The following is a 115,343-nucleotide window of genomic DNA, read 5'->3' on the forward strand; positions in this document are numbered from 1 at the left end:
GGATGCGGTGACCGGGAAGACGTTTTCCGGCACGGTGACGAATGTGAGTCTGCAGAGTTCCTACTCCAACGGCGTGACTAACTATCCGGTTACGGTAACGCTAAATGACGGCATGGATGAACTTCTGCCGGGCATGAATGTGGACGGCGTCATTATCCTCGATCAGGCGTCGGATGTGCTTACAGTCCCGGCTGACGCACTGATGCGCGGCAACAAGGTCTATGTAAAGGATGGTACGGTAACGGAGGCACAGGGAAATATACCGGCAGGCTTCCGGGCTGTCGACGTAAAGACAGGACTGATCAGCGATGATTACGTGGAAATCACAGAGGGCCTTTCCGAAGGCGATGTGGTCTATGTGGCAGAGTCCACGGTGAAGTCGTCCTTCAATATGATGGGAGGCATGCAGGGCGGTCCGGGAGGCATGGGTGGAAATAACGGCGGCGCTCCGGGAGGCGGAAACAGCGGAGGCAGAAGCGGCGGAAATAACGGCGGCGCGCCCAGGTAAAGGCTGGAGGTAGAGACTTGGAAGAAACATTAATTGAACTGAAGGATATCTATAAGGTCTATGAGATGGGCGATGAAGAGGTGAGAGCCAACGACGGGATCTCCCTGACGATCAACCGCGGCGAATTTGTGGCTATCGTGGGAAAATCGGGAAGCGGAAAATCGACGCTGATGAATATCATCGGGGCTCTGGATGTGCCGAGCTCCGGCGAATACTTACTGGGCGGAAAAGATGTGGGGAGTATGACGGACAATCAGCTGGCAGATATCAGGAACCGGATGATCGGCTTTATTTTCCAGCAGTACAATCTGCTTCCCAAGTTAAATCTTCTGGAAAATGTAGAGCTGCCGCTTCTCTACGCAGGTGCCAGCAGCACGGCCCGCCGCATGCGGGCCATGGCTTCGCTGGAGCGTGTGGGACTCGCGGAAAAATGGAGGAATCTTCCGAACCAGCTGTCCGGCGGACAGCAGCAGAGGGTGTCTATCGCCAGGGCTCTGGCAGGGGACCCGTCCCTGATTCTTGCCGATGAGCCCACCGGAGCACTGGATTCCAAGACGAGCCGCAGTGTCCTGGATTTCTTAAAGCAGTTAAACGACGAAGGCAATACCATCGTCATGATCACCCATGACAGCTCCATCGCAATGGAGGCGCGGCGTGTGGTGAGGGTCCATGACGGAAAGATCAACTTTGATGGAGACGTAAATGAATATTCTGCAATCCTTTAAAATGGCAATGAAAAGTATCATGGGTAATAAGATGCGGTCCTTTTTGACCATGCTGGGAATCATCATCGGCGTGGCCTCCGTCATTATCCTGGTGAGCCTGGTGAACGGCCAGATGTCTTATATGACGGAAAGCTTCGCAAGCATGGGGACGAATCAGATCACGGTGAATGTGACCAACCTTTCCACCCGTTCGGTCTCTGTGGATGAGATGTATGAGTTTTACGAGGACAACAGGGATTTATTTGCCCAGATGACACCGAATGTGACCGTATCCACGACCGTGAAGAATGGAACGGAGTCATCGACGTCCACAACCGTGTCCGGAGTCAGCGAGGAGTATCTGGAGATGAAGGATATGGAACTGGAATCAGGCCGCTTTATCCAGTATTCCGATATCGTATCGCGGCAGAAGGTATGTGTGGTCGGATACTACGTGGCGTGGGACTTATACGGCGGCGTGGAGAAAGCGATCGATCAGACGATCAAGATTGGCGGGAACGCATTCCGGATCATCGGCGTGGCGGCGAGACAGGACGACGATGAACTGGAATCAGGCGGAAGCGATGATTTCGTATGGATGCCCTACAGCTGTGCCGCGAAAATGACGAGGAATGCCAATATCAGCAGCTATACGTTTGCCACGGCAGATATGAATCATACGGAGGAGGCCAAAACGGCAATCGATGACTTCCTCATGGAAATCTTTAAGGATGACGACTTATACCGGATCACGGCGATGAGCGAGCTCCTGGATTCGCTGAATTCCATGATTGCCATGATGTCCATGCTTCTCGGCGGAATCGCCGGCATTTCCCTGCTGGTAGCGGGCGTGGGAGTCATGAATATCATGCTGGTATCGGTAACCGAGCGGACCAGAGAGATCGGTATCCGCAAGGCCCTGGGGGCGAAGAAGCGGACGATCATGCAGCAGTTCGTCATCGAGGCGGCGGTTACCAGCTCCATCGGCGGTGTGATCGGAATTGTCATCGGATCAGCGGCGACTACGGTCATCGGCACGGCCATGGGGATGAACGCGACGCCGACGCCCAGCGCGGTGGTGGTGTCCTTCAGCGTGTCTGTGGGCATTGGACTGCTGTTTGGGTATATGCCGGCGAATCGGGCGGCGAATTTAAATCCGATTGATGCACTTCGAAGTGAGTGAGAGAGAAACGCCGAAATCGCGGCGGGGAGGCGGAGCCATGGCTCCGCCTCCCCGCTGCGATTTCGGCTGTGTACTGGCTATGCTGGGAAGTAGGGGTTTTTGAGAGCAGGGTTGCAAAGTTGGAATAATGGTGATACTATTTGCATAGTTACAGAAGGAGCAGCTCGCCTGGAGTTACTCCTTTTTAAGAATGATGACATAGAGGAGCTTAGAGGATATGAAGGTTGTGGATATGCACTGTGACACGATTTCTGAACTGTTTTACAGGAAGGAGGAGGGCAGGGGGCATTCGGTATGGAAGAATGACTGCCATGTGGATCTGGAGAGAATGGAGAAGGGGGATTACTGCCTTCAGAATTTCGCTCTGTATACGCCGCTGGATAAGCATGAGCGACCGTTTGAGTACTGCATGAAGCTGGTGGATCTGTTTTACCGGGAGATGGAAGAACAGCGGGAACGGATTGGGATTGTGAGATCGTACGAGAATATTCTGGAGAATCAGAGGCTGGGAAGGATGTCGGCCATGCTGACGATTGAGGAAGGCGGCGTATGCCAGGGGGAGACTGCTTTTTTAAGGGATTTCTACCGGGTAGGCGTGCGGATGATGACGCTTACGTGGAATTTTAAGAACGAACTGGCCTGGCCGAATATCGTCAGGATAGAAGGGGAAGAGGCGTACTTTGAACCGGATACGGAGCATGGGCTGACGGAGAAAGGGATTGAATTTGTTGAAGAGATGGAACGGCTGGGGATGATTCTGGATGTGTCCCATCTGTCGGATGCGGGGATCCTGGATGTGTTCCGGTATACGAAGAAGCCGTTTGTGGCAAGCCATTCCAATGCGAGGGCGGTTTCCTCCAATCCCAGAAATTTAACGGATGAGATGGTTAAGATGCTTTCGGAACGGGGAGGGGTGGCCGGTATCAATTACTGCGCGGATTTTCTGCATGACTGGCAGAAAGGGGAACATGCGGTGAGCCGGGTCGATGACATGATTTTACATATGAAACATATGAAGAAAATCGGCGGAATTCAGTGCATCGGTCTGGGGTCCGATTTCGATGGAATCGGCGGGGACTTAGAACTGAAATCTCCGGAAGACTTACCGGTGCTGGAACAGGCCATGAGAAGGGCCGGCTTTACGGAATCAGAGATTGAAGCCGTGTTCTTTCGGAATGTACTTCGTGTATACAAAGAAATTCTAAAGTAAGACAAAATTTTACATAGATTTTACATTCCCGTGCATCATACTTTACATAGATTTGATATAGTACTTACATAATCAATCAAATCATTTCATGAAATCCGGGAGGGGACTATGTCAATCACTGATGTACAGATGCTGTTTCAATTTGTCGGGGGACTGGGAATGTTTCTCTATGGCATGAACGCCATGGCGGACGGACTGCAGAAATCTGCGGGACACCGCATGCAGCAGCTGTTGGGAGCATTAACGAAGAACCGCCTGATGGGCGTGATTCTGGGAGCAGGAATCACAGCCATTATTCAGAGCAGTTCCGCCACTACGGTTATGGTCGTCGGCTTTGTAAATGCCGGAATTATGAATCTTGGGCAGGCGGTCGGTATTATCATGGGCGCCAATATCGGAACCACGGTGACCAGCTGGATCGTATCCATGAGCGAGTGGGGCGAGATGCTGAAACCGGAATTCTTTGCCCCGGCCCTGGTGGGTGTGGGAGCAATCATGACGCTGTTTTGTAAGAACAGCAGAAAAAAGCAGGTGGGAGAGATTCTGGTGGGCTTCGGCGTGCTGTTTATCGGTCTCACGTTTATGTCGGCTGCCATCACCCCATACCGCAATGCTCCGATTTTTGCGCAGGCGTTTACCGTACTTGGAAGAAATCCGTTTCTTGGCATTCTGGCGGGAGCTGCAGTAACGGGAATTATCCAGAGCTCTTCCGCATCCGTAGGGATTTTGCAGACGCTGGCGTTAAATGGAATCGTGAACTGGCAGTCTGCCATCTTTATTACGCTGGGACAGAATATCGGTACGTGCGTGACGGCGCTTCTGTCCAGCGTGGGAGCCAATAAGACGGCGAAGCAGGCAGCAGGGATTCATCTTATGTTTAATACGGTGGGAGCCATTTTTTTCGGAATCGTCATGTATATCGTTTTTAAACTGAATCCGGTGTTTGCGTCTTCCACGATCAGCAGTGTGGAGATCTCCATATTCCATACGGTGTTTAATGTAAGCAATACCCTTCTGCTGTTCCCGTTTGCAGGCTTCCTGGTAAAGGCCTCAAGCCTGCTGGTCAGAGACGGTAAAAGCGGGAAGGCAGAGACGGAGGGCTCCCAGATGCAGCGCCATCTCGATGAGAGAATTTTGGAGACGCCATCTTTTGCGATTGAAAATGCCACTCAGGAAGTTATTAATATGGGAAAAGCAGCGCTGGAAAATTTTGATATTGCAGCGGCGGCTTTGCTGGATAACAGCAGGGCGGAAGCGGAACAGGTGGAGAAGCTGGAAGCAAAGATCAACCAGTATGAAAAGCTGCTTACATCGTATCTGGTAAAAATTAATAACCAGTCGTTAAACGAGGAACAGCATCTGCTGGTTAAGAATCTGTTTTATACGGTCAGCAACTTTGAACGGGTCAGCGACCACTGTGAAAACTTATCGGAACTGGCGGTGGAGAAGGCGGACAAAAATATCGAATTCTCAGAGGATGCGGCAGAAGAGATGAAAGAGATGATAAAGACCGTCCGCGCTGCTCTGGAACACGCCATCAAAGCGAGAGCCGGAGCAGGCATGTCTGAGGTAAGGGCAGTGGTACAGAGCGAGGAGAGCGTGGACATGCTGGAGGAAGAACTGAGAGAACGCCATATTGAGCGTCTGTCCAGCCATAAGTGTACGCCGGAAAACGGTATTGTCTTCCTGGAAGCCTTAAGCAACCTGGAACGGATTTCGGATCACGCTCACAACATTGCGGGGTTCGTGAGAGATGAGATGTAGGAGGCAAGTATGGAAAGAATCTATGTAGTAGAAGATGACGACAATATCAGGGATTTGATCCGGATTGCCCTGGAAGGCTTCGGTTACGTGGTTTCTGCCTTTGAGATGGCGGAAGACGCCCTTAAAAATATCGAGGCAGATCAGCCGGACCTGGCGGTGTTTGACCTGATGCTTCCGGGTATGGATGGCTTGAGTGCCATTAAAAAAATACGGAAAAATGACTCGCTGGCAGACATGCCCATCATCATTCTGACTGCCAAAGACAGAGAGTTCGATAAGGTGGCAGGACTGGATGGCGGGGCCGACGATTATATGACAAAGCCTTTCGGCGTCATGGAGCTGGCGGCCAGAATCAGAAGTCTGCTTCGCCGCAGGGCCAGGAACCAGGCTGATGAGGAGATTTTAGAGAAGTACGGAATCAGTTTAAATAAGAAGACAAGAGAAGTTACGAGCCGTGGGAAAAAGGTGGAGCTGACTTTAAAAGAATATGAGCTGCTCTTATATCTCATGGAGAATCACAGCAGGGTGGCGACCCGGGATGAACTTTTAAACCACATCTGGGGCTACGATTACGACGGAGAGACGAGGACGCTTGACATGCACATCCGTACACTGCGCCAGAAGCTGGGCGAGGAGGGCGCGTTCTGCATCCGCACAGTGCGCGGCGTGGGATACCGCTTTGTGAAAACGGAGGAAGGCTGATATGCGAAAGGCCATATTTGTAAAATTTATTCAGGTAATCCTGGCGGCGCTGGTTTTAAGCAGCGCCATCTTTTATATTGCAGCCAGCAGCGCACTCTTAAAAAACTCCAGAACGGATATGACCTATACGCTGCGCGCCATCGACAGTGTACTCGACTATTCCGGTGATCTGGAGGGAGAGGTGAAGCAGCTGGAGGAGACCGTCAGCGACAACAGCAGCCGTTTTACAGTGATCAGAAAGGATGGAAGCGTCGCTGCCGATACCGGCATGGTGGATACCTCCTCCATGGATAACCACCTGGACCGGGAGGAGATTAAGGAAGCGCTGGAATCGGGAAGCGGTTCATCCCGGCGGTATTCTGATACGCTGAAGAAAAATATGCTGTATGTGGCCTGCGTATCCGATCACTCCGATTATATTCTGCGCATGGCGGTTCCCTTTACCGGATTTAAGGAGTATCTGGTGCTTCTCCTTCCTGCAATCTGGCTCAGCTTTCTGGTGGCGATTATGTATTCTGCCTGCTCGGCCGACAGTTTTGCGGCCTCTGTCACGAAGCCGCTTAAGGAAATATCGCAGGAGATGCTGAAGGTCAACGGGGACTACACGGAACTGACTTTTGAAACGTACCAGTATCCGGAAATCAATATTATTGCGGAGACGACGACGGAAATGTCAAAAAACGTCAAAGAGTATTTGAACCAGATTGAACTGGAACGTCAGATCCGGCAGGAATTCTTCAGCAACGCTTCCCACGAGCTGAAGACGCCGATCACGTCGGTTCAGGGCTATGCGGAGCTGCTGGAGAGCGGAATTATCCAGGATGAGGATCAGAAGATGGATTTCGTCCGGCGGATCAAAAAAGAGGCGGTTCATATGACCAGCCTGATCAACGATATTCTGATGATTTCCAGGCTGGAGACGAAGGAGGCAGAGGTCGTGTGTCAGGACGTTCGAATGGCCATCGTTCTGGATGACGTCCTGGAATCGCTGAAGCCGCTGGCCGCCTTCCACGAGGTTCTGGTTCACGCGGAATGCAAGCCGCTCTGCATCTACGCCAACGCGCGCCAGATGACGGAGCTTCTGGGCAACCTGCTCAGCAACGCCATCAAATACAACAAACCCGGCGGTGAGGTCTGGGTGACGATTACGGAAGAAAACAGGGAAATGATCATACGCGTGAGGGATAACGGCATGGGAATTCCCAAAGAATCCCTGGGACGCATCTTCGAACGGTTCTACCGGGTGGACAAGGGGAGAAGCCGCAAGCAGGGAGGAACCGGCCTTGGATTATCCATTGTAAAGCACATCGTAAGCTTCTATCATGGAACCATTGCAGTACAGTCTGAACTGGAGGCGGGGACAGAATTTACGGTAAAGATTCCAATTTGACAGATTTTGTGATAGAATGAAGAAGGCTAATCACAAAAGGAGGTGTGCGGAGTATGAATCAATTTGTATTAACATGCTGTTCTACGGCAGATATGAAGAAAGAATATTTTGACGAGCGTCAGATTCCCTATGTCTGCTTCCACTACTTAATGGACGGGGTGTCCTACCCGGACGATTTGGGACAGAGCATGCCGTTTGATGAGTTTTACAACAGGATTTCAAAAGGTGCCATGCCGACGACATCACAGGTCAATGTGGCTGAGTTCCATGATTTTTTTGGAGCTATATTAGAGGAGGGAAAGGACATTCTGCATATCAGTCTTTCCTCCGGTATTTCAGGAACCTATAATTCCGCCTGCAGCGCGGTGGAAGAACTGAGAGAAGAGTATCCGGACCGGAAGATTCTGGTTGTGGACTCGCTGGGAGCGTCTTCCGGCTACGGACTGCTGGTGGATGCAGCAGCGGATCTGCGTGATCAGGGCCTTTCGCTGGAAGAGGTCTACCGGATCACGATGGAACGGAGACTTCACGTACATCACTGGTTCTTTTCCACGGATCTTACCAGTTTCAAGAGGGGCGGCCGTATTTCGGCAACCTCGGCCATGCTGGGAACCGTACTAAACATATGCCCGCTGATGAACATGGATCACGAGGGACATTTAATTCCGCGCCAGAAGATCAGAACGAAGAAAAAGGCGATGCAGGAAGCGGTCAGGATGATGGAACTGCACGCGGAGGGAAAGACCGGATACAAAGGGAAATGTTTTATCTCCTGTTCCGCCTGCGGCGGCGACGCAAGGGCCGTGGCAGATCTTGTGGAGGCGCGCTTCCCGGAGCTGGACGGAAGCGTGCTGATCAACAGCATTGGAACCGTGATCGGTGCCCATACGGGGCCGGGAACCGTGGCTCTGTTCTTTTTCGGTGATGAGAGAAAGGATTGAAAAAGAGCAGACTGTGACAGAGGCATTATCTGGCAGTATTTTTACCGCCCATACCGGGTATCTGGTATGGGCGCTTTTTTTGATTATCACAGTAACACGTTTTTGGGATAATCAAAAATAGTTGACTATCCAACTATTTTGTGATATAGTAAATCGTTGGATATCCAACCATTTAAGGAGGTGAAGGATGGGGACGAAAAATTATATCAGCAGAGGCGTATCCATGATATACCGGCAGGGAAACCGTTTTTGTGACAGGAAACTGGCAGAATACCATATTGGAAGCGGGCAGAATTATTTTCTGACCTGTATTTATGAGCATCAGGGCATTAATATGTATGAACTGGCTCAGCTGGGGCATTTCGACAAGGGGACTGTGACAAAAGGGATTCAAAAACTGGAAGAGCAGGGCTACATCCGTATGCAGGCTGATGAGGCGGACAAACGAATCCGGCATCTGTACACAACAGAAAAAGCGGCTCCTATCCTGGAACGGCTTTATGAAATCAGAAGAGAGTGGAATCAGATTCTGACAGAAGGGCTGACGGCGGAAGAGAGTGCACAGGCAGAACAATTGATTAGTAAGATGGCTGAAAATGCGTGGAAGTGCATGAATGAAAGGGAGTCAGATTAGAATGAATGAAAAAACAGGATTAAAGAAAGAAAACCCATTGGGGACAGAGCCGGTAGGAAAGCTGCTGCTGGCATTTTCTGTCCCTTCGATTATCTCATGTCTGGTCAATTCGATTTATAATATCGTAGACCAGATTTTTATTGGCCAGGGAGTCGGCTATCTGGGAAATGCCGCCACAACGGTGTCGTTTCCCATGATGACGATTGTCATGGCATTTGCAACTCTGTTAGGGTCCGGAGGCAGCGCTTACACCGCCATTAAGCTGGGCGAAAGAGATGAAAAAGAAGCGAATCTGACGCTGAATAATTTATTTTCCCTCTCTGTCGGAGTGGGAATTATAGTGGCCCTGCTGGGACTGATATTTTTGGATCCGATGCTCCGTATGTTCGGTGCTACGGATACGGTCCTGCCGTATGCCAGGGATTACGCTTCGATCGTGCTGATGGGCGTTCCGTTCAGCGTGCTGGGAATTACCATGTCCAACATGGCGAGAACCGACGGAAATCCCCGTCTGTCCATGTATGGAATTTTAATCGGTGCAGTGTTAAACACGATTCTGGATCCGATCTATATCTTCGTTTTTCACTGGGGCGTCAAAGGGGCGGCAGTAGCCACCATCACTTCGCAGATATTATCCGCTCTGATTCTCTGCCTCTATTTCTGGAAAAAAGGGAATATGCGTTTTAAATTCAAGCTGATGAAGCCTGTTCCTCGGGTGTGCGGCAGAGCCATGACTCTGGGGGCTTCCTCGGGAATTACCCAGCTGGTGGCCTGTGTGATGCAGGTGGTGATGAATAATTCGCTGGTTCATTATGGAAACTTAAGCGAAGTGACTGGCGATGTGGCCCTCAGCGCCATGGGGATCGTTATGAAGATCGTCATGATTCTGGGCTCCTTCTGTATTGGAATCGGAGTCGGTTCCCAGCCGATTCTGGGCTTCAATTACGGAGCAGGAAAATACGACAGAATCCGGTCTGCATACGGTAAGGCAGTGGTTTCTGCTACCGTGTCCATCTCCATAGGCTGGCTTATATGCCAGACGATGCCTCACATGATTTTAAGATTGTTTGGAAGCGGCAACGCCCAGTTTACACAGTTTGCCGTAAAATGTATGCGGATTTATCTGGGCGGAGTCTTCTGTTCCGGTTTCCAGATCGTATCCACTAACTATTTCCAGGCGACGGGTCAGCCTTTGAAGGCGTCAATTCTGTCTATGATGCGTCAGCTGATCTTATTAATTCCGCTGCTTTTAATACTTCCGCTGTTTTTCGGCCTGGATGGAATCCTGTATGCCGGACCGGTGGCGGATGTCGGTTCCGCTGTGATTGTGGCGTGCTTTATCGTGCCGGAAATGAAAAAACTAAACGGGCTGGTTCGTGAAGAGACGCGGACAACTGCAGCCGGTACTTTGACCTGACACTGGAGGAACGGAAGATGAAGTTTGATGTAAAGAAACTGGTGGTCAGCGGTATGCTGACCGCTGTAGCCGTGGCACTGTCCACCTTTTCCATACCGATCGGAGCGTCGAGGTGTTTCCCGGTTCAGCATATGGTGAACGTCATGGCGGGAGTGTTTTTGGGGCCGGTTTACAGTGTGGCCATCGCATTTTGTACTTCCCTCATCAGAAATCTGCTTGGAACGGGAAGCCTTCTTGCATTTCCGGGAAGCATGGTGGGGGCGCTGCTTTGCGGGCTGGCCTACCGCTGCACTGGAAAACTGACCGCTGCCTGTGCGGCTGAGATCATCGGCACCGGTTTCCTGGGAGCAGCGCTCTGTTATCCGGTTGCCGCTGTTCTTATGGGAAAAGAGGTTGCCCTGTTTTTCTATGTAGTGCCGTTTTTGATGAGTACGCTGTGCGGAACTGCAATCGCTGCGGTTCTGATCGGTGTTCTCTGCCGTTCCGGGGCCTTTGGATATTTAAAACGCCAGATTGCGGCAAAAAAATAGGCGGAGATTTACTCTCCGCCGGTAATACGCGCGATCATACGGTTGGGGAGGCAGATAATGGCTTCCCCGGTCCGCCGGATCGTTCCCTGATTGACACAGACCTTATCCGGGCAGCTGGCCTCGGTGACGTGAACCGTTCCGTCCTTGATGACGATGTGGTTCGTCCCCCCGTTCCAGCCTTCAACGGTAAGCTCGGTGTCTTTATTTAAATCAAGGGTTTCTATTACGGTTCCATCGACTGATATTTCTACTTTTGCAGGCGGTTTTGAAAATAGAATCCGTGATCCTGCATAGAGGACTGCGGAAACCGCCAAAATAACCAGGATCATAACCAGTTCTTTTTTCTTCATTTTTCTATTTTTATTCTCTGTACTCATAATTCGCTTCCTGTTCTCTGTACTTTTAAGCGCTGCTGTGATGAATTAGCATAATAAAGCGTGTTTTACTTGCATATATTTCCAATTCTTCGACAATTGCCCTTCATAGTATAACACAATTTCCAGAATTATACATGAAGTTATAAAAATTTTATAAAATAATCAAAAATCATTAAAAAAACCATTGCTTGAAGCATTAAGAATATGTTAAAATAAAAACAAAGTAGCAAATCGTACATTTCAGGAGGAAATCATGAATAAAGGCAGTTTGGATACGAAGAAAAAGGGACTGATCGGGCTGGGTGCGCTGGTGGTTCTGGCGGGAGCAACAATACTGGGATCCGATCCGCTTTACAAGGCAATTGATGACATGGCGCGTCCTGCGATCTATACGGCGGGAACGTATACAGCGTCCGCACGCGGATACGGCGGACCTGTAACAGTAACTGTTAAGGTTTCCACAAAGGCGATCGAGTCGATCGATGTAGTGGGAGAGAAAGAGACACTTTTGGATCAGGTAGTACCTTCCCTTCCGGATGCAATTATCGGCAAGCAGACGCTGGATATGGATGCGGTTTCAGGCGCCACACTCAGCAGCAACGCAATTATAAAAGCAGTGGAGAAGGCTCTTGCCGAAGCCAGAGGCGAAGCGGTGGAGGAAGAGACGACAAAGGCGGAGGAATCCGCAGCGACAGGCTGGAATGACGGTACATATTCCTATGAAGCTCCTGAATTCGATGACAACGGATACAAGGATCTGGTGAATATGACCATCAAAGACGGCAAGATCACCGCGCTTTCCTGGGACTGCGTGGATAAGGACGGCAAGCTGAAGAGCCAGCTTTCCATGGATGGCCAGTACGTCATGACGGAGGATGGCCCGAAGTGGTATGAGCAGGCGGATGCCGTAGTGGAATACGTGCTGGAGAATCAGTCTCTGGACGGTCTGATCAATGAAGAAGGCTATACCGATACCGTATCTTCCGTAAGCATCAATTTATACGGTTTCGTAAACGGTGTGAAGGACTGTCTGAAGCAGGCGGCCGGAGAAGGCAAAACACAGGCTGGCTGGAACGACGGATCTTACTCTTATGAAGCGCCGGAGTTTGACAGCAACGGATACAAGGACCAGGTGTCCATGACTGTAAAAGGCGGCAGGATTACGGCGCTTACCTGGGACTGCGTGGATAAGGACGGCAAACTGAAGAGCAACCTGTCCATGAACGGCGAGTATGTGATGACGGAGGATGGACCGAAGTGGCACGAGCAGGCGGAAGCCGTAGTGAAGTACGTGCTGGCGAACCAGTCTCTGGACGGCCTGATCAACGCGGATGGCTATACCGACACGGTAGCCTCCGTAAGCATTAACTTATACGGTTTTGTGAACGGTGTGAAGGACTGTCTGAAGCAGGCGGCCGGAGAAGCCAAAGCACAGGCCGGCTGGAATGACGGCTCTTATTCTTATGAAGCGCCGGAATTTGACAGCAACGGATACAAAGATCAGGTAGCCATGACCATTGAGGGCGGCAGGATTACGGCACTAACCTGGGACTGTGTGGATAAGGACGGCAAACTGAAGAGCAACCTGTCCATGAACGGCGAGTATGTGATGACGGAGGATGGACCGAAGTGGCACGAGCAGGCGGAAGCCGTAGTGAAATACGTGCTGGAAAACCAGTCTCTCGATCACTTGATCGACGCGGATGGCTATACTGACACGGTGGCGTCTGTAAGCATTAACTTATATGGATTTGTAAATGGAGTGAAGGACTGTCTGCGTCAGGCGTCTGAGGGGACCGCGGCTAAGAGCAGCTGGAGCGACGGAACCTTTTCCTATGAGGCTCCGGAATTCGACAGCAATGGATACAAGGATCAGGTTTCCATGACTGTGAAAGACGGAAAGATGACGGCTCTCACCTGGGACTGTGTGGATAAGGAAGGAAAGAAAAAGAGCAACCTTTCCATGGATGGCGAGTATGTGATGTCGGAAGACGGCCCGAAGTGGCATGAACAGGCGGAGGCCGTAGTAAAATACGTGCTGGAGAACCAGTCTCTCGACGGCCTGATCAATGAGGATGGCTATACGGATACCGTGGCTTCTGTGAGCATCAATTTATACGGCTTTGTCGGCGGCGTGGAGGACTGTCTCCGCCAGTCGTCAGAAGGCAGTGCCGCGGCGGCTTCTGCAAGTGCGGTGAAGGACGGAAGCTACTCCTACGAGTCTCCGGAATTTGACGGCAATGGCTATAAGGATCAGGTTTCCATGACGATCAAAGATGGTAAGATCACAGCGCTCACCTGGGACTGCGTCGATAAAGACGGAAAGAAAAAGAGCAATCTGTCCATGAACGGCGAGTATGTGATGACAGAGGACGGCCCGAAGTGGCATGAGCAGGCGGAGTCTGTGGTAGCCTATGTTCTGGAGAACCAGTCTCTGGACGGTCTGATCAATGAGGATGGCTATACGGATGCCATAGCCTCCGTAAGCATCAATTTATACGGATTTACAGGCGGTGTGGAAGACTGTTTGAAGCAGGCTTCCAGATAAGCAGTAAGGATTGATGAAATTTAAAACAATTGCCGGACTTTTCGAAGTCTGGCAATTGTATTTTATACAGGAAGTATGGTAAGATGGTAGGCGGTAGAAACAGATACGGCGCGTAAGCGGTATAAGACGGCTGTTTACGTGCTTGGAAGCAGGAGGTAAGATGATGACAGGAAAGACGGAGCAAAGCCCCGCTCATAAGACGGCGCTCTACGGCATGCTGATTGCACTCGCTTTTGTACTGAGCTTTGTCGAGACGCTGATCCCCATTTCCCTTGGGGTTCCGGGCGTAAAGCTGGGACTTGCCAATCTGGTGACGGTCGTGGGCCTCTACACAGTTGGAATTTACGGAACCGTAGCCGTTTCCATGATCAGGATCGTGCTGGTGGCGTTTACCTTTGGAAATGTCTTTAGTATGCTGTACAGCCTCGGCGGCTGGGGGCTGAGTATTCTTTTGATGATCCTGTGTAAGAAGCGGGAGTGGTTCAGCTCAGTGGGAATCAGCGTCATCGGCGGAGTGGGCCACAATATCGGCCAGCTCTGCGTGGCAGCTCTGGTGGTGAAACAGGCGGGGGTATTTATTTATCTGCCTGTGCTCCTGATTGCGGGAACGGCAGCCGGTCTTGTGATTGGCCTCGTCGGAGGGATGATTGTGGAACGCCTTTTGCGCTTTATAAAAAAATTATAGGAAAAACAAAGGATATCGTATTGTTTTACGTGTTCCCTCAAGTTATAATAGAGGGAACACAGTCATGAAGAAAACAGGAGGGATTGGGATGATTTATGAGGCAATAAAGAAACTGGTGCAGTACGGAATGGATACAGGGCTGATTACTGAGGTCGACAGGATCTATGCCACGAACCAGATTCTTGACGTGATGCGGATGGACGAGTATGAGGAACCGGAGGGTGAGTTAAGTGAGACCGACTTGGAATCCGTTTTAAAGGAATTGCTGGATTATGCCCATGAGACAGGCGTTCTGCCGGAGGACAGCATTACATACCGGGATTTATTTGATACAAAACTGATGAACTGCCTGATGCCGAGACCTGGTGAGATCGAGAAGAAATTCTGGGACATCTATAACGGGGAATCTCCGGAGGCAGCCACGGATTATTATTATAACCTGAGTCAGGATTCCGATTACATCAGACGGTACCGCATCAAAAAGGATATGAGATGGGTGACGGCCACGAAGTATGGCGATCTTGACATTACCGTCAACTTATCCAAGCCTGAGAAGGATCCGAAAGCCATTGCGGCGGCAAAGCTGGCGAAGCAGAGCGGTTATCCCAAGTGTCAGCTCTGTATGGAGAACGAGGGCTATGCCGGGAGAACGAATCATCCCGCCCGGAACAACCACAGGATCATTCGTCTGAAAATTAACGACAGCAGATGGGGCTTCCAGTACTCCCCTTACGTTTACTATAACGAACACTGCATTGTGTTTAACGGCCAGCATATTCCGATGAAGATTGAGAAGGACACCTTTGTCAAGCTGTTTGATTTCGTCAAACTGTTCCCTCACTACTTCCTGGGCTCTAACGCGGATCTCCCGATCGTGGGCGGTTCCATCCTGTCCCATGACCATTTCCAGGGCGGCAATTATACCTTTGCCATGGCGAAGGCGCCGATTGAGAAGTATTACGAGATGGAGGATTTCCCGGGCGTGGAAGCCGGCATTGTGAAATGGCCGATGGCTGTCTTAAGAACCCGCAGCAAGAATCCGGATGACTTAATCCGGCTGGGAGACCGGGTTCTGCAGGCGTGGAGAGGCTATACGGACGAGGAGGCATTTATTTACGCGGAGACCGGCGGGGAACCGCATAACACAATCACCCCCATCGCCAGGAAAAAGGGCGGTATGTACGAACTGGACCTGGTGCTCCGGAACAATATTACGACGGAAGAGTATCCGCTGGGCGTTTACCATCCGCATCAGGAGCTCCACCATATCAAGAAGGAGAATATCGGTTTAATCGAGGTTATGGGACTGGCGGTCCTTCCTTCCAGACTGAAGGATGAGCTGAGCCTTCTGGCCGGGTATATTCTGGAAAAGAAGGATATCCGCAGCAATGAAATGATCGAAAAACATGCGGACTGGGTGGAGGAATTCCTGCCAAATTATCCGGAGATCACGAAGGAAACCATCGACGAGATTCTTCAGAAGGAAGTAGGCCTTGTATTCGAGCGCGTCCTTGAGGATGCGGGCGTCTATAAGTGTGACGAGAAGGGAAGAACCGCGTTTGGGCGTTTCCTTCACAGTACAGGCTTTGTGGAAGCCTGAAGTGATATAAACTGACTTTTGCAGGCTGATCCTGCCACAGACATACTGTTGTGGCCGGGTCAGCCTGTTTGGTGTTTGTAATTGTAATCTGATTGCGCTATATTCTATTGGGAATGAGAGGCATGCCTCTCATTTACTAGCGTGATAAAAGGGGGACCGGCTGGAAGAAAAGGCCGGGGATGACAGACAAAGTCATGAAACAGATTGAAAACAAAACACTCAGAACACTGGCGGAGTATGGGATCATAACAGGAAGTATCTGGATTATGGTCATCGGAATTTATTTCTTCAAATTCCCGAATAATTTTGCTTTCGGAGGTGTCACGGGTTTTGCCACGGTAGTAAGTGCGGTGACTCACTGGTCGGCAAGTCAGTTTACGACGATTGTCAATATGGCGCTTTTAGTGGCCGGTTTTATTTTTTTAGGGCGCGGATTTGGCGTGAAGACGGTTTACGCCAGCATCCTGATGTCATTTACCCTCTCATTTTTAGAACGGACGTGCCCGATGGTCCGCCCGCTGACCAGAGAGCCTCTGCTGGAACTGATCTTTGCGATTCTGCTTCCGGGAGTCGGCTCGGCGCTCCTGTTTCATATCGGCGCCTCCAGCGGCGGAACCGATATCGTGGCGATGATTCTGAAAAAGTATACGAGCTGCAACATTGGCACGGTGCTGCTTGTTGTGGATATGGCTGCAGTGATTATGGCGTTCTTTGTATTCGGACCGGAGACGGGACTGTTTTCTTCCCTCGGACTTATGGCAAAATCACTGGTCATTGACGATGTGATCGAGAATATCAATCTTTGTAAATGCTTCAGCATCATTTGTGACGATCCGGGGCCGATCTGCGACTATATAATTAATGGTCTGAACCGGAGCGCGACGGTGTATGAGGCGCAGGGAGCGTTTACCCATCACCGGAAGACCGTGGTTCTGACCACCATGAAGCGGTCCCAGGCATTAAAGCTCAGAAACTATATCAGGCGAGTGGAGCCCAGCGCCTTTATTCTGATTTCCAATTCCAGCGAGATTATAGGAAACGGATTTCTGGCCGGGTAAAAAGTGATAAAACCATTTCTCTGTTTTCGGCATTTTTAACAAAAATACACTTTAATGCGTTAAACACACATAAAATTAATGCGATGAAATTGACGGGGCGGATTTTTTGTAGTATGATACCAATTAAGTTCAGATCGAACGAGATTTGTGAAGAAGAGGAGAGAATGGTTATGAAAAAAACAGCAAAAGCGGCATCACTCATCCTGGTGGGAGCCATGATGATGTCCTTAACGGCATGCGGCAGCAAGCCGGCAGAGACAACGAAGGCGCCTGAGACAACGACAGCAGAAGCGGCTTCCTCCGCGGCTGACACGGAGGCAGAAGAGACAACTGCGGAAGCGGCTAAGACGGATGATGGAAAGCAGTTTAAGATCGGCGTACTTCAGCTGGTACAGCACTCCGCACTGGATGCGGCAAACAAGGGATTTATCCAGGCGCTTGATGACGCCGGAATTAACTATACGGTGGATCAGCAGAACGCCTCCGGCGATCAGCCGACCTGTCAGACCATCGCCAGCAAGCTGGTGAATGACGGCGACGATCTGATTCTTGCGATTGCGACTCCGGCTGCACAGGCTGTTGCCGGTGCGACGACGGATATTCCGGTTCTGATTACTGCGGTAACGGATCCTGCGGAATCTGATCTGGTTGCAAGCAACGACGTTCCCGGCGGTAATGTCAGCGGTACTTCTGACTTAACTCCGGTAAAGGAGCAGATCGATTTATTAAAGCAGATTCTTCCGGATGCGCAGACGGTTGGCGTCCTTTACTGTTCAGCGGAATCCAATTCTGAGATCCAGGCCAAGATGGCCAGAGAAGCGATCGAAGCGAAGGGAATGAAAGCGGTTGACTACACGGTTTCGAATTCCAACGAGCTTCAGACGGTTGTTACTTCCATGGTAGGTAATGTGGATGCGATCTACGCTCCGACAGACAACACCATTGCAGCTGGCATGGCGACTGTCGGCATGGTAGCGATTGATAACGGAATTCCGGTTATCTGCGGGGAAGAAGGCATGGTGGATGCCGGCGGATTGGCTACATATGGAATTGACTACTTCCAGCTGGGATACTTGACCGGCCAGCAGGCAGTCAGAGTTCTGACAGAGGGAGCTGATATCTCTCAGATGCCGATCGAATATCTGCCGGCAGATAAGTGCAATCTGACTGTCAACGAAGATACGGCGGCGGCGCTTAACATCGACGTATCCGGTCTCAAATAAGAGAATATTTTTAAGCAGGCAGATGCCAGCGGCGGCAGGCATCTGTCTGTTTCTACATAAATGCTTTACATAAAGAATGCGGGAGTGTATTCTTTATGTAAGGCATTTATGAGCGTTATCATGAGCGCTTAAGACTGATATGCCGGAAAGATAAAGATGCGGAGGAATGGTTGAATGAACGGTTTACTGGTATCCCTTCAGGACGCGGTAGTGCAGGGAGTTTTATGGGGAATTATGGTACTGGGGGTTTACATTACTTACAAGCTTTTGGATATCGCCGATTTAACGGTGGATGGAAGCTTTGCCCTGGGCGGCTGTGTCTGTGCCGTTATGGTGTTAAACAAAGGGGTGGATCCCTGGATCGCCCTGATTATAGCGGCAGCAGCCGGTATGGCTGCAGGAGCGGTGACGGGATTCTTACATACGGTGTTTGAGATACCTGCGATTCTTGCAGGAATTTTGACGCAGATCGGGCTGTGGTCCATCAATCTGCGGATCATGGGCGGCAAGAGCAATGTGCCGTTGTTAAAGACCGATACGATCTTCTCCAAAATTATAGGCTGGACAGGAATCAACAAACAGCTTGCGTCCCTTCTGCTGGGAATTGGAGTCGCTGTATTGATGATCGCTTTTCTGTACTGGTTCTTTGGTACGGAGATCGGAAGCGCCATGCGGGCTACCGGCAATAATGAAGCGATGATCCGGGCCCAGGGGGTGAACACGAACTGGACCAAGCTGCTGGCGCTGACCATCAGCAACGGCCTCGTAGGCTTATCCGGCGCTCTTGTATGCCAGAGCCAGAAGTATGCGGACATCGGCATGGGAACCGGAGCGATCGTGATCGGTCTGGCCGCCATTGTCATCGGTGATGTATTGATGGGACGGCTTCGTTCCTTTGGCAGCAAGCTGACCTCGGCTGTCGTAGGTTCTGTCATTTACTTTGTAATCCGCGCGGTGGTACTGAGAATGGGCATGAATGCCAACGATATGAAGCTGCTTTCCGCAGTGATCGTTGCAGTTGCTCTCTGTGTTCCTGTCGTGGTAAGAAAATGGCGCCTTAAAAAAGCTTACACGGAAGGGGGAGAATAAGCATGCTGGAAATTAAAAATGTCCGAAAGACTTTTAACAAGAATACAATCAATGAGAAAAAAGCGTTAAACGGAATTAACCTGCATCTGGATGAGGGAGATTTTGTAACGGTTATCGGCGGCAACGGCGCTGGAAAATCCACGATGCTCAACATGATTGCAGGTGTCTATCCCATCGACTCCGGAAAGATTGAGATCGACGGAGTCAATATTTCCAGGGAACCGGAATATAAACGTGCCCGCTATATCGGCAGAGTCTTCCAGGACCCTATGATGGGCACGGCTGCGGGGATGGAGATTCAGGAAAATATGGCTCTCGCATTCCGGCGCGGCCAGAGGCGCGGTCTGGGCTGGGGGATCAAGGCCAATGAAAAGGACTTCTACCACGATGCATTGATGAAGCTGGGGCTGGGGCTGCAGACCCGTATGACGAATAAGGTGGGCCTTTTATCCGGCGGCCAGAGGCAGGCGCTGACGCTCCTGATGGCGACGCTTCAGAAACCGAAGCTGCTTCTTCTGGATGAACATACCGCGGCACTGGATCCGAAGACGGCTAAAAAGGTACTGGAGATCACGCAGGAGATCGTGGAGGAGCAGAACTTAACGACCTTAATGATTACACACAACATGAAAGATGCCATCTCCATTGGTAACCGCCTTGTCATGATGCATGAAGGCAGGATTATCTATGACGTGTCCGGAGACGAAAAGAAAAAGCTGGAGGTAGATGACCTCTTAAAGAAATTCGAAGAAGCAAGCGGTGAGGAGTTTGCCAACGACCGTATGATTCTGGCGAAGTAGCAGCTATCAGTGTGGCTGCCAAAATGAGGCGGCAGGAATTGACCGGAACAGTCCGGCTGGATTCTGCCGCTTTTTTGCTGCTGCGCTGCGGTGCAAGTGGGACACTGCCGCTGTAAATGCGGTTCTGCACCGGTACATCTGATTATGTTACATAATTGTTACATAATCTTAATAATTATTTATTCTTTCTATATCGCAATTACCGACAAATTATGCTATACTTATGCGGATAGGCTCGTAGTCTGACTTGACAGTTTTAAAAGCCAAAAACGATGATGGAGTGAATATTACAGAATGGAAAACAAAAGCGATAAAAGTGAAAAAAAAGATTACGTTGTTCGTTTGAACAAAGCCAGAAAAAAACGTAATAAGAATGATTACGAAAGATATCTCATTCTGGCGGCGATTGCGATCGTGGTGGTGGTAATCATCATATTTGCCGGGAAGGCCATAGCGAAGCGCGTCTCGGCAGGGGCGGAAAAGACTGCAGCGACAGAAGAGACAGGAAGTCAGGGGGAAGAGTCTGACCAGCTGACGATTGATGCCAAGGAAGCGGAGGAGTCTGAGGCCGAAGCACAGGCAAAGAAGACAGAGGAAGAAAAAAAGGCCGTCGTCGATTCTTACCAGAATCTTGGAATTGTGCAGGTGTCCGGATATCTGAATGTGAGAAAAGAACCGAACACATCGGCGGACATCGTGGGCAAGCTGATGGGAGACAGTGCCTGCGAAATTTTAGACAGTACCCAGGAGGGATGGTACAAGATCTCCTCCGGCGGTATCGAAGGATACATTGATTCCCAGTATGTCCTGACAGGCGACGAAGCGAAGAAGAAGGCTTATGACCTTGTTTCACTGCGCGCGATCGTGCAGGTAGATAATTTAAATATCAGAAAAGAGGCCAATACCACATCAGATGTTGTGGGTCAGGGGCTGTTAAACGAGCGGTATGAGGTGATCGATCAGTTGGATGGCTGGGTACAGATTCCCTCCGGTTATATGTCGGCTGATTACGTGAAGCTGGAGTATGCGTTAAATGAGGCCAGAAAACTGGATTTGAAGGCCATGATTTTTAACATGTACAAAAACATAGGAATTTCGGATGTGGACAACTATCTCAACGTGAGAGAAGAGCCCAGCGAGAATGGCAAGATTATCGCCAAGATGCCCAGCAAGGCGGCCGGCAATATTCTTGAGACTACAGACAACGGCTGGTACAAGATCCAGTCCGGCAAGATCACCGGTTACGTAAAATCGGATTACATTCTGACCGGTCAGCCGGCGAAGGATGAGGCGCTGAAGGTTGCAGAACTGATGGCGATTGTAAACACGGATATGCTGAATGCCCGTTCCGAACCGTCTACGGATTCCAAGATATGGACCCAGATTTCCAATAATGAGAAATATCCGGTGTTAAAGCAGATTGACGGCTGGGTGGAGATTGAGCTGGAGGAGGACAGCAACGCTTACGTTGCTTCTGATTACGTGGATGTTCGATATGCGCTTCCTGAAGCAATTAAGTTTTCACCGCTGGAGGAAAAGGCGAATGCTGCCGCTTCTCTCAGAACCCAGATTGTTAATTATGCTCTCCAGTTTTTGGGTAATCCCTACGTATGGGGCGGCACCAGCTTAACAAAAGGAGCAGACTGTTCCGGATTTACCCTTTCCGTATTCGGCCATTTTGGAATCAGCCTTCCCCATTATTCAGGATCACAGGCGAATATGGGAAAAGCAGTGAAATCCAGTGAGATGCGGCCGGGCGATCTGGTGTTCTATGCAAACAGTAAAGGTACTATCAATCATGTTGGAATCTACATCGGAAATGGACAGATTGTTAACGCGGCCAGCCGAAGAAGCGGCATCAAGATCTCTACCTGGAATTACAGAACTCCGGTGAGAATCAGGAATATACTCGGAGATTAAACTGCAATTAAAGTTTTAAAACAAGAGGAAAAAATCTGGACATATACCGCCGAACGTTGTATAATATACCTGCAAAGAAGATAACCTGGACTGGAGGCGATTACATGTCAGATGAAATGATGTTAATTTTGGAAAAACTGGATACCATGAATCACAGCCTTGCGGGAATTGAAGGTAAGGTGGACAATACTCGTGAACACCTTTTAAGACTGGAAGAGAGCACGAATGAGCGTTTCATGAAGATGGAAGATCGTTTTGCGGGATTGGAAGATCGCTTTGTGGGATTGGAAGATCGCTTTGCAGGATTGGAAGATCGCTTTGTGGGATTGGAAGATCGTTTTGTAGGATTGGAAGATCGCTTTGTGGGATTAGAAGATCGTTTTGCAGGATTGGAAGGCCGTTTCGTGGGATTGGAAGATCGCTTTGTGGGATTAGAAGATCGTTTTACACAGTCAGAAGCAGCAACAGATCTGCGTTTTAACCGTGTAGAACAGAAGCTGGAATCAATGGGGCTGATGCTGGAGAACGAAATAAGTAAAAAAATTGATGCTATTGGCGAAGGTCACGATTATCTGAAACGAAATCTGGATGATGCGCTCAGGGTTGAGAAGGATAAGGAGTGGATGGAGCTTAATATCTTGAATCTTAGAATGGATGTCAGGAAAATCAAAGACAAACTTGCTATGGCTTAGCAGACAGGTGTTGTCCGGAATACAAAGGGGCTGTGAAAAAAGTCCCCTAAAGTAAAAAAGAACGCTTTCAGATATGAAACCTGGAGGCGTTCTTCTTTTTGTGGTAAAATTAAGCTACTATGAATAATAATACTGAAAAATATTATAACAAATAGATAAGTATCTTAAGCCAGAACCCTTACACAAGATGGGACGGCCAGGATATAATCGAGTCAGCATACGAAAGACGATCCTGTTCGGCTTTATGGACACAGGATACGTTTCCCTGCGGGAATTAGAAGACCGGTGCAAAGTGAACCTTCGTTACATGTATCTGATGGATCAGGAAACACAAAATGGAAGAGCTGTGAAAAAATGGAATTAGATCAACTCCATTTTTTCACAGCCCCTATATCTTCTTTATTGGTGGCGGTTTCTGTTATAGTTAATCAGACAACCGGCTTTTACAATCTCTTTTTCCTCATCCGTCATCTCGGCTATGTGAAGGTTGATCTCGTGGATGGGATTGCCTTCCTCATTTTTGATGACATAAGCAGGAATGTTCTGCATGTCGCCCTCTAAGGCTTTCCGTACACCTGGAACATAGATGAAATCACCGATCTCAAAGGAAGGCTCTTCATCTAACAGGAACGGAAGCATGCCCCAGTTGATGACATTGGAGCGGTAACGCTTGGTAGCGTATTCGTTTGCGATATTGGCAAGACCGCCGAGAACTCTCTGGCAGCTGGCAGCCTGCTCGCGTGCAGAACCGTCGCCTGGCTTGACAGCGTAGATCATACTGCCGATCTCCGTCTCTCTGGCTCTCAATTCGGGCTGGTCTAAGTAAATGCGAAGCGCTTTGAATGCGGCTTCCATCTCTGGATCCGGTTTTAACGGGCATGCGCCGGTTTTGCGGATTTCTTCCAGCTCATTAACCTTTTTGGAACGTCCGACATACTCCGGATCACGTCTGGAAAGCGTAAATTCTGCCAGACCCAGCGGATTGGAGCGGTAGGAGGAGGTTTCACCGGAAGGAATCAGTTCATCCGTTGTGGTGACAGGGTCCATGATCTTGGAGCAGACTCTCAGGATAATATTATCGGTCAGAGCGCTCATGGACGGCCAGTCTTTGATATTCGGGCCATAGATCAGCTCCGCATCCGGGTCGGCCTTTCCATATCCCTGGTAAACTCTTCTCTCATAGGAAGTGCTGTCAAATTCGTAAGCCGGTACTTCATAATCGTCGACAATTGCCTCAGCAGATGTGAGGATACCGCCGTTTGCAGCGGTGGCAGCGATCGAGCGGGCATCCATCAGGGCAACACTGGAAATCTGGCCATTACCCGGCTTGGAACCTTCACGGTTCGGGAAGTTCCTTGTGGTGTGGCGAATACTCAGCGTGTTGTTTGCCGGTGTGTCGCCGGCACCGAAGCACGGTCCGCAGAATGCTGTCCGGATGGTAGCACCGGCCGCCATCAGTTCTGTAACGGCTCCTTTCTTCACCAGATCCATATATACCGGCTGTGAGGACGGATATACAGACAGATTAAAGATATCGTTTCCGCAGTTTCTGCCGGACAGGATATGAGCAGCGGTCATAACATTGGAATAATTACCGCCGGCACAGCCTGCGATGACACCCTGCTGGACCAGGAGCTTTCCGTCCACGATCTTATCCGTCAGGGACAGATGGATATTCGGATTGCCCAGGATATGGTCTGCTTCCTTTTCTACGTTTCTTAAAATATCGTCCAGGTTTGCATTCAGTTCGTCGATCTCGTAGGTGTTGCTCGGATGGAACGGAAGAGCGATCATCGGCTTAACGGTGCTTAAATCGATGGATACGACGCCGTCATAATAGGCGATATCCGCCGGGTTCAGCTCTTTGTAAGCCTCCTCTCTGCCGTGCAGCTTTAAGTAGTCTCTTGTGTCCTCGTCTGTTTTCCAGATGGAGGAGAGACATGTGGTCTCTGTGGTCATGACATCGACTCCGTTCCGATAATCGGTATCCATGGAGGCGATTCCAGGGCCTACGAATTCCATAACTTTATTTTTCACGTAGCCATTTTTAAATACAGCGCCTACTATGGCGAGCGCCACGTCATGAGGGCCCACGCCCGGACGCGGTTTTCCTGTCAGATAAATCGCTACGACGCCGGGATAGGTGACGTCATATGTATCGCGAAGCAGCTGCTTCACCAGCTCGCCGCCGCCTTCGCCTACCGCCATGGTACCGAGGGCTCCGTAACGGGTATGGCTGTCGGAACCGAGAATCATGCGCCCGCAGCCCGCCATCATTTCACGCATATACTGGTGAATGACCGCGATGTGGGGCGGCACGAAAATCCCGCCGTATTTTTTTGCAGCTGACAGTCCGAAAATGTGGTCGTCTTCATTGATGGTACCGCCTACCGCACACAGGGAGTTGTGGCAGTTCGTCATGACATAGGGAATCGGAAACTCGGTGAGACCTGACGCCCTTGCCGTCTGAATGATCCCGACGAATGTAATGTCATGGGAGGCCATGGAGTCGAAGCGCAGCTTTAAATGCTCCATATTGTCCGCAGTGTTATGTTCCTTCAGGATGGAATAGGCAATCGTGCCCTTTTTCGCCTCTTCTTTTGTTATGTTCTTTCCTGTCAGAGCGACAAGCTTTTCCGCTTCCTGTTCCGGAACCAGTTCGGTACCGTGAATCAGGAAAGCGCCGCCATCATACAATTTTACCATATGCTATCTTTCCTCTCTCTTCTTGTAGGGTGTTGCTTCACCAACGTATTTGAACGCCGGACGCATGATCTTTCCATCATACATTTTGTTTTCGATATTGTGCGCCAGCCAGCCTGCCATACGTGCGCAGACGAAGAGCGGCGTGTACATATCTTCCGGTATCTGTAACATATTATAAGCGAATCCGCTGTAGAAGTCCACATTGTTTGAGAGAGTTTTTCCGTTTCCGGCGAGAGTTTCTTTGGCGACTTTTTCAAATCTTGTCAGGAATTCGTATTCATCCTCACGTTTTTTCTGTTTTGCCAGCTTCTCGCAGCAGCTTTTTAATAAGTCGGCACGCGGATCGGAAACCGTGTAGACGGCATGACCGAGTCCGTATACGAGACCGGTATGATCATAGAAGTCTTTGTCGAGAATTCTCTTGATTACCTGCTTGATCTGTGCGTCGGAGGCCTTTAAACCGATTTCTTTTTCAATGGCGGAGATCATCTCGCTGCAACGGATATTGGCACCGCCGTGTTTCGGTCCTTTTAAGGATCCGATGGATGCGGAGATCGAAGAGTAGATATCGGTTCCGGTGGAGGAAATGACGACATTTGTAAAGGTGGAGTTGTTTCCGCCGCCGTGGTCTGCGTGAATCATCAGCATGACGTCGAGAAGATCAGCCTCCTGCTCGGTGAAGACGCCGTCGCGGCGAAGCATGTAGAGGATGTTCTCGGCAATGGAGTATTCTTCCTTCGGATAGTGGATAATCAGGCTTTCCCGGTCGTAATAGTGAATCTTGCTCTGATAGGCGTAAGCGGCCATGGAGGGAAGTTTTGCCAGAATGCTTACTCCCTTTAACAGTGTCTGGTAAGGATCGACGTTGTCGGGGTCCTCATCGTAATTATAGAGAGAAAGGATACTCTGCTGCAGACTGTTCATCAAATTGCGGGATGGGGAACGAAGCAGATTCTTCTCCAGAAACTCATCGGGAAGCGGATAGAAGTGGCGAAGAATTCCGGCAAATTCATTCAGCTCCTTTTTCGAAGGGAGATATCCGAATAACAGAAGGAATGCGGTTTCTTCAAATCCGTACCGCGCGTTTCCTTTTCCCTTCACCAGATCGCCGATTTCAATACCGCGGTAGAAAAGCTTTCCGGGTACATTGACCTTTTTTCCATCCTGAATCTCGTAGCCGACAACGTCGGATACACGCGTCAAGCCGACCCTGACTCCGGTGCCATCCTCGTTGCGGAGACCTTTTTTTACGTTGTGTTCCTTGAATAAATGATTTGGAATATCCGTATAGTTTGAGGATTTACCAAATGTCTGTGCGATGAAGAAATTATTCATGCGATATTCTCTCCTTTTCCTTTAGATTCAGTCACGGCCTGCATAATTTTGCAGAAAAGCAGCGCGAAGTGATCTCCACGCTGCCCCCATTGGCATTACTGAAGTGACCGTTTTTATATTGTTCAGTAGTTTACCATGGAAAAGTATCAAAGTCAATACCTTGTTATAATCACAATCAAAATATTGTGATACGCACAAGATATGTTTGTATTAACCATACAAATGTGTGTGATAGACGGCCTTAATTTTTAGAAATAAAAATGAATCAATAATATTAAGGAAAAAGAAAGAAAAAGATTCTGACAACATACTATAATAAAAAGAAAAGAGTGGTAACAGCCACAGGGAAAAGGAGCGGCGCCATGTACAGTGATTTTGGCTTTTACGGAGGATTTACGCAGTTATTTCCGATTTTATTCGGAGTTATATTTTTGATCGTGGCAGTAATGATCGTAGTTACCCTGATTCGGGGGATCTCGCAGTGGAATTCCAATAACCACTCTCCGGTATTGACTGTGGAGGCGATGGTGACTTCCAAGCGTCAGGAGGTTTCACATCGGCACAGCAATCAGAACACGATGGATACTTATACAAATTTTACGTCTTATTATGCAACGTTTCAGGTCGAGAGCGGCGACCGCATGGAGCTGGGCGTATCGGGAACGGAGTACGGGATGCTGGCGGAAGGCGACATGGGCAGGCTGACCTTTCAGGGAACGAGGTATCTCAGTTTTGAGAGGGGACCTCTGGAGTCATAGAGAGGGATTTATTCCCGCGAGCAACGAGTCAAACGGACACGAGGATGAGAGATGGAAAAACGAAAAAGAACAATCAGAAAATTGATGCCGGTCAGTCCTTACGACAGCGCCGGTCTGGAGGCCTGGTTTTCGGAGCTGGCCGGACAGGGGCTGTTTGTCAGGAAGACCGGGTATTATTTTGCAAATTTTCAAAGAAAAGAGCCGAGAAGCCTGGTCTATAAGCTGGAGCCTTGTGACCAGCACCGGGATGAGCAGGAAAAGGAGCTGACGGGGCAGTACCGTCTGGCGGGCTGGGAAGCGGCCGGTGATATGTGGCGAAAGTTTTTGATATTTTCGGCTGTCAGGGAGATGGCTGTAAGTCCGGAGATTTCCGTGGAAATACGAAGTGCAGGCGAGGCGTCCCTGAAGAAAGCGGGGTATGGCTGCCTTCTGACGTGCGCTGCGGATGGCGTACTGACGGTGCTCTGGTGCTGGATGATCCTGGGCCGATTTGGTTTCTGGTATACGGCCACCATGGCGACGCCTTTCCTTCTCTGTGCCCTGATGGTCTTTCTGTTTGGAATGAATATCTTCTGGAGAATGTCCGATTACATACAGATCCGGAGATATTTAAAGGGGACAAAATGTGGCGTACATCTGCCAGAACGCAATTGTCAAACACGCCCTGGCAGAGGACGGGCCAGATCGATCTGTTCAGCAGTCGCGGTAACCTGCATCTGCCTCGTGTTTATATGGGCGGGAGAGCAGAAGTCCTGGCATAAGGAACTGAGTGAGGTTCATACCAGTCTTCCGGTTCCGCCCATTACGGCGGTTTCGCCGGAGAGCAGCCCCATAAGCGGAACGGTAACCTATCATTCTTCCATTGTTGCACCGGTACAGTTTCAGATCGTCCAGGATGGACCGGATGCCCAGATGCTCCGTATGGATTATATGGAACTCCGCTTTCCCAGGCTGGTGAAGCCGGTCTTCAAGAATATGATGAAGGATCAGCTGCAGTGGAGCAGCGCTGAACCGGAGGCGGTATCTTCCGGGCTGTTTGACACCGCCTTTGTGGCCGTGATAAACGACAGCATGCATTATCTCTTCGTCTCCGACGGACAGAAGGTAGCAGCAGTGTGCTATATCGGCCCCGGTTATACAGACGAGTTTTTAAAGACGATCCACGACGCCATGGAGACATGGACGCAGCCGGAGCTGTTTTGGCAGTGATCAGCGGGTTTCCTTCATATTCCTGGAAGCCGTCCGTTTCATGGAACGGATCGAAAGGATACATATTAATATAGTAAGAACATCGGCCGCAGGCTGGGCAAAATAGATGCCGGTCACGCCCAGAAGCCTCGGCAGAATCAGGATAAAGGGCACGTAAAAGAGACCCTGGCGGATCATGGACAGGAAGAGGCCGAACCTTGAGGCGCCGATGGTCTGAAAGGTGATGGTCATCATATAGCAGAGCCCAAACGCCGGATATAAGGCAACCTGGGATATCAGCAGCCGGGAACCGTATTCGATCACGGCGGGATTGCTGTTAAATAACCGGATGAACGGCCGGGACAGCGCGATATAGACCGCGGCCACCACGATTGTCAGCAGCAGGGAGGCGGTGAGGGAGAAACGGACAGACTCATGAAAACGGTCTTCGTTCTTCGCACCGAAGGCGTAGGAAGCGACCGGCTGATATCCCTGCATAAATCCCATAATGACGTAGCAGCCGATGAGAATCAGACGCTGGACGACACCGTAGGCCGCAATGATTAAATCGGCGTCCGGCATGGGCTTTGCGGCGATATTGGTCAGCGATGTGGCCGCTGCGAGACAGATCTGAATAACCGCGGAGGGAATTCCGATCAGTGTGACCGTTTTTATCATGTGAAAGTCGGGCTTAAAATAGTGCGGCTTGATTTTAATGATGGAGCGTCCGCCTAAATAGAACCACAGCAGGATGAAAAATGTGACAAACTGAGAGACCGTTGTGGCCAGGGAGGCTCCCTGCACGCCCATACCCAAGCCCCAGTCGAACATGAAAACAGGGTCCAGAACCACATTTAAGGCGGCGCCTGTGATGACGGCTATGGAAGAAATTTTGACGGAAGATTCCGCCCTGGCGGCACAGTTCAAGCTTTGGGCCGGCAGATTGGCCAGCGCGGCGATAAACATCCAGAACGCGTAGTCCTTAGCCTGGGGCAGAACCGCGTCCGAGGCGCCGAAGGAACGGAGCAGCGGCTCCATAAAGAAGAGTCCGCCGGCGCAGAGAATCATACCGATGACTACCGACAGGGCGACGATGGTCGTCACCGTAGTGTTGGCCCCCTCCTGGTCCTTCGCCCCCAGCTGACGTCCTGCCAGCACGGCGGCGCCGGCGGAAAAGATGTTCTCAACCGAAACCATGATCAGAAGCAGGGGCAGCGTCACGCCGACGGCGGCCAGAGCCGTGTCGGAATGCAGCATGCCGATGTAAGCGGTATCGACGATATTATAGACTGCCTTTGCTAAAAGGGCCAGAGTGGCGGGCACCGCCAGCTTGATGATGGCCTTCGAAGGCTTCATTTCTCCCAAAACAGATGCATTCGTTGTTTTTTGACTGTCCATTGGATTACTCCTTTCTCTCTACAACGCCGTACAGGAGGATGTGCAGCGCCCTGCGGCAGCTTTCCTCGTGGTCGCGTATATCGATTTTTGCCGATCCGGTCATCTGGTATCTGGCATTGATATAGTCCTGATACTGGCGGAAGGTGTCCACCACATCTTCCCTCGATAAGTCGGAGCGCAGAGATACCGGCTCCAGCATCCGGTTTAAGCTGTCGATGTTGAAACGGTCGAACGGGGCTTTTTTCTCCTGAATGGAAGCCTCCAAATGAGCGGGCGGCATAATGACGGCATCACAGAAAATCCTCTGGTACTGGGGATTCTGTTCAAAAAAGTCCAGTCTTACACGAAAATACTGCTCCAGCCGCTCTTCGGCGGTTTGGCCTTCCATGTTAGTGTGGCTCTGTAAGTGGCCGGTCAGCGTCTGGAAGCACTCTTCCACACAGGCTAAGTATAAATCGTCTTTTGTCGGAAAATAGTGGTAGATTATCCCCTTGGAAAGTCCGTCCCCGTTACTGATGGTATTGACAGAGCTGGCCCCATAGCCCTGCTCTGCAAATTCCGCCAGCGCACTTTCCAGGATGCGCCGTCTGGTCTGCTGATTCTTTTCTTCTCGTTTCATGATTCCATTCTCCTGAAATAAATATTGACCACATGGTCTATTATTAGAATACCACAAATAGACCACATGGTCAATATTTGATTGAAATAACAGAAAATACTTAAAAATGGGGAATGCAATGATTTGTTGCGTGACAGTGCGGCGCTGTATGTGGTATGGTTTCTTTAAGGATGGAGAAGGAGGCGCACGTATGAACGGAATCGGAAAAAACATAAAGAAGCTGAGGAAAGAGAGCGCACTGTCGCAGGAACAGCTGGCTGAGCAGCTGCATGTGACGAGGCAGGCGGTCTCCAGCTGGGAGACGGGAAAGAACCAGCCGGATATTGAGACGCTGGAATCCATTGCCGCGGTATTTGCCACGGATATTCTGACCGTCTTATACGGACGTTCCAGACTGGAGGAAAGCGGGGAGGAGAAGGGGGCACAGAGAAAGTGCTGTGTGAGAAACTGTCTGATGTGGGGAGCCATAGCCCTCGCTGGGCTTGTGGTTCACCTGATGATCAAAGATAAAATCATGGACTGGTACTACCGGTTCTATTACACAGTCCCGGTCTATTTGATTGCACTGCTTTTGAGGCCCTTATGTGTTTTTGCCCTGGCTGTGGCATTTATGAATGGACTTTGCCTTATCGGAGAAATCCGAATCAGACAGAACTGGATCAGGAGAACGTTTTTTGGGGTGTCCATGTCCTTCCTTTTCCTGTATCTAATGGCCGTGATGCTGTGTCTGGTACCCGTGTTTCTGCCTGACGCGGGAGCTGTATCTGGCTGGAACCGCCGCCTTCCATTCGTTTTTCCATTTATCGTTCGGCTCGTAACGGCGCCTGCGCTGTTTTTACTTCCCGGGATTGGATTGTTTCTTGGACGACACCGATGAAAAGCGGTCATTCATGCGGGACAAGAGAGAGAGAATGTGGTATACTGACAGCAGGGCAGGCGGTCTGCGGGAGCAGATCTGCCGTACAATACGAGTGCAGGGGAGTTTCTGAGCGTGCTCAATACCTGAAAGGGAGGGAAAACCATGGCACCAGTGATCAGAATGAATGCAGCGGCTCTGTGCAGAGTTTCATGACAGGCGAATCTGGCACAGAGCGTATAAAAGGAATTATAAGCGGCAGGAATACCGCTTGATTTTATAAAACAGATGTCGCCTGAGTGGATTCTGCACTTATAAATGAGATGAGTGACCTTTATTTAATTTATAAGGAGAGAATCTATGAAAGACAGACAATACCGTAACTTTATCATTTTCTGGTTCAGCCAGTCCGTATCACAGCTGGGGAGTTCCATGACTTCCTTTGCCTTAATCATCTGGTCTTACGGCAGAACCGGTTCTGCCATGTCCGTGTCGCTTATGACATTTTGTACATGGCTTCCCTATATTGCGGCCAGCATCGTTGCCGGGCCGGTAATCGACCGTTACCATAAGAAAACGATCATGCTTCTCGCGGACCTTCTTGCGGCGCTCTGCTCTCTGACCGTGGCGGCGCTCGCGGTCTTCGGGAATCTGGCGGTCTGGCACATTTTTATCGTCAATGGAATCACCGGCTTTATGAACGCATTTCAGTTTCCGGCGGAGACGGTGGCGGTGGGGATGCTGGTTCCGAAGGAAAAGTACAGCCAGGCCAGCGGCTTAAATTCCTTTACCTCCTCCTTACTCACTGTGGTGACCCCGGTGATGGCCGCGTCCTTATCCTCATTTGCAGGGATAAAGGGTGTCATCGCCTTTGATCTGGCGACCTTTTTGTTTGCCTTTTCTGTCCTGCTGTTTCGGATTAAGATACCGGAGAACGCGGGAGGGACGGAGACAGGGAAAAAGAAAGAGAAGATCTCGGTTCAGGAATCGTGGAGGGAGGGGCTTCAATTTCTTCGCGGACACAAACAGCTCTGGTATCTGATGATCAGCATGGCGCTTATGAACTTTTTTTCACGGCTGACCTATGAAAATATTCTTTCTCCCATGATTCTGGCGCGGAGCGGTCAGAACCAGATCGCGCTCGGCATTGTCAGCGGGATTCTGGGGATCGGAGGCATGGCGGGTGGTCTGATCGTCTCCTTCGTAAAGCTTCCAAAGGACAGCGTCCGGGTAATCTTTATATCGGGAGGCATCTCCTTTCTGCTTGGCGATTTTCTGATGGGAGCGGGGCAGAATGTTCTCGTATGGAGCATTGCCGGCATAGCGGCCAGCATCCCCATTCCTTTTATTATGGCGGGGCAGAATGTGATTCTCTACCGGACGATTCCGCAGAATATGCAGGGGCGTATCTTTGCCGTGCGAAATGCCATCCAGTACTGGACGATTCCGACCGGGATTCTCCTGGGCGGTTTTCTGGCGGACTACGTGTTTGAACCGTTTATGCGCGCGGACGGGGGCATTCAGACAGTTCTTCACCGGCTGACCGGGTATGGAGCCGGCTCCGGGATGGCGGTCATGTTTCTCTGTACCGGCATTCTCGGAAGTTTGAGCTGTTTCTTCTGTTATAAAAAAATGAAAAAGAATGGATAAAAGAAGCACAGGAAGAAGAGCGCGATGATGCGTTCCGCTTCCTGTGCTTCTTTTTGTGCCGGTACAAAGCATAAAATATTGGTTCCTTCCACATCATAAGAAAGCTACCAAAATACAATGATGCAGAAAATACGGCCATGCAGGAGGAAATCAGAATGAGAGAATATAAAAGAGATAGTGAAACAAACTGCGAAACGGATAACAGAGCAGAAAACCAGAATGGAAACGGCAGATCAGACGAGAACAACACCTCTTCCGAAGATACGAGAAAAGACCGCCTCGATGAGAAGAAGACGGAGAAGGACATCGAGCAGAAAGAGGACGAAAAGCTGGAAGAGTACGGTCAGATGACTCTGGATGACAATTCAAAAAAGAGAAAAATTCATCTGCTCTCTATCATCGGGGAAGTGGAGGGTCACGAGAACCTGTCGGGAAACAGCAAGACGACGAAATACGACCATATTCTTCCAAAGCTGGCAGAAATCGAGGATGATGATTCCGTGGAAGGTCTCCTGGTGATACTCAATACCTCGGGCGGTGACGTGGACGCCGGTCTGGCGATTGCGGAGATGATCGCTTCCTTAAGTATCCCTACCGTGTCCCTCGTTCTGGGCGGCAGCCATTCCATTGGCGTACCTCTGGCAGTCAGCACTGACTATTCCTTTATCGTGCCGACCGGAACCATGATGGTTCATCCGGTCCGTATGACAGGCATGGTCATCGGTGCCTCCCAGACGTATGAATATTTTGAGATGATTCAGGACCGGATCTTAAGCTTTGTCTCGGGCCACGCGACGATCGCTTACGACCAGTTAAAGCGCCTGATGTTAAACACGGAGATGCTGACAAGGGACTTGGGAACCGTGCTGGTAGGAGAGGAAACGGTGAAAGAGGGGCTGATCGACGAGGTGGGCGGAATTAAGGACGCTCTCAGAAAATTGTATGAGATGATGGATGAAGTGAAAGGTTAGCCGTTGCAATTCTCCCGATTTTTTTGTATACTGTTACCAATGGATAAAAGGGGGAAGTATTGTGCCTGAGACAACAAAGAAGAAGACAACATCGAAGACGACAGCAAAAAAAGGTACTAACGGGAAGGTCGGAAGACCGAAAAATACGACAGGCAGGCGGAAAGCGGCGGAACCAGAACCAGAATTTATCCGGTCAGAAGTTATCATCATCATATCATTTGCGGCTGCGGCCATTCTTTTTTTGAGCAATTTCCATCTGTGCGGAGTGGTAGGTGATTTCCTTCGCAGTCTGCAGCTTGGGATATTCGGAGGAATCGGATATGTGGCTCCGGTTCTGATGTTTGCCGGAACATGCTTTTATATCTCCAACCGGGGTAATCCCAGAGCAACTTTTAAACTGGCAGCGGTGATCCTGGCATTAATCTCTCTCTGCGGTTTCTGCGAGCTCCTGTTTGGGACGAGGCTGGGAGCCGGCGGGAAGTTGATGGATATCTATGTGACGGCGGCTGCCAGCGGTAAGGGCGGCGGCCTGATCGGCGGCCTTCTGGCCGAAGGACTGATCTCTATTATCGGAACCGTGGGCGCCTATCTCGTCATTTTGGTGCTTATCATTATCTCCGCAGTATGCATTACAGAGAAATCTTTTGTGAACCTGATAAAGAGCGGCAGCGGAAAGGCTTACCACCATGCCAGGGAAAACATGGACCTCCAGAGGGAGCTCCATGCGGAACGCAGGGAAGAACGACGGAGAATCCGCGAGGAGCAGAAGCTGCGGGGCGTCAATTTAGACGTAACAAAGCTGGAGGCGCCGGAAGAGTATGAGATGGAAGATGAGGCAGTAAACAGTGCGGAAGCGGAGGACGACATCGATGTTCACGCAGGGCGTCTTGCCGCTGTATCCGCCGTGGAAGTGCCGGAAAGTGCAAAACATGCGAAAAATGCGGTTCCGGAGGTGCAGCCGAATCCGGCGGATATTTTCCGCGGCAGTATTTTCCCGAAGCCGGGCGAGGAGGAAGATCTGCCTCGTGTTTACTCTGCCAGTGAAGATGATGTTCCGTTTGATGCCGATGATGCCGTTCCGTTCGTGACGGAAGAGTTATGGGAGAGTTCCCCTAACCTGCGTTCGGCGGAATGTGACGCAGGAGGGTTCTCAGAGTCTGATGATTACGGAACTTCAGGGACGCTTTTTGTCAAAAAAGAGATGAAGACACTGGAAGAGATGGAAGTCGCCCGGGAAGAACTCTATCCGACTGGCAAGGAGAGTCCCCCTCACCTGCGTTCAGCGGAAAGTGAGGACGACGGAGGCGTTAATTACAGTGATACCTTCTCCATACCGGAGGAACCGAAGCGTGTCGTTACCGCTTCCGGCAAGGTGATTGAGACCGATACGGAAGCGCTTCAGAAGAAGCTGGAAAAGAAGAAAGCCGAGAAGGCAGAAAAAGAGCAGGCTGGAGAGCTCAGTGTGAGCCAGGAGATCAGGCAGAAGGAGGAAGTGGTGAAGAAGGAGTACGTCTTTCCTCCTGTCACGCTTCTTAAGAAAGGTAAGAACTCCGGTACGTTTTCGGATAAGGAATACCGGGAGACCGCCATTAAGCTGCAGCAGACACTGCAGAATTTTGGTGTGGGAGTAACTGTGACCAACATCAGCTGCGGCCCCTCCGTTACACGGTATGAGCTTCATCCGGAGCAGGGCGTAAAGGTGAGCCGGATCGTGGGACTGGCCGATGATATCAAGCTCAGTCTGGCGGCCGCGGATATCCGTATCGAGGCTCCGATTCCTGGTAAATCGGCAGTCGGCATCGAAGTGCCGAACAAAGAAAACAACATGGTATACTTAAGGGATATTCTGGAGGCGGACGAGTTTCAGAAGCATGCATCCAGAATCGCTTTTGCAGTGGGCAAGGATATCGGCGGCCAGGTAGTGGTAACCGATATCGGAAAAATGCCGCATTTACTGATTGCGGGCGCAACCGGCTCCGGTAAATCCGTCTGCATTAATACCCTGATCATGAGCATTATCTATAAGGCAAATCCGGATGATGTTAAGCTGATCATGGTGGATCCGAAGGTGGTGGAGTTAAGTGTCTATAACGGAATTCCGCATCTTCTGCTTCCTGTGGTCACAGATCCGAAGAAGGCATCAGGCGCGCTTAACTGGGCAGTGGCCGAGATGGATGACCGCTATAAGAAATTTGCCCAGTACAATGTCAGGGATTTAAAGGGATATAATGCAAAGGTTGAGAATATTAAAGATATAGAGGATGAAAACAAACCGAAGAAGATGCCGCAGATCATCATCATCATTGACGAGCTTGCGGATCTGATGATGGTGGCGCCGGGCGAGGTGGAGGATTCTGTCTGCCGTCTGGCCCAGCTTGCGCGTGCTGCGGGGATTCATCTGGTCATTGCAACCCAGCGTCCGTCGGTCAATGTTATTACGGGCTTAATCAAGGCCAATGTACCTTCGAGAATTGCATTTGCCGTTTCTTCCGGCGTGGATTCCAGAACTATCATCGATATGAACGGAGCGGAGAAGCTTCTTGGAAAGGGCGATATGCTGTTCTATCCATCCGGCTGTCCGAAGCCTGTGCGGGTGCAGGGCGCCTTTGTATCGGATACGGAGGTTTCCGCTGTTGTGGATTTCTTAACGGAACAGGGAATGACAGCAAATTATAACCCTGAGGTGGAGAATCAGATTGTCCAGACACCGGCAGCAGGCGATGCAAAGGGCGGTGGAAGCGACCGGGATGAATATTTCGTCCAGGCGGGCAAATTTATTATCGAAAAGGATAAGGCATCCATCGGAATGCTTCAGAGAATGTTCAAGATCGGATTCAACAGGGCGGCCCGCATTATGGACCAGCTGGCGGAGGCCGGCGTGGTCGGCGAAGAAGAGGGCACGAAGCCAAGAAAAGTGCTGATGAGCGCGGAAGAATTTGAGGAATTGCTGGAACAGGGTTATTAATTACATAGAAGGAGGAATATTCACAGATGAAAACAGATATTGAGATCGCACAGGAGGCAAAGATGATTCCGATTAAGGAGGTAGCGGCTTCCTATGGAATCAGCGAAGATGATCTGGAACTCTACGGGAAGTATAAGGCCAAACTGACCGATGAACTCTGGGAAGAGGTGAAGGACAGACCGGACGGAAAGCTTGTTCTGGTTACAGCCATCAACCCGACTCCGGCCGGAGAAGGAAAGACTACGACGACAGTCGGTCTGGGAGAGGCGTTTGGCAGGATGGACAAAAAAGCCATCATCGCGCTCAGGGAGCCGTCTTTAGGCCCCTGCTTCGGGATCAAGGGCGGTGCCGCAGGCGGCGGATACGCCCAGGTTGTACCGATGGAAGATTTAAATCTTCACTTTACCGGAGATTTTCATGCCATCACCTCAGCCAACAATTTACTGGCAGCGCTTCTGGACAATCACATCCATCAGGGCAACGCGCTGGGAATCGATACGCGCCAGATTCTGTGGAAACGATGCCTCGACATGAACGACCGCGCCTTAAGAAACGTGGTGGTGGGGCTGGGTGCCAAAGCAGACGGATTTGTGAGAGAAGACCACTTTGTCATAACTGTGGCATCCGAGATCATGGCGATCTTATGTCTGGCCGATGATATGAATGATTTAAAAGAACGGTTAGGAAGAATTATTGTTGCATATAATTATGCCGGAGAGCCGGTGACGGCCGCCCAGTTAAATGCGGTTGGCGCCATGGCAGCACTGTTAAAGGACGCCATGAAGCCGAATCTGATCCAGACGCTGGAACACACGGGAGCGATTGTTCACGGCGGGCCATTTGCCAATATTGCCCATGGCTGCAACAGCGTGCGCGCCACGAAGACAGCCTTAAAGCTGGCCGATATCGTCGTGACGGAGGCGGGCTTCGGCGCTGATTTGGGCGCTGAGAAATTCCTGGACATCAAATGCCGTATGGCGGGCTTAAAACCGGATGCTATCGTTCTGGTAGCCACGGTCAGGGCTCTTAAATATAATGGAGGAATTCCGAAGGATCAGCTGAAGGAAGAAAATTTAGAGGCTTTGGCAAAAGGAATCGTAAACCTGGAGAAACACATCGAAAACATGCAGAAATACGATGTTCCGGTCATTGTAACCCTCAATTCCTTCATCACGGACACTGAGGCAGAATACCAGTTTGTAAAGAAGTTCTGTGAGGACAGAGGCTGCGAGTTTGCACTCTCCGAGGTATGGGAAAAAGGAGGGGAGGGCGGTACTGCTCTTGCAGAAAAGGTGGTCTATACACTGGAAAACAAGGAGAGCTGCTACAAACCGCTGTATCCGGATGAAGCCGGATTAAAGGAGAAGATTGCGGCCGTTGCAAAAGAAATCTACGGAGCGGACGGCGTATCCTATGCACCGGCAGCTTCGAAGGCGTTAAAGAAGATTGAAGACATGGGATTCGGCAGCCTTCCTGTCTGTATGGCGAAGACCCAGTATTCCCTGTCGGATGATCAGACAAAACTGGGCCGTCCAAGCGGTTTCCAAATCAACGTGAGGGACGCCTATGTATCGGCAGGCGCCGGTTTCGTGGTAGTGCTGACCGGAGCGATCATGACCATGCCGGGTCTTCCGAAGATTCCGGCGGCTAATAATATTGACGTAAATAACGACGGAGTAATCACCGGATTATTCTGATGGAGGTTTTCATGAAATTCAGAGAGTGGCTTGAAGAACTGGAATATGACGTAATTTCCGGGAATTTGGACATCGAAGTGGAGGATGTCATCTATGATTCCAGGAAAGCCAGGGAGAATGTGGTGTTCGTGTGCACAAAGGGGACGAAGATCGATTCCCACGAATTTATTCCGGATGTGGTGAAGGCCGGGGTGAAGGCCCTGGTGGTGGAACGCCAGGCAGAGATTCCTGACGGTGTAACCGCCATCCGTGTACATAGTTCCAGGGAGGCGCTGGCACTTCTGTCTGCCGCCCGGTTTGGCCGGCCGCAGGAGAAGATGATTACCATTGGGGTAACAGGAACGAAGGGGAAGACGACGACGACCCATATGATAAAGGCGATTCTGGAGAGCTGCGGTAAAAAGGTGGGGATGATCGGCACTACCGGTATTGTGATCGGCAGTGAGGTGACGCCTACCATGAACACGACACCGGAATCGTACCAGCTTTTTGAGAGCTTTGAGCGCATGGTGCAGGCAGGATGCGAATACATGGTGATGGAGGTATCCTCCCAGGCGTTCAAGATGCACCGTGTCGACGGCATCCGCTTCGATTACGGCCTTTTTACCAACATTTCTCCGGATCATATCGGGCCGGATGAGCATGCGGATTTTGCGGAATACTTATATTATAAATCCCAGCTCTTAAGCCGCTGCAGGATCGGAATCGTGAATCGTGACGATGAGCATTACCGCGAGATCATAAAAGATGCCGCCTGTGAACTGGCTTCCTATAGCCTCGAACAGGAGGCGGACTTCATGGCAGGACAGATTCACTACGTGAGCGAACCTGAATTTGTGGGACTTGAATTCGATGTGACAGGGCGGTATGAGCTGGAAGCCCGGGTGAATATACCTGGAAAATTTAATGTATACAACGCGCTGGCGGCCATCAGCGTATGCAGCTTTTTGGACCTTCCGAAGGAGAAGGTACGCCATGCGCTGGAGCATTTAAGCGTCAACGGGCGCATGGAGATCGTGTATTCATCGAAGAAATGCACGGTAATCGTGGACTACGCCCACAATGCAGTCAGTATGGAAAGCCTTTTGAAGACACTGCGTGAGTATCACCCGAAAAGACTTGTCTGCGTGTTCGGATGCGGGGGAAACCGCTCGAAGGACAGACGGTATTCCATGGGCGACAGCGCCGGGAGACTGGCTGATTTTACCATATTGACGGCCGACAATTCCAGATTCGAGAAGACAGGGGATATCATTGCGGATATCCGTTCCTCGATCGAAAAGACAGGCGGTGAGTTCATTGAGATTCCGGACCGGCGGGAAGCGATCGCCTACAGTATGATCCACGCCAGACCCGGAGACATGATAGCGGTCATCGGCAAGGGACACGAGGATTATCAGGAAGTGAACGGCGTCCGCCACCATTTTTCCGACCGGGAAGTGGTGCTGGAGATTGCTGCCGAACTGGAAAAAAATGAATAGCGTGATAAGAAAAAGATGCCGGAAGTGGTAATCCCTTCCGGCATTCGGCTCGCTGCCCGCATGGGTAAAAACATGCGCGGCTGCTGGATTTTGACTACACTCTGGCAGGAGGAAAGACAGGAAGATGGAACAGATCACGGTTAAGGAAATTCTGGAGGCCACGGGAGGGAGGCTGCTCTGCGGCAGCCCGGATACGCCGCTGGACCATGTAAGCATTGATTCCCGGACGATGAAGGGGAATGACTTATTCGTTCCCCTGGTTGGGGAAAAGGTGGATGCCCACCGCTTTATCGGGCAGGCGTTTGATAACGGCGCGGCGGCTACATTTACGAGTGAACACGACGTGATGGAGGATAACCGGCCATGGATCCGTGTGTCTGACACGAAACGGGCGCTTCAGGCTCTGGGCGCATGGTACCGGCGGTGTTTAAAGCTGCCGCTGGTTGGAATCACCGGAAGCGTGGGAAAGACGACGACAAGGGAGATGGTGGCCTGTGCCCTGTCTGCCAGATACCGCGTCTACAAGACACCCGCCAATCACAACAGCCAGGTCGGCGTTCCGATCACCATGACGGAGATATCCGGGCAGGATGAGATCGGTGTGATCGAACTGGGGATGAGCGAACCGGGAGAGCTGACGGTCATCGCCGGCATAGCCCAGATTCAGATGGCGGTCATTACCAATATCGGAATTACCCATATTGAACAGCTGGGGTCCCAGGAGAATATATTCAGAGAAAAGCTTTCCATACAGGATGGCCTGACGGAGCATGGAATTCTGTTCCTGAACGGAGACGATGAACTGCTGAAGAAGACGACGGCCAGAGACGGTTTTGAAACGATCTATTATGGAACCGGAGAAAACTGCCATTACCGTGCGGTCGATGTCCGTCTGGAGAATGGGTATCCGGTATTTACAGCGGTATGCGGAGACGAACAGGTGCCGGTGCGGCTGAAGGTTATGGGAACTCATAATGTGGCAAACGCCATGGTATCGCTGGCCGTAGCCTCCGTCTGCGGGATACCGATGGAGGCGGCCGCAAAACAGCTGGCAGAATTTACAGGCTTTCAGAACCGGCAGCAGATTTACCATACAGACGGAATGACAATCATTGATGATACCTATAATGCCAGTCCGGTATCCATGAAGGCCGGTCTGGAGGTGTTAAATTCCATAGAACATTCCAGACGCCGGGTAGCTGTTCTGGCGGATATGAAAGAGCTGGGGCCCGATTCCCCGCGGTACCACTATGAAATCGGCACCTACATTGCGGCGCATCCGGTTGATAAGGTAGCCGTTCTCGGAAAACTGGCAAAAGAGATCGCCCGCGGCGTGAGGGAACAGGCGCCCCATATTCTTGTCTATGAGTTTATGGACCGGGAGTCCTTAGTCGAATGGCTGAAAACGGAGCTCAGAGAAGGCGATGCGGTGCTCTTTAAGGGCTCTAACAGCATGGAACTGGGAAAAGTGGCAGCGGTATTTCTGGAAAAGTAAAAGATGCAGATTAAATGGAAAATACGAAAAGCAGATACGGAGATCAGATATGGACAGAGAAGCAGTGATCAGAAACTTTTTTCAGGATGTGATCAGTCAGAATGAGGCCGGGTTGGGCCGGTGGTTCAGAGAAGATGCCGTGATCCGGTGGCACTGTACCAACGAGCAGTTTTCTGCTGAGGAATATATCAGGGCGAACTGTGAATATCCGGGCCGCTGGAATGGAACCATAGAACGTGTGGAACAGGGGAAGGATACTGCGGTCACTGCCGCCAGAGTCTGGTGTGAGGAAGCCGGTATTTCAAACCATGTAGTTTCCTTTTACCGGTTTGATGGAGATACAATTGTGTCTCTGGATGAGTACTGGGGAGACGACGGACCGGCACCCCAGTGGCGCCTGAAGATGAAGCTGGGCCGTCCGATCGGTGAGAGACCGTGAGAGAGGCCGGAAGAATATGAAAAGAGTGGTATTTTATGAAAAAGCAGATGACGAACTTCTCCGTTTTGCGGTAATTGCGGCAAAATATCAGGGACAATGGGTTCTGTGCAGGCATAAGGCGCGCAGTACATGGGAATTTCCGGGCGGCCACCGGGAAACGGGAGAGACGATTGAAGCTGCAGCAGTGCGGGAACTCTACGAGGAAACGGGAGCGGCGGAATACCGGCTGGCTCCGGTCGGCGTATATTCCGTGACTGACGAGGCAGAGCCAGAAGAGAAGCGGAGCGAATCTTTTGGAATGCTGTTTTATGCGGAAATCACCCGTTTTGACCCACTGCCTTCTGAGTTTGAGATGGAAAAGACAGGGTATTTTGAAATGCCTCCGGACAACTGGACCTATCCGGAGATTCAGCCGGTGTTTCTTAAGCGTCTGAACCAGGAAGAGGCAAAGCGGAGCAGAGAGCAGGGCGGTCATTGGGGAGCAGAGGCACCAAAAGCGAGGCTGTTCTGCGGGAATCAGATGATCTGTGCGGAAAAGACGGCAGGTCTCCTGTACAGAAGAGCGGGAATCTGTGACCGTGAGCTTCTGACCCGTCTGCGGATTCAGGTACTGCGTGCGGCCAACGGTCTTGATGAGGACGCGGATATGTCAAGGGCAGAATCAGAGTCCCGCAGTTATTACGGGACGTGTTTCTTGGACGACAGTCATGCTGCATGGCTGGTTTTTGACGACAGGGAAGTGGTTGGAACAGGGGCAGTAAGCTTTTACCGGGTGATGCCTGCGTACCACAATCCTTCCGGTAAAAAGGCATATATTATGAACATGTATACCCGCCCTGATTACAGGCGGAGGGGAATCGCGTACCGGGTGCTGGAGCTGCTGACAGCGGAAGCGGAGATGAGACATGTCGATGCGGTTACACTGGAAGCTACCGCGGCGGGACGACCGCTGTATGAAGCCTTCGGATTTACTGCGATGCGAGATGAGATGGAGCTTTTGCGGGAATAAAAACTGAGACACGGAAAGGAGAAATGAATATGGGGAAAATAGCCGTATTGATTGTTGATGTACAGAAAGCGCTGGTGGAGGCACATCCATACAGAGAAGAGGAGTTTTTACAGGAACTTAAGCGAGTGGCAGACGGGGCACGGAAGGCCGGTGCCGAGATTATCTATGTCCGGCATGACGGCGGTGCTGGGGACGAGCTGGAGAGCGGTACAGAAGGCTGGAACATTCACGGTGCGGTGGAGCCGAAACCGGGAGAGCGGATATTTGATAAGAATTACAACAGTGCGTTTCTGGAGACTGATCTGGAGGAGTATCTAAAGGAAAAACAGATCACCGATCTGATCCTGATGGGCATGCAGACGGAATACTGCATGGATTCCACCTGCAAAGCTGCCTTTGAACTGGGATACGGCGTGGTGATACCGGAAGGGGCCACGACTACGTATGACAATGAGTTTATGTCAGGAGAAGCGACTGTGAAATTTTATGAAACGAAGATTTGGGATGGCCGTTTTGCCGATCTGATGTCTGTGGAAGAGGTGCTTGAGCTGCTGGCACGCTGACTGCGGGAATAAAAATGACAGGATGGAAGAAAAGATGGAAGAACAGACACTTGCAGAACTGCTGTATGCTGCTGTATTTCCCGTAAAAAAGCAGGGAAAGGGTTGTTCGGAGGAGCGGAAGATCTGGAACTCCTTCTTAGATCAGCTGAATCAGGGACTGGATGCATCCGGCTGCGGTGCGAAGGCGGAGGCTTACACGGAGTCTGAACCCTATGGGCAGGCCTGTGGATTTCACAGAGACTACGGATACTTTATGGTATCCTGCGGCGACCGGGGAACTAAGTCCGTCACAATTCTGGAGGCAGAGGCGGAGACGGCAGTCAACCGTTTTCTGGCGTTAATCATCGATAAACAGGCGTATCAGTGGGTACTGGACATCAAAGACCGTGAGGAGGCCTCGTGGCCGTATCACTGTCGGTACGATTACCGCCGGCTGTGGTTCGGTAAGGCTCTGGAGTGGCTGGCTCCGGCTGTGGACTGGGCATTTTTCGCGCAGTGCGCCGACCGGTACATCGGACTGCTGAACCGCTGGTTTGCGCGGCCGCACTGGGAATACGACTATCAGATCAGCCGGATCATCGAGATCAGCGATTCCAGGGAGTATTCGGATTCCCATTACTTATACCGCATAGAACCGGCAAAAGAGCCAGGACGTTGCAGGCTCAGGCTGGAGCCGCAGTTTTTGGAAGACGGAGGCGCTGCCGGGACCTTCCAGTTTGACATAGACGGGGAGGCGCTGGATATGCGGCGGCTGGATGAGAAAGTCCTTGTCCTTATGGACCGGGAGGAAGACAACATAGATGCCTATTCGCTGGAAGGCAGATTTCTGTGGAATATTGGAGAAAAGCTGCCGGTTCACCGCCGTTACGATAATCTTTATGAAGATATCAGCGGCTGAGAAGGGAAACATGAGATTATGAAGATACTGGTTCTTGGAGGTACACGTTTTTTCGGAGTTCATCTGGTGAATACACTGCTTCTACAGGGGCATGAGGTTGCCGTGGCTACCCGGGGAAATGCAAAACCGCGCTTTATTGCCCCGGTGGAAGCGATCCGGGTGGACCGCATCCAGGAGGAATCTATGCGCGCCGTATTTTCCGGCAGAAAATTCGATATGGTATATGATGATCTGGCCTACTGCTCCAATGATGTGAAAAATGCGCTTGATACAGTCCGGTGCAGGCGATATATCATGGTATCCTCCATCTCGGTTTATGAACTGAAGGAAAATACGAGAGAGACGGATTATGATCCGTACCGGGAAACGCTTATCTGGGGTAAACGGAGCGCATTCGATTACGGAATGGGAAAGAGGCAGGCGGAAGCGGCCCTGGTGCAGGCATTTCCGGAACAGGAGTCCGTGATGGTACGTTTCCCCGTGGTTCTTGGAAGGGATGATTACACGGAACGACTCCGGTTTTACGCTGCCCATACGGCGAAGGGGATTGCCATGCAGGTGGAAAATGAAAACTGTCCTGTAAGCTTCATTTCCGCGGAGGAATGCGGCCGTTTCCTGGCGTTTCTGGCCGATTCCTCCTTGGAAGGCCCTGTGAATGCGGCCGCATCGGGGACGATCACCATCGGAGAGATAATCCGCTATATAGAAGAAAAGACAGGAAATAAGGCAGTCCTGTCACCGGAGGGGGAAGAAGCCCCATACAATGGATTCCCAGGATTTTCCATAAATACGGAGAAGGCGGAAGGCGCAGGGTACCATTTTTCCGCCCTTGACACCTGGATTTATCCGCTTCTGGACTTCTATGGGGAGACAGAAGGGTAATCCGGCGTTGACTTTTCTTCCTTCGAATCCTATAATTAGTAACGTACAAACCCGACTTGCTTCGATATGATGCGCCAAAGTCGGGTCATTTCATTTCAAAATGACAGCGATTCGGATGTGCAGACTGCCGCACAGCTGAATGGTTATAAAAATTAAGAAGACAGGAAGTTGACGCAATGACAAAACGATTTGCCCAGATCATCATCGATATTTCTCATGAGAAAGTGGACCGCACCTTTGATTACAGAATTCCGCCCCGGCTTGAGGACCGGATTTTTGTAGGTGTTCTGGTGAAGATTCCGTTTGGAAAGGGAAATTCTCTGAGGAAGGGCTATGTGGTCGGCATCACGGACCACGCGGATTATGATGCGGATAAGATAAAAGAGATCGCAGAAATCGTGGAAGGCGGTGTTTCAGCGGAGTCGCAGCTGATTATGCTGGCGTGGTGGCTGAAGGAACAGTACGGTTCCACAATGAACCAGGCATTAAAGACGGTGCTCCCGGTGAAGCAGAAGGTAAAACCGAAGGAGAAGAAGGTCCTGCGCCTTCTGATCCCGGACGAACAGCTGGAGGCAGTGACAGCGGAGGCGGAGAAAAAGAGCTATAAGGCGAGAGTGCGGCTCTTCAAGGCACTGAAGGAAAACCATGTGATCCCGTATGAGGTGGCGTCAGGCCAGATGAACTTATCGGCGGCCACCTTAAAGCCGGTGATTGAAAAAGGCTATGTGGCGCTGGAATCGGAGGAAATTTTCCGGAACCCCGTAAAGGACGTGGGCAGCAGAGTAAAGGCTGTGGAATTAAATAAGGAGCAGCAGGCGGTGGTAAGCGCATTCTGTGAGGATTATGAAGCGGGAAAGCGGGAGACATATCTGATCCACGGCATTACCGGAAGCGGCAAGACTGAGGTCTATATGGAGATGATTTCCAGAGTCATAAGCGAAGGAATGCAGGTTATCGTCCTGATTCCTGAGATTGCGCTGACCTATCAGACGGTCATGCGTTTTTACGGGCGTTTTGGAAACCGGGTTTCCATCATCAATTCCAGATTATCGGCGGGGGAGCGGTACGACCAGTTTGAGAGGGCCAGAAGCGGCGATATCGATATCATGATCGGACCGCGTTCTGCGCTGTTTACGCCCTTTGCCAGACTGGGGATGATTATCATAGACGAAGAGCATGAAGGGGCCTATAAAAGCGAGGTGGTGCCCCGTTACCAGGCGCGGGAGGTGGCGGTGAAACGGGCGCAGATGCAGAATGCTTCCGTGGTTCTCGGCTCAGCGACGCCGTCCCTGGAGGCATACACGAAGGCGCTTCGCGGTGAATACCGTCTGTTTAAGCTGAATACCAGGGCCAAGGCGGACAGCAGGCTTGCCGAGGTGGCTGTCGTAGATCTGAGGGAAGAGCTGAAGGAGGGGAATAAATCCATTTTCAGCAGAAAGCTGCAGCAGATGATCACCGACCGGCTGGAGAAGAAGGAACAGATCATGATGTTCATCAACAGGAGGGGCTATGCAAACTTTGTGTCATGCCGTTCCTGCGGGGAGGCCATCAAATGTCCCCACTGCGATGTGACTTTGACGCTTCATAAGGACAACCGGCTGGTGTGCCATTACTGCGGCTATTCGATTCCCATGCCGGATCAATGCCCGGGCTGCGGTTCTCCTTACATTGCCAATTTCGGAGTAGGGACCCAGAAAATTGAGATGATGACAAAGAAGATGTTTCCGCAGGCCAGAGTCCTCCGAATGGATCTCGACACGACTTCCAAAAAGGGCGGCCATGAGGAGATTCTTTCGGCATTTGCAGAAGGAGATGCGGATATCCTGATCGGAACCCAGATGATCGTGAAAGGCCACGACTTTCCCGATGTCACCCTGGTTGGCGTACTGGCGGCAGATTTATCGCTGTACACCCCGGATTACCGGGCTGCTGAGCGTACCTTTCAGCTTCTCACCCAGGCAGCGGGCCGGGCCGGACGTGATGCGAGGCACGGGGATGTCATTATCCAGACGTACAACCCGGAACACTACAGTATTGTCACGGCAGCAGGGCAGGATTATGAGACCTTCTACCGCCAGGAGATGGCATACCGCCGTCTGATGAAATATCCGCCGGCCAATGTGCTGTTTACCGTGCAGCTTGCATCGAAGTCAGAAGAAGCGTTAGCAGAGGCAGCAGACAGCCTCGCAGCCCATATAACGCCGCAGGCAGACGAGGAAAAAATCCAGATGATTGGCCCTGTAGACGCCTCTGTTTACAAAATTAATGATATATATAGAAAAATTTTATATTTGAAACATGAAAATTATGATATACTAATAAAAATCAGGAATCAAATGGACTGGTTCCAACAGGAAAAGCGGGAACTGTTTAAAGGGGTTATGGTACAGTATGACTTTTCATGAGCAGTGCAAAAAGTGGCATTAAGATATTTTCGTTGTGCCCGCACATAAGAAAATATCTTAATGACACTTTTTATAGGGCGAAGCCCGTCACCGAACGGGAGCGCAGCGGACGTGAGGTGGTGCACTGCGGACTCCCGGGATGCACAAACAAACTTTTTTTACCCAAAGCCCGCCACCTCCCAACACCAGACGTAAGCTATTGCCCTGCGCACCGCCCCCGCAAATAAACTAAAAAACGAGAGGATACAAATAAAATGGCAATCAGAAAAATAAGAACAATCGGAGACGATATTTTAAGAAAACACTGCAAGCCGGTAAAAGAAATGACACCGCGCATCCAGGACTTAATTGAAGATATGTTCGAAACCATGTACGAGGCATGCGGCGTCGGCCTTGCGGCCCCACAGGTAGGTGTGCTGAAACAGATCGTGGTAATCGACGTGGAGGATGGAAATCAGTACGTACTCATCAATCCGGTCATCACTGAGACCAGCGGAAGCCAGACCGGCAGCGAAGGCTGCTTAAGCGTACCGGGGAAATCGGGAGTGGTAACGCGGCCTGACCATGTAAAAGTGAAGGCTTTCGACTGTGAGATGAACGAATTTGAACTGGTTGGAGAAGGCCTCCTGGCTCGTGCCATCTGCCATGAATGCGACCATTTAAGCGGCGACCTTTTCGTCGACAAGGTAGAAGGTGAACTGACTGACGTAGACCAGGAAGAGGATGAGACAGAGGAAGGGGACGAGTAAAATGCGGATTGTATTTATGGGAACGCCCGATTTTTCCGTGCCGGCATTAACGGCGCTGGTGGAAGCGGGCCATGATGTAATTGCGGTGGTGACCCAGCCGGATAAGCCGAAGGGACGCGGCAAGGAAGTCCAGATGCCTCCCGTGAAGGTAAAGGCTCTGGAGTACGGAATTCCCGTTTACCAGCCGGTTAAGGCGAGAGATCCTGAATTCGTCAGCCTTCTTAAGGAGATGCAGCCTGACGCCATGGTTGTGGCGGCCTTCGGCCAGCTTCTTCCAAAGACCATCCTCGATATTCCCAAATATGGCTGTGTGAACATCCACGCTTCCCTGCTTCCGAAGTACCGCGGGGCCTCTCCGATTCAGTATGCAGTAATCAACGGGGAACCAGTCAGCGGAATCACCACCATGATGATGGCGGAAGCGTTGGATACGGGAGACATCCTGGATCAGGAGACCGTTGCTCTCGATGAGAAAGAGACGGGCGGAAGCCTTCACGATAAGCTGAGTGCCATCGGAGGAAGACTGATTATAAAGACACTGAAGAAGCTGGAAGACGGAACCGCCGTGCGGACTGTGCAGGACGAGAAAGAGACGTGTTACGTCGGAATGATAAAGAAATCGAAGGGAGACATCGACTGGAGCCAGGATGCAGTCTCCATTGAACGCCTGATCCGCGGACTAAATCCGTGGCCCAGCGCTTACACAGGCTGGGAAGGAAGGATAATCAAGCTCTGGGAGGCCGATGTACTGGAAGAGGAGTATGAGGGAGCCTGCGGCCAGGTTGTAAAAACAGGAAAAGACTGTCTGTATGTAAAGACAGGAAAAGGAACACTTGCGGTGAAGGAACTGCAGCTTCAGGGGAAGAAGCGTATGGATACCGGCGCGTTTCTGCGCGGATACCAGATTGCAGAGGGAACCGTTTTTGAAAGGAGCGTCTGATACATGTTTTATGGCGGTTTGATGGGATATTATTTCGATCCCACATGGATTCTTGTAATTATAGGTGCGGTGCTGTCGATGGCGGCTTCCGCTAAGGTAAACAGCACCTTCAGCAAATACTCAAAAGTCAGGAGCATGACGGGAATGACGGGAGAGGACGCGGCAAAGCGCCTTTTAAACTCCCAGGGCATCTACGATGTAACCGTCCGTCCGGTAAAGGGACAGCTGACAGACCATTATGATCCGCGGACGAAGACCGTCAACTTATCGGAGTCGGTATTCCACTCCACCTCAGTGGCGGCAATCGGAGTGGCGGCTCACGAGTGCGGCCATGCCATGCAGGACAACGTGGGATACGTCCCGTTAAAGCTGCGGGGGGCGATCGTTCCGGTGGCAAATATCGGCTCACAGGCGGCATTTCCGCTTATTATTATCGGGGTGCTGATCGGAGGCATGGGATCTCCCCTTGTAAATATCGGGCTGATTCTCTTTTCGCTGGCCGTTATTTTCCAGCTGATCACGCTTCCCGTGGAGTTAAACGCTTCCAGAAGAGCGATTACGCTGCTTGATCAGGTTGGCATCCTTGGCGGCCAGGAAGTTAATCAGACGAGAAAGGTGCTGGGTGCAGCGGCGCTCACGTATGTGGCGGCTCTGGCTGCTTCCGTGCTTCAGCTGCTCCGTCTCGTGATTCTGTTCGGAGGACGAAGAGACAATGACTAACGGAAACAGCAGCCGGGAAATAATTCTGGATATCCTGCTCGAGATCCTGGAAAAGGGCAGTTACAGCCATATTGTACTGAGCCAGGCACTGAGCAAATACCAGTATCTTGACAAACAGGAGCGGGCTTTTATCTCCCGTATCGTGGAAGGTACTGTGGAATACACCCTTCAGCTGGATTACGTCATTAATTCTTACTCCAGCGTAAAAGTAAAAAAGATGAAACCGGTCATCCGCACACTGCTGCGGATGTCGGTTTATCAGATTCTCTATATGGACCGTGTGCCGGACTCCGCTGTCTGCAACGAGGCGGTAAAACTGGCGCAGAAACGGAAATTCACCGGATTAAAGGGCTTTGTCAACGGCGTTCTGCGCGGTATTTCCAGAAATAAAGAACAACTGAAATGGCCGGATGATTCTGTCCGTTACTCCATGCCCTCCTGGATTCTGGATATGTGGAAGGATACATACGGGGAGGAGACAACTGTCTCTATGGCAAAGGCCTTCCTTAAGCCCAGCAGGACAGCGGTCCGCTGCAACTTAAACCGGGCCTCGAAGCAGGAGATCATGGACAGCCTGAAGAGTCAGGGTGTCACAGTGGAGGAGACTCCGCTGTCAGAGACAGTCCTGTATTTATCAAAATATGATTATTTAGAGAGCCTTGATGCGTTTGCTTCAGGCCTGATTTCAGTTCAGGATATGAGCTCCAGCTTTGTGGGAGAGATCGCGGACCCGAAGGAAGGGGATGTCTGCATCGATGTCTGCGGCGCGCCCGGCGGAAAAAGCCTTCATATCGCGGATAAACTGAAGGGAACCGGAATGGTGACCGTCCGTGATTTAACGGAGCAGAAGGTGGCCCTCATCGAAGAGAATATCGCCCGGTCAGGATTTACCAATATCCGTGCAGAGGTGCACGACGCCCTGGTGCCGGATCAGGCGTGGGAAGGCCGTGCCGACATCGTTCTGGCTGATTTACCGTGCTCCGGGCTTGGAATCATTGGCAGAAAACCGGATATCAAGTACCGGATGACGATGGAACAGCTGGCGGAGCTGGCGGCCCTGCAGCGGGAGATTCTCTCTGTGGTTCAGTCATACGTAAAGCCCGGAGGAAAGCTGATATACAGCACCTGCACCATCGACAGTCAGGAAAATGAAGAGAATGCGGCGTGGTTTCTGGAGAATTTTCCGTTTGACGCCGTGAATTTAGAAGGAAAGTTAGGAGAAACACTGAATGCGGCTTCCATGAAGTCAGGCATGATCCAGCTCTTGCCGGGAATTCACCCGTGTGACGGATTTTTCATTGCGGCATTTCAGAAAAGATAAGAATAATGGAAAAGACAGATATTAAATCCCTGAATTTAGAAGAACTTACGGCGTTTATAACCGTTTCCGGTGAAAAGGCGTTCCGGGCAAAACAGCTCTATGAGTGGATGCACAAAAAGCTGGCGCCCGGATATGAGGAGATGACGAATCTGCCGAAGGCACTCAAGGAACGGCTCAAGGAGACGTGTGAATATACAGCGCTTCAGACTGTGGATGAGAAGATCTCCGCCATCGACGGAACCAGAAAGTATTTATTCGGCCTGTCGGACGGCAATATCATCGAGAGCGTCCTGATGAGGTATAAGCACGGCAATTCCGTGTGTATTTCCTCCCAGGTCGGCTGCCGCATGGGCTGCCGGTTCTGCGCCTCCACCCTGGATGGCCTGGAACGGAATTTAAGGCCGGCGGAGATGCTGGACCAGATCTACCGGATCCAGTACCTCACTGGGGAAAGGGTCTCCAACGTGGTGATTATGGGTTCCGGAGAACCTCTGGATAACTATGATCATGTGGTGAAGTTTATCCGCCTTTTGACGGATGAACACGGGCTTAACGTCAGCCAGCGCAATGTTACGCTGTCCACATGCGGTATTGTGCCGGGGATTCTGAAGCTGGCAGACGAGGGGCTTGCCATTACTCTGGCGCTCTCGCTTCATGCACCGAATGATGAGGTGAGAAAGACCCTGATGCCTGTGGCGAAGAGCTATAAGCTGAACGATGTGCTGGAAGCCTGTCATACATATTTTGAGAAGACGGGAAGACGGCTGACCTTTGAATACAGTCTTGTCGCCGGAGTCAACGATAATCTGGAGGAAGCGGCGGCTCTGGCGGCGCTGATTAAGGACCAGCAGGGCCATGTGAATTTAATTCCGGTGAACCCCATCAAGGAGCGTGACTACGTACAGTCGGACAGAAAAGCCATAGAGGCCTTTAAAAATCTGCTTGAAAAAAATGGAATTAATGTTACTATAAGAAGGGAAATGGGCCGGGACATCCATGGTGCCTGCGGTCAGCTTCGAAAAAGTTTTTTAACAGAGGAACAAAAAGGGAGTGAGAAGACGCTATGAAAGCTTGTGCATTGACGGATACGGGAAGAGTGCGCACGGCCAATCAGGATTACGTATATGCCAGTGTGGAACCGGTCGGGAGCCTGCCGAACTTATTCGTGGTTGCGGATGGGATGGGCGGCCATCAGGCCGGAGACTATGCCTCCAGATATATTGTGGAAAATCTGGTGTCGTATCTTCAGTATACGGAAAATTCCCAGATTGTTCCGCTTCTGCGGGAGGCCATATTAAAGGTCAACACCATGCTCTACCATGAGGCAAAGGAAAAGCCGGAGTTTTCCGGTATGGGCACGACGCTGGTGGCGGCGGTGGCCGATGAGAATACCCTTTATGTGGCCAATGTGGGAGACAGCCGCCTCTATCTCGTGAGAGACAGGATCAGGCAGGTGACGAGGGACCATTCTTATGTGGAGGAACTGGTTTCCCTGGGCCGTCTGGAGCGCGGAAGCAAAGACTATAAGGATAAAAAGAATATTATAACGAGAGCGGTCGGCACAGAAGATAAGCTGTTGGTCGATTTCTTCGAGGCAGGACTGGAACCGGGTGACTATATTCTCATGTGTTCCGACGGACTCAGCAACATGCTGGAGGACGCGGAGATGGAGGAGATCATCGGTTCTGATTTAGAACTGCAGGAAAAGGCGGAGAAATTGATTACGGTAGCCAATGACAATGGCGGGAAAGACAATATCGCAGTGGTACTCGTTGATCCGCAGATTGGCAGGGAGGGAAGCTTATGATTTTGAGACCAGGTACATTTTTACAGGACAGATACGAAATTTTAGATAAAATCGGTTCCGGCGGAATGTCAGATGTGTACAAGGCCCTGTGCCATAAGCTGAAACGGCAGGTTGCCATTAAGGTACTGAAGGAGGAATTCAGTTCAGACAGCGGATTTGTGAGCAAGTTCAAGATGGAAGCCCAGGCTGCGGCCAGGCTGTCCCATCCGAATATTGTAAACGTATATGACGTTGTGGATGAGGGAACGCTTCACTATATCGTCATGGAGCTGATTGAGGGCATCACCCTGAAAAACTACATCCTGAAAAAGGGCTGTCTCGACAGCAAGGAAGCCATCGGGATTGCTATCCAGGTGGCACAGGGAATTGCAGCTGCCCATGAACAGGGCATCGTTCACCGGGATATCAAGCCGCAGAATATTATTATTGCACGGGATGGAAAAGTGAAGGTGGCGGATTTTGGGATTGCACGCGCCGCATCCACTCAGACGCTCAGTGCTACGGCTATGGGATCGGTCCACTATATTTCTCCGGAACAGGCGAGAGGCGGTTACAGTGACGCCCGCAGTGATATCTACTCGCTGGGCATTACCATGTATGAGATGGCAGCCGGACGGGTGCCGTTTGAAGGGGAGAATACCGTAACGGTGGCCCTGGCGCACTTAGAAGACCCGATCACACCGCCCAGTTATTTCAATCAGGAGATTCCGGTCAGTTTTGAAAATATTATTTTAAAATGCACGGAGAAGAAGCCGGAATACCGGTATGGGAGCATGCAGGAGGTAATTGCCGATTTGCGGCGGGCCCTTGTGACTCCTGATGAGAACTTTGTTCAGGCATCGGCGCCGTCAATGGATACCTCTCAGACGGTGATCATCGGAGCACCGGAGCTGGAACAGATCAGGTCCGGTTCCGGCCGCAGAAATCAGCCGGAACCTCAGCCTGGCCGGAACCGCAGCTATGGCGGTGAACCGGTGCGGGAACGCCAGCCGGAGCACAGGAGCAGCCGGAATACCTCTGGCGGCAGAACGAAGCGGAAGGAGCCGGATGAAGAGATCAATCCGGGTATCGAAAAGCTTCTGACGGCCGCCGGCATCGTGGTGGCAATTCTTATCGTCATCGTCCTTATTTTCCTGGTTACCAGACTGGGAGGGCTGTTCCGTTCCGGAACCCCCAAGGAGACGGAGACTACTGTGGAGACGACACAGGAGGAGACAACTCTGGGTGAGAAGCAGACGACCATGCCGGAGGTGGAGGGACTGGCGGAAGACATTGCAAGACAGAAGCTCCGCGAGAACGGCGGTCTGGACATGAAGATCGGTGATTATGAGTTCTCGGATACTGTGAAAAAAGGAGATGTCATTTCCCAGACCCCCAAAGCGGGAGAGATTGTAGACCGGTACTCGGCTGTCTCCGTAGTTATCAGCAGCGGGCCGGAGCATCCGGAGATTGACTTAACCACCCTGGGGCTGGATTCCCTCACCGCGGAGGCTGCCAAGACGCTTCTGGAGGGGAAAGGCTTTATTGTGAATCTGCAGAACCAGAGCAGTGATACGGTGGAGTCCGGCAAGATCATCAGCTACAGTCCGTCTAAGGCAAAGGAAGGGGCTGTAATCAGCGTGATTGCCAGCACTGGCCCGGCGCTGACCAATCCGGTTGTGGTTCCTGATATTACAGGCAAAGAGGAAGAGGTCGGAGAGGAGATGCTGGCCGACTTAGGGCTGGTTCGCGGAACCGTGACGAAGGAAACCTCGGAGGAGGTGCCTGCAGGAACGATTATCCGTCAGACCATCGCGCCGAATACCCAGGTGGAGGGCGGAACTGCCATCGATTACGTGGTCAGCAGCGGATCGGCGGAGCAGGCCAAATATAAGTACCTGGCTTCCATCGAGAAATCTTATCCGCTTCAGAATCTGATCGGCCCGGGATCTGCCAGCACCCAGCTGAATATCAAGATACAGCTGAAGCAGACCGTGAACGGTAAAGATGAATTCAGGGATCTGATGGGGCCGGTGACGATTACGGGAGACCAGCAGCTTCCGGTTGTGTTCAAGAACATCGAGGGAGCCTACGGCGTGACCAGCGGAGAAGTGCAAATAGTCAATGTGGACACGGGAGATGTAATCAATTCTTATCCGGTTACGTTTGTCCCCATTCCACAGTCATAAGGATATTGTATGACAGGGAAAATTATTAAAGGAATTGCAGGCTTTTACTATGTGGATAACGGAACGGACGTCTATGAGTGCAAGGCAAAGGGCGTGTTCCGCAACAAAAAGATCAAACCTCTGGTGGGTGATAATGTGGAATTTACCGTGTTGAGCGAGGCGGAGAGGGAAGGAAATATCGATAAGATTCTCCCGCGCAAAAACGAACTGGTCCGGCCGGCAGTGGCCAACATTGATCAGGCGCTGGTGATATTTTCCATTACTCATCCGGAGCCCAATCTAAATCTTCTGGACCGTTTTCTGGTCATGATGGAGGTGCAGGAGGTTCCCGTGAAGATCTGCTTTAACAAAACGGATTTAACGGGAGACGGGGAGCGGGACCGTCTGGGGAATATCTATTCCTCAGCGGGCTATCCCGTCTATTTTACGAGTACTTACGAAAACAGCGGGCTGGATGAGCTGCGGGTGCTGACAGAGGGAAAGACAACGGTTCTGGCGGGGCCGTCGGGCGTTGGAAAATCCTCCATCACCAACCTTCTGTTTCCGGAGGCTGAGATGGAAACAGGAAAGATCAGCGAGAAGATCCAGAGAGGAAAGCATACGACGAGGCACAGCGAACTGTTTGCCATCGGGAAGGACACCTATATGATGGATACCCCGGGCTTCAGTTCCATGTACTTGGAGGAACTGGAATGCGGAAATTTAAAGGATTATTTTCCTGAATTCGCGGCTTACGAGGAAGAATGTAAGTTTCTGGGCTGTGTCCATGTGGGCGAGCCGATCTGCGGTGTCAAGGAGGCCGTACGCCAGGGGAAGATCAGTGAGAGCCGTTATGCGAATTATAAGCTGTTGTACCAGGAATTAAAAGATAAAAGGAGATATTAATGATGTTCCTATTAGCACCTTCCATTTTGGGAGCGGATTTTAAACATTTGGAGCAGCAGGTATGTGAGGCGGCGGATGCGGGAGCGCAGTATATCCATCTCGACGTGATGGATGGGGATTTCGTTCCCAGCATTTCTTTCGGTATGCCTGTAATCTCAAGTTTAAGAAGCTGTACGGACAAGGTGTTTGATGTCCATATGATGGTTCGGGAGCCCGGCCGTTACATCAACGCCATGAAAGAGGCGGGGGCCGATATCATCAGCGTTCATGTGGAGGCATGCACCCATTTAGACCGCACGGTGAACCAGATTAAGGAGGCCGGTTTAAAAGCAGGAGTCGTGCTGAATCCGGCCACACCGATTGATGTGCTGGACTGTATCCTCGATCAGGTGGATATGGTACTGCTTATGACGGTGAACCCGGGATTCGGAGGGCAGAAATTTATTCCCTACACTCTGGAAAAGATCCGCGCTTTAAGGAAAAAATGCGATATGCGGGGGCTTTCCACGGATATTCAGGTGGACGGCGGCGTGACGTGTGACAATGTGCGTGAGCTGATGGAGGCGGGAGCCAACATCTTTGTAGCCGGTTCCGCGATTTTTAAAGGGGATGTGACGGCGAATACAAAGGCATTTTTAAAGATATTTGAGGAACAGGAATGACGGGCCTTATTATCACCGGCGGAAGCATAAACTGTGCATTCGCCGGTGCTTTTTTGAAGAACAGGGAATTTGATATGGTGATCGCCGTGGATGGAGGGCTGGCCGCTGTAAAAAGCCTGAATATCAGGCCGGATGCCATTGTTGGTGATTTCGATACCGTAAAGGGCGAACTTCTGGAAGAATACCGGAGGATGGGAGGCATTGCCTTCGAGCAGCACCAGCCGGAAAAGGATGAGACCGATACGGAGCTGGCACTCCGTACCGCCATGGAGGCGGGCGTGAACGACATTGTCCTCCTGGGCGCTACCGGCGGCAGGCTGGATCACTCCATCGGTAATATCCATCTGCTGTATGCATGTCTCCAAAAAGGGGTGAAGGCCTCGATCGTGGATGAGAAGAACCGTCTCTATATTCTGGATCAGGGAAAGACTTACCGTTTCGGTGAGATCTGGGGGAAATACATTTCCTTCCTGCCGCTTACAGAGGAGGTTCACGGAATCACTCTGAAGGGCTTTAAATATCCCCTGACAGACCGGGACATCCGGATCGGAACCAGTCTGTGCATCAGCAATGAACTGGCAGAGAAGACCGGGACCATCACCTTCCGGGATGGGGTGCTGATCTGTGTAGAATCACACGATTAAGCGCTGCAGACTGGCCGTGCCAGAGAGTGCAGCACCTAACTGGTATGGTCTAAAAAAACAAAACTGGATATTTATATCACTCCACTCAGGTGCTAAGATAAAGAGCAGAAAAGCTTTGGCACCAAGGGAGGAAAAAGAAATGAACAGAACAGACAGTAAAATCAGTAAAATTGCCATGACGGGATTATTTGCGGCCATGTCGTACGTTGTTTTCACGTTCCTGCAGTTTAAAATTACGCTTCCGGGAGGCGACGCTACGTCCATTCATTTGGGGAATGCGGTCTGTGTACTGGGAGCGCTTTTGCTGGGCGGCGTATACGGCGGCCTGGGCGGGGCCATCGGTATGACGATTGGCGATCTGCTTGATCCCATCTATGTGGTCTATGCGCCCAAGACATTTATCCTGAAGCTGTGTATCGGACTGATTACCGGGTTCCTTGCCCACAGGCTTGGGAAGATCAATGAATCCCATGACCAGAAGCATATTTTGAAATGGGTTCTGATCGCCTCAGCGGGCGGACTGCTTTTTAATGTTATTTTCGACCCGCTTGTGGGATACTACTACAAGCTGCTGATTCTGGGGAAACCGGCTGCGGAGCTGGCGCTTGTGTGGAATGTCACATCGACCACCATCAATGCGGTGACTTCAACGATTGCCTCTGTCGTTATCTACATGCCGCTGAGAAGCGCGCTTATCCGGTCAGGAATGGGGCTTATGAGATCTTAACTGCAGAGCCGCAGGCAAAATAATGTTAGGAGTTTTACGGATATGACATCAGAAAGACATCAGAAAAAAATTGCAGTAATCAATGATTTATCAGGATATGGCCGCTGTTCGCTGACAGTGGCTATTCCCATTTTATCGGCGCTCAAGGTACAGTGCTGTCCGGTGCCCACTTCCATTTTATCCAATCATACCGGATTCCCGGTGTATTTTTTCGACGATTATACGGAAAAGATGGAGCCCTACCTGGAAAAATGGACGGAGCTGGGGCTGGAGTTTGACGGCATTTTCAGCGGCTTTCTCGGTTCAGAAGCACAGATTGGGATCGTCATGTCTGCGATTCGCCGGTTTAAGGGAAAGGATACGCTGGTGGTGATCGATCCGATTATGGGGGATCACGGAAAGGCGTATCAGACATACACGCCGGCCATGTGCAGCCGTATGAAGGAACTGGCAGGTCTGGGGGATCTCATTACGCCGAATCTGACCGAGGCCTGTATCCTGACCGGCAGAGAGTACCGGGAAGAAGGGTGGCACAGAGCGGACCTTCTGGCCATGGCGGAGGAAATCCTTAAGATGGGGCCTTCCGGAGTCGTTATAACAGGCGTCAAGGAAGGTGCGTATTTAACGAATGTCATCGCAGTACGGGACCGGGAAGCTGCATTTTGCCGGTCACTGAGGGTCGGCCGGGAACGGCCCGGCACAGGAGATGTCTTTTCCGCAATTGTGGCGGCGGAGGCGGTAAAAGGCTCGTCCCTTACCGATGCGGCGAAGAAAGCGGCGCATTTTGTCAAACGCTGCATCCTAAAATCCGAGGAGTTGGATGTTCCGGTACAAAACGGAGTATGCTTCGAGGAAGTGCTGGCGGAATTGATAAAATGGAAATAAGGGGCTTTTCTTTGCCTTTAATTTGTAGTATAATCAACGGCAGATTACCATATTGGGCACCAACATACCAAAAATGGAAGAGAAACCAGGAGGAATACCATGTTAGATTTAAAGTTTGTAAGAGAAAATCCTGAGGCAGTAAAACAGAACATCAGGAATAAATTTCAGGATAGCAAGCTGCCGCTGGTGGATGAAGTCATAGAACTGGACGAGTTAAACCGCGCCGCAAAGCAGGAAGGCGATGCGCTCAGAGCGGAACGCAATAAACTTTCCAAGCAGATTGGCGGGCTGATGGGCCAGGGAAAGAAAGAGGAGGCCGAAGAACTTAAGAAACAGGTAACAGCGGCTTCCGACCATTTGGCAGAACTGGAAGAGAAGGAACGGGAACTGGATGAAAAGATCAAAAAGATCATGATGACCATCCCGAATATCATCGATCCCAGCGTACCGATCGGAAAAGATGACAGCGAGAATGTGGAAGTGCAAAGATACGGTGAGCCGGTTGTGCCGGATTTCGAGGTGCCGTACCATACGGATATTATGGAGCGCTTCGACGGAATCGATTTGGACAGCGCCAGAAAAGTGGCTGGAAACGGTTTTTACTATCTGATGGGCGATATTGCAAGACTTCATTCCTCTGTAATCTCCTATGCTCGTGATTTCATGATCAACCGCGGCTTTACGTACTGCGTACCGCCTTTTATGATCCGCAGCGAGGTAGTGACCGGTGTTATGAGTTTTGCTGAGATGGATGCCATGATGTACAAGATCGAGGGCGAGGATTTATATCTGATCGGTACCAGCGAGCATTCCATGATCGGTAAGTTTATCGATACGATTATTCCGGAGGAATCCCTTCCGAAGACGCTTACCAGCTATTCTCCGTGCTTCCGCAAGGAGAAGGGCGCTCACGGTCTGGAGGAGCGGGGCGTTTACCGCATCCACCAGTTCGAGAAGCAGGAAATGATCGTTGTATGTAAGCCGGAAGAGAGCATGGAATGGTACGATAAGCTGTGGCAGAATACCGTCGATTTATTCCGTTCCCTGGATATTCCGGTAAGAACTCTGGAGTGCTGCTCCGGCGATCTTGCCGACTTGAAGGTGAAGTCTGTGGATGTGGAGGCATGGTCTCCGCGTCAGAAGAAGTATTTTGAAGTGGGAAGCTGCTCCAACTTAGGCGACGCTCAGGCGAGAAGACTGAAAATCCGCGTTAACGGAGAGAACGGAAGAAAGTATTTCGCTCACACATTAAACAACACGGTCGTGGCTCCGCCGAGAATGCTGATTGCATTTTTGGAGAATAACCTGCAGGCTGATGGTAGTGTGAGGATTCCGGAAGTGCTGAGACCATATATGGGTGGAATGGAAGCGATGGTTCCCAAGGATAAAAAGTAACAGGCAGTCAGTAAAAAAGCAGTAGGTGTATATGGTTCTCAGAACCTGACATCTGCTGCTTTTTTTGGGACAGGCTGAAAATTCTGATATACAAATAAAGTAGGGTCGGTTATAATTTAAAATAATCAGATTTAGGGAGGTGTTAAGATGAAACAGGAAGAAAGAAGACAGAAAATACTGGACATATTAACGATGGTGCCCATCGCAACCGTGTTGGAACTGGCAGAACAGCTTACCGTGACTCCGGAAACAATCCGCAAGGATCTAACAGAACTGGCTGCGGCCGGAGAAATCGTTCGGATACACGGAGGAGCTGCGCTGGCAGGGGATACAGACGGAAGTGTTCCGTATCTAGCCCGGGAAAAAATTAGAAATCAGGAAAAGATCGATATAGGCAGGGCTGCTGTCAATCTGATTGATATGGGAGACTCCCTGATACTTGAGGGAAGTACTACGGTTTCAGCTTTATGCAGTGCTATGGCAGAGGAAAAGAATCTGCTGAAGACACTGACGATTGTGACAAACTCTTTTCACATTGCAAGCATTTTGGAGATGGGGGAACTGTGCTCTAAATTCTTTTTTTTGGGTGGCCGTATGAGCAGTTCTGAACAGCTGGCCAGAGGCCCTTTAACTATAGATTTTATGAAAAAATTTTGTGTCAATAAGGCTGTCTTAAGTGGCGCCGCTCTTGGGGAAAGACTTTTAGTTTCAGCCTATTATGAAAATGACAGGATATTCCAAAAGACGGCGATGGAGTGTGCAGACCAGACAATTCTTCTTTTGGACAGCAGTAAGTATCCGGAAAGTGCAGTGATGGAAGTGGCGCATCTGACCGAATTTGATTATCTGGTTACAGGAATTCGATTTGATTCAGAAAAGAAAAACGTATTAGATGGCAGCAGCCTGACAATAGTCGAGGTCTGACCGAAGGTTAAACCTTGAGAAAAGAGAAAGATTTCATATGGAAGTGTTCGGATCACAGATTTCGCTTTCATATGGGATCTTTATTTGTGTAAAAAGTTTGATTTAGTAAAATATGCCAAAAATAATTTTTGAAAACAAAAAATATTGACAAAATAATCCTATGATGTTACACTAAAAATATAATAATTGGTTATTTAAAAATAAGTGCGCACAAATATTTTTAATAACAAAAATAGGAGAGTTCAGGTATGATACCAAATCCATTTAATTTTGCATTCGGAGATGATATTGATCTTCAAAGTATGGCAGATAGTATTTCGCGTTTAAAGCGGCCAGAAAAACAGGTTGATGTAGTATTAGATACAGATACATATAATGAAGTCGATGATCAGTATGCGCTCGCATACTTAATAGGCTCTGCCGATCAATTAAACTTAAAAGCAATCTATGCGGCGCCATTTGACAATCATCATTCCCAGGGACCTGGCGACGGGATGGAGAGGAGCTATAACGAGATATTTCATGTATTGGAGCTGATGGGAAGAAAGGAAGAGTACGGTTCCTGTGTATACCGGGGAGCAGATCGATTTTTGGAAAATGAAGACATACCGGTACGATCAGAATCTGTGGAACACTTAATAAGACTTTCCCAAGGGTATACAAAGGAGAATCCGTTATATATAGTTGGCATTGCGGCATGCACCAACATCGCATCCGCGCTGCTCCTTGATCCCAGCCTGAAAGATCGTGCGTTTGTGGTCTGGCTGGGAGGTCTGGGATTTGACTGGCACGACAACCATTCCTTTAATGCAAAACAGGACGTGGCGGCTGCCAGAGTATTACTGGGGAGCGGAGTTCCTTTAGTACTGCTGCCGGGACGTGGTGTGGTGGATCATTTTACTACGACTGGTCCGGAGTTGGACCATTGGCTGAAAGGAAAAAATAAGTTCTGTGACTATATTATAGAACGAACCAGGCATGAAGCTGAGATTGTCAGCGGAGAGCGGTGCTGGTCGAGACCAATTTCAGATGTGACGGCGGTAGCCTGGCTTCTAAATTCGGAATTTATGCTGGACCGATTGGAGCCAAGCCCGATTATGGAGTATGATCATTATTATGCGGAGGATAAAAGAAGACATTTTATTCGTTATGTATACAGCATTAACAGAGACAGGCTAATGTACGATTTATTCACGAAACTGGCCAGTTTATAAGGTACAGCTATGGGGGAAGCGCATGATTCATAAAACATTCAAAAAAACAGAGCCATATCTTTATCTGATACCCGCCTTGGTTTTACTCATGATGTTTACGTATTATCCTTTTTTCAAAAATGTCTATCTGAGTTTGTTTGTAGTAGACAAATACAGGGCAATAAAAGAATTTTGCGGTCTGGAAAACTATATCAAGGTTTTCGGTGATGAAAAATTTATCAAGGCGATCCTGAATACACTGATTTATGTTATGGCAACCGTACCTGTTTCTATGGCGATCGGATTCGGGCTGGCGCTTTTGGCGAGAAAAAAGAAACGTTTTTCGATGGTATACGAGGCTCTGTTTGCACTGCCCATGGCAGTATCAGCCTCTGTTGTAGCTATGATTTTCCAACTGGCCTATAATCCATCTCTGGGTATCGTTAATCAGATGACAGGACTTAATGTCAGCTGGCTGACTGATTCGAAGACGGCGTTGCTGAGCCTGATCATTATTCAGATATGGGCTAATATCGGCTATAATTTTATATTTTTCTTATCTGCTCTGCGTGGAATTTCGGAAGAAATTCTGGAAGGGGCTACAATGGATGGCGCGAAAGGCTGGAAATTGTTTTCAAAAATTATTATACCGCTGATTGCACCGACCATTATGTTTCTGCTTGTGTCTGATATCGCCCACGCGATGACAACAGCCAGTTTTACCCTGATCCTGACGGAAGGGGGACCAAATGGGGCCACAGAAACAATAGTCTCTTACATTTATGCCAAAGCAATTCGGGGACGCAATTACAATTCAGCATTTGCGGCTACTACTGTAGGTTTCTTTATGTCTGCGTTTATGCTGGCTTTGAGCCAGATCCTTGAGAGAAAGAAGGTGTCCTACAACTGATGAACAGAACAGTTGCCAACTCCATAAGGAGGAAAAAAGCGGTAAAGGATATTGTGTATCAGTTTGTCTGTCTGCTGCTGGGCATTATGATTGCAGCACCAATCCTATATGCTGTCAGCATCTCTTTTATGAGGCCGTCAGAGGTTATGAACAGAGAACTTCATCTGCTTCCTGAACGATTGTATACCGGCAATTATGTGACAACGGTAAAGCAGACTAATATCTTCCGCTTTATGTTGAATTCCTTTTTAGTTGCATTTGTTTCGAGTGTGGTGCGAATTATCACTTCGAGTCTTGCAGCATTCAGTTTTGCCTTCTTTGATTTCAAAGGTAAAAATGTATTGTTTTTTTTGGTACTGACAGCATTGATTATTCCTACGGATGTACTTCTGATTCAAAACTATTTTACAGTAGCAGGAATGCATCTGCTGAATACATATCTCGGTATGATGGTGGTGTTTTTTGTGCTTCCCATGAATATTTACATCATGCGGCAGAATTTTATGTCTTACTCCAGGGATTTAAAAGAGGCGGCCATGATAGACGGGTGCGGAAATTTTCGATTTTATTCTAATATTCTGCTTCCTTCGTCGAAACCAATTATTACAACGGTTTTTATCTCCAGTTTCGTAGGAACGTGGAATACATATCTATGGCCGCTCATGGTTACCAACGTAGATGAAATGAGGACGGCACAGGTGGCTATTACAATGCTTAATACCGTGGATTCCAGTCCCTATGGAACCGTTATGGCAGCTTCTGTGATCATTCTGATTCCATCCGTCCTTGTGTTTGTATTGTTCCAGCGGCGTGTAGTAGGCGGTATTATGGCAGGGTCGGTGAAAGGTTAAGTGCGCCCAGAAAAGGGCGGATAGTTTAGCGGGTGGAACACCCGCACGGCAAAGCGTAGCGAGCCGCCGTTAGCGAGTCTTGAGTGTTGTCTGGTAACAGGCAGGGCTAAGCGTAGACAGCAAGGAAGCAGGGTTGCAATGCTATTGAGCCCCGAAATTTTACAAAGTCTCAGAGGCCGACGCAGTTTAGCCATGCGGAAGGCAGCATCACGGCACGCGATAGCGCGAGTGTGTCGTGGCTCTGGCGGGGTCCGAGGGCCAATCATGTTTCACTATGACTATCCAGTCAACTGGGGAGAGCCTGTTGTCTCTTGTAGAACTTACAAGTATGATGTACAACGATAAAAAGAAGGAAATCAAATGGACGGCAGGCAGTCGGATACCACGCATAGTACCGAAGAAACCGGGTAATGCCGGCGGAGGGAAGGCGGGTACATAATAACGCTCTTTTTAAGGACACATGTACCGTACTCAGGGACGGAAGGATAAATGGAAACGAAATTAGAAAGAATAGCAGACAAACCTGTAAAAGTTATTATGAAGAGCCGTGTGCGGGAAAGCCGCACGCACGGTTCTGGAAAGGAGTTCACATTGTGAGGTGTGAATTTACTAAACGAGAGAATTAATGACAGGAGGAAAATACGATGAGAAAACAGTTAAGAATGACGGCGGCAGCCGCTATGGCAGCTTTATTGGCAATGAATCTTACAGCTTGTGGCAGTGGGAGAGATAGTGCTCGGAGTTCTGCAAAAACAGAAAAAGACGGTGTCCAGGAGGTTACGTTCTGGCATGTTCTTAGCGGTGCACAGGGAGAGGCATTTCAAAAAGTTATAGATACATATAATGAAACGCGGGGAAAGGAGGTGGGAATCCGTGTTAATCCGGTTTATCAGGGATACGAGATAACGGATAAGCTGGAACTGGCCTATCAAACAAAGGATACTGCTAATGCACCGGATATCACGTGGCCGTTGACTTCTGTCATTCCTACCATGATGGATATGGACTGGACTGTCAGTGTGGAGCGATATCTGGATGATCCAGATTCGGAAATCACGAAGAATACCTTTTATCCGAGTATGCAGCGGGCATGTACTTATAACGGAGAAATGGTTGGAATTCCGGTAGCAAACTCTACTATATTGTTGTATTACAATGAGGACGCCTTAAAAGAAGCCGGATTAAATGGGGCACCGGTTACCTTTGACGATCTGGCTGATTATACGGCGGCGCTGACGAAAAAAGATGAATCCGGCAGTGTGACGGTCTATGGGCTGGAGACACAGGTAAAACGGTATCAGCTGGTGAATTTTTGTGTCAGTCAGAACCCAAACTGTTTCTTTGGTGATCATGAAGGCGGAAGAGCTGGGAATATGACGAAGGTAACGATCAAAGAAGATGGAACTTTAAAAAAGTTTCTGGAGCAGTGGCAGAAAATTAATGAAACAGGTGGACTGAAATATATTCTGGATAAAAATAAGGAGGCGGAGGAATTTGCACAGGGTGTGTGTGCCATGAACTTTATTTCGTCTTCCAAGTTAAGCACCGTAGAATCGCTGGTAGACGGTTCCTTCAATTGGAATGTGGCACCGATTCCGAAGGTATCAGAATCTGACACCAGCGGAGCAAGTATTGGAGGCAGCTGTCTCATGATGATCGATAGAGGGGATCAGGACAGGCTTAAAGCGGCCTGGGATGTGATCGAGTACTTTTCCTCTCCTGAGGCACAGTATATATTCTCTACAGGAACCGGATATATTCCGGTAAATGTAGAGACAGAGAACCTTCCGGAAATGAAAAAATTCTATGAAGAAAATCCTCGTTTTAAGATTGCGCTGGAACAGATGAAGAATTCATCTCCCAATGCACAGGAACCGCTGGATCCTGTAAGAAATGACATGGATACGGCGATTACGGATGCGATGCTGCAGTTTTGCGAGGGAAAACTTGATGTGGAGTCAGCGGTTGACCAGATCGTGAATTCCTGCAATAATCTGCTGGATGAGTATTATGAGGCAAATAACTGACAGGCAGGAGGCTGTGCGGGAGAGCTTTTAGAGGCTGTCCCGCATTTGCTGTAAGGAAAGGGAGACGGGAGAATGATAAAACTGGTGGTCAGTGATATTGACGGAACAATTATTGAAGGAAGGGAACCATTTCCTGAGATACTGACGAAAGCAGTAAAACGGCTTGCTGACTGCGGTATTGACTTTACTTTTGCAAGCGGAAGGCTTCCATGCAGAATAGAACCTTATATGGAAATGCTGGGGGTAAAGGCACCGGTAATTGCCTGCAACGGAACACTTTTGTACGATGGAAAGCGTGTTATTTCAAGCCACAGATTCAGGCTTGGCCTGCTGCACCCGATGATTGACAAGGCGCTTGAACGGGATATGACTGTACTGTATGCAGTGGAAGGAACGGAGTACTGTATACAGGAAACAGAGGTGGTGAAACGAAAGCGAAGAGAACGGGGAGCGTACCACGAGATCAGGAAGATACAGGAAACGGAATGGGAGAGTCTGCTTGTTGATAAGGTGAATATTATGGACGAGAGAGAACGGATTGGAGACCTTGAAGATGAGGTATGCGTTCTGCGGAAAGAGGTATCTGTAACGCATTACGGACAGCAGGGCCTCGAAATCGTGAAAGCAGGTTACAGTAAAGCAACGGGGCTTCGTGAGATTGCGGAATATCTGGGGATTGAACTTAGTGAAATCATGACAGTGGGTGACAATGAAAATGATAATGACTTTCTGCGAATATCCGGAATCGGTGTGGCTGTTGCCAATGCAGAACCGGAGACGAAGAAATGCGCAGACTATGTAACAGCGGCGGCTGGTGCTGCCGGAGTTGTGGAGGCAATTAATCGGTTTTGTCTTTGACGTTAAACAATGTGTTGCGGTAAAGGATCAGTTACAGCGATTGTTGTACAAAAAGACTGGAAAGGACGAGGGATGAAAGTATCAACATCGACTAATATTTTATTTGAACGAATGAGTGACAGCAATATCGATCAGAAAACAGCAATTCGATTGTGTGCAGAAGCCGGTTATCAGATACTGGACTTTTGCTTTCATGATGCGGTAACTTCCGAAACTGACTTTCTTACAGACAGATGGCAGTCCTATATGGAGGAGATTAAGAGAACAGGTAAGGAAAAAGGAGTGAAATTTCCGTTAGGGCATGCAGTTATTTATGATTTTTGTTCTGCAGCGATTGACCGGGATTATTACGACAGACTGATGGAGCGATGTATTATAGGAGCGGAGATTCTTGGGATTGAATGGCTGGTTTTACATCCGTCAACAGTGGATACGGAACGTTTTTCGCCAGATAAACTGGAATCTGAAAAGGCTAATCTTGCTTTTTTTAAGAAATGGGGAAAATTTGCTTTGAAGCATGGAGTGGGTCTGGCTGTTGAAGGAATGTGGGACAGCAGCCTGGACATAGAGGCGAAATACGCAATTTCAGTAGATGAACTGATCCGTCTTATAGATGGAGTTGGGCTTTCGAATGTGGCAGTCTGCTGGGATTTTGAACACGGGAGTATTATGGGGCTGAATCAGAGACAGGTGGTAGAACGCCTCGGAAATCGCTTGAAGGCTGTACATATCTCTGACCAGACGGGTATCAACAACATCCATATTCTGCCTTATCAGGGAGTGACGGACTGGGAGGAAGTCCTGCGGGCTCTGGCGGATTTTGGATATGATGGAGAATTTAATTTTGAAATTCAGTGGTATTTAAGAAGGGTTCCGGAAGAGATGTTTCTTTCTTCCATAAGATACAGTGCAGATTTGGGAGCATGGATGGTAAAACAGATTGAAAGGTTTAGGGAGGAGAGCAGGTTGGATGAAAAAGCCTAATATATTGTGGTTGACGACAGATCACCAGATATTTGCAAACCACTATCGTTTTCAGCCTCAGTTCGAGGGAAAGCTTTCGGCCTATGAACGACTTGTATCAGAAGGAAGAACATATGAGGAAGCCTATTCGGTCTGCCCGCTGTGTACACCGGCCCGTGCTTCCATGGTAAGCGGTGTTTATCCGCATCGGCACGGAATGATTCTTAATCCGCTGGAAAACAGGCATTACCAATATCGGCTGGATTTTGACAGTCCCCTGGAACTGTTTGGCGAAGCGATGAAGCAGTCGGGCTACCGGGTCGCACAGTTTGGGAAGTGGTATGGGGGAGCAAAGACGGCAGAGGAACTGGGATTTGAGGGCTGGTCCCTGCCTTACTATGGAAGGCCTCTGGAGACGGAGGAATATGCGGCATATCTAAATCGTAACGGGCTGCCTAAACCGGAGGTGGAAGTATTATGGCATGCGACAGAACCGGAAACGGTGGGAAAGAGATACGATCTTACCCGGCATTATCAGTATGCCTTTGGTCCATTCAGTGCGGCAAGAAGAATGATAACTCCAATTGAGGGGCATGAAGCCTACTTTGTTGCAGATATGGCCTGCCAATGGCTGGAGGATTACGAAAAAAGCGGCAACAGTCAGCCTTTTGTTCTGAAGGTAGATGTATGGGGGCCGCATCATCCCTATGACACTGCGGATCCATTTGCTGGGAAAATCGATTCTGCTGCCCTGCGAAAACTGCCCAGTTTTTCTGACACATATAAAAACAAGCCGGAAAACTATCGCTCTACGAAGGAACACTGGAAATGTCTGGAGGGCATGAGCTGGGAAGAGATGAGCCGTGTGCTTGCAGTCTGCTACGAGCATGCCATGGTGGTGGACAGTGGTCTTGAACGGATTCTGGATCGACTGGAAGCAGCAGGACTTCGGGATAACACCGTAGTGATTCTGACTGCTGACCACGGAGACCAGTTGGCGTCTCATGGAGGATTGTTTAATAAAGATACGCTGATGGTTGAGGAAGTAATGAAGGTTCCACTGGTTATCCGATGGCCGGAAAGAGTGGATGCAGGGGAAAAAGATTACGGTCCTGTGACCAATATGGATCTTGTGGAAACTGTGCTGGAGCTGGGAGGTGCAGAAGAGTTACTTGCGACTGATGGAGTAAGTATTCTTGGGGAAAAGCGTAGAGAACATTTGATGTGCGAGACCTTTGGATGCTATAAATATGAGTTTGTTCAAAGAATGCTTCGCTGGAAACAGTATAAATATATTGCACATTGTGGGGATATGGATGAACTGTACGACCTCGAAAAGGATCCTTTTGAGATGGAAAATAGGGTTGATGATGGAGAATACCATGCAGTTCTTAATGAAATGAGACTGAGACTGAAAAATGAGATGTTTCAGTATGATGATACGTCAGGAGATGCTAAGAAAATACTTGATAAATTGTAAGTTAAAAAGGGGAATGGCGTTTGATATGCTCCCTTCCAGGTAGGCAGTTGAAATCATAATGCTGTTTACCTGAAAGGGAGTGTTTTTTATTTTATACAGAAATATATCAGAAATGTTTGGATGAAATGAGAGACTTGGAATTCCCCTTAAGTGATAATGTCAAAAAAGTATGAAAAAAAATCATACTGTGAGAAAGAACAGGCAGGTGGTATGCTAAAGACAAGAAAAGAGAGGGGGAAAGCTTATGAAGCAATGGGAGGAATATCGTATTCCGGCAGCAGAAGTGAGAAGGATTTCCAGGATACCAATCACATGTCTGGAGGACCAGACTTCCGTATTCAGCCGTATGGCACTGGAGATGACGGATAAGATTGAGGAAAATAACCGGCAGGGGAAGCGGACAGTGTTTATTATTCCATTCGGACCGACCGGACAGTATCCCGTTTTCGTGGATCTGGTCAATACCAGAAGAATCAGTTTAACACAGGTATGGTTAATTACTATGGATGACTGGCTGGACAGCGATGGTGATCTGGTGGGACTGGATAATATTCATTCACTGAGGCGGAAGATGAATCAGGTTCTCTATTCCAAAATCGATAAGAGTCTGCTGATGCCGGAGGAACAGCGTATCTATCCCGATCCCAAATGGCTGGTCCGGATTCCAGATTTAATTGAAGCTTTGGGAGGTGTGGATATCTGCTTTGCGGGATTTGGCATCAACGGTCATCTGGGGTTTAATGAGCCTTCTGATTTAAGCATAGAGGAGTTTGCAAAGCTCCCTACCAGAGTCGTGAAAATATCCGAGACCACCAGGACGATTAAGGCTTCCACAGGAGTGAATGGAGCAATGGAAGATATTCCGCTTTATGGAGTCACGGTCGGTATGAAAGAAATGCTGTGTGCGGAAAAAGTCAGTGTTTACTGCTTCAGAGACTGGCATTCCGGGGCAATCAGACGAGCCTGCTGCGGAACTGTCTCGGCCAGTTTTCCAGCCTCACTGCTGCAAAATCATCCAAATGCTTCCATCGTCTGTTCACCGAATGCAATAGCTCCGTGCTATTAAAGGAGGAGTGGCTATGAAGTGGATCAAAATAAAGAACAAGAGAGTCTGGTCCTGGATTTCTCTGGTTTTATGCCTGGCGGTATGGCAGATGATCTCAGTATCGGAGGCAGGTGCCGTGTTTGCGTCTCCGAAAAAAACACTGATGGCGTTTATCACTATGGCGCAGAGCGGAGCTATCTGGGTTCATATCGGCTACAGTTTATTCCGGGTTATCACCGGCTTTTTGCTGGGACTGGCTGCTGCCATTCCCATAGCCTTTCTGATGGGCTGGTATAAGACTGTGCAGTATTTGCTGGAACCGGTGGTACAGTTTATCAGAACGATTCCGCCTATTGCTTATATACCGCTTGTAATCGTAGCACTCGGCGTAGATGAATCGTCCAAAATTATGGTAATATTCATTGCTACATTTCTTGTCATGGTAATTACGATTTATCAGGGAGTCAAAAATGTGGATTCCACACTGGTGAAAGCTGCCAGAGTTCTGGGGGCAAACGACAGGGATATCTTCTTCCACGTCGTGGTTCCGGCATCGTTTCCATTTGTGCTGACTGCCATACGTCTTGGACTGTCCGCCGGGCTTACCACACTGATCGCATCAGAATTGACGGGGGCGAGTAAGGGGCTGGGAACAATGATACAGGAGGCCAGCATGTATTTCCGGATGGATGTTGTTATCATGGGGATTATGGTGATCGGAATCATCGGTCTGGCGCTCAATAAGATCGTTCATATACTGGAAAGGTGGCTGACAGGATGGCAGGAAACGCATCAGGCAACGTGATTGTAACGATTGATCATGTGGAGAAGATCTATCAGGGCAGGAGCGGCGAAGTGGTGGCCTTAAATGGTGTGGACATGGAGATTGGAGAAAATGAATTTGTCTGTGTCGTAGGCCCCTCCGGCTGCGGAAAATCAACGCTTCTAAATATTATCGCAGGTCTGGAAAAACCTACATCTGGCCGGGTCTGTGTAAAAGGAAAAGAGGTGGTAAATCCGGGAAGTGAGCGAGGCGTTATCTTTCAGCAGTATGCGTTGTTTCCATGGCTGACTGTAAAAAAGAATGTGAAATTCGGATTGAAGTTAAGAGGGGTGAAGGAGCCGGAACTGTCTGCAATTGCAGATAAATATATCCGGCTGGTAGGTCTGGAGGAATTTGGCGACAGCTATCCCAAGGAACTGTCAGGGGGGATGAAACAGCGGGTGGCGATTGCCAGAGCCTACGCGGTGAATCCGGAAATTCTTTTGATGGACGAACCTTTTGGCGCGCTGGATGCCCAGACGAGAACACAGCTTCAGACGGAGTTATTAGAGACGTGGGAGAAGGAAAAAAAGACTTGTTTTTTCATCACCCATGACGTGGAGGAAGCGATTATACTTGCCCAGAGGGTGGTGATCATGAGCGCCCGGCCCGGAAGGGTAAAAGAGATTGTTCCAGTAAACATTCCTTATCCAAGAACGCAGGAAACGAAGATGACGAAGGAATTTTTGGACTTGAAAGTTCATGTATGGGGACAGGTGTACAGGGAATTTCTGGAAGTACGGAAATAAGGGTTTACAACTATTCTGGAGAAAGATAAGATGGAGAAGGAGGAAAGAATATGAAAAAATTACCAGTTGGCTTACTGACAGTGATGCTGTGCGGAATATTGGCCGGATGTTCAGGAGAGGGAGTACCGAAGCAGAACACAGACACGAAGGCACCGGAGATAACGACAGAGGCCAGGCAGCAGACAGAAGCTGCGGCGGCAGAAATGACGGATGGGGCAGAAACGACAGAGTCCTCGAAACCGGAGACGGTAAAGCTCAGAGTTGCATATCATCCGAATTTCGGAGGAAATAATCTTTATATTACTGCGGAAAAAAACGGCTTTTTTGAAGAAGAAGGACTCGTAGTGGAACCGGTTAAGTTTACTGCCGGCCCTCAGGAAATCGCAGCGATGGTGGCCGGAGATGTGGACATTGGGTATATTGGCCACGGTGCTACATTTTTGGCCGTACAGAGGCAGGTGAACGTGTTTCTGACAGAATTTCTGGGGAATGGGGATGAGCTTTTAACGTATAAGGAGTCTGGAATTACATCTCTGGAAGATTTGAAGGGAAAAACCATTGCTACAGCGCCGGGAACTTCGGGAGAAACCGTCTTAAAGCTGGCATTGGAAAAAGCGGGACTCAGCCGTGATGATGTGAAAATCGTCAATATGGATGCGGCAGGGATGGTGGCGGCGATTGTGGCAAAAAAGGTGGACGCCTGTACGCTCTGGCCGCCGCAGACCAGTGAGGTTCGAAAAACCATGGGAGAAGAAAATGTTGTGAAGCTGGCCTCAATTGGTGATTTCAGAGATCAGTTTGCGTTTCCGGGCCATTGGGTGGTGACTCCTAAATTTATGGATGCCCATCCGGATGTCATGGTGCGCTTTTCAAGGGCCATGCTGAAGGCAATGGATTATCGAAAAGAACATCCGGAAGAGACAGCAGAAAATGTAGCTGAATTTATTGATGCGCCTCTCGACGGTGTTGCAGCGGAGATGAACAACATTGATTTGTTTGACGCGGATTACTGCTACCAGGTGATGACTGACGGTACTGCGGCGAAATGGTATGATGCGCTTCAGAATTTATATGTACAGGATGGCAAGGTGGAGAAAACTGTGCCGGTGGATGAATGGTTTTGTCCTCAGTTTGCCAAAGAGGCATATGAATCTTACCATAAATAGATGGAGAAAGAACAATGTTAATCATTATGATGGCGTTGATCGGCGTGGTGGCGCTGATTGTTGTGGGGCTGCGCCGGGATAAGATATCTCTTCTTATTCTGGCGCTGTGCGGAAGCTTTATCGCCATGCTCGCAGGAATTGTGATTTATACAGCTAAAATCGGAGGCTTTTCGAGGAATCAGCAGATTCTGCTGTTCCTGCTGCCGAATATTCAACAGTATTTGCAGTACCTTCCCATTACCCTTGATGTTCAGGGATACGCAGCGGCGGTGGGAAGGTGCTGCTTTCCCTGCATTCTGCTTCTGATTTCCCTCAATTATTCCATGAGCACTCTGGTGCGCAGACATATGAGAAAATTAAAAATTCTGGTGTATACTGTCGTGATATGGCTGGTCTATTACTATCCGGCAGTCTTTCGGCTGTGGGTGAGAGGAAGAGGAAAACTGCAGAACTTTATGGGGTTCATGGCGATGGCATGGATTATGGTCTGCCTGCTGCTGGCTTTGTTCCTGTTGATTCATGAATACCAGAGTATATCAATCCCGTATTTTAAGAAGAATTTCAGATATATTCTGCTCTCTTATATCAGTATGGCATTTTTGTACCTTATCTATGGCTTACAGGATCCGGCGCAGATTTACCAGTACTACGGTCTGGAATTTCTATGGATATGGCGGGGGAGCTATACGGCGGGAATCATGTACTCTTTTTCCTGGGCTGCTCTGGTTCTCTGTTCGATATTTTTTGTCATATTAGGTTCCGTGAATCTGCTGCGTTATACTCAGATCACGTATAATCAGGATATGGAAACGGTGTATTTACAGAGCAAATTTGATCAGACGAGTCTGGGGGCCTCGGTGTTTGTTCACAGTATGAAGAATCAGCTTCTGGCTAACCGGATTCTGAATAAGAAGCTGGGACGGGCACTGAATGAGGATTCTCCGGATCTGGAAAAAATACGGGGAGTGGCCGCTCAGCTGAATCAGCTTAATGAGTCAATGGTAACACGGATGGAAGACTTATACCGCGCGATCCACTCCAATTCCATACTGCTGACGCCTGTCTCTGTACGCGAGATTGCCGAGGCAGCCGAGGGCCGTTTTTATCAAAAATATCCGGACAGGAAGGTTACGGCAGAAATCTGTGATGATGGGATGATTCTGGCAGACAGGGAGCATCTTGCTGAGGCGGTTTATAATTTACTCTGCAACGGGCAGGAGGCGATTGCTGAAGCCGGGCGTGAAGCAGGAGCGGAGTTACGTCTGACTATTAAAAGGCAGCGCCTTTATATGGTACTGGAGGTTCATGATAATGGTAAGGGGATTTCCAGAACAGAGCGTCTGAAGATCTGTGAGCCGTTTTATACGAGCAAGAATACGAGTTATAACTGGGGAATGGGTCTCTTCTATGTTCGGAATATTGTTAAGAGCCATTACGGCACGTTAAGGATTGAAAGCCATCCGGAGACGGGAACCAGTTTCTTTATTATGCTGCCAGGATATGGCACAGAAGATATGGAGAAGAGGGGGTGAAATCATGGAAAGAAAAATAAGAATTCTGGTTGCAGAAGATTTTGATCTGCTGCGTGAAGATCTCTGCGAGTTGCTCAACTCCCAGAAAGATATGGAAGCTGCGGGAAGTGCCGATGGAAAAGAAGAGATTGTGAAGCTGGCACAGATGATGGAATTTGATCTGATACTGATGGATATAGAGATGGAGTATTTGACTTCAGGGATTGAAGCAGCGGAAGAGATACGGAAGGATAAGCCGGAGGCACAGATTATATTTTTGACGGCACACGACACGAACCAGATGATCTATACGGCGATGGGAGCAGGCGCTGTGGATTATATCGTTAAAGGCTGCCCCGATGAGGAACTGCTTTTCCACATACGCAGCGCTGTTTCTGGAAAACCGGTGATGGAAGCCAGAATTCAGAAGATGCTGATGAGTGAGTATTCCAGATTAAGGCGCAGTGAGCAGAGTCTGCTGTTTTTTATTACTAATGTGGGGCAGCTGACTCCCGTGGAACGGGAACTGGTGCGCCTGCTGCTGCAGAATTACAAGGTAGGGCAGATCGCCGAACTTCGCGTTGTGGAACTGGTCACGGTAAAGACTCAGATTAAGAGCCTTCTAAAAAAGTTTAACTGTACGCGCACAAAGGAAATCGTAAATTTGATTCATGAATTGAAATTAGAGCATTTGTTTCTTTAGCCGTCGCCAGGCTGCGATGAACGCCCTCTGGCAGCGGCTTTTGTTTTGCCTGTATGATATGAATTATGAAATAATAGACTCAAATATATAGAGAATAACAGCTTCATGTGATATACTGATTTTATCCCGCAGTGGCTTTTTTTGCCGTTCAAGCTGCCGGATTTGAAGCAAAACATTCAGAGAAGACAGAATCAACAGGATAAGGAGAAAAGAATATGATATCATTCAACCATTTTAACTTTAACATTCTCAATCTGGAAAAGAGTCTGGCATTTTATAAAGAGGCGCTGGGACTCACACCGGTCCGTGAGAAGGAGGCTTCCGACGGTTCCTTTAAACTGGTCTATTTAGGGGACGGTAAAAGTGATTTTACACTGGAACTGACGTACCTGACAGACAGGAAAGAGCCATACGATCTGGGGGAATGTGAATTCCACCTGGCATTTACCACGGATGAGTTTGACGCGCTTTATGAGAAACACAAAGAAATGGGCGTTGTCTGCTTTGAAAATCCGGGAATGGGGATCTATTTTATCAGTGATCCGGATGGATACTGGATTGAGATTGTCCCGGAAAGGGGATAAACGGAGCGCTTTTTCAGACGTGCTGCCAAATAGTAAGAGGAGGGGAACAGATGGAACTACATGTCAATGGAGTCAAATTATATTACCGCGTTTCGGGCCATGGTCCGGCCGTAATCCTCGTTCATGGGAATGGGGAAGACCATTCTGTTTTTGATGAGACAGCCGCGCTGCTGAGCTGTGATTACACCGTTTACGCCCTGGATTCCAGAGGACATGGAAAGAGCACAGCCGTGGAGACCCTTGGGTATCAGAACATGGCGGATGACGTGGCTTCCTTTATCAAAAAACTGGATATCAGAAAACCGGCGTTCTGCGGCTTCAGCGATGGTGCAATCATCGGTATGCTGGTGGCGGAGCAGAATCCCGGCCTGCTGTCAAAGCTGATTCTCTGCGGAGGGAATGCCTATCCCCAGGGGATAAAGGAGAAATGGTTCCAGCTGTTCCGCCTGATCAGCCATTTCGACAGGGATCCGAAGATCCGGCTGATGCTGGTGGAGCCGCAGATTACAGAGGAGGAACTGAAACGGATTGGAGAGCCGGTGCTGATTCTGGCGGGAGAGAATGATATGATCAAGGAAGAGCATACCCGATATCTGGCATCGAAGATTCCGAACAGCCGCCTTGTGATTGTCCCCGGAGAAAATCACGGCAGCTATGTGGTACACAGCAGAAAGCTGTACCATCTTATTAAGAAATTTCTTGCCGAACCGGTGAAACGGCAGGAACAGGGAGGGAACGCGTATGATGATTGATTTGACGGTTGAAGTCACGCCGAAGGCGGCGGCTGATGCCCAGGGAAATGAGAAAAAAGCGCTGACCGGCCATCTGGGTACTCATTTTGACGTGATGGACCGGGAATTTCCGCTGGAGTATGTGATAAGAAAAGGTCTGGTATTTGATGTCAGCCAGGTCTCCGGCCGTGATATCGAGTTCGGGGATATTGAACTGGACCGCGTGGAGCCGGGCATGTTTGTGGCGTTTTCCACAGGATTTCTGGAGCAAACCGGGTACGGTACTCCGGTTTATTTTAAAGAGCATCCGCAGCTTTCGGATGAGCTGATCGACCGGCTGCTGGACAGAGGCGTTTCCATCATCGGAATCGACTGTGCGGGGATCCGCCGCGGAGCAGAACATACGCCGAAGGACCAGTACTGCGCGGACCGAAATACCTTTGTAGTGGAAAATTTATGCGGTTTATCCGGGATACTGGAGGGAGAAATGGCCGCGGAGGCCACCATTTATACGTTCCCTGTGCGTTTTAAGGGCATGACAGGGCTTCCGTGCCGCGTAGTTGGAGAGCGGTCAGCCGGCTGTCATCGCCAATAAGCCATTGGACAGTAAGCCATAATTGATGACAGATAAAAATAAATAAGGGTGTAAAGAAAAAACACTTGACACCCATGGTAAAGTAGTGTATGATAGCACAGGTGATGATATGGAAAAGATTGCAAGACAGGGCCTGCTGTATGATTTTTACGGCGCGCTTCTGACAGAACACCAGAGGCAGGTTTACGAGGACGTGGTGCTGTATGACTTATCCTTAAGCGAGATCGCGGAGGAACAGGGAATCAGCCGTCAGGGCGTTCATGACCTGGTGAAGCGGTGTGACAGAATTCTGGAAGATTATGAAGAAAAGCTTCATTTGATGGAAAAATTCGGGAATACGAAACGGCTTGCCAGAGAGATTCAGAGTCTGGCGGGAGAATTTTCCAGAACGGGCGACAGGAATCTGCTCCGGCGCATCGAGGAGATATCGGGCGAAATCATCGACCTGGAGGCTCATTAGAAAGGGTAGATCAGGAGGACATTAGATGGCTTTTGAGAGCTTATCCGATAAATTACAGAATGTATTTAAAAATTTAAGGGGCAAGGGACGCTTGACAGAAGCGGACGTAAAGGCTGCCTTAAAGGAAGTTAAGATGGCTCTGTTAGAGGCCGACGTAAGCTTCCGGGTAGTAAAACAGTTTATCAGCGCTGTACAGGAGCGGGCGGTTGGACAGGATGTCATGAACAGCTTAACTCCCGGGCAGATGGTAATAAAGATAGTGAACGAGGAGCTTGTCAACCTGATGGGTTCCGAGACCACTGAGATTCACTTAAAACCGGCAAATGAGATCACGATCATCATGATGGCAGGTCTCCAGGGCGCGGGTAAAACCACGACCACGGCCAAGATTGCCGGCAAATTAAAGGCCAAGGGAAGAAAACCTCTTCTGGCGGCGTGTGACGTCTACCGGCCGGCTGCCATCAAGCAGCTGCAGATCAATGGCGAGAAGCAGGGAGTTCCGGTGTTCTCCATGGGAGAAAACCACAAGCCTGCGGACATTGCGAAGGCGGCGGTGGAACACGCGTCAAAGAACGACCAGAATGTGGTAATCCTGGATACGGCCGGACGTCTTCATATTGATGAAGACATGATGAACGAACTGGTGGAGATCAAAGAAGCCGTGGAGGTTCATCAGACGATCCTCGTAGTCGATGCCATGACGGGTCAGGATGCGGTCAATGTGGCCGGCATGTTCAATGATAAGATTGGTATAGACGGAGTCATTTTAACAAAGCTGGATGGCGATACGAGAGGCGGTGCGGCACTTTCTATCCGTTCGGTAACCGGAAAGCCGATTCTGTACATTGGTATGGGAGAAAAGCTGTCCGATTTAGAACAGTTTTATCCGGACCGTATGGCTTCCAGAATCCTCGGAATGGGCGATATCCTTTCACTGATTGAGAAGGCGGAGACCCAGGTGGATGAGGAGAAGGCGAAGGAACTGTCCCAGAAGCTCCGGAAGGCCGAATTCGATTATAACGATTTCCTGGATCAGATGAACCAGATCAAAAAGATGGGCGGTATGTCCAGTATTATGGGCATGATGCCGGGTATGGGGCAGATGAAGGACGTGGAAGTGGACGAGAAGGCCATGGACCGGGTGGAAGCCATCATCCTGTCTATGACGAATAAGGAACGGACGAATCCGGATCTTATGAAAAACGCTTCCAGGAAGCAGAGAGTCGCAAAGGGCGCCGGTGTAGATATCAGTGAGGTCAACCGGATTGTCAAGCAGTTCGATCAGATGAAGAAGATGATGAAGCAGCTTCCCGGCATGATGGGCGGCGGCAGGAAAAAAGGCGGATTATTCGGAAAGCTTAAGATGCCGTTTTAAAAAGTCAGGTTAGCAAGGCAGTTTGACTGCGTTGACTATAGATTCGCAGTATGCGAAAACATAAATATTCAAGGAGGTGAATCACATGGCAGTAAAGATGAGATTAAAAAGAATGGGACAGAAGAAGGCTCCTTTCTATAGAATTGTAGTTGCAGATTCCAGATCCCCAAGAGATGGCAAATTCATTGAAGAGGTTGGTTATTACGATCCGAACACAGATCCGAGCGTAATCAAGTTCAACGAAGAGTCCGCTAAGAAGTGGTTAGCAACAGGTGCTCAGCCAACTGAGAAGGTAAGCAAGCTTTTGAAAATCGCCGGCATCCAGTAGTTTAATAGGAAAGTCCCCCTTACATCCGTTTGGGGGAAAGTGGTGAAGCATATGAAAGAATTAGTAGAAGTAATTGCGAAAGCACTGGTTGATAATCCAGACGAGGTTGCTGTTACCGAGTCTGTGAAAGACGACGAAATCGTCCTTGAACTTACGGTAGCGCCTTCCGATATGGGTAAAGTCATCGGCAAGCAGGGCAGGATCGCTAAGGCTATCCGTTCTGTAGTAAAAGCAGCAGCTTCCAAAGAAGACAAGAAGGTTATTGTGGAAATTCAGTAGCCAATACGTAAACGAAGACCGCCGGCCTGTCAGGAAGACGGTCTTTTCTATTTCTGTTTTGCAAGGGAGATAAAAGATGGAACAGTTACTGAGAGTCGGAGTTATTTCCTCCACACACGGTGTGAAAGGGGAGGTCAAGGTTTTCCCGACGACAGATGACGCCGCGCGCTTTAAAAAGCTGAGGCAGGTGATTCTGGACACGGGAAAAGAACAGCTGAAACTGGAAATTGAGGGTGTTAAATTCTTTAAAAATATGGTTATACTGAAATTTAAGGGATATGACACAATTGAAGATATAGAAAAGTACAAGGGAAAAGACATTCTTGTCACGAGAGACCAGGCGGTGAAGCTGGGCCCCGATGAGAATTTTATTGTCGACCTGATCGGTTTAAAGGTGGTAACCGAGGACGGGGAACCATTCGGAACTTTGACAGATGTCATCAAGACCGGCGCCAATGATGTGTATGAGGTGAAGACGGCGGAGGGGAAGGAAGTCCTTTTTCCTGCGATCAGAGAATGCATCCGGAATGTGGATTTAGAGGCGGGAGTCGTCACGGTCCATATTATGGACGGTCTTCTCGACTTATAAGGAGGAAAATATGAACTTCCATATACTGACGTTATTTCCCGATATGGTGTTAAACGGGCTTCACACCAGCATCATCGGCAGAGCTGTGGAACATGGCCTGATTTCGATTGAAGCCATTGACATCCGGGAATATTCGACGGACAGGCACCGCCACGTGGACGATTACCCCTATGGCGGCGGTGCGGGCATGGTGATGCAGCCCATGCCGATCTGTGACGCCTACGACGATTTGTGCGCGAGAATCGGAAAGAAACCGAGAGTGATCTATCTGACTCCCCAGGGGACGGTTTTCAATCAGAAGATTGCAGAGGAACTGGCGGAAGAAGAGGAACTGGTATTTCTGTGCGGCCATTATGAGGGCGTGGATGAGCGTGCGCTGGAGCTGGTGGCCACGGATTACTTATCCATCGGGGACTACGTCTTAACCGGCGGAGAACTGCCGGCTATGGTTATGATTGACTGCATCTCCCGTCTCGTTCCCGGGGTGTTAAATAACGATGTTTCGGCGGAGTTTGAATCCTTTCACGATAACCTTCTGGAATATCCGCAGTATACCAGGCCTGAGGAGTATAAAGGCCTGCGGGTCCCTGAGGTTCTGCTCTCCGGTCATCATAAGAATATTGAAACGTGGCGGAGAGAACAGTCCATCAAACGGACGTATGAGAGACGGCCCGATCTGTTAAAGGATGCGGTGTTGTCGAAAAAGGAACAGGAATATCTGGAGAGACTGGCGAAGAAGCCGGAAAATCAGGATATACAGGAAGAAAATTGCAAAAAGGGACTTGCAATCGACAATCCTTTATGATAAAATATTAGACGTTGTGACGCAAGGAGATGGTCCTCTGTTACGGATTACGTCAGTATGAAGTATTAAGAACATCAAATATAATCAAGGAGGTTCACACGATGAACGACATTATTAAGAATATTGAAGCAGCACAGTTAAAGGAAACAGTACCGGAGTTCCACGTTGGCGATACCGTTAAGGTATACAACAAGATCAAAGAGGGAACCCGTGAAAGAATCCAGGTTTTCGAGGGCACAGTCATTAAGAGACAGAACGGCGGCGCAAGAGAGACTTTCACAGTAAGAAAGAACTCCAACGGCATCGGCGTTGAGAAGACATGGCCATTACATTCCCCTTCTGTAGACAACATCGAAGTGGTCAGAAGAGGTAAAGTAAGAAGAGCAAAACTGAATTACTTAAGAGATAGAGTAGGTAAAGCTGCCAAGGTTAAAGAATTAGTTAAATAATGGACGAATCAGGATTCTGGAAGTTGTGAGGGGGACAATGAAAATTGTCCCTTTCTTAGTAGATGGGGTGCATAGAGAGTGGAATTTTATAACAGCGAAGAGAACAACCGGATTCGCCATGTGGTTAACTGGATTGTAGACATTACCGTTGTGATCGCCTTTGCATGGTTTATTGTCTATGCCTATGGAACCCAGATTCCGATTGCAGGGCATTCCATGACGCCGCTTCTGCAGTCAGAGGATATTGTGTTAATGGACCGTCTGTCTTACGATTTCGGGAAGCCGGACCGGTTTGATGTGGTGGTGTTTGAACGGGAAGACCGGAAAATGAATGTAAAACGCGTGATTGGACTGCCGGGTGAGACCGTACAGATTAAAGGCGGACAGATTTATATAAATGATGAATGGATTGAACAGCCGGAAGGGGCCACCAGCATTTCGCTGGCGGGAATCGCGGAGAACCCTGTAAAACTGGGGGAAGACGAGTATTTTCTTTTGGGCGATAACAGAGACAGCAGTGAAGACAGCCGTTTTTCCAACGTGGGGAATGTGAGCGGAAAGCAGATTCAGGGAAAAGTATGGATCCGAATCGCCCCGTTGGCAAATCTGGAACTGATTCGTTGAGATAGAGGTACGTGATATGAATATACAGTGGTATCCGGGTCATATGACCAAGGCCAAAAGGGCCATGAAGGAAGATATCAAATTAATTGACTTAATTATAGAACTGGTAGACGCCAGGGTTCCGCTCTCCAGCAGGAATCCGGATATCGATGATATCGGAGCGGGAAAAGCCAGGCTGATTCTGCTGAACAAGTCCGATCTTGCCGATGAGCGCTGCAACTTAAAGTGGGCCGCCTACTTCCAGGAGAAGGGGTACTTCGTGGTAAAGGTAAATTCCAGGAGCGGAGCGGGCTTAAAGGCGATAAACGGCGTCGTACAGGAAGCGTGTAAGGAGAAGATTGAGCGCGACCGGAGACGTGGAATCTTAAACCGTCCGGTCCGTGCCATGGTAGTGGGTATCCCCAACGTGGGCAAGTCCACGTTTATCAATTCCTTTGCCGGTAAGGCATGCGCTAAGACCGGAAACAAGCCCGGGGTTACGAAGGGCAATCAGTGGATCCGGCTTAACAAAAGCCTGGAGCTTCTCGACACACCGGGTATCCTGTGGCCTAAATTTGAGGATCAGACGGTGGGAATCCGCCTTGCGCTGATCGGTTCGATCAACGACGAGATTTTAAATAAAGACGAACTGGCACTGGAACTGATCCGCTTTTTGCAGAAACAGTATCCGAATGTGCTGGAGGATAAATATCAGGCAGACGCTTCCGACGCAGTAGAACTCTTAAACCAGATTGCAAAGGCCAGGGCGTGCCTCTCAAAAGGGGGAGAACTGGATCTTGCAAAAGCCTCCCGGCTTCTGATTGATGATTTCCGAAACGGGAAGCTGGGGAAAATCACCCTGGAACTGCCGCCGGAATGCCCTTCCGGGAATACGAACGTGGAGTAGACTTGCGATGAGAAAGTTAAGTGAGGAGAAACTGGCTGCCGAGCGGGAGCGCTTAGAGCAGATGAAAAGCTACGAAAGGCAGTACGGGGATCATATCCTTGTCTGCGGGATTGATGAGGCGGGCAGAGGCCCTCTTGCCGGCCCGGTGGTGGCCGGTGCGGTGATTCTTCCAGGAGACTGCGAGATCCTGTTTTTAAACGATTCGAAGAAGCTGTCAGAGAAGAGGCGCGAGGAACTGTTTCTGGAGATCCAGGAGAAAGCGGTGAGCTTTGCGGTAGGAGTGGTGGGCCCGGAACGGATTGATGAGATCAATATTCTTCAGGCCACCTATGAGGCCATGCGACTGGCAGTCAGTCAGCTGACGAATTCGCCGCAGGTGCTTTTAAACGATGCAGTGACCATTCCGGGACTGGATATTTTGCAGGTTCCGATTATCAAGGGAGATGCGAAGAGCGTTTCCATAGCGGCGGGCAGCATTATGGCGAAGGTTACGAGGGATCATATGATGGTGGAGTACGACAAGCTGTTCCCTGAGTACGGCTTTGCGAAGCATAAAGGCTACGGGACGGCGGCGCACATCGCGGCGCTTAAGGAGTTTGGCCCCTGCGCCATTCACCGGAGGAGTTTTATCAGGAATTTTGTGGATTGACGGGGAAGTGAATGAATAAGCATGAGATCGGCAGCGGCTATGAAGAGATGGCGGCTGCCTATTTGATAGAACAGGGTTATAAAATAATTGCCAGAAATTTTTCGGACCGGCGCGGAGAGATCGATATCATTGCGAGAGACGGGGAGTATTTGGTCTTCGTCGAGGTGAAGTACCGGAGAGATGAAAAGCAGGGCAATCCGGCAGAAGCGGTGGACTTAAGAAAACAACAGCACATCCGTCATGCCGCAGAATACTATTTATACAAAAACAGAGTCAGCGACACCATGCCGTGCCGGTTTGATGTTGTCGCCATACTCGGAGACCGGATCACGCTGATCCGTGACGCTTTTTGACGCTTCGCTGTCAGTGGAGGGGCGTCTTACCGGCGCTGTGATTCATGCGCGGACTGTGCAGGTGATTGTTTCAAAGGAGGTTTGACGATGAGAGATATATGGAAGCGAAAACAGGAGATGGCGGTGCTCGATTACCGGACAGCCAACGGTGTTCCGTATCTGTCCTTTCCGGCTCTGGAGAGGACCGGAATCGTGTGCCACGGGTTTTCCACTCGCATGGGAGGCGTGAGCACCGGCGTGTATTCTACCATGAATTTCGCGTTTTTAAAGGGGGATGATCCGGACCATGTACGGGAGAATTACCGCAGGATGGCGAAGGCGATCGGAGTGGATGAAGAGAAAATGGTGCTGTCCTGGCAGACTCACACGACCAATATCCGCAAGGTGACGGAAGATGACGCAGGAAAAGGGATTACCAGAGAACGGGATTATCAGGATATTGACGGCCTGATCACGGATGTGCCCGGCCTGACGCTTGTGACGTTTTATGCAGACTGCGTGCCGCTGTACTTTCTCGATCCGGTTCGGCGCGCCGTGGGCTTAAGCCACTCCGGCTGGAGAGGTACCGTGGGCCGTATGGGGCAGGCAACGGTAGAGGCCATGGGCCGGGAGTACGGTTCGAACCCGGGGGATATCATCGCCTGCATCGGTCCCAGTATCTGTCAGGACTGCTACGAGGTGGGAGAGGAAGTGGCTGCGGAATTTCGCCGGGCATTTTCGGAAAAATACTGGCCGGAACTGCTGTGTGCGAAGCCAGAGGGAAAGTACCTGCTGAACCTGTGGCGTGCAAATGAGATTGTTCTCCTGGAGGCGGGAGTAAAAGCAGAAAATATCCAGGTCACCGATATCTGTACGCACTGTAATCCGGACTATTTATTTTCCCACAGGACGATGGGGAGCGAGAGAGGAAACTTAGCGGCATTTCTTTCGATAAAAGAATTGTAAGAATAAGAGTCCGGCTCGCCGGATTCCCGCGCCGGAGCGCGGCTGCTTCAGCAACCATACTTTCTCAGCGCGGAGTGCACCTCCTGCCCGGGGGATTTTTATGCAAAAGGAGTACTTTCCTATTACATAAAAAACTCCCTCCTTACCGGCTGCGGACTGGTGGAGGGAGTTTTGTTATGGCTTTTTCTCTCTGCAGGCTGTTTCCCAAACAGTGCCTACAGGATCGTCTGATAGTAATCGTATCCGTCGCTGTGGCGTTTCTTGAGAAGATTCTGTATCTTCTCGGTGGGTGAAAGCGCGGTGCTGATCGAGACATCGTGGTTTAAGGAGTTGATAATGGCGGCGATATATTTACTGATATCGGCTTCCACATACCATTCGCGGCTCAGAAGCTCCTTTGGACGGTAGTTTAAGTTGGTCGTCACCACCAGGTCGATGTATTCCTTTGCGTAGTATTCGTCAAACTTGTCCAGACCGTTCGTAAAGAGTCCGAAGGTACAGCAGACGATGACTTTTTCCACTCCCCGCTCCTTTAACTCTTTGGCTGTGTCCAGCATGCTCTCGCCGGAGGATATCATGTCATCCACGATCAGTACGGTCTTGCCTTCCACGGAGGATCCCAGGAATTCATGAGCCACGATGGGATTGCGTCCGCCCACGACTCTGGAGTAGTCCCGCCGCTTATAGAACATACCCATATCAACACTCAAGTTGTTGGCCAGATAGACAGCGCGGTCCATGGCGCCCTCATCCGGGCTGATAACCATGAGATGATCCTTATCGATAGGCAGATTCGGATAGTGGCGCAAAAATGCCTTTACAAACTGGTAGGTCGGCATGAAATTGTCAAAACCGTGAAGCGGAATCGCATTCTGTACGCGCGGGTCATGAGCGTCGAAGGTTATGATGTTGCTGACTCCCATGGAGGTCAGCTCTTCTAAAGCCATGGCGCAGTCGAGTGATTCACGCTTGCTTCTCTTATGCTGGCGGCTCTCATAGAGAAAGGGCATGATGACATTGACCCGGTGGGCCGTCGCCGAGCAGGCGCCTATGATTCTTTTTAAATCCTGGAAATGGTCGTCCGGAGACATATGGTTGGTATAACCATTGACGGTATAGGATATGCTGTAATTAGTGATGTCCACCATCGCAAAAATATCGGTTCCTCTGACGGACTCTTTGATGATTCCTTTCGCCTCACCGCTTCCGAAACGGGGGCAGCTGCAGTTTAGAAGATAAGAATCGACATCGTATCCGCGGTAATGGAGATCGGCCTCGCGCCGCTTTAATTCTTCGATATCGTTTCGACGAAAACCTACAATATGGTCGTTGACTTTTTCTGCCAGCTCCCGGCAGCTCTCCAGTGCCGCGATCTTTAGCGGTGCAACCGGCAGCTGGTCATTAAATACATAATCATTTGCCATGATAGTGAAATCCTCCATAAATTAATAACAGGCAGTCCCGTAAGACTGCCCAGTTCTAATCTTACATCCATTTATACCATTCTTCGACATAAGGCGTCAATAGCATTTCCAACATTTCATGGAAAAAAACAAAAAAGGGTTTCTTTACAAAGATTGATAATATTGTTATGATAGAGAAGATAAAACAGAAGGGAAATTACAGAAAATATGAGCAGAAAAGGTCATAAAATTAAGGCTGTGGATCCCGGATCCATCGCAGAGGCGCTGGAACTGGAGCCGGGCGACTGGGTATTGTCGATAGACGGCCATGAGCTGGAAGACATTTTCGATTATGAATATTACATCAACAGTGAGTCCATCGTTATGGAGGTCAGAAAGGCCAATGGCGAAGAGTGGGAGCTGGAAATAGAGAACGGATACGAAGATCCGGGAATTACCTTCGAGAACGGTCTGATGAGCGAATACCGCTCCTGCCGCAATCAATGCGTTTTCTGTTTCATCGACCAGATGCCGCCGGGAATGCGGGAGACGCTGTACTTTAAGGATGACGATACGAGACTGTCATTTTTACAGGGAAATTACGTGACGCTGACCAACTTAAGCGATTACGATGTGGAGCGCATCATCAAGTTTAAGCTGGCCCCCATCAACATATCGGTACAGACGACGAATCCCGAGCTCCGCTGCAAGATGCTTCATAACCGGTTTGCAGGACAGGCGTTAAAACGGATTGATGAGCTCTATAAAGCGGGAGTTCCGATGAACGGCCAGATCGTTTTATGCAAGGGGTTAAACGATGGGGAAGAGTTAGAGCGGACGATACGCGATTTATCGAAGTATCTGCCTTATATGGAGAGCGTTTCTGTGGTACCGGTCGGACTCTCCAAGTTCCGTGACGGACTCTATCCCCTACAGCCAATCGGGAAAGAGGAGGCCGTCAAAACCATTGATTTGATCGAGCGGTGGCAGAAAAAGCTTTTTGAAGAGCATGGAACTCATTTTATCCATGCCAGCGACGAGTTCTATATTCTCGCAGGCCGTCCGCTGCCGGAGGAAGAGCGGTATGACGGGTACATTCAGCTGGAAAACGGTGTTGGAATGCTGAGACTGCTGGAAGAAGAGGTGGAGTCCTCGCTTGGAGCACTGGAGGGAGACGGCCGGGAAGAAGAGATATCCATCGCCACAGGGCTGCTGGCGGCTCCGTTTATCGAACGCCATGTAAATACCATCCGCAGGAAATTCCCGAACCGCACGATTCATGTGTATCCGATCAGGAATTACTTCTTCGGGGAGCAGATCACCGTGGCCGGGCTGATCACCGGTCAGGACCTGATCGCCCAGCTTGAGGGAAAGCTTCTTGGCTCGAGACTGCTGCTTCCGGAGTGTATGTTCCGCAGCGGAGAAGAGGTGTTCCTGGACGATATTACCCGCGGCGAAGTACAAAAAGCTTTACAAGTAAAGGTAGATATTGTAAAATCAAGCGGTCAGGATCTTGTACAGACCGTACTTCATCCTGTGGAAGAGGGAAGCCCTTCCTATGAAGGATATGAGTTAAAGGAGATATCATATGAGTAAACCAGTTGTTGCCATCGTGGGCCGTCCCAATGTCGGGAAGTCTACGCTGTTTAATGTATTAGCCGGAGACACGATCTCCATTGTTAAGGATACTCCGGGGGTGACGAGAGACAGAATTTATGCCGACTGTACGTGGCTGGACAAGAATTTCACCCTGATCGACACAGGCGGAATCGAACCGGACAGCAGTGACATCATCCTGTCCCAGATGAGGGAGCAGGCGGAGATTGCCATCGCAACCGCGGATGTCATCGTCTTTATCGTGGACGTGCGCCAGGGACTGGTGGACGCGGATTCCAAGGTTGCCGACATGCTTCGCAAGTCCAAGAAACCGGTCGTACTGGCTGTCAATAAGGTGGACAGCTTTGAAAAGTTCGGCAACGATGTATACGAGTTTTATAATCTCGGTATCGGTGATCCGGTTCCGGTTTCCGCTGCTTCCAGACTTGGCTTAGGCGAGCTGCTCGATGAGGTAATCAAATACTTCGGCGAGGGCACCGGAGAGGAAACGGAGGATGACCGGCCGAGAATCGCCATCGTCGGAAAGCCCAATGTCGGCAAATCTTCCATTATCAATCAGCTGGTGGGAGAGAACCGCGTGATTGTATCCGATATCGCGGGAACGACAAGGGATGCGGTGGATACGGAGATCGTCCATAACGGAACAGAGTACGTATTTATCGATACGGCCGGACTTCGCCGGAAGAGCAAAATTAAGGAGGAACTGGAGCGCTACAGCATTATCCGTACGGTGACGGCTGTGGAACGCGCGGATGTGGTGGTGGTGGTGATCGATGCCACCGAGGGCGTGACGGAACAGGATGCCAAGATCGCCGGCATTGCCCACGAGCGCGGAAAAGGAATCATTGTAGCCGTGAACAAATGGGATGCCATTGAAAAAAATGACAAGACCATTTACGAATACACCAATAAGATTAAGGATACGCTGGCATTTATGCCGTATGCGGAATACGTGTTTATTTCGGCAAAGACAGGGCAGAGGACGAACCGCCTGTTTGAATTGATTGACATGGTGAGACAGAATCAGACGCTCCGCGTCGCCACGGGTGTGCTAAATGAGATTATGACGGAAGCGGTAGCCTTACAGCAGCCGCCGTCGGATAAGGGAAAACGCTTAAGACTCTACTACATTACCCAGGTAGCGGTGAAACCGCCGACATTCGTCATCTTTGTCAATGACAAGAATCTGATGCATTTCTCTTACACACGCTATATTGAAAACAAGATCAGGGAAGCCTTTGGATTCAAGGGAACCTCTCTCAAGTTTATAGCCAGAGAGCGCAGTGGAAAGGAACAGTAGGGTATGGAAAGAGTCATTTGTCTGGCGGCAGGCTATTTATTTGGCCTGCTTCAGACCGGCTATATGTACGGCCGGATGAATAAGATAGACATTCGTAATTACGGAAGCGGCAACTCGGGGACGACCAATGCGCTCCGCGTGCTGGGCATGAAGGCGGGAGCGATTGTCTTTTTCGGAGATTTTTTGAAAGCGTTTATCCCCTGTGTCCTTGTTCGGATTCTTTTTAAAGACCAGCCGGAGACCGCCTTTCTGCTGGTGCTCTATACCGGCCTTGGCGTTATTTTGGGACATAACTATCCATTCTATCTGAATTTTAAGGGTGGAAAGGGAATCGCGGCTACGGCCGGTCTCATTGTGGCCCTGGACTTACGGCTGATGGTGGTGACGCTTGCGGCCTTTGTCCTGATTGTGGCGGTGACGAGATTTGTTTCGCTGGGATCGCTGGTTGTGGCCACGATTTTTCTTGCGTGGATGATTGTCATGGGAAGTAACGGCAGCTACGGTGTCTCAGCAGGACATCTCCCCGAGTTTTACATCGTTGCGGCAGTGATCAGCGCCCAGGCATTCTGGCGCCACAGAGCGAATATCGTAAGACTGGTTCATGGAAATGAAAACAAAATAAGTTTTGGCAAAAAATAAGAATGAGGTGAAGGTTCATGGCAAAGATTGGGATTGTCGGGTCAGGAAGCTGGGGAATCGCTTTGGCGGTTCTTCTGTATAACAATGGTCATTCAGTATCCGTGTGGTCGGCGCTGCCGGAGGAAATCACGGAGATGAAGACGACTGGGCGCCATCACACTCTGCCGGATCTGGTTCTTCCGGATGGTATGATGTTTACAGAGAGCCTTGAGGAGGTCATGGAGGACAAGGAGGTGCTGGTTACCGCCGTTCCGTCCGTCTATGTCCGTTCTACGGCTCAGAAGATGAAGCCTTACTGCAGAGAAGGACAGATAATTGTAAATGTGGCAAAGGGAATCGAGGAGTCGACGCTTAAGACGCTTTCCGAGATTCTGGAAGACGAACTCCCCATGGCGGATGTCGCTGTTTTATCGGGCCCCAGCCATGCGGAAGAGGTGAGCAGGGGACTTCCCACCACCTGTGTCGCGGGCGCGCACAGCAGGAAGACCGCTGAGTACATTCAGTCCGTCTTTATGAGCGAGGTATTCCGCGTCTATACCAGCCCGGACATGCAGGGCATCGAACTGGGCGGATCCCTTAAAAATGTCATCGCCCTGGCTGCCGGTATTGCAGACGGACTGGGATACGGCGACAATACGAAGGCTGCGCTGATTACACGCGGAATCGCGGAGATTGCCAGGCTGGGAACGGCCATGGGAGGAAAGTTCCAGACCTTCTGCGGTCTTTCGGGAATCGGCGATCTGATCGTTACCTGCGCCAGTATGCACAGCCGGAACCGCCGCGCCGGAATCCTGATTGGAAAAGGATATTCCATGGAGGAGGCCATGAAGGAAGTAAAGATGGTGGTGGAAGGCGTTTATTCCGCAAAGGCTGCGCTGAAGCTTTCAGAAAAATATGGGATTGACATGCCGATTGTGGAACAGGTTAATGCAATATTATTCGATCATAAACCGGCATCGGAGGCTGTAAAAGGCCTGATGCTGCGGGATAAAACGATAGAGAGCTCCGACCTTCCGTGGTAAAATATGGATGGATGATTGAATTTTGAAAGAAATACCGGAAATTAGTTGACATTTTAAAAAAGCCATCTTATTATAGAGACTATGTATATATAGTCACAGGAACTGTATATATGAATTTTAAAAGGTAGCAAAGCTATCAAACCATACGGAGTGCTGTACGGACTCGGTATGTGAAGTGAAACAAGAGGAGGAATGAATTATGAAAACAACAAAGAAGTTGGTAAGCCTTGGCCTTGTTGCTGTTATGGCTGCATCCTTAACTGCATGCGGCGGCAAGAGTGACAATGGCACAACAACGGCAGGAACAGCTGAAACCACAGCTGCAGCAGATGCCGGAGCAGCTGAGCAGACCGCAGGCGGTTCCTTTAAGCTTGGCGGCATCGGACCGATCACCGGAGCAACCGCAATCTACGGACAGGCCGTTATGAACGGCGCTGAACTGGCGATTAATGAGATTAATGCGGCCGGCGGTATCGGAGGAGTACAGATCGAGTATAATTTCCAGGACGATGAGAACGACACGGAAAAAGCAGTCAATGCTTACAACACGTTAAAGGACTGGGGTATGCAGATGTTAGTCGGTACAGTTACTTCCGCACCGTGTATCGCAGTCGGCTCAGAGTCCAGCAACGATAACATGTTCCAGCTGACACCATCCGGTTCTGCTGTGGACTGCGCAAAGTTTGACAACCAGTTCCGTATCTGCTTCTCTGATCCGAACCAGGGTGCTGCTTCCGCACAGTACATCGGTGAGAACAAGCTGGCTACTAAAGTAGCGATTATCTACGACAGTTCTGATGTTTATTCATCCGGTATTCACGACAAGTTCATCGCAGAAGCTGCGAACCAGGGCTTTGAAGTGGTAGCTGACGAAGCGTTTACCGCTGACAATAACACGAACTTCTCCGTACAGATTCAGAAGGCACAGGACGCCGGTGCAGAACTGGTATTCCTTCCAATCTACTATCAGCAGGCATCCTTAATTCTGGTGCAGGCAAAGCAGATGGGATACGAACCGGAATTCTTTGGCTGTGACGGTCTGGATGGCCTTTTAACGGTAGAGAACTTCGATACATCACTGGCAGAAGGCATTATGCTGCTGACACCATTCGCTGCAGATGCACAGGATGACTTAACAAAGAACTTCGTTACTACATATAAAGAGAAATACGGCGATACGCCGAACCAGTTCGCTGCTGACGCTTACGATGCAGTTTATGCAATCAAGGCGGCCGCAGAAAAGGCAGGTATCACTCCTGATATGGATGCATCTACGATCTGCGATAAGTTAAAGACCGCCATGACAGAGGTTTCTGTAGACGGATTAACAGGTTCAGGCATGAAGTGGACCGCTGACGGCGAGCCGGAGAAGGCTCCGAAGGCTGTAAAGATTGTAGACGGCGTATACAATGCAATGTAAGTTTATCAGGTACATATTGCTTGGTATATGACCCAATAGAGGGTCGTCCAGAGGACGACCCTCTTCTTTTCAAATCTAATACCCGCGGCAGTACCCGATATAGCAGGGCATGCAATCGCCGGCTGGACGCGCGCTGTGTCCGTCTGCCTTGCTGCTCGCGGGAATAAACAACGAATGAGGTGCGATGATATGATGAGTTTCATATCCTATTTTATTAATGGTCTAAGCCTGGGCAGTGTATATGCCATCATTGCGCTGGGATACACCATGGTATATGGTATCGCCAAGATGCTGAATTTCGCTCACGGCGATGTCATCATGATCGGAGGATACGTGGTATTCACCGTTGTCAGCACGATGGGGCTTCCACCGCTTGCCGGCATTCTTCTTGCTGTCATCATATGTACGGTTCTCGGTGTCACCATTGAGAAGGTCGCGTACAGACCTCTCCGTATGGCTTCACCTCTGGCTGTCTTAATTACAGCAATCGGTGTCAGCTACTTACTTCAGAACATCGCGCTGCTGGTTTTTGGATCCAATCCGAAGTCCTTTACATCAGTTGTTACGATTCCGGCTTTGAAGCTTGCAGGAGGGAGACTGACGATTTCAGGGGAAACGCTGGTTACCATCGTTTCCTGTATCGTGATTATGGTGGTACTGACTACCTTCATCAAGAAAACGAAGGCAGGGCAGGCCATGCTGGCTGTATCCGAAGATAAAGGAGCAGCCCAGCTGATGGGGATCAATGTGGATGGAACGATCGCGCTGACTTTTGCCATCGGTTCCGCATTAGCCGCCATTGCGGGTACCTTACTCTGTTCCGCATATCCGACCCTGACGCCGTACACCGGCTCCATGCCGGGAATCAAGGCCTTCGTCGCTGCTGTATTCGGCGGTATCGGCTCCATTCCGGGTGCGTTTATCGGCGGCCTGTTACTGGGCGTGATTGAGAACTTAAGCAAGGCCTATATTTCTTCCCAGCTTTCCGACGCCATTGTTTTCGCAGTCCTGATCATTGTGCTTCTTGTAAAGCCTACCGGTATTCTGGGCAAGAAGATTAACGAGAAAGTGTAGGTGCGGGTCATGGGAAAAAGTGGAAAGACGAAAAGTCTGCAGATAAATAAAACAACAAGAAGCAATTTGATTACATACGGTATCGTCATCGCAGCCTATATTATAGTAGAGATCCTGATCAGCGGGGGGCACATGAGCAGCCTGATGAAGGGCCTTCTGGTACCTCTCTGCATCTATACGATCATGGCTGTCTCCCTGAATTTAACGGTAGGCATCCTGGGCGAGCTGAGCCTGGGACACGCCGGTTTTATGTGCGTGGGAGCATTTGCCAGCTCCTTATTTTCCATCTGTATGCTGGATACGATTCCCAGTGCAGGAATCCGTTTTACGCTGGCAATCCTGGTAGGCGCCGCGGCCGCGGCTGCAGCCGGCATCGTCGTAGGAATTCCGGTGCTGAGGCTGAGGGGCGACTATCTGGCCATAGTTACGCTGGCATTCGGTGAGATTATTAAGAATGTGGTCAATGTCATCTATCTGGGAAAGGACAGCAACGGCATTCATGTCTCCATAAAAAATGCCATGGCGCTTCAGATGCAGGAAGATGGTCAGATAATTATGAACGGCGCCCAGGGAATCAACGGAACGCCGAAAAACGCCACATTTACGGTGGGGATCATTCTGATTCTGATCACACTGTTTATCGTCCTGAATCTGATTCATTCCAGATCCGGCCGTGCCATCATGTCGGTGCGTGACAACCGGATTGCGGCGGAATCCATCGGTATCAACATCACAAAGTATAAACTGATGGCGTTTACCATATCCGCTTCCTTAGCCGGTGTTGCGGGCGTTCTTTATTCCCACAACTTATCGGCTCTGACGGCGACACAGAAGAATTTCGGATACAATCAGTCCATTATGATTCTGGTATTCGTTGTGCTGGGCGGAATCGGCAACATCCGCGGATCCATGATTGCCGCAGTGATCCTGACTCTGCTTCCGGAGATGCTCCGCGGACTCAATACGTATCGTATGCTGATTTACGCAATTATTTTGATTGTCATGATGATTTTCAACTGGAGTCCGAAATTTATCGATTTCAGAAAACGTCACTCTCTGAAACGGTATTTTCATAAGAACACGGCAGATAAGGAGGTTTCATAAGCATGGCATTACTTGAAATTAAAAACCTCGGCATCTCTTTCGGCGGACTGCGCGCCGTGGATGATTTCAGCATTACCATTGAGAAAGGCCAGCTCTACGGACTGATCGGCCCTAACGGCGCCGGTAAGACGACGATATTCAACCTGTTGACCGGTGTATATAAGCCTAATATGGGTACGATCCACTTGGATGGAATGAACATCACAGGGAAGAAGACTATGGAGATCAACCGCGCGGGTGTCGCCAGAACCTTCCAGAATATCCGTCTGTTTAAGGAGCTGACTGTGCTCGACAACGTGAAGGCGGGTCTTCACAATCAGTATTCCTATTCTACCATAGCCGGAATTCTGCGTCTTCCCAAGTATTTTAAGGTGGAGAAGACGATGGACGAGAAGGCGGTAGAACTTCTGAAGGTCTTTGATCTGGACTGGGAAAAGGATACTCTGGCCTCCAATCTGCCATATGGCAAACAGCGGAAGCTGGAGATCGCCCGGGCACTGGCAACGAATCCGAAGCTTCTGCTTCTCGATGAGCCGGCGGCCGGCATGAATCCCAACGAGACGAAGGAACTGATGGACACCATCCGGTTTGTACGCGATAATTTCGATATGACGATTCTTCTGATCGAGCATGATATGAAACTTGTCTCCGGTATCTGTGAGAAGCTGACTGTGTTAAACTTTGGTCAGGTACTCGCCCAGGGCAATACGGCGGATGTGTTAAATGACCCGGAGGTCATCAAGGCATATCTCGGAGAATAGGAGGAGACGGGCATGGCAATACTGGAAGTTAAAAATCTGGAAGTGTATTACGGCGTCATCAAGGCGCTGAAAGGAATATCCTTTGAAGTAAATGAAGGGGAGATTGTAGCCTTAATCGGAGCCAACGGCGCGGGCAAAACGACGACGCTGCATACGATCACCGGTCTGTTAAAAGCGGCCGGCGGTTCGATCGGCTTTGATGGCTGCGATATTACAAAGGTCCGGGGCGACAGGATTGTCGGAATGGGAATGGCTCACGTTCCCGAGGGCAGACGTGTGTTTGCAGATCTGACCGTATTCGAGAACCTGAAGCTGGGAGCTTATACGAGGAAAGACAAGACGGAGATCGAGGAGATGCTGCAGATGATCTATAAGCGCTTTCCGAGACTGCTGGAGCGCAGGAACCAGCCGGCCGGAACCTTGAGCGGCGGAGAACAGCAGATGCTGGCCATGGGACGAGCACTGATGTCGCATCCGAAGCTGATTGTCATGGATGAGCCGTCCATGGGCTTGTCTCCAATCTATGTCAATGAAATCTTCGATATCATTCAGGAGATCAACAAGTCCGGAACCACGGTGCTTTTAGTGGAGCAGAATGCGAAAAAGGCGCTTTCCATCGCAAACAGGGCCTACGTGTTGGAGACGGGAGATATCGTTCTGAGCGGAGATGCGAAGGAACTGATGAATGATGATTCGGTGAAGAAGGCTTATTTAAGTGAGTAGGAAGTTGGAGCGGCCAATGAGCAGATTATGGGATAACAGATTGATGAAAAACAGATTCGGACAGGTGCGGTCAGGGTGGATTATCCTGATTACAATGGCTGTTTACTATATTCTGGCTCTTGCCTCCGGCAATCAGATCATAGAGCTGCTGAGAAAGATTTTGATTGCCACAGGCGACATCAATCCGGTAACCGGAGAGTTTTCCAGCGTGGCAGAATGGTTCGATAACATCTTTCTGCCCGTTGCGTTTCAGATACTTACAGAACTTCTTATGCTTGCAGTTCCAATTGCCATATGGCGATTGGGGATGAAACATTCGGTCCGGGAGATGGGACTGGATTCTTTAAAGGGTAAGAAGAGGAGAAAAGACGGGGCTGCAGGTATGCTGCTGGGAATTTTAAACTGCTCTGTTATCTTTCTTTTGGTTCTTATGATAGGAAAGGGCCGCGTTGTATCAAACGGAATTACAGTTTCGGGACTGACCTTCTGGTGGCTGCTTACTTTTGTTTTGGTGGGGATCGCGGAGGAAACGTTGAACCGCGGCTTTTTAATGGCTGTTCTGCGTCGGTGCCGCAATGTCCCTGTTATTATGTTTGTTCCGTCTGTGATTTTTGGACTGATTCATTTGAGTAATCCGGGAGTAACATTTTTTTCCGTCTTTAACATTATACTTGTCGGGATACTTTTTTCCTATATGTTTCTAAAGTCGGGTTCCATATGGATGTGTATTGGATATCATATTACCTGGAATATCTTTCAGGGGGTGGTCTATGGAATGCCTGTCAGTGGCCTCCAGATTCCTGGCATCATTACAACGCAATATGCGGAAAGCAATCTGCTGAACGGAGGTGCCTTTGGAATTGAGGGTGGCATACTGACCACCATAGTGACTTTGCTCAGCTTTATATTTGTATGGTATTATTACCGGAATTCAAACTACGATTTCTTAAGCGATTCAGAGAAGCCGGAAGTGCTTCAATGACTCATGCAGAGAAAGCCCCAGGGACGGAAGAACCTGGGGCTTTCCCAATGGTGGGAAGATTGAGGGCATCAAATAATCTTAAACAGACTTGCTGGAATATTAAGTGATCCCCTGCATATATTATAACAGCACAGAAGGGGGTATCTTTATGGACAATTTTGATGTATACAGTGATATTAAAGCCCGGACCAATGGAGAGATTTATATAGGCGTAGTCGGACCGGTGCGGACGGGAAAATCCACCTTTATCAAACGGTTTATGGAACTGATGGTGCTGCCGGAAATGGTGGATGAGCATCAGAAAACGCAGACGAGAGATGAACTTCCGCAGAGCGCGGCCGGGAAGACGATTATGACGACGGAACCGAAATTTATACCGAAGGAGGCGGCGGAGATCCGGCTGGGTGAGGAGATCGAGACGAAGGTCCGGCTCATCGACTGCGTGGGATTTATGGTGGAAGGCGCAGCCGGACACATCGAAAATGATGAAGAACGACTTGTAAAGACTCCATGGTTTGACTATGAGATTCCCTTTACAAAGGCCGCAGAGATCGGAACGAGGAAGGTCATAAACGACCACTCCACCATCGGCGTCGTTATCACGACGGATGGCACCATCGGGGAACTGAAACGCCCCAACTACATAGCCGCGGAAGAGCGGACCATCACAGAACTGAAGGAACTCGGAAAGCCGTTCATCGTGCTCTTAAACTCCGTAAAACCGTATTCCGATGAGACTGCAGCTCTTGCGAAGGAGATGAGGGAAAAATACGATGTGACCGTCATGCCGGTGAACTGCGAGCAGCTGAAAAAGGACGATGTCTACCATATACTGGAACGCGTGCTGAAGGAATTTCCGGTTACGGAGATGGATTTCTATATTCCCAAATGGCTGGAGATTCTTCCTGCAAGCCACTGGCTGAAATCACAGATTATCCAGGCCGCCAAGGACATGGTGAAAAAGGTTACCCATATGAAGGATATCACCTCCGATCTGTTCGACGGCGCAATTGAGAGTATCCGGGCCGTAAAAGTACAGAATATGAACATGGCGGATGGAAGTGTCTCCATGGGTATGGATGTGGATGACAGCTATTATTATCAGATCCTAAGCGACTACGTGGGAATTCCCATCGAAGGAGAATACCAGCTGATGCAGACCTTAAGCGATCTTGCAAAGATGCGTGCGGAGTATGAAAAAGTGAACAATGCCATGAGCCAGGTTCGTTTAAAAGGATATGGTGTTGTGACGCCGGAACGTTCGGAAATCATCCTCGATGAGCCGGAAGTGATTAAACACGGCAACAAATACGGGGTCAAGATGCGGGCGGAGGCCCCCTCCATCAATCTGATCAAGGCCCATATCCAGACAGAGATCGCACCGATTGTAGGCAGTGAACAGCAGGCAGAGGACTTGATTGCCTACATCAAGGAAAATGCCAGAGAGAGCGAGGAAGGCATCTGGAACACCAATATTTTTGGAAAGTCCATCGAGCAGATTGTGGAGGATGGTATATCCGCCAAAGTCTCCCAGCTTACGGAGGACTGTCAGCTGAAGCTTCAGGATACGCTTCAGAAGATCATCAACGACAGCAACGGAGGAATGATCTGCATTATCATATAAATTCACCGGGAACGGCAGAACAGGAGAATGAGGCCTTTCATGAGGTTTGAGTTTATGCTATAATAGGAAAATGACCGACAGAAGAAAAATAAGGAGGGCTTTCAATGAAATTAATGTTCATCGGCGCGGACCATGAGGTAACCGGCAGCTGCCATTATTTAGAAGCCGCAGGGCTTAAGATTCTGGTGGACTGCGGTATGAAGCAGGGTGTGGACTATTTTGAGAATGCGGAGCTTCCGGTGAGCTATTCGGAGATCGATTATGTGCTTCTGACTCATGCCCATATCGACCATGCAGGGATGCTTCCTTTTATCTATGCGAGAGGATTCCGAGGGGAAATTATCACCACCGAAGCCACGGCGGATTTGTGCAATATCATGCTGAAGGACAGCGCGCATATCCAGGAATCAGAGGCGGAGTGGAAGAACAGGAAGGCCAGACGAGCCGGGCGGCAGGAAGAAGTGCCGCTGTATGAAATGAATGATGCAATGGGGGTATTAAAGCAGTTTAACCCCTGCAGCTATGATGAAATAATAAAACTGGAGGAGGGCCTTACCATTCGGTTTACCGATGTCGGACATTTACTGGGGTCTGCCTCCATCGAGGTATGGATCAAAGAGAATGATATTTCGAAGAAAATCGTATTTTCCGGTGACATCGGCAATAAGAATAAGCCGCTGATCCGGGATCCCCAGTATATCAAAAATGCGGATTACGTAGTGATGGAGTGTACCTATGGCGACCGGCTTCACGGCCAGATACCGGATCACGTCTCCATTCTCGCGGATATCGTCCAGAGAACCCTGGACCGGGGCGGCAATGTGGTGATTCCTGCATTTGCCGTGGGCAGAACGCAGGAACTTCTCTACATGTTCCGGATCATCAAGGCGGAGCATATGGTGAAGGGGCACGACGGATTCGAGGTCTATGTCGACAGTCCTCTTGCCGTTGAGGCGACCAGTGTGTTTAAGGATAATCTGGTGGACTGTTATGACGAGGAGACGAAGGCGCTTGTGACGCAGGGGATCAACCCGATCTCGTTTCCGGGGCTGAAGCTCTCCATTACCAGCGCGGAATCGAGAGATATCAATTTCGACACAAAACCGAAGGTCATCATCTCCGCGGCAGGCATGTGCGATGCGGGCCGGATCAGGCACCATTTAAAGCATAATCTGTGGCGGCCTGAATGTACCATCGTCTTTACGGGGTATCAGTCCATAGGAACGCTGGGCAGAAGCCTTTTGGAAGGCGGCCGGGAGGTGAGGCTGTTCGGTGAAACCATTCAGGTTGAGGCCCACATTGAGAAGATGGATGGAATGAGTGCCCATGCAGATATGGAAGGGCTGATTCAGTGGCTGAACGCATTCGAGGAGAAGCCCCGGGAAGTATTTCTGGTACATGGGAATGATGAGGTGTGCGATTCGTTCGGGAATCTTTTAAAAGAAGAATATGGATATCAGGCGGATGCGCCGTATTCAGGATCTGTATACGACTTAGCGGCCGGCAGATGGCTGGAGCAGAGAACCGGAGTAGTTGTGACGAAGACGGTGGAGACGGCGAAGCGTGCGGTTGGCGTCTATGCGCGTCTGCTGGCTGCAGGAGAACGCCTGCTGTCGGTGATCCGCCATAACGAAGGCGGAGCCAACAAGGATCTGGCTAAATTCGCGGACCAGATCAATTCATTATGCGATAAATGGGACAGATAACGAGCCACTCCACCAGGTCTGTGAGGGACTTAAACCAGGTGGAGGTGACATACATCGCACGGAAGCGGCAAATAACGTCCGCTGAGTGCTTATAGCCAGGAGAATGACATAAGATGGGAAAAGTACTATTGTTTACAGATGGAGCTGCAAGAGGAAATCCGGACGGACCCGGTGGTTACGGAGCTGTACTTCAGTTCACGGATTCCAAAGGGCAGCTCCATGAAAAGACGCTGTCGGCCGGTTATGTGAGGACGACCAACAACCGTATGGAGCTGATGGCCGCAATCGCAGGGCTGGAGGCGCTGAACAGGCCCTGCGAGGTGGAACTGTATTCAGATTCCAAGTATGTAACGGATGCCTTCAACCAGCACTGGATCGACAACTGGGTGAAGAACAACTGGAAGCGCGGCAAGAGCGGTCCGGTCAAGAATATCGATCTGTGGAAACGGCTTTTAAAAGCCATGGAACCTCACCGCGTTACCTTCTGCTGGGTAAAAGGACATGCCGGGCATCCGGAGAATGAGCGGTGCGATCAGCTGGCTACCACTGCCGCGGATGGGGACAGCTTACTGGTGGATGAAGGCCTGTAAAACTTACGTATCTCTTACAATCTCTTACTAATTAACGAACCCTATTTCCTTTCTTTTTTATTTATGATATGGTAATTTTATCAAAGTATGTTAGGATGATAATCATGAATAAAAATAAAGGAATCTGGTTTGTGATCGCTGCCATCCTGCTGATCGGGATCGCGGTAACGTTTGCAACCAGCAGATTTATCCGGCAGAACGGCGGTTCACTGGACACCGTGGCGGTGACGCAGATGCCGGTGACGGCAGGCGGAGGAATACCGCAGGCCTATTCGGAGGGAGCAGGAGCGGAGACTCCCGCAGCGGCCAAAAAGCGTATGGCGGCGGCTCCCATAGAGGAGGAAGATGCGGCACCGGGTAACACGGGAGAGGCGGCTGACCAGGCGGCAGTTCCGGAACCTGCGTCCTCCCGGATCATGGCGGCAGAAGGGGCGGCGGCGCCGGCTCCTGAATCATTTCTGATGGATTCAGACGAGGCTGCAGGAGAAGCTGCAGTCCCGGAGACAGCAGCGGCCGGACCGGGAAGCAGGGAGGATGCGGCGGCTGTCCCATCCATCTCCCCGTTAGGACCGGGCGGAAGCGCATCGTTTCAGAATGACGAGGAAGAAAAACTGGCATATTACGAAAGACGCCTGGCGGAATTAGATGCCCAGGTTCAGAAGATGCGCAGTGAGTCCTCCGATTCCACGACGTATTCCATGAAGACGCTGGCTGAAAAGGAACTCCGGCTCTGGAACATCGAGATGAACACCATCTATGCGGATATCATAGACGGCCTGGACGAGGAAGCCAGGAGTAAGCTGGAAGGCGAACAGCAGACCTGGACGAAGAGCCGGGATACAAAGGCGGAGGAGGCAGCGAGGAAGTACAGCGGCGGCTCTCTGGAGGGTGTAGAGTATACGGCTTCCCAGGCGGAATCCACGAGAACGAGGACATACGATCTCGTAGAGACATATATTCAGGCTCTGCCTGCGGAAAATGAAGATTAAAAGAAAATGGCAGTCCCCATACGGAACAGGAGTAACTGTTTTGTGAAGGGACTGCTTTTTTGCATATGGAATGACGTGGATTTCGGAAATAACACAGAAAATCGGCGGCAACATCTTGATTAATAAAAAGTGATATGATAGGATATTAAAATGAGCATAACTATAGCAATCAGTCAGGAGGGTTGAATCTATGACAGCAATTTTAGCAAGTTTTCTGCAGACGGCAATCAAGTTTCTGTTTTTCCTTGCAGTGGCGTGGGGCGGAATCGTGTGCGGCAAGAAATTCAGAGATTATAAGGATGCCAAGAATGCAGGCAGTATGACAGAAGAAAGTAAATAATTAACGGAGGACAGTAACGTGAACAAGACAGGTGTGAATGAACTGAGGAGAATGTTCCTTGAATTTTTTGAGAGCAAGGGACATCTGGCGATGAAAAGCTTCTCCCTGGTTCCGCATAATGATAACAGCTTATTGTTAATCAACTCAGGTATGGCGCCTTTAAAGCCGTATTTTACAGGACAGGAGATACCGCCGAGAAAGCGTGTGACAACCTGCCAGAAGTGTATCAGAACCGGAGATATCGAGAATGTGGGAAAGACCGCCCGTCACGGCACCTTCTTTGAGATGCTGGGCAATTTCTCCTTTGGAGATTATTTTAAGACGGAAGCGATCCGCTGGTCCTGGGAGTTTTTGACAGAGGTTGTGGGACTGGATCCGGACAGGTTATATCCATCCGTCTATTTAGAAGACGATGAGGCTTTCGATATCTGGAATAAGGAAATCGGCATTGCACCGGAACGCATCTTCCGCTTCGGCAAGGAAGATAACTTCTGGGAGCATGGAGCAGGACCCTGCGGACCGTGTTCTGAAATCTATTATGACCGCGGAGAGAAGTACGGCTGCGGAAAGCCGGGCTGCACCGTGGGCTGTGAATGTGACCGTTACATGGAAGTTTGGAATAACGTATTTACCCAGTTCGAGAACGACGGACACGGCAATTACGAGGAACTGGCCCAGAAGAATATCGATACCGGCATGGGGCTCGAGCGTCTGGCGGTGGTGGTTCAGGATGTGGATTCCATCTTTGATGTTGACACCATAAAGGCTCTGTTAAACAGGGTTGCAGAGCTTGCCCGCACGGAATATCAGAAGGATGCGTCGGTTGACGTTTCCCTTCGCCTGATTACAGACCATGTCCGCTCCTGTACCTTTATGATTTCCGACGGTATCATGCCATCCAACGAAGGACGCGGATACGTGCTGCGCCGTCTGCTCCGGAGAGCAGCCCGCCATGGAAGGCTTCTCGGCATCGAGGGAAGATTCCTCGCAGAGCTTTCCAGGACTGTGATTGAGCTTTCCAAAGACGGATATCCGGAACTGGAAGAGAAGAAAGCCATGATTTTAAAGGTTCTGACCGAGGAAGAGGATAAATTCAACCGGACCATCGATCAGGGGCTTGCGATTCTAAGTGAGATGGAAGAACAGATGTCTGCCGCAGGAAAGACGGTACTGAGCGGTGAGGATGCATTCAAGCTCTATGATACTTACGGCTTCCCGCTGGATTTGACGAGAGAAATTCTGGAAGAAAAGCACTTTTCAATCGATGAGGACGGCTTTAAGAAGGCCATGCAGGAACAGCGGGAGAAGGCCAGAGCGGCCAGAAAAACCACGAACTACATGGGGGCTGACGTGACTGTTTACCAGTCCATCGATCCTGCGCTCACCACGGAATTTGTCGGATACGACAGACTTGTCTGTGATTCTAAGATTACTGCGCTGACGACGGAGACTGACCTGGTGGAGGCGCTGACGGACGGAGAGACCGGCACGATTGTGACGGAGGAGACCTGCTTTTACGGCACCATGGGCGGCCAGCAGGGCGACAAGGGTGTCATTGTCAGTGCAAACGGCGAGTTTTCGGTGGAGGACACCATTCATCTGCAGGGCGGCAAGGTCGGCCATGTGGGAAAGATGAAGAAGGGCATGTTCCAGATCGGTGATGTGGTTACCTTAAAGGTCTGTGAAGAGAGCCGTATGAATACAGGTAAGAACCACAGTGCGACTCATCTGCTTCAGAAGGCGCTCCGCACCGTTTTAGGCGAGCATGTGGAACAGGCAGGCTCCTATGTGGATGAAGACAGGCTACGTTTCGACTTCACTCATTTCTCCGCCATGACGCCGGAAGAGATTAAGAAGGTGGAATGCCTTGTCAATGAGAAGATTAAGGAAGCGCTGAATGTAAAGACAGAGGTTATGAGCCTTGACGAGGCGAAGAAGTCGGGCGCCATGGCATTGTTTGGTGAAAAATACGGGGAGAATGTCCGCGTGGTAAAGATGGGCGATTTCTCCACGGAGCTTTGCGGTGGCACCCATATCTCTAATACAGGCGTTATCGGTTCCTTTAAAATCTTGTCAGAGACCGGTATTGCAGCCGGTGTGCGCAGAATTGAGGCGCTGACGGGTGACGGCCTGATGAAGTACTATCAGGAGGCCGAGACCGAGCTTCACGAGGCGGCGAAGGCGGCGAAGGCCACGCCTCAGACCCTGGCAGCCAGGATTGCAGCCATGCTTGAGGAGATCAAGACGCTTCATTCTGAAAATGAGAAGTTAAAGAGCAGACTGGCCAAGGACTCCCTGGGGGATGTGATGGACCAGGTGAAGGAGATCGGCGGTGTTAAGGTTCTGGCTGCGAAGGCTGACGATGTGGACATGAACGGCTTAAGAAACTTGGGAGACCAGTTAAAGGATAAGCTGGGTGAAGGCGTGATTGTGCTGGCTTCTGTTCTGGACGGAAAAGTGAACTTAATGGCAACCGCTACAGAGGAAGCGCAGAAAAAGGGCGCCCATGCAGGCAACTTAATCAAGGCTGTCGCAGGACTCGTTGGCGGAGGCGGCGGCGGAAGGCCGAATATGGCCCAGGCCGGCGGCAAGAATCCGGCCGGAGTAGACGCATGTCTGGAAGAGGTTTATAAAGTAGTTGAAGGCCAGCTGAAATAAGGCATAAATTTTCCGGTAAAAAATTAAAAATTTCCTTGACGAATGGGAAAATTATGCTATAATCATATCAGTGCTATAAAATACCCAAACAGTTGTATTATGCACAAGTACACAACTGGAGGGAGGTTAGGTGTGAGCTATGTCAAATGTAATCGTTAAAGACAACGAGAGCTTAGATAGCGCTTTACGCAGATTCAAAAGAAACTGTGCGAAAGCAGGTATCCAGCAGGAAATTCGTAAGAGAGAGCATTACGAAAAGCCAAGCGTAAGACGTAAGAAAAAGTCTGAAGCTGCAAGAAAACGTAAATATAACTAATTACTGATTAGTCAAACAAGGTGAGTCCCTGGTCATTTTATGATCAGGGATTTCTTTGCTTTTCGGAAGCTTTATGGGAGGACCGGCTGTACCGGATGGCCGGCTTCTGCGGTTATCCGGGTGTTTTGATGGTTAACCTGCATAATCGGACGGCGTTTTTGCATATAGTATAATATCATTGGCTGAAAGGCAGAAACGATATGTTCGAAGAGATGAAGTTTCGTGCGGCGGAGAACTTGAAGCTTCCAAAGGACGTGGTTCTGGGGGAAGTGCTGGTATCTTTTCTGGGCCGCCACAGTGTTGTGATTGAAAATTACCGCGGCATCATTCTCTATACTGATACCCTGATCAAGCTCCAGGCCAAGACGTGCCGCGTGGCTGTATCGGGAAGCCGCCTTGTGATTGAATATTATACGAATGAGGAGATGAAGATTAACGGGCTCATTAAGTCCATGGAATTTGAATAAAGAGGAAAACTGAAGGAGGAGGTACAACCGTGATTGTAACATGGCTTAACCACCGGATATCCGGTTATCTGTTTGTGGAGATGACGGGCTTTTCTCCGGAACGGTTCTTTAATATGTGCAGCGTTCATGAGATAGAAATCTGGGGAGTGTCGGACACCGGCCGTTCCTGCCGTTTTTATATGACTGTGAAAGGGTTTAAGAAGATAAAACCCATTGTCCGGAAATCGAAGGTCAGACTTAAGGTACTGGGAAAGTTTGGACTTCCTTTTTTTTTACACAGAAACAGGAAGCGGAAGCTTTACGCGGCCGGACTGGCATCTTTTTTTGTCCTGCTTTACATACTTTCCATCTTTATCTGGGATATTGAGTTTGAGGGGAATCACATGTATACGTATGATACCCTTTTGAAATACTGTGAAACAGAGGAGATCCGCTATGGCATGGTCAAATCCAGGATCGACTGTGATGCCCTGGAAGAATCGCTGCGGAGTGCATTCCCGGAGATCACCTGGGTATCGGCCAGGGTATCGGGAACGCGTCTTCTGGTTAAGATAAAGGAGAACGAGGTTCTCTCGGAAATTCCTGCAAAGGATGAGTCTCCCTGCGATATCGTGGCGTCAAAGGATGGCGTGATCACCTCTATGATCGTGCGCCAGGGTGTTCCGGCGGTTTCAGTGGGGGATGAAGTGAAAAAGGGCGACGTGCTTGTCAGCGGAACGCTGCATGTGATCGGGGACAGCGAGGAGATCATGAACACTCACTATGTTCATTCCGATGCGGACATCACGGCGCGGACGGAATACCACATCACACGGCAGATCCCGCTGTTTAAACGAGTGGATGTGGAAACCGGAAACGTACGGCGGGGGAAGTACGCGAAGGTATTTCAGTATTCCCTGATGCTGATGCGCCCGAAGCAGGAGGGAACCACCTGGAAGGTGACCATGGAAGAGGATCAGCTTCACTTATTTCAGAATTTTTATCTGCCTGTCTATCTCGGTGATATTACGGCGAAGGAGTACATTTCCTACGAGCGGCCCTACACGGAAGAGGAGAAAAAACAGGCGGCCGATGAGATCAATGAGAATTTGAAAAAAAATTTATTGGAAAAAGGGGTACAAATTCTGGAAAATCATGTTAAAATACTAGATAATGAATCTTTATGCCAAATTGCCATCGATCTTGTGGCTGAGGAAGCCGTAGGGCAGAGTCAGGGCGTAGAGATACCAATCACACAGGAACAAGAGGAGACTGAGGAGTCCAATGAGCGTAATTGAGACAATCATAGATATACCGGCTGAACACGAGAAGAATGTCTGCGGGCAGTTTGACAGCTATTTGAAGAAGATAGAGAGAACGCTCCATGTCACGATGATCGAGCGGGACGGCGCGCTAAAAATCATCGGCCCGGAGCAGATGGTGCAGAAGGCGAAGAGTGTGTTTAATAATCTGATCGAGCTGTCGAAGCGGGGAAATGCGATCACGGAGCAGAATGTGGATTATGCCCTGTCTCTGTCCTTTTCGGAGAGTGACGGGCAGATTTTAGAGATCGACAAGGACATCATATGCAGAACGATTACGGGAAAGCCGGTGAAGCCGAAGACCATGGGCCAGAAGCAGTATGTGGACCAGATCAGGAAAAAGATGATCGTATTCGGAATTGGTCCGGCCGGTACCGGTAAGACGTATCTTGCCATGGCTATGGCGATTCAGGCCTTTAAAAATGGTGAGGTGAGCAGAATTATTCTGACGCGCCCTGCCATTGAGGCGGGAGAGAAGCTGGGCTTTCTGCCCGGCGATTTACAGAGCAAGATTGACCCGTACTTACGGCCCCTCTATGACGCGCTGTATCAGATTATGGGCGCGGAGAGCTACTTACACAATGCGGAGAAAGGGCTGATCGAGGTGGCTCCCCTGGCCTATATGAGGGGAAGAACCCTTGACAATGCCTATATTATTCTGGATGAGGCGCAGAATACCACGCCGGCGCAGATGAAGATGTTTTTAACGAGAATCGGTTTCGGGTCCAAGGTCATTGTTACCGGGGACCAGACGCAGAAGGACTTGCCTGCCGGGGCCGTGTCCGGCCTTGACACCGCAGTCCGCGTGTTAAAAAGGATTGATGATATCGGGTTCTGCTACTTGAGCAGCAGTGATGTGGTGCGTCATCCGCTGGTTCAGAAAATAGTACAGGCTTACGACGATTACGAGACAAAGAAAAAGACCGGAGAGAAAGAACGAAAGACGGCAAAAGCCCCGGGAGGCAGAAAGGGACGCTATGACGATTCATATTGAGTATGAGACGGAAGAGGAGTTAAAGCTTCCGTATGAGGAGATTATCACCACAGTGGTGAACGAGGCACTGGACTATGAGAACTGTCCTTATGAGGCGGAGGTGAATGTGCTCCTTACGGATAATGAGGATATCCGGCAGATCAATAAAGAATACCGTGATATTGACAATGCTACCGATGTGCTGTCGTTTCCAATGGCCGATTACGACAGTCCGTCGGATTTTGACCGTCTCGAGGACATGGCAAGCGATTACTTTAACCCGGAGACCGGGGAACTGCTGCTGGGGGACATTGTCATATCTGTCGATAAGGTGAAGGAACAGGCGGAGAAGTACGGCCATTCCGAGACGAGAGAACTGGCTTTTCTGGTGGCGCACAGCATGCTTCATCTGTGCGGCTACGACCATATGGTGGATGAGGAGCGTCTCGTCATGGAGAAGAAGCAGGAAGAGATTCTGAAACGAGGGGGATACGAACGATGAAAAAACGGGCATGGTTCTGTGCGGCCGGGCTCATCCTTTTGATGGGCGCCGTGACCGGATGCCAGGGAAAATATCAGGAGGTGGCTGTGACGGACGCCTCTGCAGAGACGGACACCACGCCCGCCCCTACGAAAGAGATTAAGATAGAGACGACAACGGAGGCACCTGCCGGGGAGGAAGTGGAATCCGGCGACTGGTATACTTATGAAGAGCGCACCGAGCAGGATGGAAAGATCAGGAGTTATCTGACCGGCAGGATGGTGGATGCGGCGATTGGAAACCGCCGGCCCATAGCGATTATGATGAGCAACGACAAGGCGGCGCTGCCGCAGTACGGCATCAATCGTGCGGATATCGTGTATGAGGCCCCTGTAGAGGGCGGCATGAACCGATATATGGCTATTATCGAGGATTACGACGATCTGGACAGGATCGGTTCCGTGAGAAGCTGCCGGACGTATTATACATACTTTGCCCGTGAGTTTGACGCCATTTACGCTCATTACGGACAGAGTACCTTTGCCAAGCCGTATCTGGCTAACGTGGATAATATCAACGGACTGGATGGGATCGGCACCGTGGCGTATTACAGGACGAAAGACCGTAAATCACCTCACAACGCATATTCCAGCGGAGAAAGGCTGAATAAGGCGATAGCCCAGCTGGGGTATTCCGAGAGCTACAGTGCGGATTACAAGGGCCATTACCGCTTTGCGAAAACGGGCCATGAGGTGACGCTGAACGGTGCGCCCAGTGTCATGGACGCGGCCAGGGTCTATCCCGGCTACGTGATGAATAAGCCGTGGTTTGAATATAACGAGAGCGATGGCTTATACTACCGGTATCAGTACGGAGCGCCTCATAAGGGCGACGAAGGTCCGATTGCCGTAAAGAATATTCTGTTCCAGTACTGCCCGTCGGGCCACTATGCCACCACGGATTATCTGGATATCAATGTCCATGACGATTCCTACGGACTCTACGCCACAGAGGGAAAGGCGATTCCGGTGAAATGGACGAAGGATGGGGAGTTCGGTCTGACACATTATTACGACATGGAGAATAACGAGGTAATCCTCAATCAGGGAAAGACGTGGATATGCGTGATTTCCGCACAGGATTCCTCAAATGTAGAGGTTTATGGAAAATAACAGGACAAGCAGAAGCAGAAAAAAGCCTGAGAAAAAGGGCGCGTCAAATTTTATTATACAGGGAACGATTCTTGCGGCGGCGGGGATCATTGTGCGCCTGATCGGGATGCTGTATCGGATTCCCCTTGCCAATATACTGGGGGATGAAGGAAACGGGTACTATAATTCCGCTTTCTCAATCTATTCCATATTGCTGATTGTTTCTTCCTACAGCCTTCCTACGGCTGTTTCAAAAATGATCGCAACGAAGAATGCCAGAAAAGAGTATCGGAATTCTGTTCGAATTCTGAAAGCTGCGTTGTTTTATGGGACAGTAGTAGGAGGGATCGGTGCTGCAGTTTTATGGTTTGGAGCAGATCTGTTCGCTACACGTTTCCTGAGTATGCCCTATACCAGATATGCGCTAAAAACATTGGCGCCTACGATATGGGTTATTGCTTATCTCGGAGTATTCCGAGGCTACTTTCAGGGACTTGGAACGATGATTCCTACGGCCCTTTCACAGATTTTCGAGCAGATTATTAATGCTATCATTAGTATTGTGGCAGCAGAACGTCTGTTTAACGCAGGTTTGAAGGCAAATCTGGTTCATGGCGCCACAGAGTATTCCTTTGGATTCGGAGCCGCTGGGGGAACGATCGGTACAGGGGCAGGGGCACTGGCAGCTCTTTTGTTTCTGCTCTTTCTTATATTGAGCTACCGGCCTGTTATGATAAAACAGGCAAAGCGCGATCGCAGCAGGCGGAGAGACAGCTACACAGAGATATCCGCTATTCTTTTAATAACAGTTCTTCCGATTGTTATGAGCAGTGTGGCGTACAACGTCAGTACAGTAATTGACAACAGTATTTTTGCAAAAGGGATGACATTTCTTGGTATGAGTACCTCTGATATAGCTTCGGCATGGGGCGTTTACTCCGGAAAATACCACCTGCTGTTCAATATCCCGGTGGCCATTGCCAATTCACTGGCCTCTTCCCTGATTCCGTCCCTGTCGCGGGCGGTGGCCGGAAAAAACCGCGGGCAGATCGTGAGCAAGGTATCCATGGTGATTCGTTTTTCCATGGTGATAGCAATCCCGGCTACGGTTGGGCTTACCGTGCTTGCAGGGCCGGTGTGTAATCTGCTGTTCAGCCGTTACGACAATACCAATCTGATCCGTATGATGATGTACGGTTCTCTGGCTGTCGTATTTTTCTCCCTGTCCACGGTGACCAATGCCGTGCTTCAGGGAATCAACCACATGCAGACACCGCTTAAGAACGCAGTGATTTCACTTGTGCTCCATATCATTGTGCTCTGTGTCATGCTGTTTGGTTTTAAAATGGGAATTTACAGCGTGGTCTATTCCAACATTCTCTTTGCGCTGTTTATGTGTATCCTGAATGGAATGGCTATTAGCCGGTACTTGAATTACAGGCAGGAGATGAAGAAGACCTTTATCCTCCCGACCATCGCCTCCGGTATTATGGGCGGCGCTGCATACGGCGTTTACCAGCTGGTTCACATGACGCTTAAGAGCAACACCATCGGTGTGCTTCTTGCGATTGCGGTGGCGGTGATCGTCTACGGAATCCTGCTGCTGAAGCTGCGCTGTGTGGACGAGGTGGAGCTTTCCGGTATGCCCGGCGGCACGAAACTGGTAAGAATCGCACAGAAATGCCATTTGATGTGATTAAAATGAGGGAAGAAAGCAGATACTATACTTCGAAGGAGGTATTATCCTATGAAGAAGTATATGTTCTGCTTTCTTTTATTTGCAGCCACTTCGCTTCTCTGCCTCGGAATCGGCTTCGTCATTACCAAAGACAGCGTGCAGCCGGAGGAGGCCATACCCGGAGCGACTCTGGAGACAGAGACCGTGACGGAGGACCAGATCGTCATCAATCAGGAAAAGGTGTCACCTGCGCCGGAGAAGGAAAAGGAAAAATATTATCTCGTATCGGAGGACGGTTATCTGCTTGTCCTGTATCAGGATCAGACGACGATCTGTCTGTATACCCATATGCCGGTTACGGATTTCCCGGAGGAGGAGCGGGGCCGTCTGATGGATGGCATCTGGTTCTCCTCCATGATAGAGGTGTTTAACTATCTGGAATCGTATACGAGCTAGAGACTGTCTGAACATTCAGACACGCTCCGGCATAGGTCCGGAACACAGTGCTCATCAGGAAAAAAATAATACTTGAATTGAGTGGAGGATGCGGATACAATAGGGCTGGTAACAGTACAGCGAGGAGGAATCCATGAAGAGAAACGTGATGATCATAGGCGGAGGCGCTTCCGGTATGACGGCTGCGATTGCAGCTGCCAGGGAGGGCGCCCGCGTTGTGATCCTGGAACATACGAAGAGACCCGGAAAGAAGATTCTGTCTACCGGGAATGGAAAATGCAACCTGACAAATCTGGATATGAGAAAAGATGCCTTTCGGGGAGAACATCCCGGATTTGCATGGAAGGTGATTGAAGCAGTACCGGTAAAAGAGACCGTCTCATTTTTTGAGGATCTGGGGCTGGTGCTGACAGACCGGAACGGATACGTTTATCCTGCCACCGGGCAGGCATCCTCCGTATTGGATGCGCTCCGTTTTGAACTGGAACGTTTGAAAATTCCGGTGCTCTGTGAATGCGAGGTGTCGGGCATATCAAAGAAGCTGGAACTGCGCACGACCCAGGGGGTCATGAAAGCGGATGCAGTCATACTTGCGGCCGGTTCTAAGGCAGCGCCCGGAACAGGATCCGATGGCAGCGGTTATAAACTGGCCGGAAGTCTGGGGCACCGTGTGATTGAGCCGCTTCCGGCGCTTGTGCAGTTAAAATGTCGCGAGACGTGGTATAAGCAGTTTGCAGGCGTAAGGACAGATGCTTTTGTGACGCTGTTTTGCGGCGGACACAAGACCGCGTCAGACCGGGGGGAACTGCAGTTTACGGATTACGGCATTTCCGGCATCCCCGTCTTTCAGGTCAGCCGGTTTGCATCACGCGCTTTAAACGAAGGAAAAAGGGTGACGGTCCGTCTCGATCTGCTGCCGGTTATGGATAAACAGGAACTTTTCCATTTCCTGACAGAACGGGTCAGAAGGCTGGGATACCGGCCGGGGGAAGAATTCTTAAACGGCGTCCTTAATAAGAAACTGCACCAGGTGCTTCTTAAGGAATCCGGAATACCGGCGGGCCGCCGGACTTCGGAGATCACGGAAAAACAGCTCCGTATTCTTACGGATCGGATTAAGGCTCTGGAAACAACGGTGACAGGGGTGAATTCGTTCGATCAGGCGCAGATCTGCTGCGGTGGCGTCGATACGAGAGAGATAAATCCCTGTACCATGGAATCAAAATTAGTCAGTCAGCTGTTTCTGGCGGGAGAAATCCTGGATGTGGACGGAATCTGCGGTGGTTATAATCTGCAGTGGGCGTGGTCATCAGGAATTCTGGCGGGCAGGAACGCAGGAAGAGGTCCTATATGATAAGAATCAGCCAGTTGAAACTGTCTGTAAACCACAGCGAGGAAGATTTAAAGAAGAAGGCGGCAAAGATGCTGAAGCTTCAGCCGGCGGATATTCGCCGTATAACGGTTATAAAGCAGTCTGTCGATGCGAGAAAAAAGAGCAGCGAAGTGCTGTTTATCTATACCGTTGATGTCGAAACTGCCAGGGAGGACAAGGTATTACATAGACTGAACAGTCCGAACATTGCGAAAGCAGAAAAGAAGGAATACCAGTTTCCGAAGCCGGGAACGGAACCTTTAAAACACCGTCCCGTCATCATAGGAAGCGGGCCGGCCGGCCTTTTCTGCGCGCTTATGCTGGCGAGAGCCGGGTATGCTCCCCTTATTTTCGAGCGCGGGGAGAGGGTGGATGAAAGAAAACGGTCGGTACTGCGGTTCTGGCAGGGAGGAGAGTTAAACGGCAGCTCCAACGTGCAGTTCGGTGAGGGCGGCGCGGGAACATTTTCCGACGGAAAGTTAAACACGCTGGTGAAAGACCCGATGCTGCGAAACAGAAAGGTGCTGGAGGTATTCGTGGAGTTCGGAGCGGATCCTTCCATTCTTTATAAGAATAAGCCCCATATCGGAACGGATGTGCTCAGTGTGATTGTGAAGAACATGAGGGAGGAGATTATCCGGCTGGGAGGAACCTTTTCCTTCCAAAGCTGTGTGACCGATTTTTGCATTGAGGGCGGGAAGTTAAAAGCCATCACCGTAAACGGGACGGATAAAATTGAGACGGAGGTCACCGTACTGGCGGTGGGGCACAGTGCGAGGGATACCTTCGAGAAGCTGCTGGAGAGAAGCGTGCCCATGGAGAAGAAAGCGTTTGCCGTGGGTCTGCGTATTCAGCATCCCCAGAGAGACATCAATATTGCACAGTACGGTGCCGCGGAGATTGAAGCGCTGGGAGCGGCTGATTATAAGGTAACCCATCAGTGTGCCAACGGAAGAGGCGTATACTCCTTCTGTATGTGTCCGGGCGGTTACGTTGTCGATGCATCCTCGGAGCCCGGCCGTCTGGCCGTCAACGGGATGAGCTACCATGCGCGGGATGGCGTGAATGCAAACAGCGCACTCATAGTCACCGTCACACCCCAGGATTTTCCGGAGGACAGCCCCCTTGCGGGCATCGCTTACCAGCGC

109 protein-coding genes (2 of these 109 cut by a window edge) are annotated in these 115,343 nt (G+C 49.9%); 103 read left to right on the plus strand and 6 right to left on the minus strand.

From position 1 onward, the window contains the following. From NE473_RS00285 to thiW, 11 genes are all read left to right on the plus strand, one after another. Positions 1-508, plus strand: partial view of an efflux RND transporter periplasmic adaptor subunit gene (locus NE473_RS00285; protein ID WP_055651813.1) — the end only. It extends 1,244 nt beyond the left edge of the window; the window shows 508 of its 1,752 coding nt (coding positions 1,245-1,752); its start codon lies off the left edge, out of view; its stop codon occupies positions 506-508. 65 nt (positions 509-573) lie between these two features. Continuing rightward, positions 574-1,233 carry an ABC transporter ATP-binding protein gene (locus tag NE473_RS00290; RefSeq protein ID WP_081035008.1) on the plus strand — a complete coding sequence of 220 codons (660 nt, stop codon included), beginning with the start codon at positions 574-576 and terminating at the stop codon, positions 1,231-1,233. Beyond that, positions 1,217-2,395 carry an ABC transporter permease gene (locus tag NE473_RS00295; RefSeq protein WP_055651841.1) on the plus strand — a complete coding sequence of 393 codons (1,179 nt, stop codon included), beginning with the start codon at positions 1,217-1,219 and terminating at the stop codon, positions 2,393-2,395. The genes NE473_RS00290 and NE473_RS00295 overlap by 17 nt, the downstream gene beginning before the upstream one ends. A gap of 217 nt (positions 2,396-2,612) precedes the next feature. Continuing rightward, positions 2,613-3,605 (plus strand): dipeptidase, encoded by a 993-nt coding sequence (locus NE473_RS00300; RefSeq protein WP_055648804.1) that lies wholly within the window; start codon positions 2,613-2,615, stop codon positions 3,603-3,605. A 108-nt stretch (positions 3,606-3,713) separates the two neighbouring features. Next, on the plus strand, positions 3,714-5,369 hold the full coding sequence (locus NE473_RS00305; protein WP_055648805.1) for a Na/Pi cotransporter family protein: 1,656 nt from the start codon (positions 3,714-3,716) through the stop codon (positions 5,367-5,369). A 9-nt stretch (positions 5,370-5,378) separates the two neighbouring features. After that, complete coding sequence (locus NE473_RS00310) at positions 5,379-6,071, plus strand: response regulator transcription factor (protein ID WP_022032694.1); 693 nt, start codon at positions 5,379-5,381, stop codon at positions 6,069-6,071. 1 nt (position 6,072) lies between these two features. Beyond that, positions 6,073-7,461 (plus strand): sensor histidine kinase, encoded by a 1,389-nt coding sequence (locus NE473_RS00315; protein ID WP_006775247.1) that lies wholly within the window; start codon positions 6,073-6,075, stop codon positions 7,459-7,461. Positions 7,462-7,514: 53 nt separating this feature from the next. Further along, a complete protein-coding gene (locus NE473_RS00320; RefSeq protein WP_022032692.1) occupies positions 7,515-8,402 on the plus strand; it encodes a DegV family protein in 888 nt (295 codons plus the stop codon). A 187-nt stretch (positions 8,403-8,589) separates the two neighbouring features. Then, positions 8,590-9,036, plus strand: coding sequence for a MarR family winged helix-turn-helix transcriptional regulator (locus NE473_RS00325; RefSeq protein ID WP_006775251.1), 447 nt, complete (start codon positions 8,590-8,592; stop codon positions 9,034-9,036). Position 9,037: 1 nt separating this feature from the next. Continuing rightward, positions 9,038-10,453, plus strand: a complete 1,416-nt coding sequence (locus tag NE473_RS00330; RefSeq protein WP_022032691.1) for an MATE family efflux transporter — start codon at positions 9,038-9,040, stop codon at positions 10,451-10,453. A 17-nt stretch (positions 10,454-10,470) separates the two neighbouring features. After that, a complete protein-coding gene (gene thiW / locus NE473_RS00335; RefSeq protein WP_006775254.1) occupies positions 10,471-10,983 on the plus strand; it encodes an energy coupling factor transporter S component ThiW in 513 nt (170 codons plus the stop codon). A gap of 8 nt (positions 10,984-10,991) precedes the next feature. Here the strand turns inward: thiW and NE473_RS00340 are convergent, their stop codons facing one another. Continuing rightward, positions 10,992-11,360 carry a NusG domain II-containing protein gene (locus NE473_RS00340; protein ID WP_055648806.1) on the minus strand — a complete coding sequence of 123 codons (369 nt, stop codon included), beginning with the start codon at positions 11,358-11,360 and terminating at the stop codon, positions 10,992-10,994. Positions 11,361-11,613: 253 nt separating this feature from the next. On the opposite strand from NE473_RS00340, the gene NE473_RS00345 reads away from it, so the two are divergent. The 9 genes from NE473_RS00345 (at position 11,614) to NE473_RS00385 (ending at position 22,975) form a co-directional block, all read left to right on the plus strand. Beyond that, positions 11,614-13,908, plus strand: a complete 2,295-nt coding sequence (locus tag NE473_RS00345; protein ID WP_055648807.1) for an FMN-binding protein — start codon at positions 11,614-11,616, stop codon at positions 13,906-13,908. A gap of 163 nt (positions 13,909-14,071) precedes the next feature. Beyond that, complete coding sequence (locus NE473_RS00350) at positions 14,072-14,593, plus strand: Gx transporter family protein (RefSeq protein ID WP_022032689.1); 522 nt, start codon at positions 14,072-14,074, stop codon at positions 14,591-14,593. An 88-nt stretch (positions 14,594-14,681) separates the two neighbouring features. Then, positions 14,682-16,193: a UDP-glucose--hexose-1-phosphate uridylyltransferase gene (galT, locus tag NE473_RS00355; protein ID WP_081034772.1), complete on the plus strand. Its 1,512-nt coding sequence runs from the start codon at positions 14,682-14,684 to the stop codon at positions 16,191-16,193. A gap of 194 nt (positions 16,194-16,387) precedes the next feature. After that, on the plus strand, positions 16,388-17,251 hold the full coding sequence (locus NE473_RS00360) for a YitT family protein (protein ID WP_039892319.1): 864 nt from the start codon (positions 16,388-16,390) through the stop codon (positions 17,249-17,251). 170 nt (positions 17,252-17,421) lie between these two features. Beyond that, positions 17,422-18,474 (plus strand): ABC transporter substrate-binding protein, encoded by a 1,053-nt coding sequence (locus NE473_RS00365; protein WP_039892307.1) that lies wholly within the window; start codon positions 17,422-17,424, stop codon positions 18,472-18,474. Between the two features lie 174 nt (positions 18,475-18,648). Further along, positions 18,649-19,563, plus strand: a complete 915-nt coding sequence (locus NE473_RS00370; RefSeq protein ID WP_006775262.1) for an ABC transporter permease — start codon at positions 18,649-18,651, stop codon at positions 19,561-19,563. A gap of 2 nt (positions 19,564-19,565) precedes the next feature. After that, positions 19,566-20,363, plus strand: coding sequence for an ABC transporter ATP-binding protein (locus NE473_RS00375; RefSeq protein ID WP_006775263.1), 798 nt, complete (start codon positions 19,566-19,568; stop codon positions 20,361-20,363). Between the two features lie 294 nt (positions 20,364-20,657). After that, positions 20,658-22,283 carry a C40 family peptidase gene (locus NE473_RS00380; RefSeq protein ID WP_055648809.1) on the plus strand — a complete coding sequence of 542 codons (1,626 nt, stop codon included), beginning with the start codon at positions 20,658-20,660 and terminating at the stop codon, positions 22,281-22,283. 104 nt (positions 22,284-22,387) lie between these two features. Further along, positions 22,388-22,975: a hypothetical protein gene (locus NE473_RS00385; protein ID WP_242866041.1), complete on the plus strand. Its 588-nt coding sequence runs from the start codon at positions 22,388-22,390 to the stop codon at positions 22,973-22,975. A 399-nt stretch (positions 22,976-23,374) separates the two neighbouring features. On the opposite strand, the gene NE473_RS00395 is transcribed toward NE473_RS00385, so the two are convergent. Then, positions 23,375-25,681, minus strand: coding sequence for a hydratase (locus tag NE473_RS00395; protein ID WP_055648810.1), 2,307 nt, complete (start codon positions 25,679-25,681; stop codon positions 23,375-23,377). Positions 25,682-25,684: 3 nt separating this feature from the next. Further along, complete coding sequence (locus tag NE473_RS00400; RefSeq protein WP_055648811.1) at positions 25,685-27,016, minus strand: citrate synthase; 1,332 nt, start codon at positions 27,014-27,016, stop codon at positions 25,685-25,687. A 362-nt stretch (positions 27,017-27,378) separates the two neighbouring features. On the opposite strand from NE473_RS00400, the gene NE473_RS00405 reads away from it, so the two are divergent. Then, a complete protein-coding gene (locus tag NE473_RS00405) occupies positions 27,379-27,774 on the plus strand; it encodes a DUF2500 domain-containing protein (RefSeq protein ID WP_002603919.1) in 396 nt (131 codons plus the stop codon). 51 nt (positions 27,775-27,825) lie between these two features. Next, a complete protein-coding gene (locus NE473_RS00410; protein ID WP_055648812.1) occupies positions 27,826-28,983 on the plus strand; it encodes a DUF2812 domain-containing protein in 1,158 nt (385 codons plus the stop codon). On the opposite strand, the gene NE473_RS00415 is transcribed toward NE473_RS00410, so the two are convergent. Next, positions 28,984-30,360 (minus strand): MATE family efflux transporter, encoded by a 1,377-nt coding sequence (locus tag NE473_RS00415; protein WP_055648813.1) that lies wholly within the window; start codon positions 30,358-30,360, stop codon positions 28,984-28,986. 4 nt (positions 30,361-30,364) lie between these two features. Further along, the gene (locus NE473_RS00420) at positions 30,365-30,979 is read right to left on the minus strand and encodes a TetR/AcrR family transcriptional regulator (RefSeq protein WP_055648814.1); all 615 of its coding nucleotides are present in this window, start codon (positions 30,977-30,979) and stop codon (positions 30,365-30,367) included. Positions 30,980-31,169: 190 nt separating this feature from the next. Here NE473_RS00420 and NE473_RS00425 point away from each other — a divergent pair, with 190 nt between their 5' ends. The 55 genes from NE473_RS00425 to pgeF all read left to right on the plus strand — a co-directional run bounded on the left by NE473_RS00425 (position 31,170) and on the right by pgeF (position 86,048). Then, entirely contained in the window at positions 31,170-31,856 is a 687-nt protein-coding gene (locus tag NE473_RS00425) for a helix-turn-helix transcriptional regulator (protein ID WP_055648815.1), read from the plus strand. 339 nt (positions 31,857-32,195) lie between these two features. After that, positions 32,196-33,485 carry an MFS transporter gene (locus tag NE473_RS00430; RefSeq protein ID WP_055648817.1) on the plus strand — a complete coding sequence of 430 codons (1,290 nt, stop codon included), beginning with the start codon at positions 32,196-32,198 and terminating at the stop codon, positions 33,483-33,485. 155 nt (positions 33,486-33,640) lie between these two features. Continuing rightward, positions 33,641-34,456: a ClpP family protease gene (locus NE473_RS00435; protein ID WP_055648818.1), complete on the plus strand. Its 816-nt coding sequence runs from the start codon at positions 33,641-33,643 to the stop codon at positions 34,454-34,456. Between the two features lie 61 nt (positions 34,457-34,517). Beyond that, positions 34,518-37,421 carry an FtsK/SpoIIIE family DNA translocase gene (locus tag NE473_RS00440; RefSeq protein WP_055648819.1) on the plus strand — a complete coding sequence of 968 codons (2,904 nt, stop codon included), beginning with the start codon at positions 34,518-34,520 and terminating at the stop codon, positions 37,419-37,421. A gap of 26 nt (positions 37,422-37,447) precedes the next feature. Beyond that, positions 37,448-39,118 (plus strand): formate--tetrahydrofolate ligase, encoded by a 1,671-nt coding sequence (locus NE473_RS00445; protein WP_055648820.1) that lies wholly within the window; start codon positions 37,448-37,450, stop codon positions 39,116-39,118. Positions 39,119-39,129: 11 nt separating this feature from the next. Then, complete coding sequence (locus NE473_RS00450; RefSeq protein ID WP_055648821.1) at positions 39,130-40,599, plus strand: UDP-N-acetylmuramoyl-L-alanyl-D-glutamate--2,6-diaminopimelate ligase; 1,470 nt, start codon at positions 39,130-39,132, stop codon at positions 40,597-40,599. 124 nt (positions 40,600-40,723) lie between these two features. Continuing rightward, positions 40,724-42,094, plus strand: a complete 1,371-nt coding sequence (locus tag NE473_RS00455; protein WP_055648822.1) for a UDP-N-acetylmuramoyl-tripeptide--D-alanyl-D-alanine ligase — start codon at positions 40,724-40,726, stop codon at positions 42,092-42,094. A gap of 49 nt (positions 42,095-42,143) precedes the next feature. Beyond that, complete coding sequence (locus NE473_RS00460) at positions 42,144-42,533, plus strand: hypothetical protein (protein WP_055648823.1); 390 nt, start codon at positions 42,144-42,146, stop codon at positions 42,531-42,533. Positions 42,534-42,549: 16 nt separating this feature from the next. Beyond that, on the plus strand, positions 42,550-43,542 hold the full coding sequence (locus NE473_RS32760) for a GNAT family N-acetyltransferase (RefSeq protein WP_081034774.1): 993 nt from the start codon (positions 42,550-42,552) through the stop codon (positions 43,540-43,542). Positions 43,543-43,571: 29 nt separating this feature from the next. Continuing rightward, positions 43,572-44,105: a cysteine hydrolase family protein gene (locus NE473_RS00475; RefSeq protein ID WP_022032673.1), complete on the plus strand. Its 534-nt coding sequence runs from the start codon at positions 43,572-43,574 to the stop codon at positions 44,103-44,105. A 34-nt stretch (positions 44,106-44,139) separates the two neighbouring features. Next, the gene (locus NE473_RS00480; RefSeq protein ID WP_242866042.1) at positions 44,140-45,003 is read left to right on the plus strand and encodes a cytosolic protein; all 864 of its coding nucleotides are present in this window, start codon (positions 44,140-44,142) and stop codon (positions 45,001-45,003) included. 18 nt (positions 45,004-45,021) lie between these two features. Further along, positions 45,022-45,885, plus strand: coding sequence for an NAD-dependent epimerase/dehydratase family protein (locus NE473_RS00485; protein WP_055648824.1), 864 nt, complete (start codon positions 45,022-45,024; stop codon positions 45,883-45,885). 176 nt (positions 45,886-46,061) lie between these two features. Continuing rightward, the gene (priA, locus tag NE473_RS00490) at positions 46,062-48,290 is read left to right on the plus strand and encodes a replication restart helicase PriA (protein WP_055648825.1); all 2,229 of its coding nucleotides are present in this window, start codon (positions 46,062-46,064) and stop codon (positions 48,288-48,290) included. A gap of 254 nt (positions 48,291-48,544) precedes the next feature. Further along, positions 48,545-49,039, plus strand: a complete 495-nt coding sequence (def, locus tag NE473_RS00495) for a peptide deformylase (RefSeq protein ID WP_022032669.1) — start codon at positions 48,545-48,547, stop codon at positions 49,037-49,039. Between the two features lies 1 nt (position 49,040). Next, positions 49,041-49,979, plus strand: coding sequence for a methionyl-tRNA formyltransferase (gene fmt / locus NE473_RS00500; RefSeq protein ID WP_039893170.1), 939 nt, complete (start codon positions 49,041-49,043; stop codon positions 49,977-49,979). 3 nt (positions 49,980-49,982) lie between these two features. Beyond that, positions 49,983-50,699 carry a zinc metallopeptidase gene (locus tag NE473_RS00505; protein WP_006776473.1) on the plus strand — a complete coding sequence of 239 codons (717 nt, stop codon included), beginning with the start codon at positions 49,983-49,985 and terminating at the stop codon, positions 50,697-50,699. Continuing rightward, positions 50,692-52,020 (plus strand): 16S rRNA (cytosine(967)-C(5))-methyltransferase RsmB, encoded by a 1,329-nt coding sequence (gene rsmB, locus NE473_RS00510; protein ID WP_055648826.1) that lies wholly within the window; start codon positions 50,692-50,694, stop codon positions 52,018-52,020. The genes NE473_RS00505 and rsmB overlap by 8 nt, the downstream gene beginning before the upstream one ends. A gap of 5 nt (positions 52,021-52,025) precedes the next feature. Continuing rightward, the gene (gene rlmN, locus NE473_RS00515; protein ID WP_055648827.1) at positions 52,026-53,087 is read left to right on the plus strand and encodes a dual-specificity RNA methyltransferase RlmN; all 1,062 of its coding nucleotides are present in this window, start codon (positions 52,026-52,028) and stop codon (positions 53,085-53,087) included. Beyond that, positions 53,084-53,827, plus strand: coding sequence for a Stp1/IreP family PP2C-type Ser/Thr phosphatase (locus tag NE473_RS00520; RefSeq protein ID WP_055648828.1), 744 nt, complete (start codon positions 53,084-53,086; stop codon positions 53,825-53,827). The genes rlmN and NE473_RS00520 overlap by 4 nt, the downstream gene beginning before the upstream one ends. Beyond that, positions 53,824-55,995 (plus strand): Stk1 family PASTA domain-containing Ser/Thr kinase, encoded by a 2,172-nt coding sequence (gene pknB, locus NE473_RS00525; protein ID WP_055648829.1) that lies wholly within the window; start codon positions 53,824-53,826, stop codon positions 55,993-55,995. Before NE473_RS00520 ends, pknB begins: the two co-directional genes overlap by 4 nt. Before the next feature lie 9 nt (positions 55,996-56,004). Continuing rightward, positions 56,005-56,880 carry a ribosome small subunit-dependent GTPase A gene (gene rsgA / locus NE473_RS00530; protein ID WP_055648830.1) on the plus strand — a complete coding sequence of 292 codons (876 nt, stop codon included), beginning with the start codon at positions 56,005-56,007 and terminating at the stop codon, positions 56,878-56,880. After that, positions 56,880-57,542 (plus strand): ribulose-phosphate 3-epimerase, encoded by a 663-nt coding sequence (rpe, locus tag NE473_RS00535; protein ID WP_432762472.1) that lies wholly within the window; start codon positions 56,880-56,882, stop codon positions 57,540-57,542. The genes rsgA and rpe overlap by 1 nt, the downstream gene beginning before the upstream one ends. Further along, positions 57,539-58,186: a thiamine diphosphokinase gene (locus NE473_RS00540; RefSeq protein WP_055648832.1), complete on the plus strand. Its 648-nt coding sequence runs from the start codon at positions 57,539-57,541 to the stop codon at positions 58,184-58,186. The genes rpe and NE473_RS00540 overlap by 4 nt, the downstream gene beginning before the upstream one ends. 139 nt (positions 58,187-58,325) lie before the next feature. Continuing rightward, positions 58,326-58,913 (plus strand): ECF transporter S component, encoded by a 588-nt coding sequence (locus NE473_RS00545; protein ID WP_039892700.1) that lies wholly within the window; start codon positions 58,326-58,328, stop codon positions 58,911-58,913. 42 nt (positions 58,914-58,955) lie between these two features. Beyond that, complete coding sequence (locus tag NE473_RS00550; protein ID WP_055648833.1) at positions 58,956-59,798, plus strand: pyridoxamine kinase; 843 nt, start codon at positions 58,956-58,958, stop codon at positions 59,796-59,798. Positions 59,799-59,897: 99 nt separating this feature from the next. After that, on the plus strand, positions 59,898-61,193 hold the full coding sequence (gene serS / locus NE473_RS00555; RefSeq protein ID WP_055648834.1) for a serine--tRNA ligase: 1,296 nt from the start codon (positions 59,898-59,900) through the stop codon (positions 61,191-61,193). Positions 61,194-61,340: 147 nt separating this feature from the next. Then, on the plus strand, positions 61,341-62,117 hold the full coding sequence (locus NE473_RS00560; protein WP_055648835.1) for a DeoR/GlpR family DNA-binding transcription regulator: 777 nt from the start codon (positions 61,341-61,343) through the stop codon (positions 62,115-62,117). Positions 62,118-62,365: 248 nt separating this feature from the next. After that, entirely contained in the window at positions 62,366-63,331 is a 966-nt protein-coding gene (locus NE473_RS00565; protein ID WP_172682226.1) for a nucleoside hydrolase, read from the plus strand. Positions 63,332-63,353: 22 nt separating this feature from the next. Then, positions 63,354-64,220, plus strand: a complete 867-nt coding sequence (locus NE473_RS00570) for a carbohydrate ABC transporter permease (RefSeq protein WP_055648836.1) — start codon at positions 63,354-63,356, stop codon at positions 64,218-64,220. Beyond that, complete coding sequence (locus tag NE473_RS00575; protein WP_055648837.1) at positions 64,220-65,071, plus strand: carbohydrate ABC transporter permease; 852 nt, start codon at positions 64,220-64,222, stop codon at positions 65,069-65,071. Before NE473_RS00570 ends, NE473_RS00575 begins: the two co-directional genes overlap by 1 nt. Before the next feature lie 644 nt (positions 65,072-65,715). Beyond that, on the plus strand, positions 65,716-67,098 hold the full coding sequence (locus NE473_RS00580; protein WP_055648838.1) for an extracellular solute-binding protein: 1,383 nt from the start codon (positions 65,716-65,718) through the stop codon (positions 67,096-67,098). Positions 67,099-67,170: 72 nt separating this feature from the next. Next, positions 67,171-67,956, plus strand: a complete 786-nt coding sequence (locus tag NE473_RS00585) for an HAD family hydrolase (protein ID WP_055648839.1) — start codon at positions 67,171-67,173, stop codon at positions 67,954-67,956. 72 nt (positions 67,957-68,028) lie between these two features. Next, entirely contained in the window at positions 68,029-68,940 is a 912-nt protein-coding gene (locus NE473_RS00590; protein ID WP_055648840.1) for a sugar phosphate isomerase/epimerase family protein, read from the plus strand. Further along, positions 68,927-70,399: a sulfatase-like hydrolase/transferase gene (locus NE473_RS00595; protein ID WP_055648841.1), complete on the plus strand. Its 1,473-nt coding sequence runs from the start codon at positions 68,927-68,929 to the stop codon at positions 70,397-70,399. Before NE473_RS00590 ends, NE473_RS00595 begins: the two co-directional genes overlap by 14 nt. Positions 70,400-70,643: 244 nt before the next feature. Beyond that, complete coding sequence (locus NE473_RS00600) at positions 70,644-71,465, plus strand: sugar phosphate isomerase family (protein WP_055648842.1); 822 nt, start codon at positions 70,644-70,646, stop codon at positions 71,463-71,465. A gap of 13 nt (positions 71,466-71,478) precedes the next feature. After that, positions 71,479-72,249, plus strand: a complete 771-nt coding sequence (locus NE473_RS00605) for an ABC transporter permease (protein ID WP_022033243.1) — start codon at positions 71,479-71,481, stop codon at positions 72,247-72,249. Then, the gene (locus tag NE473_RS00610; RefSeq protein WP_022033244.1) at positions 72,222-73,016 is read left to right on the plus strand and encodes an ABC transporter ATP-binding protein; all 795 of its coding nucleotides are present in this window, start codon (positions 72,222-72,224) and stop codon (positions 73,014-73,016) included. Before NE473_RS00605 ends, NE473_RS00610 begins: the two co-directional genes overlap by 28 nt. Before the next feature lie 50 nt (positions 73,017-73,066). After that, positions 73,067-74,182, plus strand: coding sequence for an ABC transporter substrate-binding protein (locus NE473_RS00615; RefSeq protein WP_055648843.1), 1,116 nt, complete (start codon positions 73,067-73,069; stop codon positions 74,180-74,182). Positions 74,183-74,196: 14 nt separating this feature from the next. Continuing rightward, entirely contained in the window at positions 74,197-75,714 is a 1,518-nt protein-coding gene (locus NE473_RS00620) for a sensor histidine kinase (protein WP_055648844.1), read from the plus strand. 4 nt (positions 75,715-75,718) lie between these two features. Continuing rightward, entirely contained in the window at positions 75,719-76,396 is a 678-nt protein-coding gene (locus NE473_RS00625; RefSeq protein WP_055648845.1) for a response regulator transcription factor, read from the plus strand. A gap of 215 nt (positions 76,397-76,611) precedes the next feature. Continuing rightward, positions 76,612-76,980: a VOC family protein gene (locus NE473_RS00630; protein ID WP_055648846.1), complete on the plus strand. Its 369-nt coding sequence runs from the start codon at positions 76,612-76,614 to the stop codon at positions 76,978-76,980. A 50-nt stretch (positions 76,981-77,030) separates the two neighbouring features. Further along, a complete protein-coding gene (locus tag NE473_RS00635; protein ID WP_055648847.1) occupies positions 77,031-77,732 on the plus strand; it encodes an alpha/beta fold hydrolase in 702 nt (233 codons plus the stop codon). Then, positions 77,722-78,306 carry a cyclase family protein gene (locus NE473_RS00640; protein ID WP_055648848.1) on the plus strand — a complete coding sequence of 195 codons (585 nt, stop codon included), beginning with the start codon at positions 77,722-77,724 and terminating at the stop codon, positions 78,304-78,306. Before NE473_RS00635 ends, NE473_RS00640 begins: the two co-directional genes overlap by 11 nt. A gap of 109 nt (positions 78,307-78,415) precedes the next feature. Then, a complete protein-coding gene (ylxM, locus tag NE473_RS00645; protein ID WP_002603961.1) occupies positions 78,416-78,766 on the plus strand; it encodes a YlxM family DNA-binding protein in 351 nt (116 codons plus the stop codon). Between the two features lie 25 nt (positions 78,767-78,791). Further along, positions 78,792-80,141 carry a signal recognition particle protein gene (gene ffh / locus NE473_RS00650; RefSeq protein WP_022030045.1) on the plus strand — a complete coding sequence of 450 codons (1,350 nt, stop codon included), beginning with the start codon at positions 78,792-78,794 and terminating at the stop codon, positions 80,139-80,141. Between the two features lie 85 nt (positions 80,142-80,226). Then, positions 80,227-80,469, plus strand: coding sequence for a 30S ribosomal protein S16 (rpsP, locus tag NE473_RS00655; RefSeq protein ID WP_002603963.1), 243 nt, complete (start codon positions 80,227-80,229; stop codon positions 80,467-80,469). Between the two features lie 51 nt (positions 80,470-80,520). Beyond that, the gene (locus tag NE473_RS00660) at positions 80,521-80,748 is read left to right on the plus strand and encodes a KH domain-containing protein (protein ID WP_002603964.1); all 228 of its coding nucleotides are present in this window, start codon (positions 80,521-80,523) and stop codon (positions 80,746-80,748) included. 76 nt (positions 80,749-80,824) lie between these two features. Continuing rightward, a complete protein-coding gene (gene rimM / locus NE473_RS00665; protein ID WP_055648849.1) occupies positions 80,825-81,337 on the plus strand; it encodes a ribosome maturation factor RimM in 513 nt (170 codons plus the stop codon). Positions 81,338-81,347: 10 nt separating this feature from the next. Then, positions 81,348-82,142 (plus strand): tRNA (guanosine(37)-N1)-methyltransferase TrmD, encoded by a 795-nt coding sequence (trmD, locus tag NE473_RS00670; RefSeq protein ID WP_055648850.1) that lies wholly within the window; start codon positions 81,348-81,350, stop codon positions 82,140-82,142. Positions 82,143-82,243: 101 nt separating this feature from the next. Next, positions 82,244-82,591 (plus strand): 50S ribosomal protein L19, encoded by a 348-nt coding sequence (gene rplS / locus NE473_RS00675; RefSeq protein WP_022032585.1) that lies wholly within the window; start codon positions 82,244-82,246, stop codon positions 82,589-82,591. Between the two features lie 78 nt (positions 82,592-82,669). After that, the gene (lepB, locus tag NE473_RS00680) at positions 82,670-83,215 is read left to right on the plus strand and encodes a signal peptidase I (RefSeq protein ID WP_006777732.1); all 546 of its coding nucleotides are present in this window, start codon (positions 82,670-82,672) and stop codon (positions 83,213-83,215) included. Between the two features lie 16 nt (positions 83,216-83,231). After that, positions 83,232-84,101, plus strand: coding sequence for a ribosome biogenesis GTPase YlqF (gene ylqF / locus NE473_RS00685; RefSeq protein WP_055648851.1), 870 nt, complete (start codon positions 83,232-83,234; stop codon positions 84,099-84,101). 7 nt (positions 84,102-84,108) lie between these two features. Continuing rightward, on the plus strand, positions 84,109-84,750 hold the full coding sequence (gene rnhB / locus NE473_RS00690; protein ID WP_055648852.1) for a ribonuclease HII: 642 nt from the start codon (positions 84,109-84,111) through the stop codon (positions 84,748-84,750). A gap of 11 nt (positions 84,751-84,761) precedes the next feature. Continuing rightward, entirely contained in the window at positions 84,762-85,103 is a 342-nt protein-coding gene (locus NE473_RS00695) for a YraN family protein (protein WP_022032581.1), read from the plus strand. A gap of 87 nt (positions 85,104-85,190) precedes the next feature. Further along, the gene (gene pgeF, locus NE473_RS00700) at positions 85,191-86,048 is read left to right on the plus strand and encodes a peptidoglycan editing factor PgeF (RefSeq protein WP_055648853.1); all 858 of its coding nucleotides are present in this window, start codon (positions 85,191-85,193) and stop codon (positions 86,046-86,048) included. Between the two features lie 215 nt (positions 86,049-86,263). On the opposite strand, the gene NE473_RS00705 is transcribed toward pgeF, so the two are convergent. Further along, positions 86,264-87,472, minus strand: a complete 1,209-nt coding sequence (locus NE473_RS00705) for a ribose-phosphate pyrophosphokinase (protein ID WP_022032579.1) — start codon at positions 87,470-87,472, stop codon at positions 86,264-86,266. Positions 87,473-87,679: 207 nt separating this feature from the next. On the opposite strand from NE473_RS00705, the gene NE473_RS00710 reads away from it, so the two are divergent. From NE473_RS00710 to NE473_RS00835, 26 genes are all read left to right on the plus strand, one after another. Further along, positions 87,680-89,047: a DUF512 domain-containing protein gene (locus NE473_RS00710; protein ID WP_055648854.1), complete on the plus strand. Its 1,368-nt coding sequence runs from the start codon at positions 87,680-87,682 to the stop codon at positions 89,045-89,047. Continuing rightward, entirely contained in the window at positions 89,040-90,368 is a 1,329-nt protein-coding gene (gene der, locus NE473_RS00715; RefSeq protein ID WP_055648855.1) for a ribosome biogenesis GTPase Der, read from the plus strand. The genes NE473_RS00710 and der overlap by 8 nt, the downstream gene beginning before the upstream one ends. Before the next feature lie 3 nt (positions 90,369-90,371). Next, positions 90,372-91,007, plus strand: coding sequence for a glycerol-3-phosphate 1-O-acyltransferase PlsY (gene plsY, locus NE473_RS00720; protein ID WP_055648856.1), 636 nt, complete (start codon positions 90,372-90,374; stop codon positions 91,005-91,007). Positions 91,008-91,024: 17 nt separating this feature from the next. After that, on the plus strand, positions 91,025-92,029 hold the full coding sequence (locus NE473_RS00725; RefSeq protein ID WP_022032575.1) for an NAD(P)H-dependent glycerol-3-phosphate dehydrogenase: 1,005 nt from the start codon (positions 91,025-91,027) through the stop codon (positions 92,027-92,029). 199 nt (positions 92,030-92,228) lie between these two features. Next, positions 92,229-93,449 carry an ABC transporter substrate-binding protein gene (locus NE473_RS00730; RefSeq protein ID WP_055648857.1) on the plus strand — a complete coding sequence of 407 codons (1,221 nt, stop codon included), beginning with the start codon at positions 92,229-92,231 and terminating at the stop codon, positions 93,447-93,449. A gap of 192 nt (positions 93,450-93,641) precedes the next feature. Then, on the plus strand, positions 93,642-94,523 hold the full coding sequence (locus tag NE473_RS00735) for a branched-chain amino acid ABC transporter permease (RefSeq protein ID WP_039892877.1): 882 nt from the start codon (positions 93,642-93,644) through the stop codon (positions 94,521-94,523). Between the two features lie 9 nt (positions 94,524-94,532). Next, complete coding sequence (locus NE473_RS00740) at positions 94,533-95,627, plus strand: branched-chain amino acid ABC transporter permease (RefSeq protein WP_055649012.1); 1,095 nt, start codon at positions 94,533-94,535, stop codon at positions 95,625-95,627. A 2-nt stretch (positions 95,628-95,629) separates the two neighbouring features. Beyond that, on the plus strand, positions 95,630-96,388 hold the full coding sequence (locus NE473_RS00745) for an ABC transporter ATP-binding protein (protein ID WP_055648858.1): 759 nt from the start codon (positions 95,630-95,632) through the stop codon (positions 96,386-96,388). Between the two features lie 12 nt (positions 96,389-96,400). Continuing rightward, positions 96,401-97,111, plus strand: a complete 711-nt coding sequence (locus NE473_RS00750; protein ID WP_055648859.1) for an ABC transporter ATP-binding protein — start codon at positions 96,401-96,403, stop codon at positions 97,109-97,111. A 16-nt stretch (positions 97,112-97,127) separates the two neighbouring features. Beyond that, positions 97,128-98,093, plus strand: coding sequence for a CPBP family intramembrane glutamic endopeptidase (locus NE473_RS00755; protein WP_055648860.1), 966 nt, complete (start codon positions 97,128-97,130; stop codon positions 98,091-98,093). A gap of 148 nt (positions 98,094-98,241) precedes the next feature. After that, entirely contained in the window at positions 98,242-99,717 is a 1,476-nt protein-coding gene (spoIVA, locus tag NE473_RS00760) for a stage IV sporulation protein A (RefSeq protein WP_055648861.1), read from the plus strand. Between the two features lie 104 nt (positions 99,718-99,821). Then, on the plus strand, positions 99,822-101,423 hold the full coding sequence (locus NE473_RS00765; protein ID WP_022032569.1) for an MBL fold metallo-hydrolase RNA specificity domain-containing protein: 1,602 nt from the start codon (positions 99,822-99,824) through the stop codon (positions 101,421-101,423). A 113-nt stretch (positions 101,424-101,536) separates the two neighbouring features. Further along, positions 101,537-102,013, plus strand: coding sequence for a ribonuclease HI (gene rnhA / locus NE473_RS00770; protein WP_006776061.1), 477 nt, complete (start codon positions 101,537-101,539; stop codon positions 102,011-102,013). A 104-nt stretch (positions 102,014-102,117) separates the two neighbouring features. Next, on the plus strand, positions 102,118-103,002 hold the full coding sequence (locus tag NE473_RS00775) for a lysozyme inhibitor LprI family protein (RefSeq protein WP_242866043.1): 885 nt from the start codon (positions 102,118-102,120) through the stop codon (positions 103,000-103,002). A 190-nt stretch (positions 103,003-103,192) separates the two neighbouring features. Beyond that, the gene (locus NE473_RS00780) at positions 103,193-103,342 is read left to right on the plus strand and encodes a hypothetical protein (protein ID WP_022032567.1); all 150 of its coding nucleotides are present in this window, start codon (positions 103,193-103,195) and stop codon (positions 103,340-103,342) included. A 51-nt stretch (positions 103,343-103,393) separates the two neighbouring features. Continuing rightward, positions 103,394-106,000 carry an alanine--tRNA ligase gene (gene alaS / locus NE473_RS00785; protein WP_055649013.1) on the plus strand — a complete coding sequence of 869 codons (2,607 nt, stop codon included), beginning with the start codon at positions 103,394-103,396 and terminating at the stop codon, positions 105,998-106,000. Positions 106,001-106,139: 139 nt separating this feature from the next. Continuing rightward, complete coding sequence (rpsU, locus tag NE473_RS00790) at positions 106,140-106,316, plus strand: 30S ribosomal protein S21 (RefSeq protein ID WP_003504099.1); 177 nt, start codon at positions 106,140-106,142, stop codon at positions 106,314-106,316. A 200-nt stretch (positions 106,317-106,516) separates the two neighbouring features. Next, positions 106,517-106,783, plus strand: coding sequence for a YabP/YqfC family sporulation protein (locus NE473_RS00795; RefSeq protein WP_006774724.1), 267 nt, complete (start codon positions 106,517-106,519; stop codon positions 106,781-106,783). 32 nt (positions 106,784-106,815) lie between these two features. Further along, complete coding sequence (yqfD, locus tag NE473_RS00800) at positions 106,816-108,060, plus strand: sporulation protein YqfD (RefSeq protein ID WP_039892061.1); 1,245 nt, start codon at positions 106,816-106,818, stop codon at positions 108,058-108,060. Continuing rightward, complete coding sequence (locus tag NE473_RS00805; protein ID WP_022032564.1) at positions 108,047-109,078, plus strand: PhoH family protein; 1,032 nt, start codon at positions 108,047-108,049, stop codon at positions 109,076-109,078. Before yqfD ends, NE473_RS00805 begins: the two co-directional genes overlap by 14 nt. After that, the gene (gene ybeY, locus NE473_RS00810; RefSeq protein ID WP_006774728.1) at positions 109,062-109,559 is read left to right on the plus strand and encodes an rRNA maturation RNase YbeY; all 498 of its coding nucleotides are present in this window, start codon (positions 109,062-109,064) and stop codon (positions 109,557-109,559) included. The genes NE473_RS00805 and ybeY overlap by 17 nt, the downstream gene beginning before the upstream one ends. After that, positions 109,556-110,710 (plus strand): DUF3048 domain-containing protein, encoded by a 1,155-nt coding sequence (locus NE473_RS00815; RefSeq protein WP_055648863.1) that lies wholly within the window; start codon positions 109,556-109,558, stop codon positions 110,708-110,710. Before ybeY ends, NE473_RS00815 begins: the two co-directional genes overlap by 4 nt. Continuing rightward, on the plus strand, positions 110,700-112,385 hold the full coding sequence (locus NE473_RS00820; protein WP_055648864.1) for a putative polysaccharide biosynthesis protein: 1,686 nt from the start codon (positions 110,700-110,702) through the stop codon (positions 112,383-112,385). Before NE473_RS00815 ends, NE473_RS00820 begins: the two co-directional genes overlap by 11 nt. Positions 112,386-112,436: 51 nt before the next feature. Further along, complete coding sequence (locus NE473_RS00825; protein WP_006774733.1) at positions 112,437-112,823, plus strand: hypothetical protein; 387 nt, start codon at positions 112,437-112,439, stop codon at positions 112,821-112,823. A gap of 133 nt (positions 112,824-112,956) precedes the next feature. Further along, positions 112,957-114,177 carry a BaiN/RdsA family NAD(P)/FAD-dependent oxidoreductase gene (locus tag NE473_RS00830; protein ID WP_055648865.1) on the plus strand — a complete coding sequence of 407 codons (1,221 nt, stop codon included), beginning with the start codon at positions 112,957-112,959 and terminating at the stop codon, positions 114,175-114,177. After that, positions 114,174-115,343: the 5' portion of an NAD(P)/FAD-dependent oxidoreductase gene (locus NE473_RS00835; RefSeq protein ID WP_155560666.1), read on the plus strand. Its footprint extends 435 nt past the window's final position; only the first 1,170 of its 1,605 coding nucleotides appear in the window; the start codon lies at positions 114,174-114,176; its stop codon lies off the right edge, out of view. Before NE473_RS00830 ends, NE473_RS00835 begins: the two co-directional genes overlap by 4 nt.

This window comes from Hungatella sp. SL.1.14, assembly GCF_024460495.1.
GTDB lineage: Bacteria > Bacillota > Clostridia > Lachnospirales > Lachnospiraceae > Hungatella > Hungatella hathewayi.

Bases quoted from the DNA above. Each gene is read 5' to 3' on its own strand.
- NE473_RS00310 (WP_022032694.1), top strand. From the start codon at position 5,379: ATGGAAAGAATCTATGTAGTAGAAGATGACGACAATATCAGGGATTTG.
- NE473_RS00400 (WP_055648811.1), bottom strand. From the start codon at position 27,016: ATGAATAATTTCTTCATCGCACAGACATTTGGTAAATCCTCAAACTAT.
- NE473_RS00805 (WP_022032564.1), top strand. From the start codon at position 108,047: ATGAGCGTAATTGAGACAATCATAGATATACCGGCTGAACACGAGAAG.
- NE473_RS00755 (WP_055648860.1), top strand. From the start codon at position 97,128: ATGAGCAGATTATGGGATAACAGATTGATGAAAAACAGATTCGGACAG.
- NE473_RS00445 (WP_055648820.1), top strand. From the start codon at position 37,448: ATGAAAACAGATATTGAGATCGCACAGGAGGCAAAGATGATTCCGATT.
- NE473_RS00320 (WP_022032692.1), top strand. From the start codon at position 7,515: ATGAATCAATTTGTATTAACATGCTGTTCTACGGCAGATATGAAGAAA.
- rpe (WP_432762472.1), top strand. From the start codon at position 56,880: ATGATGTTCCTATTAGCACCTTCCATTTTGGGAGCGGATTTTAAACAT.
- NE473_RS00475 (WP_022032673.1), top strand. From the start codon at position 43,572: ATGGGGAAAATAGCCGTATTGATTGTTGATGTACAGAAAGCGCTGGTG.
- NE473_RS00775 (WP_242866043.1), top strand. From the start codon at position 102,118: ATGAATAAAAATAAAGGAATCTGGTTTGTGATCGCTGCCATCCTGCTG.
- NE473_RS00435 (WP_055648818.1), top strand. From the start codon at position 33,641: ATGAGAGAATATAAAAGAGATAGTGAAACAAACTGCGAAACGGATAAC.
- NE473_RS00395 (WP_055648810.1), bottom strand. From the start codon at position 25,681: ATGGTAAAATTGTATGATGGCGGCGCTTTCCTGATTCACGGTACCGAA.
- trmD (WP_055648850.1), top strand. From the start codon at position 81,348: ATGAACTTCCATATACTGACGTTATTTCCCGATATGGTGTTAAACGGG.
- NE473_RS00795 (WP_006774724.1), top strand. From the start codon at position 106,517: ATGTTCGAAGAGATGAAGTTTCGTGCGGCGGAGAACTTGAAGCTTCCA.
- NE473_RS00590 (WP_055648840.1), top strand. From the start codon at position 68,029: ATGAAAGTATCAACATCGACTAATATTTTATTTGAACGAATGAGTGAC.
- NE473_RS00765 (WP_022032569.1), top strand. From the start codon at position 99,822: ATGAAATTAATGTTCATCGGCGCGGACCATGAGGTAACCGGCAGCTGC.
- NE473_RS00660 (WP_002603964.1), top strand. From the start codon at position 80,521: ATGAAAGAATTAGTAGAAGTAATTGCGAAAGCACTGGTTGATAATCCA.
- NE473_RS00705 (WP_022032579.1), bottom strand. From the start codon at position 87,472: ATGGCAAATGATTATGTATTTAATGACCAGCTGCCGGTTGCACCGCTA.
- NE473_RS00640 (WP_055648848.1), top strand. From the start codon at position 77,722: ATGATGATTGATTTGACGGTTGAAGTCACGCCGAAGGCGGCGGCTGAT.
- NE473_RS00830 (WP_055648865.1), top strand. From the start codon at position 112,957: ATGAAGAGAAACGTGATGATCATAGGCGGAGGCGCTTCCGGTATGACG.
- NE473_RS00480 (WP_242866042.1), top strand. From the start codon at position 44,140: ATGGAAGAACAGACACTTGCAGAACTGCTGTATGCTGCTGTATTTCCC.
- NE473_RS00370 (WP_006775262.1), top strand. From the start codon at position 18,649: ATGAACGGTTTACTGGTATCCCTTCAGGACGCGGTAGTGCAGGGAGTT.
- galT (WP_081034772.1), top strand. From the start codon at position 14,682: ATGATTTATGAGGCAATAAAGAAACTGGTGCAGTACGGAATGGATACA.
- spoIVA (WP_055648861.1), top strand. From the start codon at position 98,242: ATGGACAATTTTGATGTATACAGTGATATTAAAGCCCGGACCAATGGA.
- NE473_RS00540 (WP_055648832.1), top strand. From the start codon at position 57,539: ATGACGGGCCTTATTATCACCGGCGGAAGCATAAACTGTGCATTCGCC.
- NE473_RS00600 (WP_055648842.1), top strand. From the start codon at position 70,644: ATGAAGCAATGGGAGGAATATCGTATTCCGGCAGCAGAAGTGAGAAGG.
- NE473_RS00315 (WP_006775247.1), top strand. From the start codon at position 6,073: ATGCGAAAGGCCATATTTGTAAAATTTATTCAGGTAATCCTGGCGGCG.
- rnhB (WP_055648852.1), top strand. From the start codon at position 84,109: ATGAGAAAGTTAAGTGAGGAGAAACTGGCTGCCGAGCGGGAGCGCTTA.
- NE473_RS00545 (WP_039892700.1), top strand. From the start codon at position 58,326: ATGAACAGAACAGACAGTAAAATCAGTAAAATTGCCATGACGGGATTA.
- rimM (WP_055648849.1), top strand. From the start codon at position 80,825: ATGGAACAGTTACTGAGAGTCGGAGTTATTTCCTCCACACACGGTGTG.
- NE473_RS00385 (WP_242866041.1), top strand. From the start codon at position 22,388: ATGTCAGATGAAATGATGTTAATTTTGGAAAAACTGGATACCATGAAT.
- rplS (WP_022032585.1), top strand. From the start codon at position 82,244: ATGAACGACATTATTAAGAATATTGAAGCAGCACAGTTAAAGGAAACA.
- rpsP (WP_002603963.1), top strand. From the start codon at position 80,227: ATGGCAGTAAAGATGAGATTAAAAAGAATGGGACAGAAGAAGGCTCCT.
- NE473_RS00615 (WP_055648843.1), top strand. From the start codon at position 73,067: ATGAAAAAATTACCAGTTGGCTTACTGACAGTGATGCTGTGCGGAATA.
- der (WP_055648855.1), top strand. From the start codon at position 89,040: ATGAGTAAACCAGTTGTTGCCATCGTGGGCCGTCCCAATGTCGGGAAG.
- rlmN (WP_055648827.1), top strand. From the start codon at position 52,026: ATGGAAAAGACAGATATTAAATCCCTGAATTTAGAAGAACTTACGGCG.
- NE473_RS00780 (WP_022032567.1), top strand. From the start codon at position 103,193: ATGACAGCAATTTTAGCAAGTTTTCTGCAGACGGCAATCAAGTTTCTG.
- NE473_RS00365 (WP_039892307.1), top strand. From the start codon at position 17,422: ATGAAAAAAACAGCAAAAGCGGCATCACTCATCCTGGTGGGAGCCATG.
- NE473_RS00460 (WP_055648823.1), top strand. From the start codon at position 42,144: ATGGACAGAGAAGCAGTGATCAGAAACTTTTTTCAGGATGTGATCAGT.
- NE473_RS00330 (WP_022032691.1), top strand. From the start codon at position 9,038: ATGAATGAAAAAACAGGATTAAAGAAAGAAAACCCATTGGGGACAGAG.
- pgeF (WP_055648853.1), top strand. From the start codon at position 85,191: ATGAGAGATATATGGAAGCGAAAACAGGAGATGGCGGTGCTCGATTAC.
- NE473_RS00430 (WP_055648817.1), top strand. From the start codon at position 32,196: ATGAAAGACAGACAATACCGTAACTTTATCATTTTCTGGTTCAGCCAG.
- NE473_RS00550 (WP_055648833.1), top strand. From the start codon at position 58,956: ATGACATCAGAAAGACATCAGAAAAAAATTGCAGTAATCAATGATTTA.
- NE473_RS00825 (WP_006774733.1), top strand. From the start codon at position 112,437: ATGAAGAAGTATATGTTCTGCTTTCTTTTATTTGCAGCCACTTCGCTT.
- NE473_RS00405 (WP_002603919.1), top strand. From the start codon at position 27,379: ATGTACAGTGATTTTGGCTTTTACGGAGGATTTACGCAGTTATTTCCG.
- plsY (WP_055648856.1), top strand. From the start codon at position 90,372: ATGGAAAGAGTCATTTGTCTGGCGGCAGGCTATTTATTTGGCCTGCTT.
- NE473_RS00425 (WP_055648815.1), top strand. From the start codon at position 31,170: ATGAACGGAATCGGAAAAAACATAAAGAAGCTGAGGAAAGAGAGCGCA.
- NE473_RS00595 (WP_055648841.1), top strand. From the start codon at position 68,927: ATGAAAAAGCCTAATATATTGTGGTTGACGACAGATCACCAGATATTT.
- NE473_RS00300 (WP_055648804.1), top strand. From the start codon at position 2,613: ATGAAGGTTGTGGATATGCACTGTGACACGATTTCTGAACTGTTTTAC.
- NE473_RS00585 (WP_055648839.1), top strand. From the start codon at position 67,171: ATGATAAAACTGGTGGTCAGTGATATTGACGGAACAATTATTGAAGGA.
- NE473_RS00420 (WP_055648814.1), bottom strand. From the start codon at position 30,979: ATGAAACGAGAAGAAAAGAATCAGCAGACCAGACGGCGCATCCTGGAA.
- ylxM (WP_002603961.1), top strand. From the start codon at position 78,416: ATGGAAAAGATTGCAAGACAGGGCCTGCTGTATGATTTTTACGGCGCG.
- NE473_RS00340 (WP_055648806.1), bottom strand. From the start codon at position 11,360: ATGAGTACAGAGAATAAAAATAGAAAAATGAAGAAAAAAGAACTGGTT.
- NE473_RS00450 (WP_055648821.1), top strand. From the start codon at position 39,130: ATGAAATTCAGAGAGTGGCTTGAAGAACTGGAATATGACGTAATTTCC.
- thiW (WP_006775254.1), top strand. From the start codon at position 10,471: ATGAAGTTTGATGTAAAGAAACTGGTGGTCAGCGGTATGCTGACCGCT.
- NE473_RS00750 (WP_055648859.1), top strand. From the start codon at position 96,401: ATGGCAATACTGGAAGTTAAAAATCTGGAAGTGTATTACGGCGTCATC.
- NE473_RS00625 (WP_055648845.1), top strand. From the start codon at position 75,719: ATGGAAAGAAAAATAAGAATTCTGGTTGCAGAAGATTTTGATCTGCTG.
- fmt (WP_039893170.1), top strand. From the start codon at position 49,041: ATGCGGATTGTATTTATGGGAACGCCCGATTTTTCCGTGCCGGCATTA.
- NE473_RS00735 (WP_039892877.1), top strand. From the start codon at position 93,642: ATGAGTTTCATATCCTATTTTATTAATGGTCTAAGCCTGGGCAGTGTA.
- NE473_RS32760 (WP_081034774.1), top strand. From the start codon at position 42,550: ATGAAAAGAGTGGTATTTTATGAAAAAGCAGATGACGAACTTCTCCGT.
- NE473_RS00605 (WP_022033243.1), top strand. From the start codon at position 71,479: ATGAAGTGGATCAAAATAAAGAACAAGAGAGTCTGGTCCTGGATTTCT.
- NE473_RS00560 (WP_055648835.1), top strand. From the start codon at position 61,341: ATGAAACAGGAAGAAAGAAGACAGAAAATACTGGACATATTAACGATG.
- NE473_RS00410 (WP_055648812.1), top strand. From the start codon at position 27,826: ATGGAAAAACGAAAAAGAACAATCAGAAAATTGATGCCGGTCAGTCCT.
- NE473_RS00630 (WP_055648846.1), top strand. From the start codon at position 76,612: ATGATATCATTCAACCATTTTAACTTTAACATTCTCAATCTGGAAAAG.
- NE473_RS00620 (WP_055648844.1), top strand. From the start codon at position 74,197: ATGTTAATCATTATGATGGCGTTGATCGGCGTGGTGGCGCTGATTGTT.
- alaS (WP_055649013.1), top strand. From the start codon at position 103,394: ATGTTCCTTGAATTTTTTGAGAGCAAGGGACATCTGGCGATGAAAAGC.
- NE473_RS00380 (WP_055648809.1), top strand. From the start codon at position 20,658: ATGGAAAACAAAAGCGATAAAAGTGAAAAAAAAGATTACGTTGTTCGT.
- rnhA (WP_006776061.1), top strand. From the start codon at position 101,537: ATGGGAAAAGTACTATTGTTTACAGATGGAGCTGCAAGAGGAAATCCG.
- NE473_RS00820 (WP_055648864.1), top strand. From the start codon at position 110,700: ATGGAAAATAACAGGACAAGCAGAAGCAGAAAAAAGCCTGAGAAAAAG.
- NE473_RS00635 (WP_055648847.1), top strand. From the start codon at position 77,031: ATGGAACTACATGTCAATGGAGTCAAATTATATTACCGCGTTTCGGGC.
- ylqF (WP_055648851.1), top strand. From the start codon at position 83,232: ATGAATATACAGTGGTATCCGGGTCATATGACCAAGGCCAAAAGGGCC.
- NE473_RS00485 (WP_055648824.1), top strand. From the start codon at position 45,022: ATGAAGATACTGGTTCTTGGAGGTACACGTTTTTTCGGAGTTCATCTG.
- NE473_RS00745 (WP_055648858.1), top strand. From the start codon at position 95,630: ATGGCATTACTTGAAATTAAAAACCTCGGCATCTCTTTCGGCGGACTG.
- NE473_RS00350 (WP_022032689.1), top strand. From the start codon at position 14,072: ATGACAGGAAAGACGGAGCAAAGCCCCGCTCATAAGACGGCGCTCTAC.
- NE473_RS00695 (WP_022032581.1), top strand. From the start codon at position 84,762: ATGAATAAGCATGAGATCGGCAGCGGCTATGAAGAGATGGCGGCTGCC.
- ybeY (WP_006774728.1), top strand. From the start codon at position 109,062: ATGACGATTCATATTGAGTATGAGACGGAAGAGGAGTTAAAGCTTCCG.
- NE473_RS00610 (WP_022033244.1), top strand. From the start codon at position 72,222: ATGGCAGGAAACGCATCAGGCAACGTGATTGTAACGATTGATCATGTG.
- NE473_RS00580 (WP_055648838.1), top strand. From the start codon at position 65,716: ATGAGAAAACAGTTAAGAATGACGGCGGCAGCCGCTATGGCAGCTTTA.
- NE473_RS00725 (WP_022032575.1), top strand. From the start codon at position 91,025: ATGGCAAAGATTGGGATTGTCGGGTCAGGAAGCTGGGGAATCGCTTTG.
- NE473_RS00565 (WP_172682226.1), top strand. From the start codon at position 62,366: ATGATACCAAATCCATTTAATTTTGCATTCGGAGATGATATTGATCTT.
- serS (WP_055648834.1), top strand. From the start codon at position 59,898: ATGTTAGATTTAAAGTTTGTAAGAGAAAATCCTGAGGCAGTAAAACAG.
- NE473_RS00815 (WP_055648863.1), top strand. From the start codon at position 109,556: ATGAAAAAACGGGCATGGTTCTGTGCGGCCGGGCTCATCCTTTTGATG.
- NE473_RS00710 (WP_055648854.1), top strand. From the start codon at position 87,680: ATGAGCAGAAAAGGTCATAAAATTAAGGCTGTGGATCCCGGATCCATC.
- NE473_RS00345 (WP_055648807.1), top strand. From the start codon at position 11,614: ATGAATAAAGGCAGTTTGGATACGAAGAAAAAGGGACTGATCGGGCTG.
- NE473_RS00325 (WP_006775251.1), top strand. From the start codon at position 8,590: ATGGGGACGAAAAATTATATCAGCAGAGGCGTATCCATGATATACCGG.
- priA (WP_055648825.1), top strand. From the start codon at position 46,062: ATGACAAAACGATTTGCCCAGATCATCATCGATATTTCTCATGAGAAA.
- NE473_RS00375 (WP_006775263.1), top strand. From the start codon at position 19,566: ATGCTGGAAATTAAAAATGTCCGAAAGACTTTTAACAAGAATACAATC.
- rsmB (WP_055648826.1), top strand. From the start codon at position 50,692: ATGACTAACGGAAACAGCAGCCGGGAAATAATTCTGGATATCCTGCTC.
- rsgA (WP_055648830.1), top strand. From the start codon at position 56,005: ATGACAGGGAAAATTATTAAAGGAATTGCAGGCTTTTACTATGTGGAT.
- NE473_RS00455 (WP_055648822.1), top strand. From the start codon at position 40,724: ATGGAACAGATCACGGTTAAGGAAATTCTGGAGGCCACGGGAGGGAGG.
- rpsU (WP_003504099.1), top strand. From the start codon at position 106,140: ATGTCAAATGTAATCGTTAAAGACAACGAGAGCTTAGATAGCGCTTTA.
- NE473_RS00730 (WP_055648857.1), top strand. From the start codon at position 92,229: ATGAAAACAACAAAGAAGTTGGTAAGCCTTGGCCTTGTTGCTGTTATG.
- NE473_RS00520 (WP_055648828.1), top strand. From the start codon at position 53,084: ATGAAAGCTTGTGCATTGACGGATACGGGAAGAGTGCGCACGGCCAAT.
- def (WP_022032669.1), top strand. From the start codon at position 48,545: ATGGCAATCAGAAAAATAAGAACAATCGGAGACGATATTTTAAGAAAA.
- NE473_RS00360 (WP_039892319.1), top strand. From the start codon at position 16,388: ATGAAACAGATTGAAAACAAAACACTCAGAACACTGGCGGAGTATGGG.
- NE473_RS00575 (WP_055648837.1), top strand. From the start codon at position 64,220: ATGAACAGAACAGTTGCCAACTCCATAAGGAGGAAAAAAGCGGTAAAG.
- NE473_RS00740 (WP_055649012.1), top strand. From the start codon at position 94,533: ATGGGAAAAAGTGGAAAGACGAAAAGTCTGCAGATAAATAAAACAACA.
- ffh (WP_022030045.1), top strand. From the start codon at position 78,792: ATGGCTTTTGAGAGCTTATCCGATAAATTACAGAATGTATTTAAAAAT.
- NE473_RS00570 (WP_055648836.1), top strand. From the start codon at position 63,354: ATGATTCATAAAACATTCAAAAAAACAGAGCCATATCTTTATCTGATA.
- NE473_RS00505 (WP_006776473.1), top strand. From the start codon at position 49,983: ATGTTTTATGGCGGTTTGATGGGATATTATTTCGATCCCACATGGATT.
- NE473_RS00415 (WP_055648813.1), bottom strand. From the start codon at position 30,360: ATGGACAGTCAAAAAACAACGAATGCATCTGTTTTGGGAGAAATGAAG.
- pknB (WP_055648829.1), top strand. From the start codon at position 53,824: ATGATTTTGAGACCAGGTACATTTTTACAGGACAGATACGAAATTTTA.
- NE473_RS00290 (WP_081035008.1), top strand. From the start codon at position 574: ATGGGCGATGAAGAGGTGAGAGCCAACGACGGGATCTCCCTGACGATC.
- NE473_RS00305 (WP_055648805.1), top strand. From the start codon at position 3,714: ATGTCAATCACTGATGTACAGATGCTGTTTCAATTTGTCGGGGGACTG.